At 72.5% G+C, this 110,734-nt stretch carries 106 protein-coding genes and 2 pseudogenes (1 of these 108 cut by a window edge); 60 read left to right on the top strand and 48 right to left on the bottom strand.

Features of this window, described 5'->3' with window-relative positions; translation table 11 throughout:
• Window positions 1–270, top strand: the end of a protein-coding gene (locus tag ACE3UN_RS00540; protein WP_374672945.1) for a UbiD family decarboxylase domain-containing protein. 1,281 nt of this gene lie to the left of the window's left edge; 270 of the gene's 1,551 nt are visible here — the last part of the coding sequence; its start codon lies beyond the left edge, outside the window; it ends in the stop codon at window positions 268–270.
• A 246-nt stretch (window positions 271–516) separates the two neighbouring features.
• A complete protein-coding gene (msrA, locus tag ACE3UN_RS00535; protein ID WP_374672944.1) occupies window positions 517–1,101 on the top strand; it encodes a peptide-methionine (S)-S-oxide reductase MsrA in 585 nt (194 codons plus the stop codon).
• A 10-nt stretch (window positions 1,102–1,111) separates the two neighbouring features.
• On the opposite strand, the gene pdxH is transcribed toward msrA, so the two are convergent.
• The gene (pdxH, locus tag ACE3UN_RS00530; protein ID WP_374672943.1) at window positions 1,112–1,747 is read right to left on the bottom strand and encodes a pyridoxamine 5'-phosphate oxidase; all 636 of its coding nucleotides are present in this window, start codon (window positions 1,745–1,747) and stop codon (window positions 1,112–1,114) included.
• Between the two features lie 145 nt (window positions 1,748–1,892).
• Here pdxH and ACE3UN_RS00525 point away from each other — a divergent pair, with 145 nt between their 5' ends.
• The 3 genes from ACE3UN_RS00525 (at window position 1,893) to eda (ending at window position 5,085) form a co-directional block, all read left to right on the top strand.
• The gene (locus tag ACE3UN_RS00525; protein WP_374672942.1) at window positions 1,893–2,510 is read left to right on the top strand and encodes an NTP transferase domain-containing protein; all 618 of its coding nucleotides are present in this window, start codon (window positions 1,893–1,895) and stop codon (window positions 2,508–2,510) included.
• A 110-nt stretch (window positions 2,511–2,620) separates the two neighbouring features.
• On the top strand, window positions 2,621–4,444 hold the full coding sequence (gene edd, locus ACE3UN_RS00520) for a phosphogluconate dehydratase (protein ID WP_374672941.1): 1,824 nt from the start codon (window positions 2,621–2,623) through the stop codon (window positions 4,442–4,444).
• A gap of 8 nt (window positions 4,445–4,452) precedes the next feature.
• Window positions 4,453–5,085 carry a bifunctional 4-hydroxy-2-oxoglutarate aldolase/2-dehydro-3-deoxy-phosphogluconate aldolase gene (gene eda / locus ACE3UN_RS00515; protein WP_374672940.1) on the top strand — a complete coding sequence of 211 codons (633 nt, stop codon included), beginning with the start codon at window positions 4,453–4,455 and terminating at the stop codon, window positions 5,083–5,085.
• A gap of 1 nt (window position 5,086) precedes the next feature.
• On the opposite strand, the gene ACE3UN_RS00510 is transcribed toward eda, so the two are convergent.
• The 6 genes from ACE3UN_RS00510 to ACE3UN_RS00485 form a co-directional block, all read right to left on the bottom strand.
• Window positions 5,087–6,058 (bottom strand): MBL fold metallo-hydrolase, encoded by a 972-nt coding sequence (locus ACE3UN_RS00510; protein ID WP_374672939.1) that lies wholly within the window; start codon window positions 6,056–6,058, stop codon window positions 5,087–5,089.
• Window positions 6,055–7,263: a hypothetical protein gene (locus ACE3UN_RS00505; RefSeq protein ID WP_374672938.1), complete on the bottom strand. Its 1,209-nt coding sequence runs from the start codon at window positions 7,261–7,263 to the stop codon at window positions 6,055–6,057. The genes ACE3UN_RS00510 and ACE3UN_RS00505 overlap by 4 nt, the downstream gene beginning before the upstream one ends.
• Before the next feature lie 118 nt (window positions 7,264–7,381).
• Window positions 7,382–7,807, bottom strand: a complete 426-nt coding sequence (locus tag ACE3UN_RS00500; RefSeq protein ID WP_374672937.1) for an ExbD/TolR family protein — start codon at window positions 7,805–7,807, stop codon at window positions 7,382–7,384.
• A 15-nt stretch (window positions 7,808–7,822) separates the two neighbouring features.
• Window positions 7,823–8,251: an ExbD/TolR family protein gene (locus ACE3UN_RS00495; RefSeq protein WP_374672936.1), complete on the bottom strand. Its 429-nt coding sequence runs from the start codon at window positions 8,249–8,251 to the stop codon at window positions 7,823–7,825.
• Window positions 8,252–8,347: 96 nt separating this feature from the next.
• Window positions 8,348–9,208 carry a MotA/TolQ/ExbB proton channel family protein gene (locus ACE3UN_RS00490; RefSeq protein ID WP_374672935.1) on the bottom strand — a complete coding sequence of 287 codons (861 nt, stop codon included), beginning with the start codon at window positions 9,206–9,208 and terminating at the stop codon, window positions 8,348–8,350.
• Window positions 9,209–9,315: 107 nt separating this feature from the next.
• Entirely contained in the window at window positions 9,316–9,984 is a 669-nt protein-coding gene (locus tag ACE3UN_RS00485; RefSeq protein ID WP_374672934.1) for an energy transducer TonB, read from the bottom strand.
• A gap of 349 nt (window positions 9,985–10,333) precedes the next feature.
• On the opposite strand from ACE3UN_RS00485, the gene ACE3UN_RS00480 reads away from it, so the two are divergent.
• The 15 genes from ACE3UN_RS00480 to ACE3UN_RS00410 all read left to right on the top strand — a co-directional run bounded on the left by ACE3UN_RS00480 (window position 10,334) and on the right by ACE3UN_RS00410 (window position 29,070).
• The gene (locus tag ACE3UN_RS00480; RefSeq protein ID WP_374672933.1) at window positions 10,334–11,428 is read left to right on the top strand and encodes a mechanosensitive ion channel family protein; all 1,095 of its coding nucleotides are present in this window, start codon (window positions 10,334–10,336) and stop codon (window positions 11,426–11,428) included.
• A 51-nt stretch (window positions 11,429–11,479) separates the two neighbouring features.
• Window positions 11,480–12,664, top strand: coding sequence for a DUF3182 family protein (locus tag ACE3UN_RS00475; protein WP_374672932.1), 1,185 nt, complete (start codon window positions 11,480–11,482; stop codon window positions 12,662–12,664).
• Complete coding sequence (locus ACE3UN_RS00470) at window positions 12,651–13,448, top strand: alpha/beta hydrolase family protein (RefSeq protein WP_374672931.1); 798 nt, start codon at window positions 12,651–12,653, stop codon at window positions 13,446–13,448. The genes ACE3UN_RS00475 and ACE3UN_RS00470 overlap by 14 nt, the downstream gene beginning before the upstream one ends.
• Before the next feature lie 97 nt (window positions 13,449–13,545).
• Entirely contained in the window at window positions 13,546–14,319 is a 774-nt protein-coding gene (locus tag ACE3UN_RS00465; protein ID WP_374672930.1) for an endonuclease/exonuclease/phosphatase family protein, read from the top strand.
• The gene (gene clsB, locus ACE3UN_RS00460) at window positions 14,316–15,566 is read left to right on the top strand and encodes a cardiolipin synthase ClsB (protein WP_374672929.1); all 1,251 of its coding nucleotides are present in this window, start codon (window positions 14,316–14,318) and stop codon (window positions 15,564–15,566) included. Before ACE3UN_RS00465 ends, clsB begins: the two co-directional genes overlap by 4 nt.
• Complete coding sequence (locus tag ACE3UN_RS00455) at window positions 15,556–16,647, top strand: lysylphosphatidylglycerol synthase domain-containing protein (protein ID WP_374672928.1); 1,092 nt, start codon at window positions 15,556–15,558, stop codon at window positions 16,645–16,647. The genes clsB and ACE3UN_RS00455 overlap by 11 nt, the downstream gene beginning before the upstream one ends.
• Window positions 16,648–16,711: 64 nt before the next feature.
• Window positions 16,712–17,599: a Ku protein gene (locus ACE3UN_RS00450; RefSeq protein ID WP_374672927.1), complete on the top strand. Its 888-nt coding sequence runs from the start codon at window positions 16,712–16,714 to the stop codon at window positions 17,597–17,599.
• Between the two features lie 18 nt (window positions 17,600–17,617).
• Window positions 17,618–20,131 (top strand): DNA ligase D, encoded by a 2,514-nt coding sequence (ligD, locus tag ACE3UN_RS00445; protein WP_374672926.1) that lies wholly within the window; start codon window positions 17,618–17,620, stop codon window positions 20,129–20,131.
• 23 nt (window positions 20,132–20,154) lie between these two features.
• On the top strand, window positions 20,155–20,358 hold the full coding sequence (locus tag ACE3UN_RS00440; protein ID WP_374672925.1) for a hypothetical protein: 204 nt from the start codon (window positions 20,155–20,157) through the stop codon (window positions 20,356–20,358).
• A 140-nt stretch (window positions 20,359–20,498) separates the two neighbouring features.
• Entirely contained in the window at window positions 20,499–23,231 is a 2,733-nt protein-coding gene (locus tag ACE3UN_RS00435) for an ATP-binding protein (RefSeq protein ID WP_374672924.1), read from the top strand.
• A gap of 197 nt (window positions 23,232–23,428) precedes the next feature.
• Window positions 23,429–24,940, top strand: coding sequence for a sigma-54-dependent transcriptional regulator (locus ACE3UN_RS00430; protein WP_374673182.1), 1,512 nt, complete (start codon window positions 23,429–23,431; stop codon window positions 24,938–24,940).
• Window positions 24,941–25,061: 121 nt separating this feature from the next.
• Window positions 25,062–26,117 (top strand): DNA topoisomerase IB, encoded by a 1,056-nt coding sequence (locus ACE3UN_RS00425; RefSeq protein WP_374672923.1) that lies wholly within the window; start codon window positions 25,062–25,064, stop codon window positions 26,115–26,117.
• A gap of 64 nt (window positions 26,118–26,181) precedes the next feature.
• Complete coding sequence (locus tag ACE3UN_RS00420; RefSeq protein ID WP_374672922.1) at window positions 26,182–27,375, top strand: glycosyltransferase family 4 protein; 1,194 nt, start codon at window positions 26,182–26,184, stop codon at window positions 27,373–27,375.
• Between the two features lie 16 nt (window positions 27,376–27,391).
• Window positions 27,392–27,928, top strand: coding sequence for a phosphatase PAP2 family protein (locus ACE3UN_RS00415; protein WP_374672921.1), 537 nt, complete (start codon window positions 27,392–27,394; stop codon window positions 27,926–27,928).
• A gap of 2 nt (window positions 27,929–27,930) precedes the next feature.
• Window positions 27,931–29,070 carry a putative zinc-binding metallopeptidase gene (locus ACE3UN_RS00410; protein ID WP_374672920.1) on the top strand — a complete coding sequence of 380 codons (1,140 nt, stop codon included), beginning with the start codon at window positions 27,931–27,933 and terminating at the stop codon, window positions 29,068–29,070.
• Between the two features lie 19 nt (window positions 29,071–29,089).
• On the opposite strand, the gene ACE3UN_RS00405 is transcribed toward ACE3UN_RS00410, so the two are convergent.
• Window positions 29,090–29,365 (bottom strand): hypothetical protein, encoded by a 276-nt coding sequence (locus tag ACE3UN_RS00405; RefSeq protein ID WP_374672919.1) that lies wholly within the window; start codon window positions 29,363–29,365, stop codon window positions 29,090–29,092.
• Between the two features lie 94 nt (window positions 29,366–29,459).
• On the opposite strand from ACE3UN_RS00405, the gene ACE3UN_RS00400 reads away from it, so the two are divergent.
• The 6 genes from ACE3UN_RS00400 to ACE3UN_RS00375 all read left to right on the top strand — a co-directional run bounded on the left by ACE3UN_RS00400 (window position 29,460) and on the right by ACE3UN_RS00375 (window position 39,702).
• On the top strand, window positions 29,460–30,077 hold the full coding sequence (locus ACE3UN_RS00400) for an isochorismatase family cysteine hydrolase (protein WP_374672918.1): 618 nt from the start codon (window positions 29,460–29,462) through the stop codon (window positions 30,075–30,077).
• Window positions 30,074–31,186 carry a phospholipase D-like domain-containing protein gene (locus ACE3UN_RS00395; protein WP_374672917.1) on the top strand — a complete coding sequence of 371 codons (1,113 nt, stop codon included), beginning with the start codon at window positions 30,074–30,076 and terminating at the stop codon, window positions 31,184–31,186. Before ACE3UN_RS00400 ends, ACE3UN_RS00395 begins: the two co-directional genes overlap by 4 nt.
• The gene (locus ACE3UN_RS00390; RefSeq protein WP_374672916.1) at window positions 31,183–32,625 is read left to right on the top strand and encodes a UDP-glucose/GDP-mannose dehydrogenase family protein; all 1,443 of its coding nucleotides are present in this window, start codon (window positions 31,183–31,185) and stop codon (window positions 32,623–32,625) included. The genes ACE3UN_RS00395 and ACE3UN_RS00390 overlap by 4 nt, the downstream gene beginning before the upstream one ends.
• Window positions 32,622–35,486 carry an ATP-binding cassette domain-containing protein gene (locus tag ACE3UN_RS00385; protein ID WP_374672915.1) on the top strand — a complete coding sequence of 955 codons (2,865 nt, stop codon included), beginning with the start codon at window positions 32,622–32,624 and terminating at the stop codon, window positions 35,484–35,486. The genes ACE3UN_RS00390 and ACE3UN_RS00385 overlap by 4 nt, the downstream gene beginning before the upstream one ends.
• Window positions 35,487–35,649: 163 nt before the next feature.
• Window positions 35,650–37,077 carry a DUF6531 domain-containing protein gene (locus ACE3UN_RS00380; RefSeq protein ID WP_374672914.1) on the top strand — a complete coding sequence of 476 codons (1,428 nt, stop codon included), beginning with the start codon at window positions 35,650–35,652 and terminating at the stop codon, window positions 37,075–37,077.
• An 81-nt stretch (window positions 37,078–37,158) separates the two neighbouring features.
• Entirely contained in the window at window positions 37,159–39,702 is a 2,544-nt protein-coding gene (locus ACE3UN_RS00375) for an RHS repeat-associated core domain-containing protein (RefSeq protein ID WP_374672913.1), read from the top strand.
• On the opposite strand, the gene ACE3UN_RS00370 is transcribed toward ACE3UN_RS00375, so the two are convergent.
• Window positions 39,661–40,146, bottom strand: coding sequence for a hypothetical protein (locus ACE3UN_RS00370; RefSeq protein WP_374672912.1), 486 nt, complete (start codon window positions 40,144–40,146; stop codon window positions 39,661–39,663). The genes ACE3UN_RS00375 and ACE3UN_RS00370 overlap by 42 nt on opposite strands.
• Window positions 40,147–40,152: 6 nt before the next feature.
• Here ACE3UN_RS00370 and ACE3UN_RS00365 point away from each other — a divergent pair, with 6 nt between their 5' ends.
• Entirely contained in the window at window positions 40,153–41,526 is a 1,374-nt protein-coding gene (locus tag ACE3UN_RS00365; protein WP_374672911.1) for an RHS repeat-associated core domain-containing protein, read from the top strand.
• A complete protein-coding gene (locus ACE3UN_RS00360; RefSeq protein WP_374673189.1) occupies window positions 41,523–42,092 on the top strand; it encodes a hypothetical protein in 570 nt (189 codons plus the stop codon). The genes ACE3UN_RS00365 and ACE3UN_RS00360 overlap by 4 nt, the downstream gene beginning before the upstream one ends.
• Before the next feature lie 57 nt (window positions 42,093–42,149).
• Here the strand turns inward: ACE3UN_RS00360 and ACE3UN_RS00355 are convergent.
• Window positions 42,150–42,270: pseudogene (locus ACE3UN_RS00355) on the bottom strand (IS481 family transposase); the annotation flags it as partial.
• Window positions 42,271–42,332: 62 nt separating this feature from the next.
• On the opposite strand from ACE3UN_RS00355, the gene ACE3UN_RS00350 reads away from it, so the two are divergent.
• Both ACE3UN_RS00350 and ACE3UN_RS00345 read left to right on the top strand, forming a co-directional pair.
• On the top strand, window positions 42,333–43,367 hold the full coding sequence (locus ACE3UN_RS00350; protein ID WP_374672910.1) for a HEAT repeat domain-containing protein: 1,035 nt from the start codon (window positions 42,333–42,335) through the stop codon (window positions 43,365–43,367).
• A gap of 107 nt (window positions 43,368–43,474) precedes the next feature.
• The gene (locus ACE3UN_RS00345; RefSeq protein WP_374672909.1) at window positions 43,475–44,776 is read left to right on the top strand and encodes an AI-2E family transporter; all 1,302 of its coding nucleotides are present in this window, start codon (window positions 43,475–43,477) and stop codon (window positions 44,774–44,776) included.
• Window positions 44,777–44,786: 10 nt separating this feature from the next.
• On the opposite strand, the gene ACE3UN_RS00340 is transcribed toward ACE3UN_RS00345, so the two are convergent.
• Window positions 44,787–45,149, bottom strand: a complete 363-nt coding sequence (locus ACE3UN_RS00340; RefSeq protein WP_374672908.1) for a hypothetical protein — start codon at window positions 45,147–45,149, stop codon at window positions 44,787–44,789.
• A 101-nt stretch (window positions 45,150–45,250) separates the two neighbouring features.
• Here ACE3UN_RS00340 and ACE3UN_RS00335 point away from each other — a divergent pair, with 101 nt between their 5' ends.
• Both ACE3UN_RS00335 and ACE3UN_RS00330 read left to right on the top strand, forming a co-directional pair.
• Window positions 45,251–49,126 carry an FAD-dependent oxidoreductase gene (locus tag ACE3UN_RS00335; RefSeq protein ID WP_374672907.1) on the top strand — a complete coding sequence of 1,292 codons (3,876 nt, stop codon included), beginning with the start codon at window positions 45,251–45,253 and terminating at the stop codon, window positions 49,124–49,126.
• Complete coding sequence (locus ACE3UN_RS00330) at window positions 49,123–50,154, top strand: amidohydrolase family protein (RefSeq protein ID WP_374672906.1); 1,032 nt, start codon at window positions 49,123–49,125, stop codon at window positions 50,152–50,154. Before ACE3UN_RS00335 ends, ACE3UN_RS00330 begins: the two co-directional genes overlap by 4 nt.
• 14 nt (window positions 50,155–50,168) lie before the next feature.
• On the opposite strand, the gene ACE3UN_RS00325 is transcribed toward ACE3UN_RS00330, so the two are convergent.
• Complete coding sequence (locus tag ACE3UN_RS00325; RefSeq protein WP_374672905.1) at window positions 50,169–51,065, bottom strand: hypothetical protein; 897 nt, start codon at window positions 51,063–51,065, stop codon at window positions 50,169–50,171.
• 74 nt (window positions 51,066–51,139) lie between these two features.
• On the opposite strand from ACE3UN_RS00325, the pseudogene ACE3UN_RS00320 reads away from it, so the two are divergent.
• A pseudogene (locus tag ACE3UN_RS00320) lies at window positions 51,140–51,886 on the top strand (cyanophycinase); the annotation flags it as partial.
• Between the two features lie 143 nt (window positions 51,887–52,029).
• Here ACE3UN_RS00320 and ACE3UN_RS00315 read toward each other — a convergent pair.
• Complete coding sequence (locus tag ACE3UN_RS00315) at window positions 52,030–52,593, bottom strand: GNAT family N-acetyltransferase (RefSeq protein WP_374672904.1); 564 nt, start codon at window positions 52,591–52,593, stop codon at window positions 52,030–52,032.
• Entirely contained in the window at window positions 52,590–53,048 is a 459-nt protein-coding gene (locus ACE3UN_RS00310) for a GFA family protein (RefSeq protein ID WP_374672903.1), read from the bottom strand. The genes ACE3UN_RS00315 and ACE3UN_RS00310 overlap by 4 nt, the downstream gene beginning before the upstream one ends.
• A 17-nt stretch (window positions 53,049–53,065) precedes the next feature.
• Here ACE3UN_RS00310 and ACE3UN_RS00305 point away from each other — a divergent pair, with 17 nt between their 5' ends.
• The gene (locus ACE3UN_RS00305; RefSeq protein ID WP_374672902.1) at window positions 53,066–53,476 is read left to right on the top strand and encodes a PaaI family thioesterase; all 411 of its coding nucleotides are present in this window, start codon (window positions 53,066–53,068) and stop codon (window positions 53,474–53,476) included.
• 91 nt (window positions 53,477–53,567) lie between these two features.
• Here the strand turns inward: ACE3UN_RS00305 and ACE3UN_RS00300 are convergent, their stop codons facing one another.
• The 7 genes from ACE3UN_RS00300 to cyoA are packed head-to-tail and all read right to left on the bottom strand — an operon-like array spanning window position 53,568 to window position 60,457.
• Window positions 53,568–54,110 carry a response regulator transcription factor gene (locus tag ACE3UN_RS00300; RefSeq protein ID WP_374672901.1) on the bottom strand — a complete coding sequence of 181 codons (543 nt, stop codon included), beginning with the start codon at window positions 54,108–54,110 and terminating at the stop codon, window positions 53,568–53,570.
• Window positions 54,111–54,139: 29 nt separating this feature from the next.
• On the bottom strand, window positions 54,140–55,495 hold the full coding sequence (locus ACE3UN_RS00295; protein WP_374672900.1) for an ATP-binding protein: 1,356 nt from the start codon (window positions 55,493–55,495) through the stop codon (window positions 54,140–54,142).
• Window positions 55,496–56,254, bottom strand: a complete 759-nt coding sequence (locus tag ACE3UN_RS00290) for an SURF1 family protein (RefSeq protein WP_374672899.1) — start codon at window positions 56,252–56,254, stop codon at window positions 55,496–55,498.
• 2 nt (window positions 56,255–56,256) lie between these two features.
• Window positions 56,257–56,670 carry a cytochrome o ubiquinol oxidase subunit IV gene (cyoD, locus tag ACE3UN_RS00285; protein ID WP_374672898.1) on the bottom strand — a complete coding sequence of 138 codons (414 nt, stop codon included), beginning with the start codon at window positions 56,668–56,670 and terminating at the stop codon, window positions 56,257–56,259.
• On the bottom strand, window positions 56,670–57,293 hold the full coding sequence (cyoC, locus tag ACE3UN_RS00280) for a cytochrome o ubiquinol oxidase subunit III (protein ID WP_374672897.1): 624 nt from the start codon (window positions 57,291–57,293) through the stop codon (window positions 56,670–56,672). Before cyoC ends, cyoD begins: the two co-directional genes overlap by 1 nt.
• A 22-nt stretch (window positions 57,294–57,315) precedes the next feature.
• A complete protein-coding gene (cyoB, locus tag ACE3UN_RS00275; protein WP_374672896.1) occupies window positions 57,316–59,334 on the bottom strand; it encodes a cytochrome o ubiquinol oxidase subunit I in 2,019 nt (672 codons plus the stop codon).
• Window positions 59,335–59,383: 49 nt separating this feature from the next.
• Window positions 59,384–60,457 (bottom strand): ubiquinol oxidase subunit II, encoded by a 1,074-nt coding sequence (cyoA, locus tag ACE3UN_RS00270; protein WP_374672895.1) that lies wholly within the window; start codon window positions 60,455–60,457, stop codon window positions 59,384–59,386.
• Between the two features lie 129 nt (window positions 60,458–60,586).
• Between cyoA and ACE3UN_RS00265 the strand changes: the two genes are divergently transcribed.
• The 7 genes from ACE3UN_RS00265 (at window position 60,587) to ACE3UN_RS00235 (ending at window position 67,613) form a co-directional block, all read left to right on the top strand.
• The gene (locus ACE3UN_RS00265; protein WP_374672894.1) at window positions 60,587–61,927 is read left to right on the top strand and encodes an MFS transporter; all 1,341 of its coding nucleotides are present in this window, start codon (window positions 60,587–60,589) and stop codon (window positions 61,925–61,927) included.
• 86 nt (window positions 61,928–62,013) lie between these two features.
• Window positions 62,014–62,868, top strand: coding sequence for an STAS domain-containing protein (locus ACE3UN_RS00260; protein WP_374672893.1), 855 nt, complete (start codon window positions 62,014–62,016; stop codon window positions 62,866–62,868).
• Window positions 62,869–62,881: 13 nt separating this feature from the next.
• Window positions 62,882–63,280, top strand: a complete 399-nt coding sequence (locus tag ACE3UN_RS00255; RefSeq protein ID WP_374672892.1) for an STAS domain-containing protein — start codon at window positions 62,882–62,884, stop codon at window positions 63,278–63,280.
• Window positions 63,264–63,683 (top strand): anti-sigma regulatory factor, encoded by a 420-nt coding sequence (locus ACE3UN_RS00250; RefSeq protein ID WP_374672891.1) that lies wholly within the window; start codon window positions 63,264–63,266, stop codon window positions 63,681–63,683. The genes ACE3UN_RS00255 and ACE3UN_RS00250 overlap by 17 nt, the downstream gene beginning before the upstream one ends.
• Complete coding sequence (locus tag ACE3UN_RS00245; protein ID WP_374672890.1) at window positions 63,674–64,741, top strand: ATP-binding protein; 1,068 nt, start codon at window positions 63,674–63,676, stop codon at window positions 64,739–64,741. The genes ACE3UN_RS00250 and ACE3UN_RS00245 overlap by 10 nt, the downstream gene beginning before the upstream one ends.
• Complete coding sequence (locus ACE3UN_RS00240; RefSeq protein WP_374672889.1) at window positions 64,738–65,637, top strand: sensor histidine kinase; 900 nt, start codon at window positions 64,738–64,740, stop codon at window positions 65,635–65,637. Before ACE3UN_RS00245 ends, ACE3UN_RS00240 begins: the two co-directional genes overlap by 4 nt.
• Window positions 65,634–67,613, top strand: coding sequence for a response regulator (locus tag ACE3UN_RS00235; protein ID WP_374672888.1), 1,980 nt, complete (start codon window positions 65,634–65,636; stop codon window positions 67,611–67,613). The genes ACE3UN_RS00240 and ACE3UN_RS00235 overlap by 4 nt, the downstream gene beginning before the upstream one ends.
• Window positions 67,614–67,619: 6 nt before the next feature.
• On the opposite strand, the gene ACE3UN_RS00230 is transcribed toward ACE3UN_RS00235, so the two are convergent.
• The 8 genes from ACE3UN_RS00230 to ACE3UN_RS00195 all read right to left on the bottom strand — a co-directional run bounded on the left by ACE3UN_RS00230 (window position 67,620) and on the right by ACE3UN_RS00195 (window position 76,363).
• Window positions 67,620–68,585, bottom strand: coding sequence for a glycosyltransferase family 4 protein (locus ACE3UN_RS00230; RefSeq protein WP_374672887.1), 966 nt, complete (start codon window positions 68,583–68,585; stop codon window positions 67,620–67,622).
• Window positions 68,582–69,565, bottom strand: coding sequence for a glycosyltransferase family 2 protein (locus ACE3UN_RS00225; protein WP_374672886.1), 984 nt, complete (start codon window positions 69,563–69,565; stop codon window positions 68,582–68,584). The genes ACE3UN_RS00230 and ACE3UN_RS00225 overlap by 4 nt, the downstream gene beginning before the upstream one ends.
• Window positions 69,562–71,340, bottom strand: coding sequence for a carbamoyltransferase (locus ACE3UN_RS00220; protein ID WP_374672885.1), 1,779 nt, complete (start codon window positions 71,338–71,340; stop codon window positions 69,562–69,564). The genes ACE3UN_RS00225 and ACE3UN_RS00220 overlap by 4 nt, the downstream gene beginning before the upstream one ends.
• 44 nt (window positions 71,341–71,384) lie before the next feature.
• Entirely contained in the window at window positions 71,385–72,158 is a 774-nt protein-coding gene (locus ACE3UN_RS00215; RefSeq protein ID WP_374672884.1) for an SDR family oxidoreductase, read from the bottom strand.
• Between the two features lie 80 nt (window positions 72,159–72,238).
• Complete coding sequence (locus ACE3UN_RS00210) at window positions 72,239–73,324, bottom strand: glycosyltransferase family 9 protein (RefSeq protein ID WP_374672883.1); 1,086 nt, start codon at window positions 73,322–73,324, stop codon at window positions 72,239–72,241.
• Window positions 73,325–73,335: 11 nt separating this feature from the next.
• On the bottom strand, window positions 73,336–74,520 hold the full coding sequence (locus ACE3UN_RS00205; RefSeq protein WP_374672882.1) for a glycosyltransferase family 9 protein: 1,185 nt from the start codon (window positions 74,518–74,520) through the stop codon (window positions 73,336–73,338).
• The gene (locus ACE3UN_RS00200) at window positions 74,517–75,854 is read right to left on the bottom strand and encodes a glycosyltransferase family 4 protein (RefSeq protein WP_374673181.1); all 1,338 of its coding nucleotides are present in this window, start codon (window positions 75,852–75,854) and stop codon (window positions 74,517–74,519) included. Before ACE3UN_RS00200 ends, ACE3UN_RS00205 begins: the two co-directional genes overlap by 4 nt.
• Before the next feature lie 83 nt (window positions 75,855–75,937).
• Window positions 75,938–76,363 (bottom strand): CBS domain-containing protein, encoded by a 426-nt coding sequence (locus ACE3UN_RS00195; protein WP_374672881.1) that lies wholly within the window; start codon window positions 76,361–76,363, stop codon window positions 75,938–75,940.
• 159 nt (window positions 76,364–76,522) lie between these two features.
• On the opposite strand from ACE3UN_RS00195, the gene ACE3UN_RS00190 reads away from it, so the two are divergent.
• Window positions 76,523–77,140, top strand: coding sequence for a D-glycero-alpha-D-manno-heptose-1,7-bisphosphate 7-phosphatase (locus ACE3UN_RS00190; RefSeq protein WP_374672880.1), 618 nt, complete (start codon window positions 76,523–76,525; stop codon window positions 77,138–77,140).
• A gap of 3 nt (window positions 77,141–77,143) precedes the next feature.
• On the opposite strand, the gene ACE3UN_RS00185 is transcribed toward ACE3UN_RS00190, so the two are convergent.
• Window positions 77,144–77,536: a MerR family transcriptional regulator gene (locus tag ACE3UN_RS00185; RefSeq protein WP_374672879.1), complete on the bottom strand. Its 393-nt coding sequence runs from the start codon at window positions 77,534–77,536 to the stop codon at window positions 77,144–77,146.
• 104 nt (window positions 77,537–77,640) lie between these two features.
• Here ACE3UN_RS00185 and ACE3UN_RS00180 point away from each other — a divergent pair, with 104 nt between their 5' ends.
• Entirely contained in the window at window positions 77,641–78,066 is a 426-nt protein-coding gene (locus ACE3UN_RS00180) for a hypothetical protein (RefSeq protein ID WP_374672878.1), read from the top strand.
• 253 nt (window positions 78,067–78,319) lie between these two features.
• Here ACE3UN_RS00180 and ACE3UN_RS00175 read toward each other — a convergent pair whose 3' ends face one another.
• From ACE3UN_RS00175 to ACE3UN_RS00150, 6 genes are all read right to left on the bottom strand, one after another.
• Window positions 78,320–78,631, bottom strand: coding sequence for a hypothetical protein (locus ACE3UN_RS00175; protein WP_374672877.1), 312 nt, complete (start codon window positions 78,629–78,631; stop codon window positions 78,320–78,322).
• 115 nt (window positions 78,632–78,746) lie between these two features.
• Window positions 78,747–79,832 carry a UDP-glucuronic acid decarboxylase family protein gene (locus tag ACE3UN_RS00170; protein ID WP_374672876.1) on the bottom strand — a complete coding sequence of 362 codons (1,086 nt, stop codon included), beginning with the start codon at window positions 79,830–79,832 and terminating at the stop codon, window positions 78,747–78,749.
• Window positions 79,829–80,644, bottom strand: coding sequence for a DUF2334 domain-containing protein (locus ACE3UN_RS00165; protein ID WP_374672875.1), 816 nt, complete (start codon window positions 80,642–80,644; stop codon window positions 79,829–79,831). The genes ACE3UN_RS00170 and ACE3UN_RS00165 overlap by 4 nt, the downstream gene beginning before the upstream one ends.
• Window positions 80,637–81,845 carry a glycosyltransferase gene (locus ACE3UN_RS00160; RefSeq protein WP_374672874.1) on the bottom strand — a complete coding sequence of 403 codons (1,209 nt, stop codon included), beginning with the start codon at window positions 81,843–81,845 and terminating at the stop codon, window positions 80,637–80,639. The genes ACE3UN_RS00165 and ACE3UN_RS00160 overlap by 8 nt, the downstream gene beginning before the upstream one ends.
• A complete protein-coding gene (locus ACE3UN_RS00155; RefSeq protein ID WP_374672873.1) occupies window positions 81,842–82,318 on the bottom strand; it encodes a hypothetical protein in 477 nt (158 codons plus the stop codon). The genes ACE3UN_RS00160 and ACE3UN_RS00155 overlap by 4 nt, the downstream gene beginning before the upstream one ends.
• Window positions 82,319–82,323: 5 nt before the next feature.
• A complete protein-coding gene (locus tag ACE3UN_RS00150) occupies window positions 82,324–83,016 on the bottom strand; it encodes a hypothetical protein (protein WP_374672872.1) in 693 nt (230 codons plus the stop codon).
• Window positions 83,017–83,258: 242 nt separating this feature from the next.
• Here ACE3UN_RS00150 and ACE3UN_RS00145 point away from each other — a divergent pair, with 242 nt between their 5' ends.
• The 4 genes from ACE3UN_RS00145 to ACE3UN_RS00130 all read left to right on the top strand — a co-directional run bounded on the left by ACE3UN_RS00145 (window position 83,259) and on the right by ACE3UN_RS00130 (window position 86,228).
• A complete protein-coding gene (locus tag ACE3UN_RS00145; RefSeq protein ID WP_374672871.1) occupies window positions 83,259–84,263 on the top strand; it encodes an SDR family oxidoreductase in 1,005 nt (334 codons plus the stop codon).
• 117 nt (window positions 84,264–84,380) lie between these two features.
• Window positions 84,381–84,650: a GlsB/YeaQ/YmgE family stress response membrane protein gene (locus ACE3UN_RS00140; RefSeq protein ID WP_374672870.1), complete on the top strand. Its 270-nt coding sequence runs from the start codon at window positions 84,381–84,383 to the stop codon at window positions 84,648–84,650.
• A gap of 17 nt (window positions 84,651–84,667) precedes the next feature.
• Window positions 84,668–85,141: a phage holin family protein gene (locus ACE3UN_RS00135; RefSeq protein ID WP_374672869.1), complete on the top strand. Its 474-nt coding sequence runs from the start codon at window positions 84,668–84,670 to the stop codon at window positions 85,139–85,141.
• Window positions 85,101–86,228, top strand: coding sequence for a lipocalin family protein (locus ACE3UN_RS00130; RefSeq protein ID WP_374672868.1), 1,128 nt, complete (start codon window positions 85,101–85,103; stop codon window positions 86,226–86,228). The genes ACE3UN_RS00135 and ACE3UN_RS00130 overlap by 41 nt, the downstream gene beginning before the upstream one ends.
• A 19-nt stretch (window positions 86,229–86,247) precedes the next feature.
• On the opposite strand, the gene ACE3UN_RS00125 is transcribed toward ACE3UN_RS00130, so the two are convergent.
• Window positions 86,248–87,525, bottom strand: a complete 1,278-nt coding sequence (locus tag ACE3UN_RS00125; protein ID WP_374672867.1) for a putative Na+/H+ antiporter — start codon at window positions 87,523–87,525, stop codon at window positions 86,248–86,250.
• Window positions 87,526–87,742: 217 nt separating this feature from the next.
• Here ACE3UN_RS00125 and lepB point away from each other — a divergent pair, with 217 nt between their 5' ends.
• The gene (gene lepB, locus ACE3UN_RS00120; protein WP_374672866.1) at window positions 87,743–88,411 is read left to right on the top strand and encodes a signal peptidase I; all 669 of its coding nucleotides are present in this window, start codon (window positions 87,743–87,745) and stop codon (window positions 88,409–88,411) included.
• Between the two features lie 54 nt (window positions 88,412–88,465).
• On the opposite strand, the gene ACE3UN_RS00115 is transcribed toward lepB, so the two are convergent.
• Window positions 88,466–90,685, bottom strand: a complete 2,220-nt coding sequence (locus ACE3UN_RS00115; protein ID WP_374672865.1) for an ATP-binding protein — start codon at window positions 90,683–90,685, stop codon at window positions 88,466–88,468.
• A gap of 208 nt (window positions 90,686–90,893) precedes the next feature.
• Between ACE3UN_RS00115 and ACE3UN_RS00110 the strand changes: the two genes are divergently transcribed.
• Window positions 90,894–91,631: an outer membrane beta-barrel protein gene (locus ACE3UN_RS00110; protein ID WP_374672864.1), complete on the top strand. Its 738-nt coding sequence runs from the start codon at window positions 90,894–90,896 to the stop codon at window positions 91,629–91,631.
• A gap of 45 nt (window positions 91,632–91,676) precedes the next feature.
• Here ACE3UN_RS00110 and ACE3UN_RS00105 read toward each other — a convergent pair whose 3' ends face one another.
• The 3 genes from ACE3UN_RS00105 to ACE3UN_RS00095 all read right to left on the bottom strand — a co-directional run bounded on the left by ACE3UN_RS00105 (window position 91,677) and on the right by ACE3UN_RS00095 (window position 93,951).
• A complete protein-coding gene (locus tag ACE3UN_RS00105) occupies window positions 91,677–92,006 on the bottom strand; it encodes a BON domain-containing protein (RefSeq protein WP_374672863.1) in 330 nt (109 codons plus the stop codon).
• A 77-nt stretch (window positions 92,007–92,083) separates the two neighbouring features.
• The gene (locus ACE3UN_RS00100) at window positions 92,084–93,292 is read right to left on the bottom strand and encodes a glycosyltransferase (protein ID WP_374672862.1); all 1,209 of its coding nucleotides are present in this window, start codon (window positions 93,290–93,292) and stop codon (window positions 92,084–92,086) included.
• Complete coding sequence (locus ACE3UN_RS00095) at window positions 93,292–93,951, bottom strand: hemerythrin domain-containing protein (RefSeq protein WP_374672861.1); 660 nt, start codon at window positions 93,949–93,951, stop codon at window positions 93,292–93,294. The genes ACE3UN_RS00100 and ACE3UN_RS00095 overlap by 1 nt, the downstream gene beginning before the upstream one ends.
• Before the next feature lie 262 nt (window positions 93,952–94,213).
• Here ACE3UN_RS00095 and rpoN point away from each other — a divergent pair, with 262 nt between their 5' ends.
• On the top strand, window positions 94,214–95,644 hold the full coding sequence (rpoN, locus tag ACE3UN_RS00090) for an RNA polymerase factor sigma-54 (protein ID WP_374673180.1): 1,431 nt from the start codon (window positions 94,214–94,216) through the stop codon (window positions 95,642–95,644).
• Between the two features lie 71 nt (window positions 95,645–95,715).
• Window positions 95,716–96,135 (top strand): hypothetical protein, encoded by a 420-nt coding sequence (locus ACE3UN_RS00085; RefSeq protein ID WP_374672860.1) that lies wholly within the window; start codon window positions 95,716–95,718, stop codon window positions 96,133–96,135.
• Window positions 96,136–96,198: 63 nt separating this feature from the next.
• On the opposite strand, the gene ACE3UN_RS00080 is transcribed toward ACE3UN_RS00085, so the two are convergent.
• Both ACE3UN_RS00080 and ACE3UN_RS00075 read right to left on the bottom strand, forming a co-directional pair.
• On the bottom strand, window positions 96,199–96,954 hold the full coding sequence (locus ACE3UN_RS00080; RefSeq protein WP_374672859.1) for a ferritin Dps family protein: 756 nt from the start codon (window positions 96,952–96,954) through the stop codon (window positions 96,199–96,201).
• Between the two features lie 27 nt (window positions 96,955–96,981).
• Window positions 96,982–98,151 (bottom strand): hypothetical protein, encoded by a 1,170-nt coding sequence (locus ACE3UN_RS00075; RefSeq protein WP_374672858.1) that lies wholly within the window; start codon window positions 98,149–98,151, stop codon window positions 96,982–96,984.
• A gap of 153 nt (window positions 98,152–98,304) precedes the next feature.
• On the opposite strand from ACE3UN_RS00075, the gene ACE3UN_RS00070 reads away from it, so the two are divergent.
• The gene (locus tag ACE3UN_RS00070; RefSeq protein WP_374672857.1) at window positions 98,305–98,634 is read left to right on the top strand and encodes a hypothetical protein; all 330 of its coding nucleotides are present in this window, start codon (window positions 98,305–98,307) and stop codon (window positions 98,632–98,634) included.
• A gap of 97 nt (window positions 98,635–98,731) precedes the next feature.
• Window positions 98,732–100,759 (top strand): prolyl oligopeptidase family serine peptidase, encoded by a 2,028-nt coding sequence (locus ACE3UN_RS00065; RefSeq protein WP_374672856.1) that lies wholly within the window; start codon window positions 98,732–98,734, stop codon window positions 100,757–100,759.
• Here ACE3UN_RS00065 and ACE3UN_RS00060 read toward each other — a convergent pair.
• Window positions 100,747–101,145 (bottom strand): response regulator, encoded by a 399-nt coding sequence (locus ACE3UN_RS00060; protein ID WP_374672855.1) that lies wholly within the window; start codon window positions 101,143–101,145, stop codon window positions 100,747–100,749. The two genes, ACE3UN_RS00065 and ACE3UN_RS00060, sit on opposite strands and share 13 nt — an antisense overlap.
• A 170-nt stretch (window positions 101,146–101,315) precedes the next feature.
• Window positions 101,316–101,855: a hemerythrin domain-containing protein gene (locus ACE3UN_RS00055; protein WP_374672854.1), complete on the bottom strand. Its 540-nt coding sequence runs from the start codon at window positions 101,853–101,855 to the stop codon at window positions 101,316–101,318.
• Window positions 101,856–102,003: 148 nt separating this feature from the next.
• On the opposite strand from ACE3UN_RS00055, the gene ACE3UN_RS00050 reads away from it, so the two are divergent.
• On the top strand, window positions 102,004–102,297 hold the full coding sequence (locus tag ACE3UN_RS00050; RefSeq protein ID WP_374672853.1) for a hypothetical protein: 294 nt from the start codon (window positions 102,004–102,006) through the stop codon (window positions 102,295–102,297).
• A gap of 17 nt (window positions 102,298–102,314) precedes the next feature.
• On the opposite strand, the gene ACE3UN_RS00045 is transcribed toward ACE3UN_RS00050, so the two are convergent.
• From ACE3UN_RS00045 to ctaD, 3 genes are read right to left on the bottom strand one after another with little or no spacing between them, the layout of a single operon-like run.
• Window positions 102,315–102,536, bottom strand: coding sequence for a hypothetical protein (locus ACE3UN_RS00045; RefSeq protein ID WP_374672852.1), 222 nt, complete (start codon window positions 102,534–102,536; stop codon window positions 102,315–102,317).
• A 41-nt stretch (window positions 102,537–102,577) separates the two neighbouring features.
• Window positions 102,578–103,060 carry a DUF2244 domain-containing protein gene (locus tag ACE3UN_RS00040; protein ID WP_374672851.1) on the bottom strand — a complete coding sequence of 161 codons (483 nt, stop codon included), beginning with the start codon at window positions 103,058–103,060 and terminating at the stop codon, window positions 102,578–102,580.
• Window positions 103,061–103,073: 13 nt separating this feature from the next.
• Window positions 103,074–104,717: a cytochrome c oxidase subunit I gene (gene ctaD / locus ACE3UN_RS00035; protein ID WP_374672850.1), complete on the bottom strand. Its 1,644-nt coding sequence runs from the start codon at window positions 104,715–104,717 to the stop codon at window positions 103,074–103,076.
• 213 nt (window positions 104,718–104,930) lie between these two features.
• On the opposite strand from ctaD, the gene ACE3UN_RS00030 reads away from it, so the two are divergent.
• From ACE3UN_RS00030 to ACE3UN_RS00005, 6 genes are all read left to right on the top strand, one after another.
• Entirely contained in the window at window positions 104,931–106,082 is a 1,152-nt protein-coding gene (locus ACE3UN_RS00030) for an ATP-binding protein (protein WP_374672849.1), read from the top strand.
• An 88-nt stretch (window positions 106,083–106,170) separates the two neighbouring features.
• The gene (locus ACE3UN_RS00025) at window positions 106,171–107,220 is read left to right on the top strand and encodes a hypothetical protein (RefSeq protein ID WP_374672848.1); all 1,050 of its coding nucleotides are present in this window, start codon (window positions 106,171–106,173) and stop codon (window positions 107,218–107,220) included.
• A 73-nt stretch (window positions 107,221–107,293) separates the two neighbouring features.
• A complete protein-coding gene (locus ACE3UN_RS00020; protein WP_374672847.1) occupies window positions 107,294–107,833 on the top strand; it encodes a hypothetical protein in 540 nt (179 codons plus the stop codon).
• A 21-nt stretch (window positions 107,834–107,854) separates the two neighbouring features.
• Complete coding sequence (locus ACE3UN_RS00015) at window positions 107,855–108,043, top strand: DUF6496 domain-containing protein (RefSeq protein ID WP_374672846.1); 189 nt, start codon at window positions 107,855–107,857, stop codon at window positions 108,041–108,043.
• A 5-nt stretch (window positions 108,044–108,048) separates the two neighbouring features.
• Window positions 108,049–109,413, top strand: coding sequence for a sorbosone dehydrogenase family protein (locus ACE3UN_RS00010; protein ID WP_374672845.1), 1,365 nt, complete (start codon window positions 108,049–108,051; stop codon window positions 109,411–109,413).
• Window positions 109,414–109,668: 255 nt separating this feature from the next.
• A partial coding sequence (locus ACE3UN_RS00005) for a HAMP domain-containing protein (protein WP_374672844.1) occupies window positions 109,669–110,734 on the top strand: 1,066 nt, incomplete at its 3' end.

Here is a 110,734-nt window from a genome sequence, read left to right as displayed (position 1 = left end):
GATGACGACGTGGACATCCGCGACTGGAAGGAGGTGGTGTGGGCCATCACCACGCGCATGGACCCGGTGCGCGACACCACGCTGGTGGGCGACACGCCCATCGACTACCTGGACTTCGCCTCGCCGGTCAGCGGCCTGGGCGGCAAGATGGGGCTCGACGCCACCAACAAGTGGCCTGGCGAGACCTCCCGGGAATGGGGCCGCACCATCCAGATGGACACCGCCGTGTCGTCCCGCATGGCGGGCCTGGTCGAGGCGCTGCTGCGCTGAGCGTCGCGGCGTCCAGGCCACTGGATGCCTGTGTAAAGGCGCTTGATCGAGGCCGTCGGGCGGCGCACACTGGCTTCGCCTCGATGAGGCAAACACCCAAGGCGCAATTCCAGCGCCAACGGCGCCCCGGCCCACTTCCCGCCAGAGCGCCACGTCGAGCGGCCACGCTGCTCACAAGCCCCTCCACCCTCGCGGGACCGGAGGGGCTTCGTCGTTCCAGAACCCGCTTCGGGAGAGAGACCCTCCATGACCGACCGCGCCGCGGCTGCCGACTCCACCGACACCGACACCCACACCCACACCGACTCCGACACCATCACGCTGGGCGGCGGCTGCTTCTGGTGCCTGGAGGCGGTGTACGAGCAGGTGCGGGGCGTGCTTGACGTCGAGCCCGGCTACAGCAACGGCCAGGTGCGCGCCCCCACGTACGAGCAGGTGTGTCGCGGCGATACGGGCCATGTGGAGGTGGTGCGCGTGGTGTTCGACCCGGCACAGGTGAGCCTGCGGCAGCTGCTCGAGGTGTTCTTCGTCGTGCACGACCCCACCACCCTGAACCGCCAAGGCAACGACGTCGGCCCGCAGTACCGCTCGGGCATCTACGTGCACGACGAGCGCCAGGCCGCCGTCGCCCGAGAGGTGATGGACGAGGTGAATGCCGCCTGTGGCGGCCGGGTGGTCACCGAGCTGGCCGCGGAACACAACTACTGGCCGGCGGAGGCCTACCACCGGCACTACTTCGCCAGCCACCCCGAGCAGGGTTACTGCGCCTACGTGGTCGCGCCGAAGGTGGACAAGTTCCGGCGCACCTTCGCCCAGCTGCAGCGCAGCTGACGCGGCCGGGTCAGGGGGCCAGCCGCTCCCGCACCCAGCGGCCGTCCTGCTGCCGGTAGCGCAGCCGGTCGTGCAGGCGCGACTTGCGCCCCTGCCAGAACTCCCAGCCGTCCGGGACGAGCCGGAAGCCCCCCCAATGCGGCGGGCGCGGCGGTTTCAGGCCGTGCTGCGCGGCGGCCCGGGCGGCATTGGCCACCAGCACGCCGCGTGAGGCGATCACCTCGCTCTGCGGCGAGGCCCAGGCGCCCAGCCGGGAGTCGAGCGGACGCGAGTGGAAGTAGGCATCCGATTCCTCGGCGCTGGTGCGCTCCACCGCGCCTTCGATGCGGACCACGCGCTCCAGCTCCACCCAGTGGAACTGCAGGGCGGCGAACGGGTGGGTGGCCAGCTCGCGGCCCTTGCGGCTGCCGTAGTTGGTGTACCAGACGATGCCGCGCTCGTCGAAGCCCTTGATCAGGACCACCCGGGTGGACGGCCGGCCGTCGGGCCCGACGGTGGCCACCGTCATGGCATTGGGTTCGGGGATGCGCGCGTCGATCGCCTCGCGCAGCCAGCGGGAGAACTGCTGCAGGGGATCTTCGGCCGAGGCGGATTCGTCCAGCTCGGCACGTTCGTAGCTCTTGCGCAGGGCAGCGAGGTCGTCCATCCCCGGAGTGTAGGCGGCCTCCGTGGGACCCCGGGCAAGGCCTTAGGTGATCGTCCGACTGTCGGCAGGCGCGCTTCGCACCCATCCTAGCCATGCGCTTCCACTGCACGCCGGTTGCCCGGGAGCCCACCTGCCCCACGAGCGAATGACCCACACCCCGCCCACCTTGATCCTGCTGGGTGTCGCGCGCGGCACCGGCGCCACCGGCACCCGCCATCCCCTGGCCGAGCCGTGGGACGGGCGCAGCGTGCTGGCGGCCACGGTGCGCAATGCGCTGGCCACCGGGTTGCCGCTGGTGGTGGTCACCACGGCCCGCTTCTCGCCGGACGTGGCCGACCAGGTGGCGCGCCGCGACATCGTCGAGCTCGCCGATGCCTGCGCCGGCATGCCTCGCCTGGGCGAGGCGGTGGCGGCCGGGGTGGCGGCCCGGCCCGGGCCCGGCGGGTGGCTCCTGCTGCCCGCGCACATGCCCATGGTGCAGCCCGCCACCCTGCTGCGCGTGGCCGAGGCCCTGGCCTTGCAGTCGGTCGTCTATGCGCAGCACCGCGGCCGCCAGGGCCATCCGATCGGCTTCGGGGCCGAGCTCTTCTCCGAGCTCGTGCGCCTGCCCGCCGACCAGGGGCCGCGGCGCCTGCTCGCGCGCTTTCCCGGCCACGCGGTGGATGTCGACGATGCAGGCGTGCTGTTCGACAGCGACACGGCGGCCGGCCTCGCGGCGCTGGCCCGCCTGCGCCCGCCACCGCCGACCGGCCTGCGCGCGTGAATTGCCCGTGAGGGGCCACGCCAAGGTGGCCGCGGTTTGACCATGTAACCCGGTTACCTGATAATCGAAACCCGAGTTACTTCCGGGCGCCGTCGCCCGTGCCGCTGCCCATGACCAGCCTGCACCCTCTCGTGGCCGACGTCACGGCCCGCATCCGTGAGCGCAGCCGGGGTACCCGCAATGCGTACCTGGCGCAGGTGGACGCCTTGCGCCGGCGGCCGCGCGGGGCGGACCGCATGGGCTGCGCCAACGTGGCCCACGCGTTCGCCGCGATGCCCGCGCCCGACAAGCTGCGCATCGTGGCGGAGCGGGCGCCGCACCTGGGCATCGTCACGGCTTACAACGACATGCTGTCGGCGCACCAGCCCTACGAGAGCTATCCGGAACGTCTGCGCGCCGCCGCCCAGCGGCGGGGCGCCACGGCGCAGGTGGCCGGCGGCGTGCCGGCCATGTGCGACGGCGTCACGCAAGGCTATCCCGGCATGGAGCTGAGCCTGTTCTCGCGTGACACCATCGCGATGTCGACCGCCATCGCGCTGTCGCACGACGTCTTCGATGGCGTGCTGCTGCTGGGCATCTGCGACAAGATCGTCCCCGGCCTGCTCATCGGCGCGCTGCATTTCGGCCATCTGCCGTGCGTGTTCGTGCCGGCGGGTCCGATGTCCTCCGGCCTGTCCAACAGCGAGAAGGCGCGTGTGCGCGAGCTGGCGGCGCAGGGCCAGGTGGGGCGCGCGGAGCTGCTGCAGGCCGAACAGGCGGCCTACCACTCGCCGGGCACCTGCACCTTCTACGGCACGGCCAACTCCAACCAGATGCTGATGGAGGCCATGGGCCTGCATGTGCCCGGCGCGGCGTTCGTCCACCCGCACGAGCCCCTGCGCGATGCGCTCACCGACGAGGCCGTGGAGACCGTGCTGGGCCTGCGGGCCGGCCAGCGGGACCTGCCCATCGGCCACCTGGTGGACGAGCGCAGCATCGTCAACGCCATGGTGGCGCTGCTGGCCACCGGCGGCTCCACCAACCACCTCATCCACTGGGTGGCGGTCGCGCGCGCAGCCGGCATCCTGATCGACTGGAACGACTTCTCCGACCTGTCGGCCGTGGTGCCCCTGCTGGCGCGCGTGTACCCCAACGGCAGTGCGGACGTGAACCAGTTCCAGGCCGCGGGCGGCCCCGCCTTCGTGTTGCGCGAGCTGATGGACGGCGGCTACTTCCATGCCGATGCGCATGCGGCGGCCCGCGGCGGCATGCCGCGTTATGCCGAACAGCCGGCGCTGGACGCGGGCCGCCTGACGTGGCGCGCGCTGCCCGCCGGCACCACCGACCGCAGCGTGCTGCGTCCGGCCAGCGAGCCCTTCTCGCCAACCGGCGGCCTCGCGCTCGTGCAGGGCAACCTCGGGCGGGCGGTCATCAAGGTCTCCGCCGTGCCGGAGGACCGCCATGTGATCGAGGCACCCGCCCGGGTGTTCGACAGCCAGGAGGCCCTGCACGCGGCCTTCCAGGCCGGTGAGCTGGACCGTGACGTGGTCGTGGTGGTGCGTTTCCAGGGCCCGCGTGCCAACGGCATGCCGGAGCTGCACAAGCTCACGCCGCCGCTGGCCGTGCTGCAGGGCAAGGGCTTCCGCGTCGCGCTGGTGACCGACGGCCGCATGAGCGGGGCGTCGGGCAAGGTGCCGGCGGCCATCCATGTGAGCCCCGAGGCGCTCGCCGACGGGCCGCTGGCGCGTGTGCACGACGGCGACCTGATCCGCCTCGACGCGCGCGCCGGCGTGCTGGAGGCCCTGGTGCCGGCCGACGAGTGGGCGCGCCGTCCGCTGGCGCGGCGCAGCGAAGCATCGGCCGAGGCCCATGCCCATGGCCTGGGGCGCGAGCTGTTCGCCGGCATGCGCCGGCATGTCACGAGTGCAGAGCAGGGCGCCTGCACGTGGTTGTGAGGAATCCCATGGACACCCGCGAACTGGCCGCGCACGGCCCGGTCATTCCCGTCATCGTGGTCGACCGTGTCGACGATGCCGTGCCGTTGGCACGTGCGCTGGTGGCCGGCGGCGTGAAGGTGCTGGAGGTCACCCTGCGCACCCCGGCGGCGCTGGCGGCCATCGCGGCCATGGTGCGCGAGGTGCCCGGCGCCATCGTCGGCGCCGGCACGGTGCGCACGGCGGAGGACGCGCGCGCTGCCCGCGATGCCGGCGCCGCCTTCGCCGTGAGCCCCGGCTACACGGCCGCGCTCGGCGCCGCGTGCCGCGGGATCGGCCTGCCGCTGTTGCCCGGCGTGGCGACCGCCAGTGAAGTGATGGCCGCCCAGGACGAGGGACTGTCGTTCCTGAAGTTCTTCCCGGCGGTGGCGGCGGGCGGCGTGCCGATGCTGAAGTCGCTGGCCGGCCCGTTTCCGGATGTGCTGTTCTGCCCCACCGGCGGCATCACGCGGGAGAGCGCGCCGCAGTTCCTGGCCCTGCCGAACGTCAGCGTGTGCGGCGGCTCGTGGCTGACGCCGGCCGATGCCATCCGGGCCGGCGACTGGGACCGCGTGAGGCGCCTGGCGGCCGAGGCGGCCGCCCTGCCGCGCCCGGCGGCCTGAGTCAGCGCGCCTCGCGGTCCAGCCACACGCACATGCCCTGGGCGTTGAGTTCCACGTCGAGCGCCAGCAGCTCGTCGATGTGGGCATCGGCGAGCGCGCAACCGTGGGCGCGCAGGCTGCGGCGGTAGAGCTGGCGCAGGCCCTCGCTGAGCGCCGTGTGGCGCGCCGCGGTGTCCGCCATCGGCGCGAGCGTCCGCCCCAGGGCGACCACCTCGTCCAGCAGGTGCAGCAGCTGGGTCCCCAGCGCCGGCACGTCCCGCACCCGACCGTAATGGGTGAGGTACATGCAGGCCGGGGCTCGCCCGAGCAGCCGCTCGATGGACTGGCGCAACGCGGCCGGCTGGAACTGTACCGGCGTCGTCGTCGGCTGGATCCAGGCCCGACCGTCGGCCGTGTCGAACTCGCGGTACGAGAGCCCGAAGGTGTCACCGGTGAACCAGCCCTGCGACACCGGGTCCCAGATGCAATGGTGGTGCAGGGCATGGCCCGGTGTGTCGATGAGCTCCAGCTGGCGGCCGCCCAGCGGCACGCGCATGCCGTCCTCGCTGGTGCGCACGCGGGCGGCGTCCACGCCCACCAGTTCACCGTAGGCGCGGTCCATCTCGGCCTGGCCGTACACGGCCAGGGCACCCTGGTACAGGGCGCTGGGGTCGATCATGTGGCGCGCGCCCCGCGGATGCACCAGCAGCGTGGCGTGCGGCAGGGCCTGCATCAGCGGGCCCACGCCGCCCGCATGGTCCAGGTGCACATGGGTGGGAATCACCCAGTCCACCGCGTCCACCCCCAGACCGACGGCGGACAGGGCCCCGATCAGGCGGGGCAGGGCGTGGCGGGTGCCGGTGTCGATGAAGGCCGCGCGGCCACCGTCGACCACCAGGTAGGCCGCGTCGAAGCGTGCGCGCTGGAAGCCGGTGTCGATGGCATGGACGCCATGGCCCAGCGTCTCCAGCCACTCGGGCGCGGAGGCGCTCACTGCGCCAGCGCGACGGCGCTCAGGCGTGCCACGTCGGCCGCACCGTCCGTGCCCTGCACGCTGCGCAGCACCTGCACGCCCTTGGCGCGCGTCTTCGGCGATTGCATCAGGGCCTGGCCCAGGCGCAGCTTGGCGTCCTCCGGGCGCTTCAGGCCGCCCTTGGTGATGCCTTGCTGGATCAGGTCGGCGCCTTGCTCGGCCCGGCCCAGGCTGACGGCGACCGTGCCCACCTGGACGAGCGCGTCGCCCGTGCGCTCGGCCTTGGCCGAGGCGATCTCCTTGTCGAGGCCCGCACGCACCTCGGCGTCCTGCTTCACGGCCAGGGCCTGCAGGCGCTTGTGGCGCTCGGCTTCGGCGCCGGTACCCAGCGCGCCGGCGGCGAAGCCCTTGTCCACGATGGCCTTGCCCTCGGCGGCATAGCCGGCCTGCAGCGCGAGCTGGGCCATCTCCATGTACTCGTCGGTCTTGGCGAGGTTGCCGGTGGCGAGCTTCAGGCGCATCACGTCCAGCGCGAAGCGGTCGGAGAAGCCGGCCTTGCGCGGCAGCCGGCCCAGCAGCGCGGCCCAGTAGTCCTTCTTGGGGTAGTGGGCCACCAGCTTCTCCAGCGTGGCGATCTGGGCCGCGCTGTTGTTGAGGCGCTGGTAGGCGTCGGCCAGGCGCAGCAGGTCGCCCTCGTCGGGACGGCGTCCGGCCTGCTCGGCGGCGGACACCGCCGCAGCGGCGTCCTTGGCGATGGCGCCATAGTCGCCGCTCTGCGACTGCAGGTAGCTCTGCAGCTGCTTGAGCGAAGCGCTGTTGGCGCCGAGCGACTGCGCTTTGCTCACCCACTGCTGGGCCTTGGCGTTGTTGCCCGTCTGCGAATAGGCGAAGGCCAGCGATTCGGCCACCTGGGCCTGCTCCGCACCACTGAGCTTGCCGCTGGCGAACGCCGCCTCGAAGGCCTGCGCGGCGGTGGCGTTGTCGCCGGCGCGCTGGGCGGCCGAGCCCTTCATGCGGTCGACCAGGAACTGCTCATGGGCCGACTTGCCGCCCACCGCCTCGGCCTCGCGCACCTTGGCCAGGGCCTCGCGGCCCTTGCCGGCGCGCAGCAACTCGCCGGCCTGCTGCAGCGGCTTGCCGATTTCAGGACGGACGCTCTGCGCCTGGGCCAGGCTCAGGCAGCCGGCGGCGACGAGAGCCACGGTGAGGGCACGCAGGTGTTTCATGGGTGGGTTCCGGACGGGGTCTGGGTGAGGGGGCAGGGGGCCGCAAGGCCTCTCCAACGCAAACGGGGATCGAACCGATGACGGCCGATCCCCGGCAAGACACGTGCGGCAGGGCGCGTCAGTTCATGAACTGCTCGTTGCCGACGATGCCGATCTTGGTGACGCCCAGGCGCTGCGCCTCGGCCATCACCATGGCCACGTGCTTGTACGTGACCAGCTTGTTGGGCCGCAGGTGCACCTCGGGCTGGTCGGGCAGCTGGCCGGTGCGGTACAGGCGGGCCTGCAGGTCGCCGCGGCTGGTCACCAGCTCGCCGTTCCAGGTGATGGCGCCGTCGAAGTCCACGTCGATGCGGACGATCTCGGGCGGCTTGGGCGGCGGCGGGTTGTTCGAGTTGACCGGCATGTTCATCTTCACCGCGTGCGTCTGCACCGGAATGGTGATGATGAACATGATCAGCAGCACGAGCATCACGTCGATGAGCGGCGTGGTGTTCATCTCGACCATCACGTCGTCTTCGGCGGCGGAGCCAACGCTCATTCCCATGGTCGGTTTCCTTTCTCAGTTCTTCGCGGGCGGTTCGGTGATGAAACCGACCTTGGCGATGCCTGCGCGCTGGCAGGCGACGATCAGGCGGCCGACCGACTCGTAGCGCACGTTCTCGTCCCCCCGGATGTGCACCTCGGGCTGCGGCTCCTTGACCGCCTCCTTCTTCAGTGCCTCGACCAGGGCCTCGTTGTCCGACATGCGCTTGGTGTTCCAGTAGACATCGCCGTCCTTCGTCACGGCCAGCAGGATGTTCTCCGGCTTGGTCTGGGTGGGGACGTTGATCTCCTTGGGCAGGCTCAGCTGCACCGACTGGGTGACCACGGGGACCGTGATCAGGAAGATGATCAGCAGCACCAGCATCACGTCCACCAGGGGCGTGGTGTTGATGGAGGAGTTCATCTGTTCGTCGCCGTCGTCCGGCGTGCCAACGCTCATGGCCATGGCTGTTCCTTCGCTCGTTCGCTGGGGCGCCGCTCAGGCGGCGCTCGGGTGCCGGGCGGACGGCCTCGTGGGCCGGCCCGGCACCGTGTCAGGCTCTCAGCGCTTGCCCGCCAGCAGCACGTTGTGCAGGTCGGCGGAGAAGGCGCGCACGCGTTCCATGGCCACCTTGTTGCGGCGGATCAGCCAGTTGTAGCCCATCACCGCAGGCACCGCGACGGCCAGGCCGACGGCGGTCATGATCAGGGCGGCGCCCACGGGGCCGGCCACCTTGTCGATCGAGGCCTGGCCCGACACGCCGATGGCGGTCAGGGCGTTGTAGATGCCCCAGACGGTACCGAACAGGCCGACGAAGGGGGCGGTGGAGCCGACGGTGGCCAGGAAGGCCAGGCCGTCCTGCAGGCGGCTGTTGATGTTGTCCACCGAGCGCTGCACGCTCATGCCCACCCAGGTGTGGCGATCGATCTGCTCGGTCAGCGTGCCTTCGTGGTGGTCAGCCGCCTTCAGGCCCTGCTCGGCGATGTAGCGGAAGGCGCTGGCTTCTTCCAGCGTCTCGGCACCCTTCTTCACCGAGCCGGCCGTCCAGAAGGACTGGGAGGCGGCGGAGGCGCTCTTGAGCAGCTTGTGCTGTTCCCACACCTTCGTGAAGATGATGTACCAGCTGCCCATGGACATGATCAGCATGATGACCAGGGTGATGCGGTCGACCCAGCCGCCGTGCTCCCACAGGGCCTTCAGGCCGTAGGGGTTGTCGATCTCTTCCTTCTTCACCTCGGGCTGGATGCCCGCGGCCGGCACGGCCGGCTCGGCAGCCGGGGCGGCGGCCGGTGCCGCATCGGCGGCGGGCGCGGACGCCGCGGTGTCCTGGGCGAAGGCACCGGCGGGAGCCAGGGCGACGGTGCCCAGCAGGGCGATGCTGGCGGCCAGGAAGGGGGCGCGCACGAGTTTCAGAAAGGACATGGTTCCTCCAGGGGGCAAGGGGCGGTCGGCGCAGCGGTGAGGGTGCTCGGCGTGCTGCGCCGGTTTGTTGAAAGGGGACGGCCGCGGTGGCCGGGTCGGGGCGCGGCTTATTCGAGGTTCCAGGCGTACTCGACGTTGGAGAAGGCGCCCACCGGCTTGCCGTTCTCGTCGGTGCCGGGGCGGAAGCGGCAGGCGCTCAGGGCGTCCACCGCGGCCTTGTCCAGCATGCGGTGCTCACGCGAGCTGCCCGAGGACTTGGTGATCTCCGCCTTGATCACCTGCCCGGCTTCATCGATGGAGAAGCGGATCTTGGTGACGCCGGTGGCTTCGGCCTGCCGCGCCTTCTGCGGATACTCCGGCTTGTCGCAGGAGCCCACGTCGATCTGGGCGGCGCGGGCACGCGACACGGCCGGGGCCGGGGGCGCGGGCGGCGCGGTCACCACCGGCGCGGCGGGCGCCGGCGGCGGCATCACCTGGGTGGTGGTGATCTGCGGCTGCGGCGTGGGCGGCGGGTTGACGTTGACCTCCGGCGGCGGCACGAAGGCCGGCGGCGGGGGCAGGTTCTTCGGCGGCGGCGGCAGGTTCTCCGGCGGTGGGGGCGGCGGAGGTTTGATCTCCTCGATGATCTTGGTCTCGATCGGGGCTTTCACCACCTCGACCACCTTGCGAGCCAAACCGCTGACCAGCGCATAGCCCAGCAGCACGTGCAGCACGATGACAACGCCCAGCCCCACAGGATGCTTGCCGGGGTTGCGCTGCGCTTCTGCGTAGTCCACTCGAATCCTCCAGTCGCCTTGAGGGCGCTGTCTTGTCCATACGCGGCCTCATGGGCCGTTGAACCGAGAACTATAGCTCGGTGTAATTTGCTTTCCACATAGGCTTCACCCTAATGATTCTCGGCCGAAGCGGCCGTTCCGCCGAACGGAATGAGCCGATTCGCCCTCGTGACCGAGTGTTGCCAAGGCTTTCTGAAAGCTTTCACTGCCTCGGGCAACCCCTACGCAATTCTCGTTCCCGGGTCGCGGGTGCCGCTGGCAGGGCGGCCGGGGCCCGCGGAGCTTTCCTACACCGCGCCGGGCCCTGACCCGACAGCGGCCGGACCCGGCCCGCCGATACGCTGGCCGCATGGGTATGAGACTCACCGATGCCTGGGACCGGGCGAGCGCACTCGACTGGGCGGGCCAGCCGCTGTCGCGCTGGCTGCTGGCGGCCGCCGTGGCGGCGGGCGTGTTCATTGTGCTGCGAGGCGGCGTCGCCTTCGCGCTGCGGCAGTTGGCCCGCCTGGCGGACCGCACGCGCCATGGCGCCGACGACGTGGCGGTGCAGGCGCTGCAGGGCACGCGCTCGTGGCTGCTGGCCGTGCTGGCCCTGCTCGCCGGCGCGCAGTGCCTGACGTGGTCGGTGCGCGGCGAGACCGTGCTCGCCCAGGCCTGGTTCGTCGCCCTGGTGGTGCAGCTCGCGCTGTGGCTGAGCCGTGCGTTGTCGCTGCTGCTCACGCGCCACCTGGCCAGCCATGCGCACCTGGCGCAGTCGGGTGCCAGCGCGACGCTGCTGTCGTGGGGCCTGCGCGTGGTGCTGTGGACCACCGTGGTGCTCGCGGTGCTGTCGAACATGGGCATGGACATCACCGCCATGGTGGCCAGCCTGGGCATCGGCGGCGTCGCGGTGGCGCTGGCGGTGCAGAACGTGCTGGGTGACCTGTTCGCCTCGCTGTCGATCGCCATGGACAAGCCGTTCGAGGTGGGTGACGCGATCGCCGTCAACGGCCTGTCGGGCACCGTGGAGCGCGTCGGGCTGAAGACCACGCGCATCCGCGCACTGGGCGGGGAGCAGCTGGTGATCGCCAACGCGGACCTGCTGAAGAACGTGGTCAGCAACTACAAGCGCCAGCAGACCCGGCGCATCGCGTTCAAGTTCGCCGTGGCGCTGGACACGCCGGCCCAGCTCGCGCGCGAGATCCCGGCGATGGTCCGGGAGGTGGTGGACGCGCGGCAGGACGTGCGCTTCGACCGGGCCCACCTGATGGCCCTGGGAGAAGGTGCCCTCGAGTACGAGGCGGTGTACACGGTGCAGAGCCCGGACTACACGCTGCACATGGACCGGCAGCAGGACATCCTGCTCGACCTCATTCGCCGCCTGCAGGCCGCGGGCGTGCGGTTCGGCGTGCCCCGCACGGTGCTGGGGCTGCCCGGTGCCTTCGCGCCCGCCGTCCGCCCCTGATCGCGCCCGCAGCGGCCCGGATATTGCCCTAGCCCCTAGATGGAGACCGACATGCTGAACGCCCTGTCCCTTCCCCTGGCGCCCGAGCTCGGGCCCTGGGCCACCCCGGCGGACCGCACCCGCGTGGGGTTCCTGCGCAACAACGGCCGCGAGGGGCCGCTGGACCACGATGCCGCGGCCAAGGCCCGGGTCGCCGAATCGCTGGCCGAGCTGCTGGGCCTGGACTACGCCGGCGTGGTGGAGGCGGCCGTGCCGTCCGACCGCCCGCTGTACCTGGTGCCGAGCGACACGCTCACCTCGCTGGAAGACGCGCGGCGCCTGGGCATCCGGGGGCCCGAGGACTTCTTCGGTGGGGTGGTGCCGCACGCGTTCGTGGCCACCAAGCTGGTGTCGCACCCGCTGGTGCGGCCCGAGGCGGATGCCCCGGCGGGCTGGTGCACCGACGCCGAATGGCGAGAGCGCATCCAGGGCGCCACGCTGCCCGGCTGGTCGGTGTTCACGCCGGCGGATGCGCGGGAGGCCGCGCGGCGCCTGCTCGTCGGCGGCTCGCTGCGGCTGAAGGACCCGGCCGGCGTCGGCGGGCTGGGGCAGTGGGTGGTGCACAACCTGGACGAGCTCGACACCCATTTGCTGGCGCTGGGCGAGTCGCGCATCGCGCGTGCCGGGCTGGTGCTGGAGCGCAACCTGCGACGGGTGGTCACGCACAGCGTCGGACAGGCGCGGGTGGGGCCGCACCTGGCCAGCTACCACGGCACGCAGGTGCTGACCACCAACCACCGCGGCGTCGAGGTGTACGGCGGCTCCACCCTGCGTGTGGTGCGCGGCGGGTTCGACGCCCTGCTGGAAGACGCCGCCGAGGACGCGGTGCGCCGCGCCGTGGAGCGGGCGAGGGTGTTCCACGACGCCGTGATGGCGGCCTATCCCGGCACGATGGCCTCGCGCTGCAACTACGACATCGCCGAAGGCGTGGACGACGCCGGGCGCGCGTGGTGTGGCGTGCTCGAGCAGTCCTGGCGCATCGGCGGGGCCAGCGGCGCGGAGATCGCCGCGCTGCATGCGCTGCACCGCGACCCGGGCCTGCGCCGGGTGCGCGCCAGCACCTGCGAGACCTACATCGGCCCCGATACCGACACCATCACCCTGCCGCCGGGCGCCTGGCTGCTGTACGACGGCCCGGATGCGCATGGCGGCCGGCTGGTCAAGCACGTCACGGTGAGCCGGGATGTCGACGCTTGAGGAACCTGCACGCATTGCCGTCGGCGACATCGAGCTGGCCGCCACCGTGGTGTCGCCGGGCACCCTGATCCCCGGCGTGCTCTTCGTGCACGGCTGGGGGGGCAGCCAGGGGCAGTACCTGTCGCGGGCGCGGGACGTGGCCGCGCTCGGCTGCGTCTGCCTGACCTTCGACCTGCGCGGCCACGCACAGACGCGGGGCCAGTTCGAGACCGTGTCCCGGGCCGACAACCTGGAAGACGTGCTCGCCGCCTACGACAGCCTGGCGCGGCGTCGCCACGTGGACCCCGGCGCCATCGCCGTGGTCGGCAGCAGCTACGGCGGCTACCTCGCGGCCATCCTCACCACCTTGCGTCAGGTGAACTGGCTGGCGCTGCGTGCCCCGGCCCTCTACATCGACTCCGGCTGGGACAGCCCCAAGCTGCAGCTGCACAAGGACCAGGACCTGGGCACCTACCGCCAGCGCCTGGTGCTCGCCAGCGAGAACCGGGCGCTGCGGGCGGTGCAGGACTTCGAGGGCGACGTGATGCTCATCGAGTCGGAGCAGGACCACATCATCCCCCGCGCGGTTCTGACCAGCTACCGCGAGGCCGCCACCCATGCACGCTCGCTGACCTACCGCGTGCTGGCCGGCGCCGACCATGGGCTGACCGCCGAGGCCGACCAGCGCGCCTACACCGACGTGCTGGTGGGCTGGCTGAAGGAAATGCTGGCCGGTGCCCGGCGCGGCACCCGTGTGCCCCCGGTGCGCGAGGGCGTGCTGCTGCCCGAGTCCCCCCCCGGCTGAGCCGCCGTGCCGGCGGCGCAGTGCGCGGCCCCGGCCGGCAGCGCCTGCCGGCGGATTCCTACAGCGCCGTCGCGGTGTGCCACCTACAACGGAGGGCATGGCGACAGCGACCCGACCGGATGCCCCGATCAAGCTGCGCGTCCTCACGGTCAACACCCACAAGGGCTTCACCCTCATGAACCGGCGATTCGTGCTCCCCGAGCTTCGCGACGCCGTGCGCAACGTGAACGCCGACCTGGTGTTCCTGCAGGAGGTGCAGGGCGAGTACCTGCCCCACCGGGCGCACGGCAGCGGCTGGTCGGCCGCGCCACACCACGAGTTCCTGGCCGACGAGATCTGGCCGCAGTTCGCCTACGGGCGCAACGCCGTCTACCAGGGGGGGCACCACGGCAACGCCGTGCTGTCGAAGTACCCCATCGTGGCCGAGCGCAACCACGACGTCTCGCTCGACCGGGACGAGGCGCGCGGGCTGCTGCACTGCCTGATCGGGGTGCCGGGCCTGCCGGCGCCGGTGCATGCGGTCAGCGTGCACCTCGGCCTGCTGGAGACGCACCGCACGCACCAGCTGCGGCAGATCTGCCGTGTGGTGAACCACGAGATCCCGGCCGGCGTGCCGGTGGTGGTGGCAGGCGACTTCAACGACTGGCGCGACCGCGCGCACCGGGTGCTGGATGCCTGTGCCGGCCTGGAAGAGGTCTTCGTCAAGGCGCAGGGGCGCCCGGCGCGCACCTTCCCGGCCCGGTGGCCGGTGCTGCGGCTGGACCGCATCTACGTGCGCCATGTGCGCGACCACCGCCCCGTGCTGCTGCCGCGCTCGCCGTGGTCGCACCTGTCGGACCATGCGCCCCTGGCGGCGGAGGTGCTGCTGTGAAGCGCCGCTGGTGGTCGGGCAACCGTGTGCAGCTGCTGGAGAACGGCGAGGCGTACTTCCCCGCGGTCTTCGAGGCCATCGGGCGCGCCCGCCGCGAGGTCATCATCGAGACCTTCATCCTCTTCGAGGACAAGGTGGGCCATGCCCTGCACGAAGCGCTGCTGGCCGCCGCCCGCCGCGGCGTGCAGGTGGACCTGCTGGTGGATGGCTTCGGCTCGGCCGACCTGACGGGCGACTTCGTGGCGGCGCTCACGCAGGCCGGGGTGCGGGTGCGCACCTTCGACCCCTCGGTGCGGGTCTTCGGGGTGCGCTTCAACGTGCTGCGGCGCATGCACCGCAAGCTCGTGGTGGTGGACGGTGAGCTGGCCTTCGTGGGCGGCATCAACTTCTCGGCCGACCACCTGGCCGATTTCGGCCCCGAGGCCAAGCAGGACTACGCGGTGCAGGTGGAGGGGCCCGTGGTGCGCGACATCCACCGGTTCACCCGCGCCGCCCTGGCCACGCCCGCGTGCGTGGTGATGCCCGGCTGGCCGCGGGCCGCCTGGGCGCGGCGCGGCCAGCCGGCCGTGGACGCGGTGGGCCCGGCCGAGGCCACCTTCGTGCAGCGCGACAACCTGCAGCACCGCAGCGACATCGAACGCTTCTACCGGCTGGCCATCCGCCGCGCACGCCGGCAGGTGGTCATCGCGAACGCGTACTTCTTCCCGGGCTACCGCCTGCTGCGCGACCTGCGCCGGGCGGCGCAGCGCGGCGTGGATGTGCGCCTCATCCTCCAGGGCGAGCCCGACGTGCCCCTGGCCCGCACGGCCGCCAGCCTGCTGTACGAGCACCTGCAGCGCGCGGGCGTGCGCATCTACGAGTACTGCGAGCGACCGCTGCACGGCAAGGTGGCGGTGGTGGACGACGAGTGGGCCACGGTGGGGTCCAGCAACCTCGACCCGCTCAGCCTGTCGCTCAACCTGGAAGCCAACCTGGTGCTGCGCGACCGCACCTTCGCGCGCGAGCTGCGCGGCCGGCTGGATGCGCTGATCGAGCACGCCTGCCGCGAGGTGCAGGCGCCCGACCTGCCGGCAGTGCCGTCGTGGTGGACGCAGCTGCGTGGCTTCGTGGTGTTCCACTTCCTGCGCCGCTTCCCGGTCTGGGCCAGCCGGCTGCCTACCCACGCGCCCACGCTGGCGCTGCTGCGGCCGCATTCGGGGGCCGATGTGCATGCGCGTCCGGCCGAAGGGGCCGGCCGTGGGCGCTGACGCCGGCGCGCTCGCCCGGCGCCACCGTCAGCAGCGCCAGCACCAGCGCCCGCACCGCTGGCACCGCCCGGCGTGGTGGCCCCGGGCGCGCCGTGTCGCGTGGGCGGTGTTCCTGCTCGTCACGGCGGCGCTGCTGGTGCACCTGGGCCGCGGCCTGGACTGGGCCGGCGCGGTGCAGGCCCTGCGGGCGCTGCCCGTGGGGTGGCTGTGGATCGCCGCGGGGGGCGTGGCGCTGGCCTACGCGGCGTTCGCGTCCTACGAGCTGCTCGGCCGGGCCATGACGCCCGAGCGCGTCGCCGACGCCGGCATCCGGCTCGGCCGCCGCTGGCTGCTGGCGGTGGGCTTCGTCACCTTCGCCGTGAAGCTGAGCCTGGGTGCGCTGGTGGGCGGCGTGGCCATGCGCTACCGGCTCTACGGGCGCCTCGGGCTGCCGGTGGAGACCACCACGCGCCTGCTCGCCGCCAGCCTGGTGACCAACTGGATCGGCTACGTCGCCCTGCTGGGCGGCCTGCTGCTGTGGCAGCCGCCCGCGCTGCCGCCGGAGTGGGGCGAGATCGCCCGGGCGGGCAGCGGTGTGCTGCGCGGCGTGGGCGGGCTGATGCTGGCGGGCTGCGCGGCGTACCTCGTGGCGTGCGTGCGGCCCCCGGGCCAGGCGCGCACCTTGCACTGGCGTGACCACGCCATCTCGCTGCCCCCCGCCCGGGCCGCGCTGGGCCAGTTCGTCCTGTCGGGCCTGCACTGGGCCAGCACCGCGGGCGTCTGCTGGGCCCTGCTCGGCGGCCAGGTGGGCTACGCCGCGGTGCTGGGGGCCTTGCTGCTGTCGGCCGTGGCGGGCGTGGTCACGCATGTACCGGGCGGCCTGGGGGTGCTGGAAGCGGTGTTCATCGCCATGCTGCAGGGCCAGGTGGCCCAGGGCCCGCTGCTGGGTGCGCTGCTCGCGTTCCGCGCCCTGTACTACGTGGTGCCCCTGGGCGTGGCGCTGCCGCTGTTCCTGTGGGTGGACCGGCGCGGTGCGGGCGCGGCGCAACGGGCGCCGGCCGGCGCTTCACCGCGTCCTACAGCGCCTCGCCCACCCCTCTGACGCCGTCCGCGCCGCGCCCTGCCCACACTGGAGCCACGCACCACGGCGTGCGCAGGAGACCCCCATGCCCCGCGTGATCTGGAAAGGCGCCATCAGCTTCGGCCTGGTGCACATCCCGGTGGCGCTCTACCCCGCGTCGCGGCAGAGCGGCATCGACTTCGACTGGCTGGACAAGCGCACCATGGACCCGGTGGGCTACAAGCGCGTGAACAAGCGCACCGGCAAGGAGATCGACAAGGAGCACATCGTCAAGGGCGTGAAGGTGCCCGGGGGCGACTACGTGCTGCTCAGCGAGGACGAGATCAAGGAGGCCTATCCCAAGACCACGCAGACGATCGCCATCGAGAGCTTCGTCCAGGCCGCGGAGGTGCCCTTCGTCCACCTGGAGGCGCCGTACTACCTGGAGCCGCAGGCCAAGGGCGAGAAGGCCTACAGCCTGCTGCGCGAGGCCATGCTGGAAGCCGGCGTGATCGCCATCGCGCGCGTGGTGATGCACACCAAGGAGCACCTGTGCGCGCTGGTGCCTGCCGGCCCGGCCCTGGTGGTGAACACCCTGCGCTGGGCCGAGGAGATCCGGCCCTGGAACGAGCTCAAGCTGCCGGCGGAGGGCCGGGCGGGCGCCGGTCTCAAGGAGGGCGAGCTGAAGATGGCCCGCCAGCTCATCGAGGACATGACCGAGCCGTTCAAGGTGGAGCGCTACGACGACCAGTTCACGCGCGCCATCGAGCTGCTCATCGAGCAGCGGGTGGAATCGGGCAAGACCCACCGCGTGGAGCCGATGGAGGAGGGCGCCGCCCCCCGCGCCGGCAACGTGGTGGACCTGACGGAGCTGCTCAAGCGCAGCCTGGGCAAGCGCGGCGGCGCGTCGGCCGACGACGAGGAGGGCGCCGAGGCGGCGCCCCGCAAGGCCACGCGCCGGCCCGCCAGCGGCGCCAGCCGCAAGCGCGCCTGAGGACGAAAGCCGCCGACCATGCCGAGCCGATCGTCCAGCCCGCGTGCGCAGACCCCCTCCGAGCGCCTGGCCACCTACCGCGCCAAGCGCGACTTCCGCGGCACGCCCGAGCCGAAGGCGGCCCGACGGCCACGGGCGGGCGGGCCCTTGAGCTTCGTGGTGCAGAAGCACGACGCAACCCGGCTGCACTACGACTTCCGTCTGGAGCTGGACGGCGTGCTGGTCTCCTGGGCGGTGCCCAAGGGGCCCAGCCTCGACCCCGTCGACAAGCGCATGGCGGTGCAGACCGAGGACCACCCGCTCAGCTACGCCGACTTCGAGGGCACCATTCCCGAGGGGCACTATGGCGCCGGCGAGGTGATCGTCTGGGACCGGGGGCGTTGGGAGCCGGTGGACGACCCGCACGAGGGCCTGGCCAAGGGGAAGCTGTCCTTTCGGCTGCATGGGCACAAGCTGCACGGGGCCTGGGAGCTGGTGCGCCTGGGCGGCCGGCAGGCGGCGGTCGGACCGAAGTCCAGCTGGCTGCTGATCAAGCGCCGCGACGAACATGCCCGAGCGCATGCCGACTACGACGTGGTGTCCGCCGCGCCGGACAGCGTGCTGCACCTCGAGGCGGCGCCGGACGAGCGCGCGCAGGACGGCCCCGAGGGTCGACGGGCGGCCCTGCCCAAGGCCATCGAGCCGCAGCTGGCCACGCTGTCCAGCGCCGCGCCGCCAAGCGGGGAATGGGTGTACGAGATCAAGTTCGACGGCTACCGCATCCTCACGCGCGTGCAGGGCCACACCCCGCGGCTCATCACCCGCCAGGGCCATGACTGGACCGAGCGCATGCCGGCGCTGGCCCGGGAGCTGGCGGCGCTGAAACTGGGCGATGCCTGGCTGGACGGCGAGGTGGTGGTGCTGGACGACGATGGCGTGCCGGACTTCAACGCCCTGCAGAACGCCTTCGACCGGCGGGCCACGCGCCAGCTCACCTACTACGTGTTCGACCTGCTGTACCACGACGGCCGGGACCTGCGCGACGAGCCGCTGCGCACCCGGCGCGAGCGCCTGCGCACCCTGCTGGCCGGACGCGAGACCGACCACGTGCGCTTCAGCGTGGACGCCGGGGCGGACGCCGCGACCGTGCTGGCGGCGGCCTGCCGCCTGCGGCTGGAGGGCGTGATCGCCAAGCAGGCCGATGCCCCGTACCGCTCGGGCCGCGGCACGGCCTGGCTCAAGCTCAAGTGCCAGCAGCGGCAGGAGTTCGTGATCGGCGGTTTCACCGACCGCGAGGGCCACCCCGGCGAGGTGGGGGCCCTGCTGCTGGGGGTGCACGACGAGCAGGGGCGGCTGCAGTCGGTGGGCCGCGTGGGCACGGGCTGGGACGCGGCCCAGGGCCGCGCGCTGCGCGAGCGCCTGGCCGCGCTCGAGACCGACCGCTCGCCCTTCGACGGCACGGTGGAGGGCAGCACGCGCTGGCGGCGCGGGCCCGGTGCCGCCCCGCACTGGGTGAAGCCGGCCTGCCTGGCCGAAGTCGCCTTCGGCAGCTGGACACCGGCCGGGCAGGTGCGCCATGCCGCCTTCGTCGGCCTGCGCGCCGACAAGGCGCCGCGCGCCATCATCCGGGAGAAGGCGGTGGCGCCGGCCGCGGCCCGCGCACGCGGGAAGGCGGCGCGGACGGAACCGGCCGACGCCTCCACCCTGAAGGTGTCCCACCCCGAGCGCGTGATCGACCCCAGCACCGGGACCACCAAGCTGGACCTCGTGCGCTACTACGACAGCGTGGCCGACTGGCTGCTGCCACACCTGAAGGACCGCGCGGTCGCCCAGGTGCGCGGGCCGCAGGGCATCGGCGGGCAGCTGTTCTTCCAGCGCCACGACCCCGCCGACGAGGACCCGGACGCGCCGGTGCGCATCGGCAGCCGCGCGGCGCTGCTGGCGGCCGCGCAGCTGAACGTGATCGAGCTCCACACGGGCAATGCCCGGCTGCGCAACCCCCACAAGGCCGACCGCATGGTGTTCGACCTGGACCCCGGCGAGGGCGTGCCTTTCGCCCAGGTACAGGAGGCCGCCCTGCTGGTGCGCGCGCTCCTGCAGGAGCTCTCGCTGGCCGCCTGGCTCAAGACCAGCGGCGGCAAGGGGCTGCATGTGGTGGTGCCGCTGGCGGTGCGCTGGACGCTGGACGAGACCAAGCAGGTGTCCAAGGCCATCGTGGAGCACCTGGCGCGCACGCTGCCGGACCGGTTCGTGGCCAAGAGCGGCCCGTCCAACCGGGTGGGCCGCATCTTCGTGGACTACCTGCGCAACGGCGAGCGGGCGACGACGGTGGCGCCGTTCTCCGCCCGGGCGCGTCCCGGCATGGGCGTGTCCATGCCCGTGGCCTGGGAGCAGCTCGGTGAGCTGCGCAGCGGCGCGCACTGGACGGTGCACACCGCCCGCGACCACCTGTCGTTCCGGCGCGAGGACCCCTGGCAGGGCCAGGCCGAGGCGCGCCAGAGCCTGACGCCTGCGCTGCGGGCCCTGGGACTCAAACTTGCCCCGCGCTCCTGAGGACGAGGAGGAGCACGACTGCCATGGCTGACCACGACCACGATGCCGACGACGGCGTGCGCCGCTGGTTCTACGGGGGCACGCCGCCCGACGAAGAGCGCCCGGCGGACGATCGCGCGCCGCCTCCCGGCGCCCGCGACCGACGGGCCGACGAGTGGCTGGCGCGCGCCTGGGCCACCGCCACCCTGCACCGCCTGCGCGGTGCAGCGGCGACCCGGGCCTCCTGAGCGCCGGCGTGCGGGCCGGGCGTCGCGCGCCGTCTGCGCCGCGGGGCGGCAGGGGCGTGCGCCGCACTCGCGCCCCTGCGCTACCCTTGCGCCTCCTTTCACGCACCCGGAGCGGGCCGTTGAAGCCTGGTCGCCTTTTCGTGTCCTCGCCGTGGCGGCGCTACACCCTGGCGGTGGCCTTGAGCGCGTTGGCCGCCCTGTGCCAGTGGCTGCTGCAGCCCTGGCTGCAGGAGCGCGTGCCCTTCGTCTTCTTCCTGCCCGCCGTGGCGCTGGCCGCCGCGCTGGGCGGGCGCGGCCCCGGCTGGCTGCCCCTGCTGGCCGGGCTGGTCAGTGGCGTGTTCTGGCTGGCACCGGTGGGGCAGCTGGAGGTCAGCGACGCGGCTGACCGCCTGGCGCTGCTGCTCTTCGCCGGCGGCGCGGTCCTGCTGGTGGAGTTCGGCGCTTCGGTGCGGCGCGTGGCCGAGCGGGCCACCGAGGCCGAGGAGCGGCTGGTGATGGCCATCCAGGGCACGGGCATCGGCGTGTTCGACCTGGATCTGGCATCGCGCACGGCCTACGTGTCGCCGGCGCTGGCGCGGGCGGTGAACCTGCCCGTGTCGTCCACCGCCATGCCCCTGGACGAGTGGCTCTCCCATGTGCCGCCCGAGCTGGTGGCCGAGAGCCGGCGCACCCTGCTGCAGAAGTTTCGCGCGCGATCGCGCGGGTACGAGCGCGAACTGCGCCTGGAGCAGGCCGGCAGCCAGCCCCTGTGGCTGCTGCTGCGCGTGCACGTGGTGTGGGTGGAGGACCGGGCGGTGCGGCTGCGCGGTGCCTGCGTGGACATCACCGAGCGCAAGATGGTGGAGTCCCGGCTGGCCCAGGCCCAGGCGGAGCTGAGCCAGCAGGTGGCGGACCTGAACCGCCTGCACGACCTGAGCAGCCGGCTGCTCGACGCCCATGCCCTGCCGGACCAGCTGCAGATGATCCTGGAGACGCTGGTGCAGTTGCATGGTGCGCAGCAGGGCCTGCTGTCGCTGGTCGAGCCCGATGGCCGCGGCATGCTGCTGCAGGCCGCCTGCGGCGTGGACGAAACGACGCGACAGGCGCTGGCGCGTCGCACCGTGCAGGACGGCGCCTGCGGCCGCGCCAGCCGCGGCGGCGAGCGTGTGGTCATCGTCGACATGGACACCGACCCGGCCTGCGAGCCGTTCCGCGCGTTCGCGCGGGCGCAGGGTTTCCGCGCCGTGCACGCCACGCCGCTCATCAGCCAGGACGGCGTGGTCATGGGGGCCATCACCGTGCACCTGGCCGAGCCGCGCGCGCCGAGCGAACGTGAGCAGGCGCTGGCCGACATCTGCGCCCGCAAGGCCGCGGTCTTCACCGAGCGCGCGCGGGCCCAGGCGGCGCTGGAGGAGTCCCAGGGGCGCTTCCTGGCCGTGCTCGAGAGCTCGGCGGTGCCCTTCGCGCTGCTGGTGCCCGTGCGCGACGGCGGCGGGGAGGTGGTCGACTTCCGCTGGGACTACCTCAACCGGGCGGCGGGCGAGGCGCTGCAGATCCGGCCGGAGGACCTGCTCGGCCGCAGCCTGCGGGACGCCCCGCTGGGCCCGACGCCGGGCGAGCAGGCCTTCCAGGCGTACGTGGCCGTGGCGCAGCAGCGCCGCCCGCGCGAATTCGAGATGCCGTCGCGCGTCCATGGGGAGGACGGCTGGCTGCACTGCATCGCCTCGCCCATGCGCGAGGCGGTGGCCGTCTGGTTCAACGACATCACCGACCGCAAGCGCCACGAGCGGGTCCTGCGCGAGGCCGACCGCCGCAAGGACGAGTTCCTGGCCACGCTGGCCCACGAACTGCGCAACCCGCTCGCGCCGATCCGGCAGGCGGCGCTGCTGGCCACCGCGCCGCAGGCCACCGACGCCCAGAAGCGCTGGAGCCACCAGGTCATCGACCGGCAGGTGCGCCACATGGCGCTGCTGCTCGACGACCTGCTGGACGTGTCGCGCATCACCCGCGGCGTGCTCTCGCTGCGCCGGGCGCCCACCGAGCTGGCGGCGGTGGTGGCCTCCGCCGTGGAAACGGCCCGGCCCGCCATCGACGCCGCCGGCCACCACCTGGCCGTGGACCTGCCCGCCGCGCCCGTGCACTTCCTGGCGGACCCGCTGCGCGTGGCCCAGGTGCTGGCCAACCTGCTGACCAACGCCGCCAAGTACACCGACCGTGGCGGGCACATCCGCCTGGCGGGCCGGCAGGAGGGCCAGGAGGTCGTCCTGCAGGTCAGCGACGACGGCATCGGCATCGCCGAGTCCTCGCTGCCGGAGGTGTTCCGCATGTTCTCCCAGCTGCATGCCGGGGGCGACCGTGGCAGCGCGGGCCTGGGCATCGGGCTGGCGTTGTCCAAGGGGCTGGTCGAGCTGCACGGTGGAACCATCCAGGTGCACAGCGCCGGCCACGGTCAGGGCAGCACGTTCACGGTCCGCCTGCCGGTGGGCGCCCCCGGGGCCCCGGCCGCGCCGTCGCCGTCCGCCGCCACCGGCGCGCCGGTGCGGCCGCGCCGCGTGCTCATCGCGGACGACAACCGCGACGCGGCGGACAGCCTGGCGGCACTGCTGCGGCTGGAGGGCCACGACACCTGCCTGTCCTTCGACGGCACCGAGGCGCTGCAGCGCTGGCGCGAGTTCGACCCCGATGTGTGCCTGTTCGACATCGGCATGCCGGGGCGCAACGGCTACGAGCTCGCCCGCGAGATCCGCGCCCAGCCGGGCGGCGAGCGGCCGGTGCTGATCGCCATCACCGGGTGGGGCCAGGAGGCGGACCGCCAGCGTGCCATGGCCTCCGGGTTCAACCACCACCTCACCAAACCGGTGGACCCCAGCCAGCTCGCCCACCTCTTCGGGTAGGCACGGCGCGCGGCTCGGGCACGCTGATTGCCACTTGCTCCCCCACGTTTTCGCGGCGTGCCGGGACGCCGCATACCCCTTGTCTGAACCCGGCTTCGTCCGCAGGCGCCCAGGGCGTGTGGAGGATGATCCGGGTTCGCCGCCGGGCCCCGGCCCGGCACGTCAACGCTTCACTGCCCATGGCGCAAGGACACGTCCTGAACCACGTTCTGATCGTCGATGACGACGTCGACTCCGCCACCACGCTGCGCGATCTGGTCGCGGGCGAGAACTTCTCCGTGGCGGTTGCCCACACCCTGCGCGATGCCCGGCGCCAGATCGCCATGCAGCCGCCCGACCTGGTGCTGCTCGACCTGCAGCTGCCCGACGGCAGCGGCCTCGACCTCTTCTCCGACCCCGACCTGGTGGCCGCCTCGGAGCTGGTGCTCATCACCGGCCATGCGAGCCTGGAGACGTCCATCCAGGCGCTGCGGCTGGGGGCGGCGGATTACCTGGTCAAGCCCATCGCCATGCGCCAGCTGCAGGGCGTGCTGTCGCGCTTCATGAAGCCGGCGGCGCTCAAGGCCGACGTCGCCCGCATGAACGCCAGCCTCGCGCAGGGCGGCCACTTCGGCCACCTGTGGGGGCAGTCGCCGCCCATGCTGCGCGTGTACGAGCAGATCTCCCGCGTGGCGGGCACCTCGGTCAGCGTGTTCATCACCGGCGAGTCCGGCACGGGCAAGGAGGTGGTCGCCCAGACGGTGCACGACCTGTCGCGCCGGCGCAAGCAGCCGTTCCTGGCGGTCAACTGCGGCGCGATCTCGCCCAACCTCATCGAGAGCGAGATCTTCGGCCACGAGAAGGGCAGCTTCACCGGCGCCGAGCGCCAGCACCTGGGCTTCTTCGAGCGGGCCAACGGCGGCACCCTGTTCCTCGACGAGATCACCGAGATGCCGCTGGAGCTGCAGGTGAAGCTGCTGCGTGTGCTGGAAACGGGCCGCTTCATGCGGGTGGGCTCCACCACCAGCCAGGAGGCGGACGTGCGCATCATCGCGGCCACCAACCGGCTGCCCGAGCAGGCCGTGGCGCAGGGCAAGCTGCGCGAGGACCTGCTGTACCGGCTCAACGTGTTCCCCATCGAGCTGCCGCCGCTGCGCGACCGCCTGTCGGACGTGCCGCTGCTGGCCCAGCACTTCCTGGACGCCGTGGTGGCACGCGAGGGCAAGGCCAAGCGCTTCACCGCCGCCGCGCTGGACCGCCTGTCGCAGCACCACTGGCCGGGCAACGTGCGCGAGCTGCGCAACGTGGTGCAGCGTGCCTACGTGATGGCCGCCGGCGAGACGATCGACGACGAATGGCTGCCGCGTCCCACCGGGGCGGCGTTGGCGGCGCTGGCCGCCCGGGCCGCGGAAAACGCCCCGGCCGGCGCGGTGCCGGCGTCACCGGGCTCCCCGACGCCGTCGGCCCCGGCCGCCCCTGCCGTGCCGCAGGCGCATGGCGACGTGGTCACCATCCCCATCGGCACGTCCATGGCCCAGGCGGAGCGGGCGCTCATCGAGGCCACGCTGCGGCACCACAAGTACCAGAAGGAACGCACCGCGGCGGTCCTGGGCATCAGCCTCAAGACCTTGTACAACCGGCTCAAGGAATACGCCGCCGAACAGGACGAGACGGACGCGTCGCGCAGCCCGGCGCCCCGCACGGCCGAGTCCTCCACCGCGGGCAACTGAGCGTTGCAGCCCCCGGGCCGCCCGGCCCGGGGCAGCCGATGCCGGCGCCGGGCGCAGGGCACGGCGCTTGCACAGCGGGGCGGCCATGGCGCGCCCCGCGAGCATCCCCAGCCCTTCTCCCGTGTCCACGCTGGCCTGGGTGTGCGACAGGGAGCCCGGCATCCGCCGGGTGCGGCGCGGCAAGGGCTTCGCCTACCTGCTGCCCACCGGTGAAGCCCTGCGTGACGAGGACGTGCTGCAGCGCATCCGCCGCCTGGCCGTGCCGCCTGCCTACCGCGACGTGTGGATCTGCCTGCGCCCGGACGGCCACCTGCAGGCCACGGGCCGCGACGCGCGGGGCCGCAAGCAGTACCGCTACCACCCGGACTGGACGGCCCAGCGGGGTGCCGACAAGTTCGACCGCCTGCTCGCCTTCGGCCGGCTGCTGCCCGGCCTGCGCCAGCGCGTGGACCGCCGCCTCGGCCAGGCCAGCGAACCCACGCGCGAGCGGGTGCTGGCCACGCTGGTGCGGCTGCTGGACGCGACCTGGCTGCGCATCGGCAACGACGAATACGCCCGGCAGAACGGCTCCTTCGGCCTGACCACGCTGCGCAACGACCACGCGGGCGTGCGCGGCGGCGAGCTGCGCCTGTCCTTCGTGGGCAAGAGCGGCGTGCGCCACGAGGTCCGCCTGTCCGACCGGCGGGTGGCACGCATCGTCCGCCGCTGCCGCGAGCTGCCCGGGCAGGAGCTGTTCGAGTACCAGGCGGACGACGGCAGCATCGGCCGCATCGGCTCGGCGGACGTGAACGCCTGGCTGGCCGAGCTGTCGCCCGGCCTGCACGTGACCGCGAAGGATTTCCGCACCTGGCACGGCAGCGTGCATGCACTGGCCACCACCTTGGCCGCCTGCCGCGCCCCGGCGGCCACCGCCTGCCCGACGCCCGCGGAGATCGTGGCCCAGGTGGCGCGGAGATTGGGGAATACCCCAGCGGTTTGCCGCAAGCATTACATCCACCCCGCGGTGCTGGCGGTGGCGGAGCAGCTGGCCAGCGAGCCGCAGCGCCAGTCGCTGGCCGCCCAGCCGTGGGCGGCGGCCCCGCCGGCGGCGCGGGGCCTGAGCGTGGCCGAGCGCCAGCTCCTGGCGCTGCTGCAGGGGCCGCGCCGCCGCCGGGGGCGCGGGAACCCCGATTGCTGAACCGGCGGCACCATCGGCGGCGGCGTGCCCGCGGCCGGCCTTCCTCCCGCCGCGAGGTCAGCCCGTGCGCATCGCCTACATCACCGAGACCTTCCCCCCCGAGATCAACGGCGTCGCGCTCACGACCGCGCGCACCGTGCAGCACCTGCGCCAGGCCGGGCATGCGGTGCAGCTGATCCGCCCGCGCCAGCCGCACGAGACGGCCGACGGCCCGCAGCCCCTGGCCGAAGGGGACCACACCTTCGACAACGGCGAGTGGCGCACCGCCGGCGCGCCCATCCCCATGTACCCCGGCCTGCGCTTCGGCTGGGCCACGTCCTCGGCCCTGCGCGAGCGCTGGCAACAGGCCCGTCCCGACATCGTGCACGTGGCCACGCCGGGCCCGCTGGCCTGGTCGGCGCTGCGCGCGGCGCGCGCCGAGGGCATCGCCACCAGCGCCGACTTCCGCACCAACTTCCATGCCTACAGCCGCCACTACCGGCTGGGGTGGCTGCAGCCGGCCGTGCTGGCCTACCTGCGCGGGCTGCACGGGATGGCCGACCGCAGCTTCGTGCCCACGCCTGCGCTGTGCGAGGAGCTCGCCGCGGCCGGCTTCGAGCGCCTGCACGTGGTGGGGCGCGGCGTGGACGCGGGCCAGTTCTCGCCCGCCCAGCGCGACGAGGCCCTGCGGGAGGCCTGGGGCGCCGGGCCGGACGACCGGGTGCTGCTGTACGTGGGCCGTCTGGCCGCGGAGAAGAACGTGGCGCTGGCGCTGGACACCTTCGAGGTGCTGCGGCCGCACCACCCGGGCCTGCGCATGGTGGTGGCCGGCGACGGACCGCTGCGCGCCCGGCTGGAGGCCGAGCATCCCGAGGTCTGCTTCGTGGGCCTGCAGCGCGGGGCCGCGCTCGCGCGCTGCTATGCCAGCGCGGACGTGTTCCTCTTCCCCAGCCTCACCGACACCTTCGGCAATGTCACGCTCGAGGCCTTGGCCAGCGGCCTGGCGGTGGTGGCCTTCGACAGCGCCGCCGCGGGCGAGCTGCTGGAGCCGGGCCGCAGCGGCTTCCTCGCCCGACCGGACAGCCGGGCCAGCTTCATGCAGGCGGCGCGTCTGGCCGTGGCCGAGGCGGACCCGGGCGGCGCGCTGCGGCAGCGCGCGCGCCGCCTGGCGCTGTGCAGCGACTGGGAGACCGCGCTGCGGGCCTTCGAGCAGGAGCTGGCCGAGGTGGTGGACGAGGTGGCAGGCCGGCAGGCGCCGGGCCGCCCGGCCGTGGCCTGAGTGCCCCGGGGCTGCCATGCGCCGCTGGCTCGATTCCGGCCTGGTGTACAGCGCGGAGCTGGACCGGCGGTGGGCGGTGGCACTGCACCAGCGCTCGGGCCGGCCGCTGTGGCTGAAGCTCATGCTCTGGTGCAGCCGGCTGGGCGACGGGCCCATGTGGGCGGCCGTGTTGGCGGCGCTCGCCCTGGCGGGCGGGCCGCGCGGCATGGCGTGCGCGCGTCAGCTGGCGGCCGCGGGTGCCGCCAACCTGGCCATCTACTACGCGATCAAGGGCTGGACGCGGCGGTCGCGCCCCTGCCAGCAGTGCCCCGGCATCCAGGCCTGCGCCCCGATTCCCGACCGCTTCAGCTTCCCCAGCGGCCACTCGCTGCACGCGGCGGCGTTCGCGCTGCTGCTGTCGGCCGCCTACCCCGCGCTGGCGCCCGTGCTCTGGTGCTATGCGGTGCTGGTGGGCGTGGCGCGCGTGGTGCTGGGGCTGCACTACCCGAGCGACGTGGTGGTGGGCGGCCTCATCGGGGTGCTGACGGCCAGCCTCGTCCGGGCCTGGGTCTGAGCGTGGACCGGCCCCTCACGCCGCGTGCGTTCCGGTGCCGCTGCGGCCGGCCGGTGTTCTTCCGCAACACCCAGTGCCTGGCCTGCCAGACGCCGCTGGGCTACGACCCGGTGCGGCGGGCCCTGCTGCCGCTGGAGCCCGTGGCGGGCGAGCCCGGCGCCTGGCGGGCCGTGGCCGTGGGCCGGCGCCGGCCCGGTGCACGGGGCTACCGGCGCTGCAGCCACTTCGACGGGCCAGGGGGCTGCAACTGGCTGGTGGAGGCGGGCGACGCCCATGCCGGCACGCCGCCCCTGTGCCGCAGCTGCCGCCTGACGCGCACGCTGCCGGACCTGTCGGTGCCCGAGAACGGCCGCTACTGGCAGCGCATCTCGTCGGCACAGCGCCGGCTGGTGTCCACGCTGCTGGGCCTGGGCCTGCCGGTGAAGTCCCGCATGCGGGAGGACCCCGCGAACGGACTGGCCTTCGACCTGCTGCGGGCGCCGCCGGGCGGCCCGGCCGTCGTCACCGGCCATGCCGACGGTGTCATCACGCTGGACGTGGAGGAGGCCGACGACGCGATTCGCGAGCGCCGGCGCAGCGAGCTGCACGAGCCCTACCGCACGCTGCTGGGCCATCTGCGCCACGAGACAGGCCACTACTACTGGATGCGGCTGGTGGACGGCGGCAGCGGCAACCGCTGGATCGAGCCGTTCCGCGCGGTGTTCGGCGACGAGCGCGAGGACTACGCCGCCGCGCTGCAGCGCCACTACCAGCAGGGGGCGCCGGCCGACTGGCCGCAGCGCCATGTGAGTGCCTATGCCAGCAGCCACCCGTGGGAGGACTGGGCCGAAACCTGGGCCCACTACCTGCACCTGCGTGACACGCTGGACACGGCGCGCAGCTTCGGCGTGGACGGCGAGACGGTGGAGCTCGACTACGAGCGCTTCGCGCTGGACACGCTCGGTGAGCTGGCCGGGCCCGACCGCGCACAGGCCGAGGCCTTCCTGGGGCTCGTCAACGGCTGGATGGAGCTCACGGGCGTGCTCAACGAGCTGTCGCGCAGCATGGGGCTGCACGACTTCTATCCGTTTGTGCTGTCCCGGCCCGCCCTGCGCAAGCTCTACCTGGTGCACCAGGTGATCGGCGCACCCGTGGCGGGCTGAGCACCGGCCGGCGCGCGGCTCAGCGGCGCCGGACGAGCGCGCGCCGCCGCCGCGCGTCCAGGCCCGGCGTGGCGCGCATGTCGGTGTCCACCTGGCCCGAGGTGATGTCCTCGTAGGCCTGCTGCATCACCGGCAGGGGTTGGCCGTGGGTCTGCCCCGTCATGGACTCGTCGCGCTCGTGGGGCAGCGCGAGGTCGCCACGTTCGGTGCCGCCGGAGCCCGGGGCGATGGGCGGGCGGCCGACGCGCTGGGGCTCGGGGCGAGAGGTGCGCACAACACGGGGGCGGGCTTTCATGGCGGTGGGGGCGGTCAGCGGCGTTGGCCGTCCAGGGCAGGGCACGTGCCCGATGGCCACCGAGGGAGGCACGGGGCTTGCCAACCGGCGCGCCATGCCTCGCTCCGTCCTGCAGGGCGCCGGCGGCGGGCGCATCCAGAAGCCTGCGCTCGCCGCCAGCCCCACCGTGCTGCTGCTCGTCGATGTGGTGAACCCGCTGGACTTTCCCGGCGGCGAGGCGCTGGCCCCGGCCGCGGTGGCGGCCGCCCACGCCACCGCCCGCCTGCGCCGCGCGCTCAACCGCGAGCAGGTGACCTGCATCTACGCCAACGACAACTACGGCGTGTGGCGCTCGGATTTCCAGAGCCTGTGGCACGAGTGCGCGCGCATGCCGGGCGCACCCGGCGAGATGGCCCGTGCGCTGAAGCCGCGCCAGCGTGACTTCACCGTGCTCAAGCCGCGCCACTCCGCGTTCTTCGCCACCCCGCTGGACGAGCTGCTGCGCGGGCTGCGCTGCCGCCGCCTGGTGCTGGCCGGCGTGGCGGCGGACAGCTGCGTGCTGTTCACCGCCATGGACGCCTACCTGCGTGGCTACGCCGTGTGGGCGCCGGCCGACTGCGTGGCCGCGGAAAGCGAGGCCGCGCGCGAGCAGGCGCTGGCCCTCATGGAGCGCGTGCTCAAGGCCGACGTGCGGCCCGCCTGGGAACGGGCATTGCCACGCCGCGCGGCATGAGCCATGTCCCCGGCGACGCGCTGCATGCGCGGCTGCTCACCACCCACGCCGGCGGGCCGCTGCTGGCCGGCAATCGCCTGCGCTGGTGGCGTGAGCGGCAGGCGGCCGAGGCGGCCATCTGCGCGGCGATCGACGGCGCATGCCACCAGGTGCAGGTGGCCCAGGCCTGGCAGCGCGACCGCCGCCTGCGCGGGCTGGTGGCCGACCGGCTGCGTGCCTGCGTGGCGCGCGGCGTGACGGTGCGGCAGTGGCCGCTGCCCACCCACCTGCTGCACCTGCTGGCGGCGCAGGCCAGCGGCTGGTGGCATGGCGGCGACGCCGGCTGGCTGCTCGTCGTGGACGGCTGCCATGCCTTCGTCGGCGGGGTGGAGCCGCCACGCCGCAGCCCGCGGCATGCCACGATGCGCGCCGCCGAGCTGCCCGCGGTGCTGAGCGTGCAAGGCCCCGCCGCGGCCGCCCTGGCCGAGGCCCAGGGCCTGGACGGGACGGTGACGTCGACCCTGGCACCGCTGCCGCCGGCGCTGGGCCGGCAGCGCGTGGCGGTGGGCCTGCGGCCGCGCCGCGGGCGCGCCGCCGTCGCCCACCCGTTCGTGCGTGCGCTCGAAGGCGCGGTGCGGCAGGCGCAGCACCGCGTCTGGCTGCGCAGCGCGGCCTTCGCGCCCTCGCCCGGCCTGTTCGCCGCCATGGCGGACGCGGCGCGGCGCGGCGTGGACACGCGGCTGATGCTGCGCCACGAGGTGGCCGCCTGGCTGCCGGCGTCCGCGGCGCGCTGGCTGCTGGCGCCGCTCGCCGAGGCGGGCGTGCGCCTGCACCCGCTGCCGCCCGGCGAGGCGCCCGCGCGCATCGCGCTGGTGGACGGCCAGTGGTGCGGGCTGGGCACGGCCGACCTGGGCTGGTGCGGCAGCCGGGGCGGCCGCGGCGTGGAGCTCGTGGTGCTGGACAGCCACTTCGCGGCCGAGCTGGAGGCGCGCTACGTGGTGGACGCGGCCCGCTGCGGCGATGCGCACCACCTGGCCAGCCGGCCACGCCCGCTGCCCGGCGGCGCGCCCGCTTCTTCACCGGCCCCGACCCCGGGCCGACGCACCGTCCAGCGAGGACCCCAACGATGAGACAGGACGATCTGCACGCGGCCGGCGCCGCCCCTGCGCCGCAGCGGCCCCGGCGCGATGCCGAGGCCGTCACCGTGTTCGGCGCCGGCTACGTGGGCCTGGTCACGGGCGCCTGCCTGGCCGAACTGGGCCACGACGTGGTGGTGATGGACACCGACGCCGCCCGCGTGGCCGCGCTCTCGCGGGCCGAGCCGCCCTTCCACGAGCCGGGGCTGCCCGAGCTCATCCGCCGCCATGCCGCGCAGGGCCGGTTGCGCTTCACCGAGTCCGCCGACGCGGCGGTGGCGCACGGCCGCGTGCAGTTCATCGCCGTCGGGACGCCGGCCGGCGAGGACGGCTCGGCCGACCTGCGCCATGTGCTGGCCGTGGCCCGGGCCATCGGCGAGCGCATGACCCGCGAGGTGCTGGTGGTGGACAAGAGCACGGTGCCGGTGGGCACCGCCGAGCGTGTGCGCGAGGTGATCGGTGCGGCGCTGGCGCGGCGTGGCCGGGCGGACCTGCCGTTCGCCGTGGCGTCCAACCCCGAGTTCCTCAAGGAGGGCACGGCGGTGGCCGATTTCATGCAGCCGGACCGGGTGGTGGCCGGTGCGGATGCGCCGGCGGCGCTGGCCCTGCTGCACCGCCTGTACGAGCCGCTGCTGCGCGACGCCGCGGCCCGCTGGCTGCCCATGTCGGTGCGTGCGGCCGAGTTCACCAAGTACGCCAGCAACGTGATGCTGGCCGCCCGCATCAGCCTGATGAACGACTTCGCGCTGCTCGGCGCCGAGCTGGGCGTGGACATGGACGAGGTGCGCGCCGGCATGGGCAGCGACCTGCGCATCGGCCCGCACATGCTGCACCCCGGCTGCGGGTACGGTGGGTCGTGCCTGCCCAAGGACCTGCGCGCCCTGCGCCGCAGCGCCGCCGAGGCCGGTCTCGCCCTGCCCATGCTGGAGGCCATCGAGGGGGTGAACGAGCGGCAGAAGTCGCTGCTGCCGCAGTGGGTGGCCGAGGCCTTCGACGGCCACCTGGCCGGGCGGCGCATCGCCCTGTGGGGCCTGGCCTTCAAGCCGGGCACCGACGACCTGCGCGAGGCGCCCAGCGACACCGTGATCCAGTCCCTGGTGGCTGCAGGCGCGGAGGTGGTGGCGCATGACCCGCTGGCCATGCCGGCGGCGCGCCAGCGCTACGCAGGCCTGCCGGGCGTGCGCTTCGCGGCCGATCCGTTCGGGGCGGTGGCCGGGGCCGACGCGCTCGTCATCGTGACCGAGTGGCCGCAGTTCCGCGCCATCGATTGGCACAAGGTGCGCCGCTGCATGGCGGGCGACTGGGTGTTCGACGGCCGGGGCGTGTGCGAGCCCGTGGCGCTGGCCGCGCTGGGCCTGCATGCGCGCGCCGTGGGCCGGGCGCCCGTGCTGGCCGCGCGCGCCTCGCACGCGGGAGCCGAGATGGCGAAATGAAGGAAGTCGTCGCCGGCCTGTGGGCCGCCGTCTGGCAGTACCGCTGGCGCACGCTGGCGGCGCTGGGCCTGCTGGTGGCCGCCAAGATCGTGGCGGTGGGCGTGCCGCTGATCTTCAAGGCCATCATCGACACCTTCAGCCAGCGCGAGGCGGCGATCGCCGCGGGCGCGTCCGACCCGCGGCAGCTGGTGGTGGCCCTGCCGGTGTTCCTGCTGCTGGGCTATGCGCTGCTGCGCTTCACCGGCACGCTGTTCACCGAGCTGCGCGACCTGATGTTCGCCCGCGTGACGATGCGCACCGTGGGCGCCTTCGCCCAGCGCACCTTCGCCCACCTGCTGGCGCTGAGCCCGCGCTTCCATGCGGCGCGCAACACCGGCAGCCTCATCCGCGACGTCGAGCGCGGCACCGGCGGGGTGGGCTTCCTACTCGGTGCCGGGCTGTTCACCGTGCTGCCGACGCTGGTGGAGTTCGTGTTCGTGCTGGCGGTGCTCATCGCCGCGGGCTACAGCGTGTGGTTCACCGTGACCATCGGCGTCACCTTCTTCGTCTACGCCACCTACACCACACTGCTCACGCGCCGGCGCGAGCAGCGCCAGCGCGAGGTCAACGAGATCGACTCGCTGGCCTCGGGCCGCATGGTGGACGGGCTGCTGAACGTGGAGATGGTGAAGACCTATGCCCGGCGCGACTTCGAGCTGCACCGCTACCAGGAGGTGCAGCAGCGCTGGATCGACGCCGGCGTGCGCAACCAGAAGGCGCTGTCGGTGCTGCACATCGGCCAGAGCGCCATCATCGCTGCCGGCGTGGCCACGGTGATGCTGCTGGCCGGCCAGCAGACGCTGGCCGGCACGCTGAGCGTGGGCGACCTGGTGCTGGTGAACTCCTACGTGATCCAGATCTGCATGCCGCTGAACACGCTCGGCTTCGTGTTCCGCGAGACCATCGACGCGCTGGTCAACACCGAGAAGCTGTTCGCGCTGCTCAAACAGGCGCCGGAGATCAGCGACGCGCCCGGGGCGCAGCCGCTGGCGCTGCAGGGCGGCGAGGTGGTGTTCGACCATGTGCACTTCGCCTACGAGGCCGGCCGGCCCATCCTGAGCGACTTCAACCTGCACCTGCCGCCGGGCAAGACCGTGGCCGTGGTGGGAGGCAGCGGCTCGGGCAAGTCCACGCTGGCGCGCCTGCTGCTGCGCCTGTACGACCCGCAGGGCGGCCGCGTGCTCATCGACGGCCAGGACCTGCGCAGCCTGCAGCAGGACAGCGTCTACCACGCCATCGGCGTGGTGTCGCAGGACACGGCGCTGTTCAACGACACCATCGCCTTCAACATCGGCTACGGCCGCATGGGCGTGGGCCTGGCCGAGGTGATCGAGGCGGCCAAGGCCGCCCAGGTGCACGAATTCATCGTCTCTTTGCCGCAGCAGTACGACACCATCGTGGGCGAGCGCGGCATGAAGCTCTCGGGCGGCGAGAAGCAGCGCATCGCCATCGCGCGCGCGCTGCTGAAGAACCCGCCGCTGATGATCTTCGACGAGGCCACCTCGGCGCTGGACACGCGGGCCGAGCGGGCCATCCAGCGCGAGCTGGACCGCATCGCGCAGGGGCGCACCACGCTCATCATCGCCCACCGCCTGTCCACCATCGTGAACGCCGACCAGATCGTGGTCATGGACCGCGGCCGCATCGTGGAGAGCGGCCGCCACCAGGAGCTGCTGGAACGCGACGGCCTGTATGCCCAGCTGTGGAACCTGCAGCTGCAGCAGCGCGAGTTCGAGCGCCTGGAGCGCCGCATGGCCCGCCAGCCGGTGAACCTGGCGGTGCTGCTGGCCGGCACGGTGGACGCGCTGCGCGCGCTCACCGAGCCGCGCGGCATCGCGCTGTACACCGACGTGGACCTGGTCAATGCCAGCGTGTCCGGCGATCCCGGCATGCTCGCCCAGGCCCTCTACGCCATCGGGCGGCAGGCGGTGCGCGCCACGCCGGCGGGCGGGCGCATCGAGATCCGCCTGGTGCGCCACGACGTGAACGCCCGGGTGAGCATCACCGACGGCCGCCAGGGCCGCGCGCTGCCCGCCGAGGGCACCCTGCCCGAGCTGGATCCGGACATCCCGCCGCTGGACCCGCTGACCCTGCGCAGCACCCTGGAGCGCATGGGCGGCCGCTTCGAGACCGACATGGCGACAGCCGTGCACGGCATGCGCTTCCACCTCGAGCTGCCGCTGCTGCCGCTGGTCGTGGCGGCGCGCCCCGCGCCCGGCCATGCGGCCGAGGCGACGGCCTTCGTGGCGGCGTCCCAGGCAGCACACCGCGCCGCGCCGGCGGGCGACGCGGCGGCGGGCGCCGACCCGGCCGGCGTCGACGTGGCCGAGCCGGGCCCGCCGGTGGCGCCCGTGCCACCGGTGGCGCCGCCGCTGCCGCCCATGCCCCTGGCCGGCCTGGCCGTGATGTGCGTGGACGACGACCGCGACGCGCTGTCGGCGCTCACCGAGGTCCTGCAGGAGGAGGGCGCCGCCGTCCTCGCCTTCAGCAGCGGACGCGATGCCATCGGCTGGCTCAACCAGCACGGCACCGCGCAATGGCCGCAGCTGCTGGCCTGCGACATCTCGCTGGGCGGCGGCGAGGACGGCCACGCCGTCGTGCGCCGCATCCGCCAGATCGAGGCCGAACGCGGCGTGCCCCTGGCCGAGCGCCTGCCCGCCCTGGCCCTCACCGGCCTGGCCCGACCGGAGCACCGCCTGATGGCGCTGATGGCCGGCTTCCAGGTGCACCTGGCCAAGCCGGTGGACCCGCCGGAGCTGATCGCCACGCTGGTCCACCTGGCGGGGCGGGGGCTCGGAAGTGCCGCCTCCGCGGCGGCGTAAAGGGCCAGTCTTCCCGGGCAGTTGGGGTGGCGCGTCCCTTTCCCTTTCGCCGTGCCGCGCGGCAGGTGGTGGCGTCTGCCTGCGGCTCCCTTTGAAGACCGCCCCATTTGGGGGATGGCGGGCAAAAGAATGAGGCGCAAGATGGGTTCAAAGGGGAGTAACTATGCGCCACTACATCTGGCCCGTCCTCGCCTCGGCCTCGCTCATGGCGTTTTCGTCAGTCCATGCCATTGACCGCGTCGAGGTGACAGCGCCCCGCCCCGACCGTTCCGCCGACGAGGGCTGGCTGAGGCTCTACAAGATTCCAGAAGGCTACGCGGCAAACCGCGACAACGGATTTCGAGGCCCTGCAGGTGGCCGCCAACCGCCGAGCAGCGAAGACAATACGGCGATCCGCTGCGACGTGGAAACGTCGAAGCCCGTCATGCTGACTACAGGCGAAAAACTGCTGCCGGAGTCAGATTTTCAAACTGGCGGCCTGAGTGGGGTTGCACTTGGGCGCACCTACCGCAGCCGGTTGGCCGCAGGTCAACTGTTCGGGCCCAAGTGGGCATCGTCGTTGGCAACATGGAAGGTGACCGGCTCGGGGCAAACATGCGTCGAGGGCGTGTGCTCACCGGCTTTGGCTGTGCTTGCGCTGGACGACGGGTCGCAGTACAGATACACCAAAGTCGCGGGCCCGGGATATTCCGTGGCTGGCAATAACCTCATGGGTAAACTGTTCTACTCCGCCCCGGGTTGGACCTTGGCCAAGGACGGCTACACCTACCTATTCAACTCTTCAGGACTTCTCTCTTCAGTGAAGCGCAATGGCGCACTGATTCGCAACTACTTCTATACCAATGGAGTCTTGACTTCTGTCTCCAATGGTCAGGGACAGGTAGTGAAGCTGCAATGGACAGGTGACAGGGTGACACAGGTGATCGATCCGGCGGGCGGCACGTGGACGTTTGCCTACGGAAGCCAAGGGATGCTCGACACGGTCACCTCCCCCAGTCCCAACGCCGTCACGCGTAGATACCACTATGAGGATCATGCCGACACCACGCTGCTGACCGGGGTTTCGGTCAACGGGGTTCGATACAGCACCTACAGCTACTACAGCGACAAGCGGGTAAGACAAAGCGGCCTGTCGTCCTCCAACGGCGAGGACGTCGATAGCATTACCTATGGCTCTCTTTCGGCGACCGTCACAGACGCCCGGGGCCAAAGTACGACCTATCGATTCAGCAACGTCAATGGGGAACTCAAGTTGACCGCACTGAGTCGACCCGCGACCAGCACCTGTCCCGCTGCTGCTGCGTCCATCGCCTATGACGCAAACGGCTATCCCGACTACGACCTGGACTGGAACGGCGTCAAGACCGACTACACCTACGACTCAGAGGGGCGACTGACCAAGGCGGTGAGAGATGCGGGGACGTCACAGCGCCAAACCGTGTCGTATACGTGGGATGATTGGCGCTTGGTCATGCGCGAGTTGCAGGGATCCGACGATGCGCCGTTCTTCCGTAGTACCTACAGATACTACATAACCGGTGACGCTGCAGGCCGCCTCGAAATGCAAGTGGATGAAGACTTGATCCTGTAGCGAAGCACAACCTATTCACGGGCGTACAGTTTCCACAGCAACGGCGGTGTTGCAACAGAGACTCGTAATTGGTCCACAGGCATGGGGATAGCTTCTGAAAGATGGGAGTTCGATTCCCGTGGGAACCTCGTGTCGTACCTTAACCCGATGGGCCATCTGGAAGAATGGTCTGGCCATGACGCCCGCGGGCTGGCCGCCGTGTACCGGGACGCCAACGGCGTCGTCACTGAGGTCGCATACGATGCCTTCGGGCGCGTTGTCACGGAAACGGTTCAAACCGGAGCTGGCGCACGGACGACGAGCTTCGCTTACAGCCCTCACGGAACAGTTACCCGCGTGGCGTACGCAACGGGCGCCCAGGTGAGGTTCAGATACGACGCGGGCGCCCGTCTCGATGGTGTTGGTGATTCTTCGGGCTCGTATATGAGCCGCACATGGACGAGGGCGACGAACACAGAGGTGTGGGCGGCGCCACGCCGGGTTCCTTCCACTTCCAACGGCCTTCCGGTAGCGGTAAGCGGCGGTGAGTTCAGCATCTCGGCGACTTTGGACTCCTTGGGACGGCCTCGGGCGGTCAAGGGGACCAACGGCCAGCAGATGACCATCGCATATGACAAGAACGGCAATGTCACTTCGCGCGCGGATGTGGCTGGCCGTTCCACGCTGTATGAGTACGACCACTTGAACCGGCTCGACAAGGTCACGCTGCCCGACCAGGGCGTCATTGACTACGCCTACGACACCCAGGGCCGACTCAAGTCCGTCAAGGATCCCCGCGGGCTGGTGACGTCTTTTACCTACGACGGCTCGGGCGCGGTCCGCATGCGCACCAGCCCCGATACCGGGGTGACCGAATACACGTACGACGTGGCCGGCCACCTTGCGACCGAGCGCCGAGCCAATGGTGATGTCATCCAGTACACCCACGACAAGATCGGCCGGCTGACCAGCCGAACGGTGGGAGGCGCCACAGAGACCTTCACGTATGACGCCGGCACCTATGGCCGCGGGCGCTTGACAAGCATGGTGGACGCGACAGGAAGTACCACCTACACCTATGGCGCCGCGGGCGACCTGCTCACACAGACCACCGTCATCGACGGAGTGACGTACACAACCTCCTGGGACTATGACGCGGCCGGCCGCCTCTTGCAGGTGAACTACCCGACGGGGGTGGCCGTCAAGTACACGTGGGACACGCTCGGCCGCGTCAAGCAGCTGGACGGGTGGATCAACGGCGCCTGGGTGCGCCTGGCCGATACGCTGTTGTACCAGCCAGCCACCACGCGCCTGTACGCGTGGCACTACGGGAACGGCCTGAACCGGTTGGTGACGCTGGACACCGATGGCCGTGTGAGCAAGCTGGAGAGCCCAGGCATGCATTCGTTGAGCTTCGGTTGGCATGCCACTGACACCATCGCCTCCATCACCGATGGCCGCTACACCGGGCAGGACGCCAGCTTCACCTACGATCCCAACGACAGGCTGGCGACGGTGGCTCGCACCGGCGACGACCAGGCGTTTGGATGGGACAAGGTGGGCAACCGCACGACGCACACGCGGGCCGGCGGCGCCTACTCCATCGCGGTGGACGGTCCAAGCAATCGGCTGCTGAGCTACAGCGGAGGTGGGGTGAGTCGCGCCTTCGGCTACGACGCCAACGGCAACGCCACAGCCGAGACGCGCAGCGACGGCAACCGCACCTACGGCTACGATGGGTTCGGTCGGATGACGGGGCTGTGGGTGAACAACGTGCTCAAGGGCGACTACGGCATCAACGCACTGAACCAGCGTGCGGTGAAGTACGCGCCCTCACACGGCGGCACCACGCACTTCGTTCAGACGCCAGGCGGCCAGTTGCTGGCCGAGTACGGCACCAAGCGCACCAGCTACGTCTGGATCGGCAACGAGCTGCTGGGCATCGTGCGCGACAACGCGTTCTATGCCAGCCACAACGACCACCTGGGTCGCCCGGAGTTGCTGACCAACTCCGCCAAGTCAGGCGTCTGGCGCGCGAAGAATGATGCTTTCGGGCGCACCGTCGTCAATGCCACGGTGGGCGACGTGAATCTCGGCTTCCCCGGCCAATACTTCGATGCGGAGAGTGGGCTGTGGCACAACTGGCATCGGGTTTACGATGCGGGGATGGGAAGGTATCTGCAATCAGATCCCATCGGGCTTCAGGGCGGGATAAATACGTACGCATATGTAGGGGGCAATCCTCTCGGTGGTATTGACTTGATGGGGCTTTCTTGCACTTGCAGCAAATCGTTTGCTGAACGGACGTTAGATAGGTATAGAGACACTTCGAATGCTATTGACGACGCTATCGATAGCGTCCTTCCGTGGCCCGCCGATTCGGCGACTGGATTGGCTGGACTCGCAGGCGGCGGCGCCGCTGCAAAGAGCTACGGCGGCAGGACGTCGCTCCAAGAGGGAATCAGGGTCCTAGGCGAGTGGAGATCCTCGGATTTTTCGCTTTTCCGTAGTGTCGGACGACCCGACATAGTTCGAGTGGGAGCAACATCGCTGACAACCGCTGTTGCCGTTGGAGTAGCTTGGAATGCAGGACTGCTAGCAGGTTCAGCGATTTCCGAGGCTATGTCCGGAGATGGCTGTGATTGACATTTTGCGGATGTATTGGCGTCCATTAATTGGGCATGCCGCACTAGTCACTGCGTTGATTTCCGACTTCCACCGCCGGAGCAGTGAAGGCTGGATTTCAACCGTGTTCTCCCTATCGAGCTTAGTAGGGGTCCTGATTGGAATCATAATATTTTCACCGCGCCCGCGCCTATTCTTCTTTCTTCGCGAAGCAAGAATCTCTACAAGGAAGCTATCTGGCCGGTTGTCGCGCACATTTTCTTGGATCTTTGTGGTTGGAATGCCAGTGCTTTGGCTGTTGGTTGTGATCAGATTCAAAACTGAAGTTTTTTCATATTTCGGTGCTAAGTTTCTTGGTGCATATATTTTCTTTGCTTGGCTGGCCGCTGCGGCCATTGTTTTTCCTACCTTATTCAATAGACGATAGGTCAGCGCAACGGCTCGCCTCGCGGGCTTGAGGGCCATTTCAGCATGCAGGTGCGGCCGGAGGGCATAAATTTAGGCCATCGCGACACCCTGCTGTACCAGCCAGCCACCACGCGCCTGTACGCGTGGCACTACGGGAACGGCCTGAACCGGTTGGTGACGCTGGACACCGATGGCCGTGTGAGCAAGCTGGAGAGCCCAGGCATGCACTCGTTGAGCTTCGGCTGGCATGCCACTGACACCATCGCCTCCATCACCGATGGCCGCTACACCGGGCAGGACGCCAGCTTCACGTACGACCCCAATGACCGGCTGGCGACGGTGGCTCGCACCGGCGACGACCAGTCCTTCGGCTGGGACAAGGTGGGCAACCGCACGGCCCACACGCGGGCAGGCGGCGCCTATTCCATCGCGGTGGACGGTCCAAGCAATCGGCTGCTGAGCTACAGCGGAGGTGGGATGAGTCGCGCTTTCGGCTACGACGCCAACGGCAACGTCACAGCCGAGACGCGCAGCGACGGCAACCGTACCTATGGCTACGATGGATTCGGCCGGATGACCGGGCTGTGGGTGAACAACGTGCTGAAGGGTGACTACGGCATCAACGCCCTGAACCAGCGTGCGGTGAAGTACGCGCCCTCACACGGTGGTACCACGCACTTCGTACAGACGCCGGGCGGCCAGCTACTGGCCGAGTACGGCGCCAAACGCACCAGCTACGTCTGGATCGGCAACGAGCTGCTGGGCATCGTGCGCGACAACGCGTTCTACGCCAGCCACAACGACCACCTGGGTCGCCCGGAGCTGCTGACCAACTCCGCCAAGTCAGGCGTCTGGCGCGCGAAGAACGATGCCTTTGGGCGTACCGTCGTCAATGCCACGGTGGGAGACATGAATATCGGCTTCCCCGGCCAGTACTTCGATGCGGAGAGTGGGCTGTGGCACAACTGGCATCGGGTCTACGACGCCGGGATGGGACGGTACTTGCAGTCTGATCCCATCGGGCTCGCGGGAGGGATCAACACTTATGCATACGTTGGCGGCAATCCAATCCACGGTGCAGATCCTACGGGGTTGCAGGTGTTTGTCTGCAATCGTGCGGTCGATGGATTTCCTTTCGTTGGGAATCATTCGTATCTATACGACTCAACCTCGGGTCGATCCGAGGGAATGCGAGGTAGTTCCAAGTCCGGCATGACTTCCAATGAAGGCGGCCCTGGTGCGCCAGGAAATAGCTGCAACAAAGTGGAGGGCAGCGAAGGAAAGGAAAAGCAAGTCATGGATTTCATGCAAAGAAATCAGAATGCATTCATCTGGATTCCATTCATGAACGACTGCCACAGCGCAGCAAGCAGGGCACTCGGCGCCAACGGCTTGCCGAATCCCGGTGCCCCGGGTGGAAGGCTTGGCACACCATGAAATTAAGCATGATCATGGGACTAGCCGCTGTCATCTGTTGGTGCTCGGGCCTTCTAGGACCGTCCTCCGTAGCTTCCGAATCCATTGCTGATAAGGTGGCGCTTCAGATCAACTCTGCCTTGCCAAGAAATTGGTCTATTGCAGAGAGAAGGAACGGAGTTATTCCTGCAGGCCACTACTGGGCAGAACAGTACAGAGGTACCCCAGGAGATGAAATAGTTATCGAGGGTGGTGCCAGCGTGCATCTGGAATGGAAGGACAGCAGTGGCCGCTGGCATAGTGAAGCCGCGGGCAAGGAAGCGTTGCGCATTTACGTAATGCCCAAGGACTATAAAGAGAATATATCGCGATTTCTTCAACCGAAGCGTCCCACAGCAGCGCGCGTGCTGACTCGAACACAGCTAGCGGTGGTGTATGCACATCCATCCACTCATATCACGAATATCAAAGTTGTGGAGAATGCAATAAAGGAAGGTTCATCCATTAGCTGGCCGGATTCTCCCGAGGTAACGCAGACGCTCACATGGACGAGTTGGCGAGACGATTTGAAACGGCGCATTCGTTGACCGGGAAACGAGTCTTCTGTCGCATGACCACCCCACAGTCAACGGCCCATCTGTTAGTCCCGGATGATTCCTGGCCTGTCGAATGAAAAGATCCGGATGGGACTTCTGCCAGTTCTTCAGGGCTTGCACGGGCGAGACATGCTTGAGCGCCTGCCTGCGGCAGATGCTCGTCGTACAGCCTGAACCGCCCCGGGTTCCGCGGTGGCCTGTTGGGCCGGGCAGGCAAGGGGAGCGCCGACCATGAAGACCACCATCACGCTGGTTCTGGCCCTGCTGCTGGTGGGGCCCCCCGTGGCCAGCCGCGCAGGGCTGGTGGGTCACGACCGTCTGGCCGAGGTGGCGGACGACGTGCACGTCGTCGTGGGGTCGGCGCGACGCATCGGCGAGGACCGCGTGGAGATCCGCCTGACCCACACGCTCCGCAGCCCGCCGGGGCGGGGCATTCCGCGCGCTGTCACGGTTCCGGCAGGCGATTTGAGATTCAGCCCCCCCGGCGGGGCGCAAGGGATCTTTCTTCTTCGGCAGGCCGGCGGCCGGTACACCATGGCGGGCGCCCAGAACCCCGCCGTGGTGCTGCCGGCCGGGCTCCCGGTGGGCGCGGGCGACTACGCGGCGATCACGGTCGACCTGCTGGGTCGTGCCATCGAGCAGGACGACAAGTCGCTGTGCCTGTCCGCGGGACACCCCCAGTGCGCCGGGTCCGAGGCCTCGGCGATCCGGGATCGGGCCGTGGTGGCGCTGGTGGAGTTCAAGGGGCAGCGTTCACGGGCGGTCCTCGAACGCCTGGCCTGCGACCCCCGATTGGACGTGGCCGTGCATGGGCACGGCGGCCTGGCACAACTGGGCGTGTTCGGCCGGGGGACGGACATCTCCGGGCTCATCAGCCGTCCGACGCCGGCCTCCCTGCCGGCGCTGCACACGCTGGGCGGCGCCATGTGCCGCGAAGGACTCCCCCGCGAAGCGCGACCGGCCGTCCTCCTGCTGCTGGGCTCGACGGACGCCGCGTTGCGACACGATGGCGCCTGCGGCCTCAGGGCATTGTCCGAACCCACCGACCTGCCACTGTGGTCGCGCCTGCTGACCGACAGTGACCAGCGAGTGCGGTACTACGCAGCCAGCGCGGTCGCGGGGCTCTACACGGGCAGGTACGTCACCACGCAGCACTTTCGGGACAACGAGGCCCAGGTGATGGGCGAGGTCATGGCGTGGATGGCCGAAGGGCCGCCGCGGATACGGGAAGAGCCGATGCAGGTGGCCGTTCCCGCGCACGACTGAGGCAGGCAGACAGGGCGCCCTGGGTGCGGCGCGATCAGGGGCACGGGCATCCCCCTTGCTAAGGCGGCTCACCGTATTGCCGCCCGCTGCCTGTTCGCCGTTCCGCGATGCCCCTGCCCTCCGCCACCGAGCCCGCCCGCGCCGCGGGCGCGCCGCCCGCTCCTTCGGAGGGAGTGGAGCCTGCGAGGGCGCGCACCGCGTGGGCGCCGTCCTCGCCCTGGGCGCAGCGCGCCGTCATCGGCCTGTTCGCCATCGCGCTGGTGGCGCTGCTGAAGGCGGCCTCGGCGCTGCTGGTGCCGATCACCGCCGCCCTGGTGCTCACCTTCGTGTTCCAGCCCATGGTGCGCTGGCTGCGGCGGCGCAACGTGCCGGAGACGATTGGTGCGGGGGTGGTCGTGGCGGCCTTGCTGGTGGCCACCGGCGGGCTCACCGCGACGCTCATCGAGCCCGCCACCGAGTGGTGGGAGCGGGCGCCCGAGACGCTGTCGCGCGTGATGGCGCGGGTGGACCGGCTGCGCGCGGTGCTGCCGATCCTGGCGCCGGCCCATCCCGCGCCGGTGGTGGTACCGGTGGAGGTGCCACCTCGGCCGCCCGCGCGGCGGCGCCCTGCGGCCGCTGAAGCCGCCGCGCCCGCCGCCGCCGCCGCCAGCCAGCCGCCGGCCAGCGACCCCATCGCCGAGACCATCGCCACCCAGGGCGTGGCGCTCACGGGGGCCTTCGTCTCGCAGTTCCTGGCCTTCTGCCTGTCGGCCTCGGCCACGGTGATCCTGCTGTACTTCCTGCTGGCCTCGGAGCATTGGGTGCTGTCGCGCAGCGTGGAGGCCATTCCGCGGCAGCGGGCCCGGGCGCTCATGCTCGCCGGCCTGCGCAGCGTGCAGCGCGAGATCTCCCACTTTCTCGGCGCGCTGGCGGTGGTCAACCTGGGCGTGGGCGCCGCCATGGTGGGTGCCGCCTGGCTGCTGGGGCTGCCCAACCCGGTGCTGTGGGGCACCGTGTGCGGCATCCTCAACTTCATTCCCTACCTGGGCCCGGTGATCGGCTCGGTGCTGCTCACCATGGCGGGCGTGCTCACCTTCGACACGGTGCCGCAGGTGCTGGCGCCGGCCGCGGCGCTGCTCATCATCCACGCGGTGGAGGCGAACTTCGTCAGCCCCATCTTCGTGGGCCGGCGCCTGTCGCTCAGCCCCGTGTTCATGTGCCTGTCGGTGATGTTCTGGGGCTGGCTGTGGGGCATCGCCGGCGCGGTGATGGCCGTGCCCATCCTGGTGGCGCTGCGCGCGCTCACCAAGCGGCAGCGGCGCCTGCGCCTGCTCACCGCGTACCTGGAGGGCACGCGCCGGCCGGTGCGCAGCCTGCGTGCGCTGATGCGGCCCAAGCGGCCCAAGGCCGGCGGCGCGGCCGCCGGCTGACGGCGGCCCCTCAGACGTCGCCTTGCTCTTCCTGCGCGGCGCGGCGGCGGATGACGAAGCCGATCACGCCGGCCGCCACCAGCAGCATCAGCCAGGCCGACGGTTTGGACGCCGCCGACAGGTCGATGAACCCGCCCACCGGGTTGTGCGCCACCGACAGGTGGCGCGCCATGGCCGGCCCGGGGCTGGGCGAAGCGGGGGAGGTGTCGAGCGAGACCGTCGTGGCGGGCACCCGCGTCGCGGTGGGGGCTTGTGCGTGCGAGACCGCGGGCGCACCCAGGTGCTGTGCCTGGATGCGCATCCCTTCATCCGCGCCGTGTGCGCCGCCTGCGGCCAGGGTGAACAGGGCGATCGCGAACGTGTACTGCTTCATGATGCACTCCTGGGTGGCGAGGTTTGCGCCCCCGGGCCGTGGCAAGCGCCGGGCCTGCAAACAGGGGGATGAGGGGCACGTGGATTGCCTCGGAGCGACCCGTGAATGAACCGGCCGCCTCCTTCGCCATGTCGCCCCCCGGCGCTGATGCGCCACCCCGTCCGGGCGGCTGCTTCCGCGGGTTCTGGATGGGCGGGTACGAGGGCGCGGACCATGTCAACCGGCACGGCGTGCCGCTCGACATGGCGGCGCTCACCGGCCATGTCGACCGCCTGGACGAGGACCATGCCGCCGCGCGTGCGGCCGGCCTGTCGGCCGTGCGCGAGAGCATCGGCTGGCGGCTGTCGGAGGTGGCGCCGGGGCGCTTCGACTTCGGCCGCGCGCAGGCGGTAGCGGCCTCGGCGCGGCGCCACGGCCTGCAGGTGCTGTGGACCTTCATGCACTACGGCACGCCGCCCGGCGTGGACCTGTTCGACGATGCCTTCGTCGCGCGTTTCGCCGCCTTTGCCGCGGCCGCCGCCCACGCACTGAAGCCCTGGCACGACAAGCAGGCCGAGCCGCCCGTCTACAACCTCATCAACGAGATCGGCTTCATCTCGTGGGTGGTGTCCAGCAGCGACCAGTTCCACCCCTACCGGCCGCCCGAAGATGGCGCGGGCAGCGAGGTCTCGGGCTACGCCGTGAAGCGCCGGCTGGTGCGCGCGGTGCTGGCGGGCATGCAGGCGGTGCGTGCCGTGGACCCGCGCGCCCGCTTCCTGCACGTGGAGCCCGTCATCCACACCGTGCCGCCGCCCGGCCGGCCCGAGCTGGCTCCCCTGGCCGAGCAGGTGGCCGGCTACCAGTGGCAGGTGTGGGACATGCTCGCCGGCCGCATGGACGCCGACCTGGGCGGTCACCCCGCGGCGCTGGACCTCATCGGCGTGAACCACTACCACAGCAGCCAGTGGGAGGTGGCCACCGAGAAGCGCCTGCGCTGGCACGAGATGGACCCGCGCCGCCGCCCGCCGGCCGAGCTGCTGGCCGACACCTGGCGCCGCTACGGGCGGCCGCTGATGGTGGCCGAGACCAGCCACATCGGCATCGGCCGCGCGCGCTGGCTGGGCGATCTCGCCGGCCAGGTGCGCCGCGCCCGCGGCATGGGCGTGCCGGTGCATGGCCTGTGTCTGTACCCCCTGGTCGACCGCCCCGACTGGGACGACCTCACCCACTGGCACCACAGCGGCCTGTGGGACGTGGACCCCCACGACCCCACCCGGCCGCGCCGCGTGTGCCGCCCCTATGCGCGTGCGCTGTCCGACTGGCAGCGCGCGTTCACCGACCCGACCCCCATTGCCCGCTCCACAGGAGATCCCATGCCCCACCTCATCGTGCTGTCCCACCTCCGTTGGGATTTCGTCTACCAGCGGCCGCAGCACCTGATGTCCCGCCTGGCCGCGCACTACCACGTGCTGTTCGTCGAGGAGCCGGTGCGCGGCGATGGCCCCGCGCGGCTGGTGGAACGCTCCGAAGGGCCGAACATCGACGTGCTGGTGCCGCACACGCCCGTGGAGGCGCCCGGCTTCCACGACGACCAGATCGCCGTGCTGTCGCCCCTGCTGGCCGAGCACCTGCGCACGCGCGGCATCACCGACACCATCGTGTGGTGCTACACGCCCATGGCGCTGCCGCTGGTGGGGCCGCTGCACCCGCGCATGGTGGTGTACGACTGCATGGACGAACTCTCGGCCTTCAAGCACGCGCCGCGGCAGCTGCAGCAGCGCGAGACCGCGCTGCTGAAGCTCGCCACGCTGGTGTTCACCGGCGGGCCCTCGCTGTACGAGGCCAAGCGCCAGCTGCACCCGCGCGTGCACTGCCTGCCCAGCGCGGTGGACGCGGCGCACTTCGCGCCCGCCCTGCGTGACGCGGGCAGCCCCGAGGCCGAGGCGGCCCGGCGCCTGCAGCAGCCCATCCAGCCGCCGCGGCTGGGCTTCTTCGGCGTCATCGACGAGCGGCTGGACCTGGCGCTGCTGGACACGCTGGCCGAGGCGCGGCCCGACTGGCAGATCGTCATGGTGGGGCCGGTGGTGAAGATCGACCCGGCCACGCTGCCGCGGCGCCCCAACATCCATTGGCTGGGCATGCAGCCCTACGAGCGCCTGCCGCACCTGATGGCCGACTGGGACATCTGCCTGATGCCCTTTGCGCTCAACGAGCACACCCGCTTCATCAGCCCGACCAAGACGCTGGAGTACATGGCCGGCGAGAAGCCCGTGGTGAGCACGGCGGTGCACGACGTGCGCTCGCTCTATGGTGACGTGGTGCGCGTGGCGGCCGATGCCACGCAGTTCGTCCAGGCCTGCGCCGAGCTGCTGGAGGAGGGCCCGCAGCAGCGCGCGGACCGCCTCAACGCGATGACCAGCGCCGTGTTCCGCGCCTCATGGGACAGCACGGCCAAGTGCATCCACGCGCTGATGCAGGAAGCGCTGCGCGACCAGCCGCAGCCGGCCGCGGCGCTGCGCGAGCTGGCGGGGCTGTCGGCGCAGCCGGGCGCGCCCGGCACCGCCACGCCGTTGCCGGTGCGCAGCAGCCGCCCGTCGCGGCGCACGCGCCAGCTGATCATCGGCGCCGGTCCCACCGGCCTGGCCGCGGCGCTCACGCTGGGCGAGCAGCCGGGCGCGCGGGCCGAGGACACGCTGGTCGTCGAGCGCGAGGACCGCGTGGGCGGCTGGTGCCGCTCCATCGTGCAGGACGGCTTCACCTTCGACCATGCCGGGCACATCATGTTCTCGGACGACCCCTACGTGCTGGCGCTGTACGGGCGGCTCCTGGGCGACAACGTGCACTGGCAGAACCGCGAGGCCTGGATCTGGAGCAAGGAGGTCTACACGCGCTATCCCTTCCAGGGCTCGCTGTACGGCCTGCCGCCGCAGGTGCTGAAGGAGTGCCTGGTGGGCGCCATCGAGGCGCGCTTCGGGCCGCTCAAGGGCAGCGGTTCGCCTGCGCCGAGCGCCCCGCCGGCGAACTTCGAGGAGTTCATCCACCGCGTCTGGGGCGCCGGCATCGCGAAGCACTTCGCCGTGCCCTACAACGAGAAGCTCTGGGCGGTGCCGCTGGCCGAGATGGAGACCAGCTGGCTGGGCGGCCGGGTGCCGCTGCCCGACCTGGAGCAGATGATCCAGGGCGCGCTGGAGCCCTCGCCGCCGCCCATGGGGCCGAACGCGCGCTTCGGCTACCCGCTGCGCGGCGGCTTCCAGGCGCTGATGGACGGCTTCCTGCCGCTGCTCAACGCCGAGCTGTCGCTGAAGTCCGGCGTGCTCCATGTGAGCCCGCGCCAGGGCACGGTGCGGCTGTCGGACGGGCGCCTGATCGGCTTCGACACGCTGGTCAGCACCATGCCGCTGCCGCAGCTGGTGCAGGCCTGCGGCGACGAGGCGCCGGCCGAGGTGCATGAGGCCGCGGCCGGCCTGCGCCACGTGGCCGTGCGCTGCGTCAACCTGGGCGTGCAGCTGCGGCCGGGCGAGCAGCGCCTGACCGACAAGCACTGGATCTACTACCCCGAGGACACGGTGTTCCACCGCATCTTCGTGCAGGGCAATGCCAGCCCGCACTGCAACGCCCCGGGCGGCTTTGCGCTGACCTGCGAGATCAGCCACGGCCCCGGCAAGCCGCTGCCCGTGGACGGGCCCGCCCTGATCGAGCGTGCCATCGCCGACTGCCGCCGCGTGGGCATCTTCGGCCCCGAGCACCGGGTGGTGAGCGCCGGCCAGGTGGACATGCCCTGCGCCTACGTGGTGTACGACCATGCCCGCGCCGAGCGCGTGGCGCTGATCCGCCAGTGGTTCGCGCAGTTCGGCGTGGTGCTGGCCGGGCGCTACAGCGAGTGGGCGTACTACAACTCGGACCACGCCTTCATCGCCGGCCGCAAGGCGGCCGAACAGGTGCTGGCCCAGCGCGCCGCGCAGCAGCCCGGTGTGCAACCCGCGCGGGCCAACGCATGATCATCGACGCGCACCTGCACACCACCGGCCGCGAGACCCCGGCCGACGTGCTGGCCAGCCTGGACGGCGCGCAGATCGACCTGGGCGTGCTGCTGGCGCCGTTCCTGAGCGAAGGCTATTCGCTCGACGACAGTGAATCCCTGGAGCGGGCCAACGCCTTCCTGGGCCGGCTGGTCAAGGGCCAGGGCGACCGGCTGGTGGGCTTTGCCGTGGTGGACCCGCGCGAGCCCGGCGCGCCCGACATGCTGCGACGCGCCGTGGAGCAGCACGGGCTGAAGGGCGTGAAGATGGTGCCCACGGGCTGGTACCCGCACGAGGACCGGGTGCAGCCCGTGTTCGCCGTGGCCAGCGAGCTGAAGCTGCCGGTGCTGTTCCACAGCGGCATCTTCATCGACGGCCGCTCCGGGCGCTTCTGCCGGCCGGCGTACTTCGAGGTGATGCGCGACCACCCGGGCGCCCGCGTCGCGCTGGCCCACTGCGGCTGGCCGTGGACGGACGAGGCGATCGCGGTGGCGCTGATCGACCGCATCCACGGGGTGCCGGAGGACCGCTGCGCCTTCCGGCTGGACATTTCCTTCGGGCCGCCGCCGCCGTACCGGCGCGAGCTGCTGGCGCGCGCGCTGGAGGTCATCGGCGCCGGGCTGCTGCAGTTCGGCAGCGACTGCTTCCTGCCGTGTTCGGCCGGGCACATCCGCGAGCGCATGGACTGGGTGCGGGCGCTGTTCGACGAGCTGCAGCTCGACGCCGACACCAGCCAGCGCATCTGGAGCGGCACGGCCTCGGCCTGGCTGGGCGACGCCTGCCCGCCGGCGCTGCGCGGCGGGCCGCCCCAGGCGGCGTCCCCGGTGCCGGCCCCGGACGAGAGGGGCGAGACGGGCGAAGGGGGCCAAGGGGGCGACCCCACGACGGCCCAGCCGCGCCCGGATGGGCGCGTGGGGCGTCAGGCCGAGCCGGCCTTCCATCCCTCCTGGCGCCATGGCGCCGGCTGGCTGCTGGGAGGGCGCGGATGGTCGCCGCTGTGCTGCTGAAGGCGCCGGGCGCCTCAGCCGAACTTCTCCAGCTGCAGGAAAGTGGTGGTGGTCGAGGCCTGGACGTAGTCGTTGGTCACGCCCATGTTCTTGGCCGCCACGTAGAGGCGCTCGCCGGCGAACAGCTCGGTCAGCGGCGTGCCCAGCACGTTCCACGCGTCCTCCGAGTCGCCCCGGTAGGCGGTGGTGGACTGGGCCATCACCTTCAGCGCGCCTTCGGGCACCTGGATCGCGCCCTTGGCGCGGGTGTTGTGCAGCACCACGCGCACGGTGTCGCGGGCGATCACCTGGGCGCGCACCTGCAGCGCCAGGGCGGCGTCGGTGCCGATGCGGTCGGGCGCCGCGGCGGCCAGCGCGGCCTGGGCCACGTCGCCCACCTCCACATGCTGGCCGGGCGTGGCCACCGTCACGTCGGTGTACACGTAGCCGCGGGCCGGCACCGACGGCGGCGCCCAGCTGCCGCTGTAGCGCGCGGTGACGGGGCTGTCGGAGCCGGAGGCGTCATAGGCGGCCAGGCGCTCGTCGCTGCCCAGCGGGCCGCCGGTGTCGCTGGCCGTCTTGCGGCGGATGGTGAACATGCGCAGGTCGATGTCCGTGCCTTCCTGGGCCTTCCAGTCCAGGCAGGTCAGCACGCGGTACAGGCCGGTCTGCTCGATGCGAACCATGCCGTCGGGCAGCAGGCTGCTGAAGGCCGCCTCCTCGAAACGCACCACGTCCATGGGGATCAGCGTCACGAAGTTGAGCTTCGGGATGAAGAAGTCGCGCGACAGCGAGTAGCGGTTGCGCGGGATGGCGTAGGCCGTGCCGGTGAGGCGGCGGGCGGCGGCGCCGGACGGCAGCCAGCCGGCGGCCAGGGCGGCAGCGCTGCCGGCCAGCAGGGCACGGCGGCGCAGGCGGGGCAGGGAGGTCATGGTCGGAGGGCCCTTCAGGTGGCGGGGCCGCGGCGCGGCCCTCGGGGGCGCCGCTTGTACACCCGGGTAGCCGCATGAAGCACTCCCCAGGTCATCTGGTGGTCATCGGCGGCGCCGAGGACCGGCACGGCGAGATGCCGGTGCTGCAGAAGGTGGTCGAGCTGTCGCCTCGCCAGCGCCCCGTGTTCGTGCTGACGGCGGCCACCGAAGACCCCGCCGGCATGTGGCATGTGTATGAAAAGGCCTTCGGCCAGCTGGGCGTGAAGCACGTGGAACCCCTGCACGTGGACACCCGCGAGCGGGCCAACGACGCCGACATCGCCGCCCGTGTGGCCAAGGCCGGCGCGGTGTTCATGACCGGCGGTGACCAGACGCGCCTGCTGGCCGCGCTCGGCGGCACGCGGCTGTGCGAGGCCATCCGCGACGCCTACGTGCAGCACGGCGCCTGCGTGGCGGGCACCAGCGCGGGGGCGTCCGCCATGTCCGAGCACGTGCTGGCCGCCATCCCGGCCAACCGCAGCCCGCTGGCCGTGGAGGTGAGCCTGATGGCCGGCCTGGGCCTGCTGCTCAGCGCGGCCGTGGACCAGCATTTCTCCGAGCGGGGGCGGCTGTCGCGCCTGCTGGCGGTGGTGGCGCACAACCCCAAGCTGGTGGGCGTCGGCATCGACGAGAACACCGCGCTGGTGGTCTCGCGCGGCGACGGCATCGAGGTCGTGGGCGCCGGCGCCGTCACCCTGGTGGACGGGCGCGACATGCGCACCGGCCTGGTGGGTGAATCGGGCGCCGAGGTGTTCCAGGCCACCGACGTGCGGGTGCACCTGCTGCCGTCGGGCTCGGGGCCGGTGCGGCCGGCGCTGGCCGGTGGGGGCTGGTCGCCCAACGTGCGCACGCTGGTGCGCCTGCTGTGCGCGAACGACGGGGTGGCACGCTCAGCCGCGCGGACTGACCGGCGGCGCCCCGGCGCTCAGCCGGCGTCGCGCCGGCACCAGCCGAAGACCAGCGTGTCGCGCGGCAGCGGGCCGAGCTGCGGCCGCACCGTGGCCATGCGCAGCAGGCCCTCGCGCTGCAGGCCCAGGCGGGCCAGCACCGCGGCCGAGCGGTGGTTCTCCGCGTCGGTGGTGGCCCAGATGCGCAGCACCGCCGGCTGGCGCTGCAGCCAGCCCACCAGCAGCTGGCCGGCCTCGGTGGCGATGCCGCGGCCCCACGCGGGGCGGGCCAGGAAGTAGCCCAGGTCCACGGCGTGGGCCTTGGGCCGCGCGGCGATGCAGCCCAGCAGCTCACCGCCGCCGCGCGGCTCGATGACCCAGTGGTGCTCCTGGCCGGCGGCCCAGCGCGCGGCGCAGCCGTCGAGGTAGGCCCGCGCGTCCGCCACGCTGCGGTGCGGCGGCCACTCGAGAAAGCGCATCACCTCGGCGTCCGCGGCGGCGCGGTGCACGCCCGGCGCGTCGTCGGGGGTGGAGCGGCGCAGCTGCACCCGGGCGCCGCTGATGAGCGACGGGGGCGCCAGGGGCGCACGGGCGGGCGTCACGGGGCGGCCGCCCGGTCCGGCGGCACGCCGGCGAGTGTGGACATGCGCACCTGCCCGATCCACCCGCGCGCGCGGCGGGCCAGCCGGTCGTCCGTGCCTTCGCCGTCGAAGTCCACGCCCACCCGGTCCAGCGCCGCGTCCGGCACGCCGTCCAGCGCGTTCACGCTGGCCACCGCGTAGGTGTGGCCGCCGATGGTGCTGGTGACCACCGGCACCACGCCGCAGCCCGTGCAGAGGTGGAAATCCGCGGTGCCGGTGCCGAAGCGGTAGGGCCGCACGGCGGTCGCATCGCGCACCGTCACGTCGAGCGTGGCGCCGGGATGGGCGGTCCACACCCCGCCATGCTTGCGGCAGAAGCTGCAGCCGCACACGCGGGCAGGCAGCCGCGGCGGGGCGTCGGGCCAGTCGAGGGTGAAACGGAGGTTGCCGCAGTGGCAGCTGCCATGGAAGCGCATGGCGGTATTCTGCGGCCATGATCACCGCCGACCAGTTCAACGAGCGCAGCCCGGGCCACCTGCCGGGGCTGCTGGGCATCCGCATCACCGCCGTGGCCCAGGGCAGCCTGCGCGCGGAGCTGCCCGTGCGCGCCGAGCTCATGGCGCCCAACGGCTTCCTGCACGCCGGCAGCGTCGTCACCCTGGCCGATACCGCCTGCGGCTACGGCTGCGTGGCCCACCTGCCCGAGGGCGCCAGCAGCTTCACCACCGTGGAGCTGAAGTCCAACCACCTGGGCACCACGCGCGACGGCACCGTGGACTGCGTGGCCACCGCCGTGCACCTGGGCCGCACCACCCAGGTGTGGGACGCGGTGGTCACGCACCGCGAGAGCGGCAAGACCCTGGCGTTGTTCCGCTGCACGCAGATGGTGCTGTACGCGAGGTGACGGACACGGGACTTCGACGGGCTCAGCCCGAACGGTGGCGGGGTCGAGTGCCCTCCGATCCCGTTCGCCCTGAGCCTGTCGAAGGGCCCCGTCACTTCACGCGCTGCTTCTCCAGCTTGCGCGCCAGCGTGCGGCGGTGCATGCCGAGCCGGCGGGCCGTCTCGCTGATGTTGAAGTTGGTCTCGGCCAGCGTCTCGTGGATGCGCTCCCACTCCAGCGTCTTGATCGAGGTGGTGCGGGCGGTGAGGTCCACGCCGGCGTCGCCTTCGGTGCGTTCGAAGGCGGCCTCGATGTCGTCCGTGTTGGCCGGCTTGGCCAGGTAGTGCCGGGCGCCGAGCTTGATGGCCTCCACCGCGGTGGCGATGCTGGCGTAGCCGGTGAGCACCACGATGTTCATGTCGGGGTCGTGCGCGTGCAGGTGCTGCACGCAGGCCAGGCCGGAGTCACCGCTGGCGAGCTTGAGGTCCACCACCGCATGGGTGGGGACATGCGTGGCCAGGCGCTGCTGCACCTCGGCCAGCTGGGCGGCCCGCACGACGGTGTAGCCGCGGCGCTCGAACGAGCGCGCCAGCGTTCGGGCGAAGGCCTCGTCGTCCTCGACGATGAGCAGCAGGCGGTCGGGGGTGTCGTCCATGGGCCAGGGGGGCGGCGCCGCGGCCGCGTTCATGCCCATTCTGGCCGCGCCAGCGCCGACAGCGGCAGCGTGAGGGTGACCTCGGCGCCGCCCAGCGCGCGGTTGGCCGCCACCAGGTGGCCGCCCAGGGTGCGGGCCACGTTGACGGCAAGGAACAGGCCCAGCCCGCTGCCGGGCCGGCCCTTGGTGGACTGGTAGGGCTTGCCGAAGCGCGCCAGCATCTCCGGCGCGAAGCCCGGGCCCTCGTCCAGCACGCGCAGCACGAGCTGCTCGTCCTCCGCCGCGGCGATGAGCGTGACCGGCCGGTCGGGCGCCGCCTCGAGCGCGTTGTCGAGGATGTTGTCTATCATCTGCTTCAGGGCCGCGTCGGACACGATGGCGAGCTCCGGCACGCCGTCGCGCCGGTAGTCCAGCCGCGTCACCGGGCGGGTGCGGCGCCAGTCGTCGGCCAGGTGGTCCAGGAACGCATGCAGCGTGGTGGCCGCCGGCGCCTCCGCGCGCGATTCGCCGGCCGACTGCAGGATGGCCGAGACGATGTGCTTGCAGCGCTGGATCTGCAGCTGCATCTCCTCGATCTCCTCGCGCAGCTCGGGCTCGGCGGCGAAGGGCGCCATGCGCGCCCAGTCGCCCAGGATCACCGACAGGGTGGCCAGCGGGGTACCCAGCTCGTGCGCGGCGCCGCTGGCCAGCAGGCCCATGCGCACGATGTGCTCCTCTTCGGCGGCGCGCTGGCGCAGGTCGGCCAGGCGTGCGTCGCGCTGGCGCAGGGTGCGGCCGATGCGCCCGATGAACACCACCAGCAGCCCGGCGTTGAGCAGGAAGCACAGCAGCAGGCCGCCGATGTACTGCGGCGGCAGGTTGGCGCTGGCCACCTCGGGCATGGCCAGCGGGCGATGCCATTGGGTGAGCCCCACGAAGCCCAGGCAGGTGAGCGCCACCGTGGCCCAGCGGTAGCGCGGGCGCAGCAGCACCGCGGCCACCGCCACCTGCAGCAGGTACAGGTAGATGAACGGGTTGGTGATGCCACCCGAGAAGAACAGCTGGCCGGTGAGCACCGCCACGTCCACCACCAGGCCCACGAACAGCTCGGCCTGGCGCACCGGCAGCGACAGCCGCGAGCGCGCCGCGCTCGCCAGGTTGAACGCCACCAGCATGCCCAGCAGCGTGAGCATCTCCACCAGGGGCAGCGGCACCTCGAGCATGAACTGCACGCCCAGGATGGTGACCAGCTGGCCCCCCGCGGCCAGCCAGCGCAGCTGGATGAGCTGCAGCAGGTGGGCCCGCCCGGCGGCGCGGTCGGGCTGGGCGGCGCGCGCCCCCGCGTCCGCCAGGCCGGGCAGGTCGCTCGCGTCGATCAGGCGGGAGGGGGCAGGGGCGTCGGTCACTTAGGCAGCCGGGGGCGGGCGGCGCAGGCGCCGCTCATCCACCACCACGTAGGCCAGCGCGCCCCACGCCATCAGCGCGAGCACGAACCACGTGGTGGCATAGACGCGGTGATTGTTGCTGAAGCGCAGCACCGTGAGCCCCGGCCGCGGCCACGCCGATTCCGTGCCGGGCGTGGCGCGCGCGTCGACGAAGTAGGGCGCCACCGGCTCCGGGCCCAGCTGCCGGGCGGCGGCGATCGCGGCGACATCCCGCGAATACCAGCGGTCGGTCTCGGGCGCATTGCTGCGCAGCAGGGCGCCGCCGGCCTCGCTGAAGCGCAGCAGGCCCTCCACCACCACCTCGGCCTCGGGGTGCAGGGGGGCACGCGTGTCGGGGGCGCGACGGGCCGGCGGCACGAACCCGCGGTTGACCAGCAGCCAGTGGCCGGCGGACGTGCGCAGCGGCGTCAGCACCCAGTAGCCACTGCCCAGCGCCGTGGTGGCGGCCACCAGCGTCTCGCGGCCATGGTCGAAGCGGCCGCTGGCGCGCACCGGGCGGTACTCGTCGGTCGCCCGCTGCAGGGCGCCCCAGTCGGCGCGGCCGGGGGCATCCCCCGCGGGGGCCGCCACCTGGCGTTCCACCTGCTCGATGAGCGCTTCCTTCCAGGCCAGGCGCTGCACCTGCCACAGGCCCAGGCCCAGGCACACCGCGCCCGCCAGGCCGGCCCCGGCCAGCAGCGCGGCCAGCGCGCCGCGCGAGCGGGGGGCGCGGCCGTCCATGGTCAGGGCATGTTGCGCAGCGTGTGCGCGTCCGGCGGCATCATGTTGGTGTTCAGGTGGTACATCACCCAGATGGAGCCGGCCAGCAGGATGACCACCAGGATCACCGTGAAGCCCAGCGCCAGCAGCGACCAGCCGCCCTCGGCCTTGGCGTCCATGTGCAGGAAGTACACCATGTGCACCACCATCTGCACCGCCGCGAAGGCGAGGATGACGAAGGCGGTCACCTGGGGCGAGGCGATCACCTTGCCCATCACCAGCCAGAAGGGGATGGCGGTGAGGACGACCGACAGCACGAAGCCGATGACGTAGCCCTTGACGCTGGCGTGGTAGCCGAGGTCGTCGTGGGCGTGGTCGTCATGGACGGCGGGGTGGGCTTCGACAGCCTCGGCCCGAGCGGAAGAAGGGTGGCTCATCACAGCACTCCCATCAGGTACACGAAGGTGAAGACGGCGATCCAGACCACGTCCAGGAAGTGCCAGAACATCGACAGGCACACCAGGCGGCGCTTGTTCGCGTGGATGAGCCCGTGGCGGCTGACCTGCACCATCAGCGTGGCCAGCCAGACGGTGCCGAAGGCCACGTGCAGGCCGTGCGTGCCCACGAGCGTGAAGAAGCTCGACAGGAACGCGCTGCGCTGCGGCGTGGCGCCCTCGTGGATGAGGTGCGCGAACTCGTACAGCTCGATGCCCAGGAAGCCCAGGCCCAGCAGGCCGGTGAGCGCCAGCCAGCCCAGCACGCCGGCCTGGTGGCCGCGCAGCATGGCGATCATGGCGAAGCCGTAGGTGATGGACGACAGCAGCAGCAGCGCGGTGTTGACGGCCACCAGCTCGAGGTCGAACAGGTCGGCGCCCGAGGGGCCGGCGGCGTAGTTGCGCCCGAGCACGGCGAACACGGCGAACAGCACCGCGAAGATGAGCAGGTCGCTCATCAGGTAGAGCCAGAAGCCCAGCAGCGTGCCGTTCTGTGGGTGGTGGTCGCCGCTGTCGTAGAACACCGGCAGCGCGGTGGCCGGCGAGGTGAGGGGGATGGAGCTCATCGCGAAGGTCGGAAGAAGGTCTTTAGCGGGCGGTCGCGGCCGAGGCCAGGGCGGCCTCCAGGTCGCGTGTGCGGGCCGCCTCGGTGCGGCTCACCTCGTCGGCCGGGATGTGGAAGTCGCGCCGGTAGTTGAAGGTGTGCACGATGGCGGCGGCCACGGTGAGCGCGAAGGTGAGCCCGGCCGGGATCCACATGCGCCACACCAGCGCGAAGCCGCAGGCCGTGGCCAGCATGGCGATGACGAAGCCGGCCGCCGTGTTCTTCGGCATGTGGATGGGCTTGAAGCCCTGCAGCGGGCGCTGGTGGCCGCGCTGCTTCATGTCGTACCAGGCGTCGTTGTCGTGCACCACCGGCGTGAAGGCGAAGTTGTAGTCCGGCGGCGGGCTGGCCGTGGACCACTCCAGCGTGCGGCCGTCCCAGGGGTCGCCGGTCACGTCGCGCAGGGCACGGCGGTTCTTCACCGTCACGGCGATCTGGATCAGGAAGCACGCGATGCCGAAGGCGATGAGCACGGCGCCCACGGCGGCGATCTGGAACCAGATCTGCAGCGAGGGGTCGTCGAAGTGGCTCATGCGGCGGGTCACGCCCATCAGGCCCAGCACGTACAGCGGCGCGAAGGCGACCCAGAAGCCGACCAGCCAGAACCAGAACGAGCACTTGCCCCAGAACGGGTCCAGCTTGACGCCGAAGGCCTTGGGGAACCAGTAGTTGATGCCGGCGAAGACGCCGAACACCACGCCGCCGATGATCACGTTGTGGAAGTGGGCGATGAGGAACAGGCTGTTGTGCAGCACGAAGTCCGCCGCCGGCACGGCCAGCAGCACGCCGGTCATGCCGCCGATCACGAAGGTGACCATGAAGCCCACCGTCCACAGCATGGGCACGTCGAAGCGGATGCGCCCGCGGTACATCGTGAACAGCCAGTTGAAGATCTTCGCCCCCGTGGGGATGGAGATGATCATGGTGGTGATCCCGAAGAACGAGTTCACGCTGGCACCCGAGCCCATGGTGAAGAAGTGGTGCAGCCACACCAGGTACGACAGGATGGTGATGACCACCGTGGCGTAGACCATGGACGCGTAGCCGAACAGTCGCTTGCGGCTGTAGGTGGACACCACCTCCGAGAAGATGCCGAACACCGGCAGCACCAGGATGTAGACCTCGGGGTGGCCCCAGATCCAGATCAGGTTCACGTAGAGCATGGGGTTGCCGCCCATGTCGTTGGTGAAGAAGTTGGTGCCGAGGTAGCGGTCGGCCGTCAGCAGCGCCAGCGTGGCGGCCAGCACCGGGAAGGTGGCCACGATGAGCACGTTGGTGCACAGCGAGGTCCAGGTGAACACCGGCATCTTCATCAGCGTCATGCCCGGCGCCCGCATCTTCACGATGGTGGCGATCAGGTTGATGCCTGAGAGCGTGGTGCCTATGCCCGCCACCTGCAGCGCCCACAGGTAGTAGTCCATGCCCACATCGGGGCTGGCGAGGATGCCCGACAGCGGCGGGTAGGCCAGCCAGCCGGTCTTGGCGAACTCGCCGATGAACAGCGACACCATGATGAGCACGGCGCCGCCCGTGGTCATCCAGAAGCTGAAGTTGTTCAGGAACGGGAAGGCCACGTCGCGCGCGCCGATCTGCAGCGGCACCACGTAGTTCATGAAGCCCGTGACGAAGGGCATCGCCACGAAGAAGATCATGATCACGCCGTGGGCGGTGAAGATCTGGTCGTAGTGGTGCGGCGGCAGGAAGCCGGCCTGGTCACCGAAGGCGATGGCCTGCTGCGCGCGCATCATCAGCGCGTCGGCGAAGCCGCGCAGCAGCATCACCACCCCCAGCACCATGTACATGATGCCGATCTTCTTGTGGTCGATGCTGCAGATCCAGTCGCGCCACAGCGGGCCCCACAGGCGGTACTTCGACAGGCCGGCCATGAGCACCAGGGCACCCGCCATGACGGCGGCGAAGGTGCCGATCAGGATCGGCTCGTGCAGGGGCACGGCCTCCCACGAGAGGCGGCCGAGCAGGAGGGATTGGAGGTCGGAGGACATGGGTCGCTGAGGGGGATCGCTCGAGGTGTCTCGCGGGGGATCGCCCGGCTCACTGCCGGGACAGCGCGGCGGGCAGCTCGCCGGTGGGGTTGTCGGGCGTGCACAGCGCGGCGGCCACCACCGGGCGGCTCACCGCGGGGTCGTCGCCCCAGGGGCGTGTTTCGGTGCCCGGGATGCCGGCCTTGCCCAGGCCGCCGGCCGCGTCGATGGCCATCATCTGGTGCATGCACATGCGGCTGGCATCCACGCAGCGGTTCACCACCAGGCCGAACAGCTCGGGCTCCACGCGGGCGTAGCGGCGCACCGGCTCGCGGTGGCTGGGCTGCTCCAGCGCCAGGTAGGCCGCGCGGTCCAGCGTGCCGCCTTGCGTGCGGTTGCTGGCCACCCAGCGGTCGAAGTCGCCCTCGGCCAGGCCCAGGAAGCGAAAGCGCATGTGCGAGAAGCCCTCACCGCTGTAGTTGGCGGACAGGCCTTCCCATTCACCCGCGCGGTTGATCACCGCATGCAGCTTGGTCTCCATGCCCGGCATGGCGTAGATCATTCCGGCCATGGCGGGCACGTAGAACGCGTTCATCACGTTCGACGCCGTGATGCGGAACTGCACCGGCCGGTCCACGGGCGTGGCCAGCTCGTTCACGGTGGCGATGCCCTGCTCGGGGTAGACGAACAGCCACTTCCAGTCGAGCGCCACGACCTCCACCACCAACGGCTTCACGTCGGCCGGCACGGGGCGCTGCGCGTCGATGCGCTCCAGCGGGCGCCAGGGGTCGAGCTTGTGCGTGCTGATCCAGGTGATGGCGCCCAGCGCGATGATGATCAGCAGCGGCGCGCCCCAGATCACCAGCTCCAGCCGGGTGGAGTGGTCCCAGTCGGGCGTGTAGGGGGCGTCGGCGTTCGACTGGCGGTACTTCCAGGCGAAGAACAGCGTCAGGAAGATCACCGGCACGATGATCAGCAACATCAGCACGGTGGCCGTGACGATGAGGTCGGCCTGCTGCACGGCGATGTCGCCGTGCGGCTTCATGACGATGGTGTCGCAGCCGGCCAGTGCCGTGAGCGCCGTCAGCGCCACGGGGGCCAGCACGCGTCTTGCCCAAGGGGCGGGGTGTCGTGAGGAGTCCATCAGGAAGAACGATGACCGGGTGAACGAGCGCACGGGAAAACCTGGGTTGCGCATCGGGCCGGAATGTATCTTCATTGACACAAGTCAACGATTGGACAATTTGTCCCAGCCCCAGTGCCTACCGCCGTCATGACCTCTGCCGCCGCGCCTGCCTACAATCGCGCCCCCCCGTCGGCCCCCCACGCTGCCGACCCCCGCCAGGACGCTGCCAGCGTGGCGCCCGCGGACATCGCGGTGGGGGTGGTCATCGGTCGGGCCTCGGAGTACTTCGACTTCTTCGTCTACGGGATCGCCTCGGTCCTGGTCTTTCCGGCGGTCTTCTTTCCCTTTGCCGATCGCCTGCAGGGCACTCTGTATGCCTTCGCGGTCTTCGCCCTCGCCTTCGTGGTGCGACCGGTCGGCACGCTGGCCGGCATGGCGCTGCAGCGCCGCTTCGGGCGCGGCACCAAGCTCACGGCGGCGCTGTTCCTGCTGGGCAGCTCCACGGTGGGCATCGCGCTGTTGCCGTCCTTCGCCACGGCGGGCCAGTGGGCCATCGCGCTGCTGGTGGCCTTCCGCATCGGCCAGGGCCTGGCCACCGGCGGCTCCTGGGACGGCCTGCCCTCGCTGCTGGCGCTGAATGCGCCCGAGCACAAGCGTGGCTGGTACGCCATGCTCGGCCAGCTGGGCGCGCCGCTGGGCTTCGCGGTGGCCTGCGGCCTGTTCGCCTACCTCTGGGGCAGCCTGGCCACCGAGGACTTCCTCAGCTGGGGCTGGCGCTACCCCTTCTTCGCCGCCTTCGCCATCAACGTGGTGGCGCTGTTCGCGCGGCTGCGGCTGGTGGTCACCCACGAGTACGAGCGCCAGCTGGAGGCGCACGAGCTGGAGCCCTGCGACGTGGGCGAGCTGGCCCGCCAGCAGGGCCACAACGTGGTGATCGGCGCGTTCGCCGCGCTGGCCAGCTATGCGCTGTTCCACATCGTCACGGTCTTCCCGCTGTCGTGGGTGGCGCTGCACTCCGAGCAGGCCATCGGCCAGTTCCTCAGCGTGCAGCTGCTGGGTGCGGTGCTGGCGGCGCTGGCCATGCCCATCTCGGGCCGCCTGGCCGACCGATTCGGCCGGCGCCACACGCTGGGCTCGCTGGCGGTGGCCATCGGCGTGTTCAGCGTGGTGACGCCCTGGCTGCTGGGCGGCGGGCCGACCGGCGAGAACGCGTTCATCCTCATCGGCTTCGTCCTGCTGGGCCTGTCCTACGGCCAGGCCGCCGGCTCGGTGACCGCGAACTTCCTGCCGCACTTCCGCTACACCGGCGCGGCGCTCACGGCGGACCTGGCCTGGCTGATCGGCGCCGCCTTCGCCCCGCTGGTGGCGCTGGGCCTGTCCGCCCGGTTCGGGCTGGGGGCGGTGAGCCTGTACCTGCTCTCCGGCGCGGTGGCCACCTTGCTCACCCTGCGCGTCAACCGGGCGCTCTCGGCCGCGGTGCGCGACTGACCCGCGGCGGGGGCAGGCACACCGCTTGCCCCGTGGGCTCTTCCGACCGTGGCCCCGAGACCACGGTTCCACCACGAGGAGGAGCCATGACCGATCACCGCCGGACCACCCTGGCCCTGCTGGCCGAGGGCGGCGACGATTTCCTGCGCGACTGGATCGCCGAAGCCGGCGGTGCCGGCGCCGACCCCGCGGCGGACGGCCAGCGGGCCCGCGAAGCCCGCACCCTGCTGGCGGCGCTGCGCTCCGCCGTGCAGGGCGGCGCGCGCAGCGACAGCCTGGACGATGCCGCCTGGCTGCCGGCGCGGCAGGCGCTGGCCAGCCTGTCCGGCGCCCGGGCGGCGGCGGGCGAATCGGCCGCCGACACCAGCCGCTTCGTGCTGGCGCTCAAGCGGCCGCTGTTCAACAGCATCCTGCGCCGCCACGGCGACGACCCCGCCGGCCTGTCCGAGGCGCTGTGGTCGGCCACCACCCTGGTGGACCGCCTGGCGCAGTTCACCGTCAGCACCTTCCAGCAGGCGCGCGAGGACATCATCCGCCGCCAGCAGGACGAATTGCTGGAGCTGTCCACGCCGGTGGTCAAGCTCTGGGACGGCGTGCTCGCCGTGCCGATGATCGGCACCCTGGATTCGGCGCGCACCTCGCTGGTCATGGAAACCTTGCTGCAACGCATCGTGGAGACCGGCGCCGAGCTGGCCATCATCGACATCACCGGCGTGCCCACGGTGGACACCCTGGTGGCCCAGCACCTGCTGAAGACGGTGAGCGCCATCCGCCTGATGGGCGCGGACTGCATCATCAGCGGCATCCGCCCGCAGATCGCCCAGACCATCGTCCACCTGGGCATCGAGCTGGAGGGCATCATGACCAAGGCCACCCTGGCCGACGCCCTGGCCCTGGCCCTCAAGCGCACCGGCCACAGCGTCAGCCGGGCGCGCACCTGAGGCGGGGCGATCCATGGAGCGCATCCCGATCCTGCGCATGGGCCGCTGCCTGCTGGTCACCATCCAGGTGGACCTGCAGGACGACACCGCCCTGCGCCTGCAGGATGACCTGGCCGCCGCCATCGAGACCCACGGTGCGCGCGGCGTGCTGATCGACATCTCTGCGGTGGAGATGGTCGATTCCTTCATCGGCCGCATGCTGGCCACCATCGCCGCCATTGCCCGGGTGCTGGATGCCACCACCGTGGTGGTGGGCATGCAGCCGGCCGTGGCGATCACGCTGGTGGAGCTGGGACTGTCGCTGGGCGGCGTGCGCACCGCGCTCGACGTGGAGCGCGGCATGCGCCTGCTGCAGCAGGCCGGCGTGCTGGCCGATGCGATGGAGGGCCCCGCCGATGTGGCCGCCGAGTGAGTCCACGGCCGATGCCGGGCGCCTGCCGCTGCGCAGCGAGCAGGACATCGTCGCCGGGCGCCAGCATGTGCGCAAGCTCGCCCAGCAGATGCGCTTTTCGCTGGTGGACCAGACCAAGATCGTCACCGCCGCCAGCGAGCTGGCGCGCAACGCGGTGGTCTATGGCGGCGGCGGCGAGCTGCGCTGGCAGGTGCGGCGCGACGGCGCGCGCGAGGGGCTGCAGCTGGAGTTCGAGGACCGCGGGCCGGGCATCCCCGACCTGGAACTGGCCATGACCGACGGCTGGACCTCCGGCCAGGGCCTGGGCATGGGCCTGTCGGGCAGCAAGCGCCTGGTGCACGACTTCGAGATCCGGACCGGGCGCGGCGAAGGCACCTGCGTCACGGTGTGCCGATGGAAGTGAGCCGCCCCCGCTGCCCGCACCGCGTGATCGCGGTGCAGGAGGCCACCCAGGTGGGCCAGGCCCGGCGCGCGGCCATGCAGCTCGCCCACGAGCTCGGCTTCGACGAGACGGCGGCCGGCCGCGTGGGCCTGGCGGCCACCGAGCTGGGCACCAACCTGGTCAAGCATGCACGCGGTGGCCGCCTGATGCTGGCCGCGGTGGACGGGGCGGGCGCCGACGACGGCGAGGCCCTGGTCGAGCTGATCTCGGTGGACGACGGCCCGGGCATCGCCGACCTGCCGCGCGCCCTGGCGGACGGTTTCTCCACCGCCGGCACCCTGGGCGGCGGCCTCGGGGCGGTGCGCCGCCTGGCGCGCTGCTTCGACGCCTACAGCCGGCCGGGTGCAGGCAGCGTGTTCCTGGCGCGGCTGGGCGCGCGCAGCGGCCCGGCCGGGGCTGCGGGCGACGCCGCTGCGCACCGCCAGATGGGCGCGGTGATGGTGTGCGCGCCGGGCGAATCGGTGTGCGGCGACGGCTGGGCCGTGGGCTGGGCAGACGACGACGTGTCCGTGCTGGTCGCCGATGGCCTGGGGCACGGCCCGGGCGCCGCGCAGGCGGCCGAGGCCGCCGTGGACGCCTTCGCGCGCGGGCCCGCCGGCGCGGCCGATGCGCTGGTGGAGCGCCTGCACGCGGCGCTGGGCGGCACACGAGGAGCCGCCGTGGCGGTGGCCCGCGTGCCCGGCCCCGGCGGGGCCCTGGCGTATGCGGGGGCCGGCAACATCTGCGGCCGGTTGTTCCACGGCCTGCGCGACCAGTCGCTGCCCAGCCAGCCCGGCACCGCCGGCTTCGCCCTGCGCCGCGTGCGCGGGGCCGTGTACGACTGCGTGCGGCCGGCCCTGCTGGTGATGCACAGCGATGGGGTCACCACGCGCTGGTCGTTGCCCGAGGACCGTGGCCTGCTGGCGCGCCATCCCTCGCTGCTGGCCGCCTGGCTGTGCGCGCGCCACGCGCGCGGCAACGACGACGCCACCGTGGTGGCGGTGCGCCTGGCCGGGGATCCGGCGGAGGCCGCTTCATGAGTGCACCGCCGCCCACCGGCGCCGCCCCCGCCACCCTGGACGAGGCCCTGCAGCGGCTCGCCGCCCGCGAGCACGAGCTGCAGGCCCTGCAGGGCGAGCTCGACGAGACCAACCGCGGCGTGCTGGCGCTGTACGCCGAGCTGGACGTGCAGGCCGACGAGCTGCGCCGGGCCACCGAGCTCAAGAGCCGGTTCCTGGCCTACATGAGCCACGAGTTCCGCACGCCCATCGGCGCCATCCGCAGCATCGCCCGCCTGCTGGCCGACCGCGTGGACGGGCCGCTGACCGACGAACAGGCGCGCCAGGTGCGCTTCATCCAGGAGACCGCCGCCGAGTTCAACGACATGGTGGACGACCTGCTGGACCTCGCCAGGGTGGAGGCCGGCCGCGTCGAGATCTCGCCCGGCTGGTTCGAGCTGGTGGACCTGTTCTCGGCCCTGCGCGGCATGTTCAAGCCCATCCTCACCAACCCGAACGTGGTGCTGGTGTTCGACGAGCCGCAGGGCGTGCCCCAGCTGTTCAGCGACGACCGCAAGCTGGCGCAGATCCTGCGCAACTTCATCTCCAACGCGCTGAAGTTCACGGCGCGCGGCGAGGTGCGGGTGTCGGCTTGCCGCGAGGACGACATGCAGGTGCGCTTCTCGGTGAGCGACACCGGCATCGGCATCGACCCGGCCTACCACGGTGCCATCTTCCAGGACTTCGTGCAGGTGGATTCGCCCATCCAGAAGCGCCTGCGCGGCAGCGGGCTGGGCCTGTCGCTCAGCAAGCGACTGGCCGAGCTGCTGGGCGGCACGGTGTCGCTGGACAGCCGCCTGGGCGAAGGCTCCACCTTCCATGTGATCCTGCCGCTGCGGCTGCCCGTGCCGGGGGGCAGCGAGGGAGAGACCGCATGAACGGCGACACGGCGCCCGGCGCCGAGGCGGCGCTGACCCGCATGGTGCACGGGCCGGTGCTGGTGGTGGACGACAACCCCGCCACCCGCTACGCCACCACCCGCGTGCTGCGCGCGGCCGGCCTGCAGACACTGGAGGCCGCCACCGGCCTGGAGGCGCTGGAGATCGCCTCGGCCGACGTCGCCGCCGTGGTGCTGGACGTGAATCTGCCCGACATGGACGGCTTCGAGGTCTGCCGCCGGCTGCGCGAGCAGCCCGCCACCGCGCGCGTGCCGGTGATCCACCTGTCGGCCACCTATGTGCGCGACGAACACAAGCTGCGGGGGCTGAACGCGGGCGCCGACGCCTACATGACGCACCCGGCCGAGCCGGCCCTGCTGGTGGCCACCGTGCTGGCCCTGGTGCGGGCTCGCACCGCGGAAGACGCCATGCGCCGCAGCGAGGCGCGGCTGCGCGCCATCTTCGACCACGCCCAGAGCGGCATCTGCCTGCTGGACGAGGCGGGCCAGGTGGTCGAGGCCAACCCGGCGCTGCTGGCGCTGCTGCAGCGCGACGCGGCCGAGGTGATCGGCCGGCCCGTGGAGGCGTTCGCGCCGCCCGGGCGGGGCGCCGGGCTCGCCGCCTTCCTGCGGCAGGGCAATGGCGAGGTGCGGCGCGCCGAGTTCCCGCTGCTGACCGCCACCGGCCGCCTGGTGGAGCTGGAGTGGAGCCTCTCGCGGCACGTCGAGCCCGGCATGCAGCTGGCGATGCTGCACGACATCTCCGAGCGGCTGACCCTGGCTGCGCAGCGTGAGCAGCTGCTCGAGCGCGAGCAGGCCGCGCGCGGCGTGGCCGAGCACCTGAGCCGCACGAAGGACGAGTTCGTCGCCGTGCTCTCGCACGAGCTGCGCACGCCACTGAACGCCATCCTCAACTGGGCGCAGGTGCTGCAGCGGCGGGGCGACGACGCCGCGCAGCGCCAGCGCGGGCTGCAGGCCATCGTGCGCAGCGCCACGACGCAGTCGCGCCTGATCGCCGACCTGCTCGACGCGTCCCGACTGGGCATGGGCAAGCTGCGGCTGCAGCGCGCCGAGGTGGACGTCGAGGCCGCGGCGGCCGAGGCCATCGAGGCCCTGGCCGTGCCGGCCGGGGACAAGGACGTGCAGGTGGTGCTGCAGGCCGACGCGGGGCTGCCCCGGCTGCATGCCGACCCGGCGCGGCTGCAGCAGATCATCTGGAACCTGCTGTCCAACGCCATCAAGTTCTCCGAGCGCGGTGGCACGGTGCGGCTGGGGCTGCAGGCGGTGAACGACACGCTGGAGATCGTGGTGCAGGACGCCGGGCGCGGCATCGAGCCGGACTTCCTGCCCTTCCTGTTCGACCGTTTCACCCAGGGCGATGCGGCCAGCAACCGGCTGCACGGCGGACTGGGGCTGGGCCTGGCCATCGTGCAGCGGCTGGTGGCCATGCACGGGGGCACGGTGCGCGGCCACAGCGCGGGCCCGGGCCAGGGGGCGACCTTCGTGGTGGCCCTGCCGCTGCACGACACGGGGGCGGCGGCCGAGACCGACCTGCCCGTCAGCACGCCCATGCCGCTGGACGGCGTGGCGGACCTCGGCGGCGTGCAGGTGCTGGTGGTGGAGGACGACACCGAATCACGCGACATGCTGCTGCTGATCCTGCGCGACCATGGGGCGCAGGTGCGCGGTGCGGCCAGCCACGCCGAGGCCATGCAGGCCTGGGCCGACGCGCGCCCGCAGGTGCTGGTGAGCGACATCGGCCTGCCCGGCCAGGACGGCTACGACCTCATCCGCGACCTGCGCGCCGCCGAAGGCGCCACCGGAGCGCGCGTGCCCGCCATCGCCCTGACGGCCTTCGCCCGCCCCAAGGACCGCGCCAACGCGCTGCAGGCCGGCTACGACGCCCACGTGGCCAAGCCGCTGCAGCCGGCCGAGCTGATCAACACCATCGCCCGGCTGGTGCGGCCGGGCCCCTGAGCGGGGTCAGGCGAGGACCAGCCGGAACGCCGCGTTCCAGTCGGCCACGAAGCGGTCGATGGGGAAGCGTTCCTCGGCGGTGCGGCGGCCCGCCTCGCCCAGCTCGCGCGCGCGGCCGGGGTCGGCGATGAGTTGCTGCATCTCGTCGATCAGGCGGTCGAGCCGGGTGTCGATCAGGCCGTTGCGGCCGTTGTCGATGACCGTGACGAGTTCGGTGGTGGCCAGGCCCACCACCGGCGTGCCCACCATCATGGCCTCGATGATGGCCAGGCCCAGGCTGGTGTAGCGGATGGGGTTGAAGAAGAAGCGGTGCTGGGCGACGCGGCCGGGCAGGGCGTCGTTGGCCACCTCGCCCTCGCCACCGCAGCGCTCGCTGCCCATGCCCACCAGGTGCAGCGGCACACGGCGCTGGGCGTGGCGGAAGATGTCGTAGCCCAGGCGGCGGCCGCGCTTGTCGATGTTGTTCACCACCACGATGCCGCTGGCGCGCTCGCCGGTGTGGCGGGCCGGCGCGAGCAGCTTCACGCCGTGCTCGACCACGCGGGTGATCACCTGTCCGCTGTTCCACATGAGCGCGTTGAAGGGCGTCACGTGCACCAGCAGCACCTCGGGGTCGTCCATCCAGTGCACCGTGTCGCTGGGGTGCACCTGCGGCGGGTCGTGCTCCAGGTAGATGCGCGGGCCGCGGCGCTGGGCGGCGCTCAGCAGCTTGTGCTGCTCCGTGGTCCACGCATCCCGGGACTGGAACAGCACGATGTCGAAATCGGTGTCGCGCACGGCATGGGCCGACACCTCGTGCACGTTGGGGCCCCAGGGCAGGGTGCCGCTGCGGCCCGTGTGGTGCACCGAGCGCGCCTCGTCGGTGACGAGGTAGAAGTCGTGCGGTACCTGGGTCAGGTAGTACAGGTAGTTGCCGTGCACATGCCAGGTCAGGATGCGCAGGCGGCGGCCCGGGTCGCGCAGGAGGTTCATAGGAAGAGCACCCTGAAATGCCAGGCGCCGCGCAGGCGCCAGTAGACCGAGAGGAAGGGGATGAGCGCCGAGGTGGCCAGCATCTCCAGCGCATGGCGCGGCGAACGGTCGGTGTGGCGCAGCCGCCGCCCGGCCAGCGCCAGCACCAGCGCCGCCGCGCCGCCCAGCGCGCCCGCCGCCGCTCCGGGCCGGCCGGCCCATGCCAGCACCGGCGCCGCCACGGTGAGCGCCACCACGAGGTAGTAGTCCCAGGGCGGCACCGGGCGGATGCGCTGGCGGTACAGGCGCGGGTGCTTCTTGAACAGCAGCGCGTCGAAGAAGGTGTTGCGCTGCTGGCGCAGGCACACGCCCCAGGGCTCGGCACGCACCGGGTGCACCACGCGCGCCTGGGTGGCGCGGCCCACGGGGCCGGCCTGCTGCATGAGGCGGAACTGCAGGTCGGAGTCCTCGCGCCAGGCGCGCCGGAAGCGTTCGTCGAAGCCGCCGATGCGCTCGAGCGCCGAGCGCCGGACAAAGGCGTTCGCGGTGACGAACTCGGCGCTCGCCAGGCCGAGCGTCATCAGTTCGTGGTCGCTGGGTGGACGGCCCGGGTCGGGCAGGGGCACGTCCACGGTGCCGGATGCCGCCGACCAGTCGGGATGGGCACGCAGCGCCGCCTCGCCGGCGGCCACCCACACCGGGTCGGGAAGGGTGTCGTCGTCGGTGAAGGCGACGATCTCGCCCTGTGCCGCGCGCCAGCCCGTGTTGCGCGCCACGGCCGGGCCCCGGCCGGGGGCGGAGCGCAGGTAGCGCAGGGCCGGGGCGCCGCGCTCGGCGGCCAGCCGCCGCACGAAGTCGCGCACCTCGTCCTCGTGGCCGTCGTCCACCACGATCACCTCGTAGTCGGCGGCGGGCAGGCCCTGCTGGGCCAGCAGCGGTTCCAGGCAGCGGCGCAGCAGGGGCAGCCGGCGGTAGGTGGGCACGACGACCGAGACCCTCATGGCTGGCCCGACGGCTGCTTCTCGAGGATGAACGGCCCGATCACCAGTACGTCCAGCGGCGTGCCGTAGAAGGCCTCCACCGCATCCAGCGGCGTGCACACGATGGGCTCGCCGCGCATGTTGAACGAGGTGTTCACCAGCACGGGCACGCCGGTGCGGCGGGCGAAGGCCTGCAGCAGCGCATGGAAGCGCGGGTTGCTCTCGTGCTCCACCGTCTGCACGCGCGCGCTGTGGTCGGTGTGGCAGGCACTCGGGATGCGCTGCGCCTGGCCGGGCAGGGCGTCGTAGACGAAGAGCATGAAGGGGCTGCGGCCCTCGTTGGCGTCGGCCGGCGCGAACCAGCGGCTGAATTCCTCCACCGGGATGGCCGGTGCGACGGGCCGGAAGTCCTCGCGGTCCTTCAGCGCATTGAGCCGCACCTGCATGTGCGGGTCGATGGGCGAGGCGAGGATGGAGCGGGCGCCCAGGGCGCGCGGCCCGAACTCCATGCGGCCCTGGAACCACCCCACGATGCGGTCCTGCGCGAGCAGCTCGGCCGTCTCGGCCGCCAGGTCCTCGGCGCGCCGGTAGCGCAGCTTGTTGGCCTTGAGCAGCTCCTCGATCTCGTCGTCCGCGTAGCCGGGGCCCCAGTAGGCGTGCTCCATGCTCCAGTGGCGCTCGCCCAGCGCGCCGTCGGGGGCGCCGCGTTCACGCGCGTCGGTCCACAGCGCGGCGCCGAGCGCGGTGCCCGCGTCGCCGGCGGCGGGCTGCACCCAGATGCCGTCGAAGATGGCGGCGTCGCGCAGCCGCGCGTTCATCACGCAGTTCAGCGCCACGCCGCCGGCCATGGCCAGGTGGCGCTCGCCGCTGGCCTCGCGCAGCCAGCGCGCCAGCTGCATCACCTTCTCCTCCAGCACGTCCTGCAGCGAGGCGGCCAGGTCCAGGTGGTGCTCCTCCAGCGCGCTGCCGGGCACGCGCGCCGGCCCGGCCAGGGCGGCCAGGTCGACGCGGTCCACCTCGAAGCGGCCGCCGTCGCGCACGCGCACGTGCTCGGCCAGCGCGCCGCGGAAGCGTGGCGTGCCCAGGGCCGCCAGGGCCATCACCTTGTACTCGTCGCTGCTGTGCAGGAAGCCCAGGTGCGCCGTGATGCGCTCGTACAGCATGCCCAGCGAGTGCGGCATGCGCACCTCGCCCAGCGGCTCGTAGCGCGGGCTGCGCCAGGCGCCGTAGGTGGTGGTGGCGTGCTCCCCGCGGCCATCCAGCGTCATCACCGCGCAGCGCTCGTAGGGGGCCGCCAGGAAGGCGCTGGCCTGGTGGCACAGGTGGTGCGCGACGAAATGCCAGCGCCAGGTGGGATCGCTCGGCGAGATGCCGGCCAGGCGCTTCTTCAGGTGGTGCGGCGCGCCCGAGGCGAGCTGCCGCGGGGCGTTGATCATGTAGGCCGCGAACAGCGGGTCCCACGGGCTCTCCCACGGCCCGGCGGTGTGGGCCGAGGGCTCCAGCGGCAGGCTGATGCGCGCGGCCTCGGTCAGCGAGGCGGGCAGGCGGCCGTCGATGAAGAGCTCGGGGTCGTAGCTGTAGGCCACGTGGTCCACCTCGCGCAGGTGGATGCCGGCCTCGCGCAGGCAGAAATCGATGGCATGGAAGGGCAGCTCCCAGGCGCTGAAGGGCACCGGGCGCTTGCCGTGCTTGATGCGCGTGAAGCGTTCCTCCTCCGCGGCGGCGACCAGGCGGCCGTCCACCACCAGGGCAGCGGCCGAGTCATGGAAGGCGGCGTTGATGCCGAGCGTGATCATCGGTGGGGGCTCCCTTCGGCGGTGGGTGGGGCGGGGTGGCCGGTTCAGGGCCAGGACGTCTCGCGCATGGGCAGCACCATCACCTCGGGGATCACCGTCTCCGGTGGCTGGGTGAGCACGAAGCGCACGGCGCGTGCCACGCTGGCGGGGTCCTGCAGCAGGCCGGGGTCCAGGTCAGGGAAGCGGTCGAAGAGGAAGGGCGTGCGCATGCCGCCCGCGACGACGGCCGACACCTTGATGCCCTGCGGCCGCAGCTCGGCATGCAGCGCATGCGACAGGCCCAGCAGGCCCCACTTGGTGGCGTGGTAGGCGGACGCATTGGGCCAGGCGCGCTTGGACGCGGTGGAGGCGATGTTGACGATGTGGCTGCCGCGCTCCATCAGCGGCAGGGCGGCCTTTGCCATCAGGAACGGGCCGGTGAGGTTGGTGTCCACGATGCGCCGCCAGTCCGAGCTGCCGAGCTCGGCCAGGGGCGCGGTGACATCGATGGCGGCGTTGTTCACCAGGGCGTCGATGCGGCCGAAGCGCTCGCGCACCACCTGCATGGCGCGTTGCACCTGCACCTCGTCGCCCACGTCCAGGCCCACGGCGATGGCCGGCACGTCGCGCTCGGCCAGCGTCGCGGCCTTGTCCTCGGCGCGCTCGAAGGCGAGGTCGGCGATGACCAGCTGGGCGCCGGCTTCGCCCAGCAGGTCGGCGATGGCGCCACCCAGGCCGCGCGAGCCGCCGGTGATGAGGATGGTCTTGCCGCGCAGGTTGCCCAGCTGGGCGTCGGCGGCGGCAAAGGATTCATGGACGGACGACGCGGGGGACGACATGGCACCTCCTCGATGTGCATGGGTGAATTCGATGGGCCGCCGTGGGCATTCGGTGTTCCTGCGTGTGGGACCTGTCCGACCTATGCGCACACGGCCCCGAGCTGCCGCAGCGCCGCGCGCAGCACAGCGTCGGGCATGACCGCCTGCGCGCAGGGATGGCCCTCATGGGGGCAGACGCGGTGGCCGCAGGGCCGGCAGGCCATGTCCTCGGCCAGCACGCGGTGGCGCTGCGTGTCCAGGGGTGCCCAGCGCGCCACGTCGGAGCCGCAGCTCACCACCACGCTGGGCACGCGCAGCGCCGCGGCGATGTGCGACAGCCCGGTGTCGTTGCAGACCAGCAGGCGCGCGCGCTCGAGCAGCGCGCCCAGCGACCACAGGTCGGTGCGGCCGCACAGGTCCACCGGCGTGTGGCGCATGCAGGCCCGCACGTCGGCCACCAGGCCGGCCTCCGGCGCGGACCCGGTGAGCACCACCCGCAGGCCCCGGTCGGCCAGGGCGTCGGCCACCGCCGCGAAGCGGCGCGGGTCCCAGCGGCGCGAGGGCAGCTGCGAGCCGGGGTGGACGCACACGTAGGCCGGCCCGTCCACGGCCGGCCAGGCGGCGCGCAGGGCGCGCCGGTCGTCGTCGCCGACGGGAAACTCCAGCGACGTGCCCTGCCGGGGCAGGCCCAGGTGGTCGGTGAGGGCCAGCAGGCGCTCGATCTCGTGGCCCTGCTCGGGCCAGGCGCAGCACAGCTCCTCGTCGCCCGCCGGGCGCCACACGCCGGGCCGCGCGAACGCCGCCATGTGCCGCGCGCCGAAGCAGGCCACCAGCGGGTTCACCACCTCGCCGCTGCCGTGCATCTGCAGCGCCAGGTCGAAGCGCCTGGCCTGCAGCTGGGCCAGCGCGTCGGGCAGCCGCCGCACGTCGCAGGGCACCTCGGGCAGCCCGGGAAAGCCGGGCAGCTCGATGAAGTCATCGATGCAGGACAGCCGCTCGGCCAGCGGCCGCGCCCAGGCCAGGCCCACCAGCGTGATGCGGGCGGACGGCCAGGCGGCCCGGACCGCGCGCCACGCCGGCACGGCGCACAGCAGGTCGCCGAGCATCAGCGCGCGGAACACCGCGATGCGCTCCACCGGCGCCGTGAGCGCACGCAGCACCGCCGGGGCCACGGGGTCGACGCTCACGAGGCGACCCTCTACGCGGAGCGCGAAGGCGGGCGCGCCTCCGAGCGGCCCGGTGCCGCGGCAGGCAGCAGTGCCAGCGCGGCGTCCACCACCTGCGTGGTGCCCACGTCCAGCAGGCAGCGGTGGTGGCCTTGCGGGCACACGCTCTTCAGGCAGTGGCGGCAGGGCACGTCCTGCCAGAGCACGCGCGCGCGGGCCTGCCACGGCGTGTGCTGCGGGTTGGTCTGCGCGTACAAGGTCACCACCGGCGTGCCCACCGCGGCGGCCAGGTGGCTGGGGCCGCTGTTGTTGGTGAGCACGAGCCGCGCGGCCTGCACGAGCGCCGCCAGGCCAGGCACGTCGAGCTGGCCCGCCAGCGAGACGGCTGGCCGGCGCATGGCGGCGCGGGCCTCGTCGATGAGCGGCTGCTCGCCCGGGCCGCCGGTGAAGACGACATCCAGCGCGCCCGCTTGGGCGATGCGCTCGGCCGCCTCGCCGAAGCGCCGGGCGGGCCAGCGCCGGGAGGCGGCCGTGGCCCCGGGGTGCACCAGCAGGTAGGGCCGGCCGGCGGCCAGGCCGGCGGCGGCGCACGCGGCCGCGGCCGCGGCGTGGTCGCACGGCCGCAGGTGCAGCCGCAGCCGGGTGTCCGCCGGACGCGGCCCGCCCAGGTGCGCCACCAGGTCGAGCTGGCGCTGCACCTCGTGCCGCATGCCGTCGGCCACCTGCTCGGTGTCGCGCACCCAGTGGCTCAGCAGCGCGTACGGGTTCTCGCGGCAGTGCGCCAGCGCGAGCGGAATGCCCGCCAGGCGGCACAGCATCGCCGCCGGCAGCGGGCTCTGCGTGCACACGGTGAAGATGACGGCCGCGTCGAAGGCGCCGGCCGCCAGGCGCGCCACCAGGGCCGCTTCCGCGTCGCCGGGGCGTGCGCCCTCCGTGCCCGTGCGCAGCTTCATCCATGGCACTTCCGCCGCGATCACCGCGTCCACCGCGTCCAGGCAGGGCGCCAGGGCGGCGCCGGAGGGGGAGGTGAGCAGGGTCACGTGGGCCTGGGGCAGCGCCTCACGCAGCGCGTGCAGCGCGGGGGTGGTCATCACCACGTCGCCCATCTGGTCCAGCCGGACGGCGAGCACGCGGCGCGCGCCGCGCCAGCGCGCATCGACACCTGGCGCCGGGGACGATGAAGAAGGGGCGCTGGGCGGGGAGGGCGGAACGCTCACGCCCGCGCCTCGGGCGGGGCCTCGAGCATCGCGGCCACGCCGCCTCCCAGCGCGGCACGGCGCAGCACCACGGCCGAACGCTGCGGCCCCGTCACCGGCGTGGGCTCGCCGCGCGCTTCTCGGTACACCTCGGCCAGGTCGTGTGCGATGCGCTCCCAGGTGAACCGGGAGCGCACCCGGCGGATGCCCGCGCGGCCCAGCGCACTGGCCAGCGAGGGGTTGTCGCGCAGCAGGGCGAGCCGCTCGGCCAGGGCGTCCGGGTCGTGCGGCGGCACCAGGTAGCCGGTCACGCCGTCCACCACCGAGTAGCGGATGCCGCCCACGTCGCTGCCGACCACGGGCGTGCCGCAGGCCATGGCCTCCAGCGGCGTGATGCCGAAGGGCTCGTACCAGGGCGTGCTGACGAACACGTCGGCCGCCACGTAGCAGGCCCGCAGTGCGTCGCGCTGGCGCTGGCCGGTGAAATGCACGCGCTCGGCGATGCCGGCGTCGCGCGCCACGCCGCGCAGGCGCGCGATCTCCGGCGTGCTGCGCTCGTCCGGCACGGCGCTGTTGCCCCCCACCACCAGCAGGCGCACGGGGCGCCGGCCATCCGCACGGGGGGCCATGCGCCCCACGGCCCGGATGACGTTGTCCACGCCCTTGCGCGGCACCATGCGGCCCAGCTGCAGCACCACGAACTCGTCGTCGGCCAGGCCCAGCTCGCGGCGCGCGCGCGCCTTGTCGCCGGGGCTGAACTCGGTGAGGTCCACGCCGCAGGGCACCATGCTGATGCGGTCGTCGTCGCCGCCGTACAGGCGCAGCAGGTCCTCGCGGTCCTGCGGGCACTCGGCCACCACGCGGTCGGCCCGGCGCACGAGGCGCTTCTCGATGGCGATGCGCTGCTCGGGGAAGCCGTCGGCCGCGCCCTGGTGCTCGCGCCGCACCAGGCCCAGCGCATGGAAGGTGACCACCAGCGGCGTGCCCAGCCACTCCTTGAGCTTCAGCCCCACCAGGCCGGACATGAAGAAGTTGGCATGCACCACGTCGTACGGCACGCTGTGGCGAAAGAGCTGCCGCGCCGTGTGGGCGAAGGCCGGCATGTGCGGCAGCAGCTGCTCCTTGGGCACCGCGGCGGCCGGCCCGGCCTGCACGTGCAGCACGCGCATGCCCGGGCGCACGTCCACCGCGGTGGGCAGGGTCGGGTCGTCGCGCCGGGTCAGCACGTCCACCTGGTGGCCCATGGCGGCCAGGCAGCGGGCCACGTGGGCCACGTACACGTTCTGGCCTCCCGCGTCCACGCCGCCCAGGGCGGCGAGGGGGGAGGCATGCTCGCTGATCATCGCGATGCGCAGGGGAGGCGAGTCCATGGTGAGCCCTTGAGAGGTGTTTGGGCCCCCCATGGCAATCCGAGTGCCGCTGCTCCCGCGCGGCCGGCTCAGCTGTTGCCGCCCGGCTCGGAGATCTCGCGCAGCGTGTCGTCGGTGTGCGCGTCCTGCCGCGTGGCCAGGTCGCCCAGCGAGACGATGCCGATGATCTCGTCGTCCTCGTTGACGACCGGCAGGCGCCGCACCTGGGCGTCGCCCATCAGCTGCATCACCTCCTCGGCGTCCTGGTCCGGCGAGACGCACTCCACCTCGGGCGTCATCACGTCGGACACGCAACCCTGGTCGGGCGCGAGGCCCGCGGCCACGCCGCGGACGGCGATGTCGCGGTCGGTGACCATGCCCACCACGCGCTTGCCGTCGCACACCGGCAGCGCGCCGATGTCCAGGTCCAGCATGATCTGCGCGGCGCGTTGCAGCGTCTCCTCGGGGCTGATGGTCTCGGGGTCGTTGGACATGATGTCGCGGACTTGGGGCATGGTGTGTCTCCAGTGAGGGGGTCGGGAGGAAAAGGCAATCGACCCCAGCCGGGCGGCAATCCACGCGCCATGCGGTGCACGCGCTGCGGGCCGTGCGCGCCCTGGGCCGGCACCACGATTGCCGCCGGCCGGGCCCCCCTCCGCCCCGAGCCACACGCCATGTCCCCGCACCGCACCGTCCGCCCGGCCGAGCGCCCCGCCGTCTTCATCGACAAGGACGGCACGCTCGTGGAGAACGTGCCCTGGAACGTGGACCCCGCCGAGCTGCGCCTGATGCCCGGCGCGGCCGAAGCGCTGCAGGCGCTGGCCTGCGGGGGCTTCGCGCTGGTGGTGGTGACCAACCAGTCGGGCCTCGCCGAGGGGCGGTTCAGCGCGGCGCAGTTCGCCTCACTGCGCGCGGCGCTGCGGCAGATGCTGCGCGAGCGCGGTGTGACGCTGACCGATTTCCTGCACTGCCCGCACGCCGCCTCGGCCGACGGCCGCCCGGCCTGCCTGTGCCGCAAGCCGCAGCCCGGCATGCTGCACCGCGCCGCCCGGCTGCACGGGCTGGACCTGGCCCGCTCGTGGATGGTGGGCGACATCCTCGACGACGTGGAAGCCGGGCGCCGCGCGGGCTGCCGCAGCATCCTGCTGGACAGCGGTGGGGAGACCGTCTGGCGCCGGACCCCGCTGCGCGTGGCCGACCACCGTGTGGACGACTGGATCGACGTGGCCGAGCGCATCCTCGGCGATCAGCGCCGGATGCCGAACGGCTTGACCATGGCCGGTCACGGCTGAGCGTCAGGACGCGGTGTCGGGGTCGTCTCGCCCTGCGACGTCGCCGGTACGGCTCAGGGGACATGCCGTGGGCAGGCGTGCCGCCAAGTCCTGGCGCAGGGCCTGCAGCGCGGCGATGCGGCCGTCGATCTCCTGCAGCTTCTGGGCAAGCACCGCCACCACCCCGGCCGCAGCGTCCGGGCCGTCCCACACCTCGGGCAGGCGGTGGCCAATCTCGGCCAGCGTGAAGCCGAGCTGCTGCGCCGTGCGGATGTACTGGACCAGCATGACCGTTTCCGGCGGGTAGTGGCGGTAGCCATTGCTCAGGCGCCGCGCACGAATCAACCCCTCGCGCTCGTAGAAGCGCAGGGTTTCACGCGTCAAACCACTGGCGGCGGCGAGTTCACCGATGCGCATGGAACGGGCACTGTGGCGTCAGCGACAAAGGTCGTGCAAAAAGGGCTTGACCCTGTAGCGTACTTCACCCTTGACACTCGCCCTCGACTTGTCAAGGAGATCGCATGTTTCCCGACCGCTTCCTTCGCATCGTGCGCACCAGCGCCTGGTACGACCTCGCCATTACATGGCCCTTTGCGCTGCCCTGGACGTTCGTGTGGCTGCATGGCCGCCTGGCCGACACGGCAGTCGGCCTGGGCGTGCCCGGGGCCTGGCCCACACTGGACGCGACGCACGTGCTGTTGGCCAACCTCATGGGCTCGGTAGTGGTGGTGTGGTCGCTCGCCCGGCTGATGGACCCCAGCGTTCGGTTGGGGCGGCTCGATGCGGCCGCGCGCGGCCTGTTCGCCGCCTGGCAGGTGACGGCGGTGCTGAACGGGGCCAGCGCCTTGCTGCTCGCATTCACCGTGGTGGAGGTCGCATTCGGCGTGCTGCAGGCCCTGCCGGTGCGGCGCGGCGTGTCGACGGAAGCGGCGACGCCAGCGGTCTGACGGCGACACGGCACCCTCCGGGATGCCCAGGCGCCCGGGCCGCCGGGCGCGCCGCACCGTGTGCACCGGGAGCCATGGTCGCAGCGATGACGACGACCGCCGTCCACCCGGCCCGGAGGGCAGGCCCAAGGGCGGACGCTACAAGCGCGAATTCGGTGTCGAACAAGGTGGAGCTCCCTGTGGGAGGGGGCTCGGGGGAGCGGTGCGCAAGGCCGCAGGCCAGGAGGCGGCGCGGCTTCTGCCGCGCGGGCTCCTAGGCCGGCTGCCCGGCAGGCAGCACGGCGCGGTACACCGCCAGGGCGCCTGCGACCGCCGCGGCGGCGATGAGCCAGGCGGCGATGCGTTGCAGCAGGGCGCCGTCGAGGCGGCGGCCGTCGGCGCCGGGGCTGCCGGTGGCGCCGATGACGAACAGGTGCGCGGGCAGGGCCACCAGCAGCAGCATGCCCAGGATGAGTTGCACGCTGCTGCCCTCGGCCGGGTCGGACAGCAGGGGCCAGAGCCAGGGCCAGGCGCCCGCAGAGAAGGCGCCGGCCAGGGCGGCGGTCAGGCGGGTGGGGCGGATCATGGCGCGATGCTAGCCCACGGCCGAGGACCGGGGCGCCGGTCGCGTGGCGCCCGGTTGGCGCTGTGGCGGTGGCGGTAGCGGTAGCGGTGGCGGTGGCGGTGGCGGTGGCGGCGCGTCAGGCCGCGCGCAGGCCGGGGCGCGGTGGGTGGGCCTCGCGCACCGGCGGTCGGCGGCGCGCGGCGGCCTCGCGGCGCTCCGGCTGCTCCGCCCAGCGCCGGAAGTAGGCGATGGTGCGTCGCAGGCCCGCGTCCAGGTCGTGGTGCGGCCGCCAGCCCAGCGCCTGGGTGGCCAGCGTGATGTCGGGCTTGCGCCGCAGCGGGTCGTCCACGGGCAGCGGGCGGAACTCGATGGCCGAGACGGCGCCGGTCAGACGCAGCACCCGTTCGGCCAGCTGCAGCATGGTGCACTCGTTGGGGTTGCCCAGGTTCACGGGCGTGCGCACGGCGCTGTCCATCAGCCGCAGCAGGCCGTCCACGGTGTCGTCCACATAGCAGAAGCTGCGCGTCTGCAGGCCGTTGCCGTACACGGTGAGCGGCCGGCCGGTGAGCGCCTGGGCGACGAAGTTGCTCACCACGCGCCCGTCGCCCGGGTGCAGGCGCGGGCCGTAGCAGTTGAACAGCCGGGCGATGCGCACGTCCACGCCGCGTTCGCTGGCATAGGACACGCACATGGCCTCCGCGCAGCGCTTTCCCTCGTCGTAGCAGGCGCGCGGGCCGGTGGGGTTGACGTGGCCCCAGTAGGCCTCGTGCTGCGGGTGCACCTGCGGGTCGCCGTACACCTCGCTGGTGGACGCCTGCAGCAGCCGCGCGCCATTGGCCTGCGCCAGCTCGAGCAGCCGCCAGCTGCCCAGGGTGCTGGTGAGCACGGTGCGCACCGGGTGGCGCTGGTAGTAGGCCGGGCTGGCCGGGCAGGCCAGGTTGTAGATGCGCTCGGCGCGCTGCGCGGCCGCCGGCAGGGGCTGGGTGACGTCGTGCGGAATGAACTCGAAGCGCGGGTGCTCGCGCAGGTGCTCGATGTGCTCGTGGCTGCCGGTGGACAGGTCGTCCAGCGCCACCACGTGGCAGCCCGCGTCGAGCAGGCGGTCGCACAGGTGGCTGCCCACGAACCCCGCGGCCCCGGCGACGAGCACCGTGTGCGCGGGCGGGCGGTGCGGGGCGAACGGGGCGGCCGGGGGCGTCGGGGTGGGGGTGGCGGCGGTCATGCGGCGGCCATGGCATTCGCCGTGCCGGCGAGCAGCACGCGCCGCTCCACCTCGCCCAGGCGCAGTGGCTCCCGGCCGTCGGCCAGGGCGCGGTGCAGCAGCCGCCGCACGCAGCGCCGGATGGCGGCATGCTCCACGTCGGCCGGGTGCAGCTCCAGGCGCCACAGCGGCGCCCGGCGCTCGGTGGCCGCGAGCCAGCCGGCCCAGGCCAGCGAGAGCACCCGTCGCCACGCGGCCCGCGTGCTGAAGACCAGGCTGCGCGCATGCAGGCGGCGGCCCTCGGGCAGCGTGACGATCTCGTTGAGCGTGCAGGTGTAGGCGAAGCCCGAAGCGCGCACGGCGTCCTGCGCGGCCGGGCTCATCAGCCAGGCCGGCGGCACGAAGCCTCGCATGCCCAGGCGCAGCTTCAGCGCCCAGGCGCGCCCGATGGCGAGCCGGCGCAGCGCCTCGGCGTGGTCCAGGGCGGCGAACTCGCCTTCACCCGCCGTGTACACCTGCCGCAGCCAGCGTTCGCGCGCCGTGGCGGGCGGGGGGCCTTCGTCGCGGTGGGTCAGGCCGTGCAGCGCGAGCTCGTGCCCGGCCTCCTGCATGCGGTGCAGCCAGCGCACGAACGGCGCGGTGGCGGGCTCCCCGTGCAGCGCAGGCACCACCAGCAGCGTGATGCGCAGCCGCACGTTGTGGCGGTGGGCCACCGCGCGCAGCATGGACAGCAGGCGCCGGCAGGCCGGCCAGGTGGCGGGCGCCACGTCGTGCAGCACGACGGCCACGTGCCGCGGCGGCCGCGCGGGCGGCGCGCGCCGGGGCTCAGGCATGGCCCAGCGCCCCGGGCGCCCAGGCGGCGGGCCCGCCGCCGTCGGGGGCGTGGCCGGCACCCAGCAGGCGCAGATAGTGGCCGGCCAGGTGGTCGATGACGTGCGGCCAGTCGTGGGCGCGGGCGCGCGCCAGGGCGGCCTCGCAGGGGCGGTCGTCGGCCGCCGCCAGCGCGGCGCGCAGCGCCTCGGCCCAGTCCTCGGCGCGGTCGCTGTCCACGCGGGTGCCCACGCCGTCGGCCAGCTCCGCCAGCCCTTCGCGGTGGCGCACCACCAGCGGGCGGCCACAGGCCATGGCCTCCAGCGCCGCCAGGCCGAAGGTCTCCTGGTCCCCCGCGTGCGCGAACACGTCGGCACTGGCCAGCAGGCGGGCGACCTCGGCCGCGGGGCCCGGCGGCAGCAGCCGCACCGCGCGGCCGGGCCGGGGCGGGCGCGGCCCGGCGCCCATGGCCACCAGCACGTGGCCGGGGCCCAGGCGGTCCACCGCCGCGGCCAGCAGGTCCAGGTGCTTCTCCGCCGAGAAGCGGCCGGCGTAGGCCACCAGCCGCGTGTGCGGCGCCAGGCCCAGCCGGGCCAGCAGCGCGCGGCGCCAGGCCGGCTCGCGCGCCTCGGGCCGGAAGATGCGGCAATCCACGCCCAGCGGCTGGTGCATCGCGTGGCGCACGCCCAGGTCGGCCAGGCGGGCCGTCATGGCGCGGCTGGGGGCCAGCACCAGGTCGAAATCGGCGTACAGGCGGGCCAGGTGGCGCCGGGCCTGGCGCTCGCCCCAGTCGGCCACGCGGCCCTGGCCGCCGAGCAGGCCGCGCGCCCAATGCGTGAGGTCGCTGTGGCAGAAGGCGATGGCCGGCACCTGCAGTGCGTTGGCCGCATCCGCCACCGCACTGGCCAGCACGAACGGGTCGGCCGCCTCGATGAGATCGGGCTGGCAGCGCTCGATCAGCGCGGCGGCGCGCTGGCGTTGCACCACGAACCGGTAGCCGCCCGAGGCCGGCACGGGCCAGCCGCCGCAGTCCACCCGGCCGGGGCCGCGCACGCCGGGCGCCATCAGGGTGTGCCGCCAGCCGCGCTGGCGCAGGGCGCTGCGCTTGGTCTCGATCACGCGCCGCACACCGCCCACGCCGGCCGACGACCAGAACATGGTCGCGTCCAGCAGGTGCGGGCGCAACGCCGCGCCGAGGCCGGCGGCCGGCAGGGTGCGTCTCATCCGCGGCCCCCGCGGGCCTGCTCGGCGGCCTGCAGGGCCAGGCCCCGCCAGCAACCGGCCACGGCCAGTGCAAAGGCCTCGTCCCAGGCCGGCATGGCGCCGCTGGCGGCCACCACCAGGCCGTCCAGGCAGACGCCGCCCCACAGCAGGCTGTCGTCGGCTTCCAGGCGGTGCGGTTCCATCCACTGCAGCCGGCGGCTGTCCATGCCGTGGCGCCAGCTCAGGCGGGCCTTGTCGCGCGCGTAGGCGGCGTAGTCCACGTCCCAGCGGTCGCGGTCGCCCACGGACTGCTCATGCACCACGGCGTGCTCGAAGCTGCCGGCGCCGGGGCGCACGGCCGGGTCCACCATCACCAGGTGCAGCACGCCCAGGCCGCTCACGGCCGGGTCGGCCAGGGCGGCCTGGATGAAGGGAAGGGTGCGCGCCACGGCCTGGGCGGCCGTGGCGGCATTCGCAAAGCGGCTGCTCGCCACTGTGCTCAGTTGCGGTCGCTGCGGGCGGCCAGGCCGGAGCTGTCGGAACCCGACATGTTGGCGCTGTCCGTCGAGCCGCTCATCGTCGATCCCGAGGTGGTGGACGAACCGTAGGTGCTGCTGCCCGTGCTGCCGGTGTTGCCGGTGTTGCCGGTGGTGCCCATCGTGCCGGCGGGTGTGCCGGTGCCGGTGCTCGTGCCGCTGCCGTAGCTGCTGGTGCCGGTGGCGCCGGTGTTGCCGGTGGTGGTGCCCGTGCTGCCGGCCATGGAGTTGCCGGTGCTGCCCGTGCTGGTGGACACGGTGCCCGCCGAGCCGCTGGACGTGCCGGTGGCCGTGGTGCCGTCGGTCGTCGTGCCGGTGGTGGTGGGGCCGGTCGCACCGGTGTTGGTGCCCATGGACGAGCCGGTGCTGCCCATCGTGCCGGACGTGCCGGTGGTGCCGGTGGTGCCCGACGTGCCGGTCGTGCCGGTCGTGCCCGACGTGCCGGTGGTGCCCGTCGTCGTGCCGGTGCTGTTGTACGTGCCCTGCGGGTTGGTGGCGCTGGTCGAGTTCGACGTCGAGGTGGTGGTGTCGGGGCCGGTCGAGCCGGAGTTGCCCGGGGCGCCGCTGCCGGAGTTGCCCTGCGCGACGGCGACGCCGCCGACGACGACCAGGCAGGCCGCCGCGGCGGTGGTCAGGCGAGTAACGAGCTTGTTCATTCCAGGACTCCTGAGGAAGGTGCGTTGAGGAAGCCGCCAGGCCGGGGGAGGAGGGTCCTGACGTCGTGGTGGGACTTCGGCAATCCGCGTGCCGCGCGCCCGGTGGGTGGCACGGCCCGTGGGCCGGGCGCACCGGCGACTTTTGCGCCTTGTCGCCGCGCGGTGGGGCGGGCGCAGCGCGGTGTGCCGGCATGTGGCCTGCCCGATGGGCGCATCGCAGCCACCCCGACCAGGAGACCCGCATGCCTCACCGTGCCCCCCCGACGCCACCCAGCCAGACGCTGGCGACCCAGCGCGAGATCCAGGACGAGCAGGACCGCCGCGACGCGAAGGCGGACGACCGCCAGGGCCAGGAGGACCCCGGCGAACAGAAGGCGGTGCAGGCGGGCGCGCGCGAGCAGCCGCAGAAGCTGCCCGCGCAGCACCTGCCCAAGCCGGGCCGCGAGGCCGACCTGCGCCTTGCGCCGCGCTTCGAGGCACCCGATTACCGGGGCAGCGGCAAGCTGGACGGTTTTGCGGCGCTGATCACCGGCGGCGACTCCGGCATCGGCCGCGCGGTGGCGGTGCTGTTCGCGCGCGAGGGCGCGGACGTGGCCGTGGCCTACCACTCGAGCGAGGAGGACGCGCAGGACACGCGCCGCCACGTGGAGAAGGAAGGCCGGCGCTGCCTGCTGCTGCAGGGCGACGTGAAGGACGATGCCTGGTGCCGCGAGGCGGTGCGGCGCACCGTGGACACCTTCGGCCGGCTCGACGTGCTGGTGAACAACGCGGCCTTCCAGGAGCATGCCGACTCCCTGGAGGACATCGACGACCGGCGCCTGATGGAAACGCTGGACACCAACGTAGGCGGCTATTTCCGCATGGCCCGCGCGGCCCTGCCGCACCTGAAACCTGGCGCCTCCATCATCAACACCGGCTCCGTGGTGGGCCTGCAGGGCAGCGAGAAGCTGCTGGACTACTCGGCCACCAAGGGTGCCATCCATGCGTTCACGAAGTCGCTCGCGCGCAACCTGCTGCCGCGCGGCATCCGCGTCAACGCCGTGGCGCCCGGCCCGGTGTGGACCCCGCTGAACCCGGCGGACAAGCCGGCCGAGGACGTGGCCACCTTCGGCCAGTCCACGGATTTCCACCGGGCCGCCCAGCCGGAGGAGCTCTCGCCCGCGTTCGTGTTCCTGGCCGCGCCGGTGTGTGCCGGCTACATCACGGGCATCGTGCTGCCGGTGACCGGCAGCGTCGGCGCCATCTGAGGCGGGCGCCCGCGACGCGAAGCGACACGGCTGTCACCGAGGCACACCGTTTGCCAACGCCGTGTCGGGCGCTTACCCCGAGCGCTGCCCCAAAGTCCCCACCAAGGAGTTGTCACCATGAACCTCATCATCTGGCTCGTTGTCGGCGGTCTGCTCGGCTGGATCGCCAGCCTCATCATGCGCACGGATGCCCAGCAGGGCGTGATCCTCAACGTCGTCGTCGGCATCATCGGCGCATTGCTCGGCGGCTGGTTCATCTCGCCGCTGGTGGGCGTGCCCACCATCAACCAGGGCAGCTTCAGCGCCGGTGCGCTGCTGGTGTCGCTGCTGGGCGCGATCATCCTGCTGGCGATCGTGAACCTGGTGCGCCGCGGCTCGGCCCGTTGAGCACCCGGCGCCCCGCCATGGCCGCCCCCACCTCCGACGACGGGCAGGACGGCGGTTCGCTGACCCGCACCCTCCAGGCCCTGCTGCACGAACTGCCGGGCCTGGTCAGCGACCGTGTCGAGCTGTTCGCGCTGGAGCTGGGGCGCGCCGCCTCCGCCCTGGCCCGCCTGGTCGCCTGGGTGGTGGCCATCGCCATCCTCGGCGTCACCGCCTGGCTGGCCCTGTGGTCGGGCGTCGTGGTCGGCCTGGTGCAGGCCGGCTGGCACTGGTCGCTGGCCCTGCTGGCGGTCATGGTGGCCAACCTGGCTGCCGTGGCCTTCGCCGTCACGCAGGTGCGCGGCCTGGCCGGGCGCGTCAGCCTGCCGGCCACCCGACGCCATCTCACGCTGGCTCGCCGGTCCGACCCGGACAGCGAGCCTCCCTCTTCCCCCGTGCACGCCCACGACCCGCATGCCACCCGCCTCCACGACGCCGAACGTCCCCTCCACTGAGGCGGCCGGCCCCGGCCAGCCGCGTGGCATGCCGGCCGGCTGGTCGGGGCCCCCCGGGCCCCACGAGCCGCAGGGCCAGGACCTGGACGAGCGCATCCTGCGCGCCGAGCTGGACCTGATGGCGCGCGACGAACGCGTGCGCGACCTCACGGCCCAGCTGGACCGCCAGTGGACGCGCCTGCGCGAGCCGTCGCGCTGGGCCGCCCCGGCCGCCGGGGTCGGGCTGGCCGTGGCGGCGCTGTGGGCCTGGCGCCACTGGGCGCACCGCCACCCCTCCGGCGGCGCCCGCGCGCGGCCCGGCAGTGCCGACGCGCGCGTGCGCCGCATGGAAACCACCGCCAAGCGCCTGTCGGTGCTGCAGGTCATCGCCATGGTGTGGCCCTTCCTGCCGCGCACCTGGCACCAGCGCTGGGGGCCCACGTCCACCAGCGCGATGTTCAATCTCGGCGGCTCGCTCGCCCGGCGCTGGATGGCCGGCCGTGGGCAGCCCCCCTTCGCCTGGCCGCCCGGCGCCCTGGACATGCTGCGCATGCCCGGCGGCACGGCGGCGCCCCTGCGCACGCCGGCCACGACCGACGGGGCGGCCTTCGCCCCTTCGCCGACGGCCGCGGCGCCCGCGGGCAGCGTGCAGCCCGTGGCGCACGTGGACCTGACGCGCTACGCCGGCACCTGGCACGAGATCGCCCGGCTGCCCAACCCCTTCGAGCGGCCCTGCGCCGGCCAGCCGCAGGCGCACTACACGCTGGTCAGCGGCGGCCAGCTGCGCGTGGAGAACCGCTGCCAGATGGCCGATGGCGGCTGGCGCCGTGCCGTGGGCGAGGCCCGCGTGGTGGCCGGCAGCGGCGGCGCGCGGCTGAAGGTGAGCTTCCTGCCGCCCTGGCTGCGCTGGATGCCCGTCGGCTGGGCCGACTACTGGGTGCTGTTCGTGGACGAGGGCTACAACGTGGCCCTGGTGGGCGAGCCGCACCGGCGGCAGCTGTGGCTGCTGTCGCGCACCCCGCGCGTGCCCCGGCCGCTGCTGGAGCGCATGCTGGAGCAGGCCGAGCGCCAGGGCTTCCCCATCGGCCGCCTGATCGCCTCGGCCTGAGCCGCGGGGCGGCCGGCCGCTACAGCAGCAGGAAGGCCGCCGCCGCCACGAGGGTGGGCAGCAGGGCGCCGGCCAGCAGGCCGCCCGCCCCGATCGACCCGTCCTCGAAGCCGGGGCGCAGCAGCGCCACCCCGGCGGGGTTGGGCGCATTCGCTATCACCGTGAGGCCGCCCCCGGCCACGGCGCCCGCGACCAGCATGGTCTTCGCCTCCGGCGCCATGCCGGGGATGAGCGAACCCAGGTAGGTCAGCGCGGCGTTGTCCGTCACGGCCGTCAGGCCGAGCGCGCCGAAGAACAGCGACAGCGGTTCCAGGCCGCCCACGATGGGCTGCAGCCACCAGCGCTGCATGCCACCCAGCACCACCAGGCCGGCGAGGAAGAAGCCCACCAGCAGGGCCTCCTTGATGATGAGCGGGCTCTGGTGGCGCTCGTAGGCCTGGGTGAAGCCCAGGAACATCAGGAACAGCGCGATGAAGGCCACCGGGTGGTGGGCCATCACCACCACGCCGGCCAGCAGCGCCACGTGCACCGCCACGATGGGCACCGGCACGCGCGGCTCGGCCGCGGCGGCCGCCGCATGGCGCGACGTCCGGTCGGCCAGGTCGCGCAAGGGGCGGGCCAGCACCAGCGTGGCCAGCGTGGCGTTCAGGACGACCGCCAGCGCGGCCTTCCAGCCGAACTGCGCCAGCATGAAGGCGCTGTCCCAGCCCCAGGTGCCCGCCACCATCAGCACGGGCGGCGCCGCGTACGAGGTGAGGGTGCCGCCGATGGAGATGTTCACGAACAGCACGCCGAGCGCGAAGTACTTGGCGCGCTCGGGAATGCCCGGGCGGAACACCAGCGGGGCGAGGGTCAGCGCGGCGATGGTCATGGCCGCCGGCTCGGTGATCAACGACCCGAGCAGCGGCACGGCCGCCAGCCCCAGCCACACGGCCGTCGCCTCGGTGGGCAGGGGCACCCGCCGGGCCAGCGCCGAGACGCCGTCCATGACCGTGCGCAGCACCGGCCGCGAGGCGGCGATGACCATCACCACGAAGACGAACAGCGGCTCGGTGTAGTTGCGCGACTCGGCGTAGGCCAGCGCCTCGGCCCCGCTGGCCAGCAGCGCCATGGCGGCCACGAGCACGATGGCCCAGAAGCCGAACACCACCTCCACCTCGCCCAGCAGGTGCCACAGGCCGGCGTGGCGGGGGTAGCGGTGGGACAGGCGCTCGAACTGCTTGGCCGCGAAGGTGTGGACGAGGGCCACGGCGAAGAGCACCGCAGCGGTGATCTCCATGTCGGTCGGATGGGGCATGGGGGCAGGTAAAGCAAAGCTGCACGGGCGGCCCGACCCGTGCTGACACCTGCCAGTGCGTCCGCGTGCTCGCGTCCGCCGCGCCGCGCGTTCACGCGGCGCTGGCACCCAGTCATGCAGTCTAACCTGCCATTCGCCGGCTTCCCCTGGCGGCCCGGGGTGGGCGGCCGCTAGCCTGGGCGCACCCTCACTGCCTGCACACCGCGTGCACACTGCCATGCGCCACTGGCTCCGCGCCCACCGAGGCTTCCTGGTGTTCCTGCTCTGCCTGGGCGTGTTCCGCACGGCCGTGGCCGACTGGAACCCCGTGCCCACCGGCTCCATGCGCCCGACCATCCTGGAGGGCGACGTGGTGTTCGTGAACCGCCTGGCCTACGACCTCAAGCTGCCGCTGAGCGACCTGGTCGTGGCCCGCCTGGGCGAGCCGCGGCGGGGCGACATCGTCACCTTCCGCTCCCCGCGTGACGGCACGCGGCTGATCAAGCGCCTGGTGGCACTGCCGGGCGACGTGGTGGCCATCGACGACGGCGTGCTGTCCGTCAACGGCGAGCCCGCCCGCTACGACACGCTGCATGCCGTGGTGGAGGCCCAGGCCGGCGGGGGGCCGCGGGCGGCGCTGCGCGCCGAGGAGGCGCTGGACGGCCGCTCGCATGCGGTGCAGTTCCTCGCGGGCTGGCCGGGGCCGCGGCGTTTCGGGCCGGTGGTGGTGCCCGCGGGCCACTACTTCATGCTGGGCGACAACCGGCACGACAGCGAGGACTCGCGCTTCATCGGGCCGGTGGCGCGGCCCCTGCTCATCGGCCGGGCGGAGCGCACGCTGGTGTCGGCCGACATCCTGGGGCACTGGCTGCCCCGCTGGGAGCGCACGGCCGCGCCGTTGCGTTGAGCCGCGCGGTGGCCGCGCGACCGCCGCGTCCGCGCGACCGGCGCGGCCGGGGCATCAGCCGCGGGCCGCCTGCTGCAGCGCCTGCACCAGCTCGCCGGGGCTGCAGGGCTTGTGCAGCACCGGGAACTCGCCGCTGGGCAGCCGGATGTGGCTGTAGCCGGTGATCAGCACCACCGGCAGGCGCGGGAAACGCTCGCGCAGCGTGCGTGCCAGGGCCACGCCGTCCATGCCGCCGGGCATCACGATGTCCGACAGCACCGCGTCGAAGCGCGAGCCGCCGTCCATGAGCGACAGCGCCTGCTCCGCGCTCAGCGCCGGGGTGACCGCGGCGCCGTGGGCACCGAGCACCGCACTCGTCACCTCGCCCAGCGAGGCGTTGTCGTCCACCAGCAGCACGCGCAGGCCGGCCAGGTCGGCGCCGCCGGCCGGTGCCGCCGCGGCGGCGGGCGAGGCGGCCGCCGTGGCCGCGGGCGCGGCCGGCAGCAGCAGCGTGACGGCCGTGCCCAGGCCAGGGGCCCCGGCGATGCGCACCTGGCCACCGGCTTCCGTGCAGAAGCCGTGCACCTGCGCCAGCCCCAGGCCCGAGCCGCTGCCCATGGGCTTGGTGGTGAAGAAGGGCTCGAACGCGCGGCGGGCCACCTCGTCGTCGAGGCCGCAGCCGTCGTCGGTGAGCGTGATCTGCACATGCTCGCCCGGCGGCAGCCCGGGGTGGTCGGCCGGGTCGGCCCGGCGCATCTCCAGCACCACGTGCCCCCGGCCGGCCGGCGCGTTGTGCAGCGCGTCGCGCGCGTTGAGCGCCAGGTTGATGAGCGCGAGCTCCAGCTCCCCGGGGTCCACCACCACCGGCGGCGTGCCGGGCTCGACCTGCAGCTGCACCTGCACGCGCTTGCCCAGCACGATCGCCAGCAGTTCCTGCCACTCGGGTGCGGTGCTCACCAGGTCCACGCGCTCGGGCCGGGTGGCATGGCGGCCGGCGAAACGCAGCAGGTGCTGGGTGAGCCGCCGCCCCGATTCCACCGCGCGGCGGATGGCGCCGAGCGGGCTCTGCATCTCCTCGGCCGCGCCGGCCCGACGCTCGATGAGGTAGGCGCTGTTGCTGATCACGCCCAGCAGGTTGTTCACGTCGTGCGCCACGCCGCCGGTGAGCCGGCCCAGCGCCTCCACGCGCTGGCCCTGGGAGGCGCGCTGCTCGGCGTCCCGCGTGCGGGCCACGGCCTGGGCGACACGGCGTTCCAGCTCCTCGTGCGAGGCGCTGAGCGTGCGCGAGGCCTCGGCCAGCGCCTGGGCCACCTGGTCGAACTCCGCGATGCCGGTGGGCGCCGCGCGCACCGGCTCGCTGCGCTGCATGCGGGCGGCCATGCCCTGCAGCGCCGCCGCCGGGCGGGCGATGCGCCGCGACAGCCACAGTGCGCCACCCACGGCCAGCCCCAGCAGCACCAGCCCGCCCAGCAGCAGGCCGGCCACGGCATCGCGCCCGCTGGCGGCGAAGCGGTCGCGCGGCACGGCCACGAGGAAGGTCCAGCCCTGCGAGGCCTGGGCAAAGTGCCCGCGCACCGACCGGCCGTCGAGCGACGTGCCCTCGAAGGTGCCTTCGGTGCGGCCGCGCATCTGCTCGCGCAGGGAGTCGCTGCCCGGCCGGCCCACGAAGCTGAAGCCGCCCGGCTGCCGCGCGACCACCGTGCCGGACTGGTCCATCACCGTGGCGATCCAGTCCGGCGGCAGGCGGTGCTTGTCGAGGATGCCCTGCAGCTCCTGGGGCAGGATGGTGACGGCCAGGTTCAGCACCACCTGGCCGTCCTGGTGCACCGGCTCCACCACCGTGGCGTGCCAGGGGGTGCCCGCGGCGCGCGCCATGGGCTGCAGCTTGGCCGAATCGGCCAGCGCGGGGCCGCTGCCCGGCGCGGGCGGGGCGGTGGCCGCGGCCGGCCGGGTGCTGAGCAGCACCTCGTCGCCCGAGCGCAGCTCCACCCAGCCGGCGAGCCCGGCCATGACGTGGCGCGCCTGGCGCTCGAAGGCGGCGAGCTGCTCCGGCTCCGGGCGCGGGCTGGTCTCCAGCAGGGGGGAGCTGGCGAGCGCGCGCGCGATGGCGGCACGCTGGGTGAGCTCGCGGTCCACCACCATGGCCAGCGCGGAGGCGTTGTCGTGCACCACCTGGTCCAGCGCATCGCCTTCCGCGCGGTAGGTGCTGACGATCACCCACAGGGCGCCGGCCAGCGCGGGCAGCAGCACCGACAGCACCAGCAGCAGCAGGCGGGAACGCAGGGAAAAGGCCATCGGTGGGGCACCAGCAGAGGCAGAGCGCCGCGGCATCAGGCGGCCGGCGGCGTGGAGGGGACACCCTCGAAGAACGGACAGCACAGGCACTTTACGAGAAGACGCACGCGCGGATGCGGCCCCGTCTGACACCCCACGGGCGGCCGGGTTGCCACGATGACATCGCACGCAGGACCTCCGCGACCCCTGCATGGAAAGGACCCCCACCATGGCCCGCCTCACCTCCCGACACACCGCCGCCCGGCTGGCAGGGGCGGTCACCGCCGCCTGGCTGGCGACGATGGGCGCCGCCCAGGCCCAGCTGCCCGCACCCGCGCCGGTGCCCGGCACCACGCTGCCGCCCGCGTCCACCGCCGGCGCGCCCACGGAGCCCACGCCGGCCAGCCAGGTGATCAGCGCCAGCTACTCCAGCACCGCCGGCGCGGACGAGGGCGACACCGGGTTCAGCGTGCTGCCCTGGACGCGGCGCGGCTACTTCGGCATCGACCTGGGCCAGTCCCGCTACTCCACCGGCTGCGGCTTCGGCGGCTACCGGTGCAAGAACCCCGACCTGGCCGGCCGCGTGCACGTGGGCGGCATGTTCAACCGCCACGTCGGCGTGGAGCTGGCCTACCTGCACATGGGTAACGCCGACCGCGCCGGCGGCACGACCTCGGCCCAGGGCCTGAACCTCAGCCTGCTGGGGCGCCTGCCCCTGGGCAACTGGCAGGCGTTCGCCAAGGTCGGCGCCACGTACGGCCGCACCAAGGTGACCGCCGATGCGCTGGCGGGGCTGCCCACCGGCGTGCGCAAGGGCTGGGGACCGGGCTGGGGGGCCGGCGTGGCCTACGAGCTGGGCCGCCACTCGGCGCTGGTGGTCGAGTACGACCGTCACGAGTTCAACTTCCAGGGCCAGGGCCGGCGGGCGGTGGAGATGACCACGCTGGGCTATCGCCACCAGTTCTGAGCCGGTCCGCTGCTGCAGGCAGGGGCCGCGAGGCGGCCCCTGGGGTCAGTTGGTCGCCGGCCGCACGACGATGTCGTTGCGCACCGACTTCACGTCCGGCACGGCCGACGCCATCGACCCGGCCTTGTCCTTCTCGGCCTGGCTGGTGGCGAAGCCCGACAGCTGCACCGTGCCGTTGAGCGTCTTCACCTGGATGCGCATCGCGCTGACCTGCGGGTCCTCGGCCATGCGGGCCTTCACGCGCGTGGTGATGGTCGTGTCGTCCACGTACTGGCCGACGCTGCTCTGGCCGCTGGTGACGGCACAGCCGGACATGGCCAGCGTGGCGCCCAGGGCGACGAAGGTGGCGGTGAGAAGGGAACGGGTGGGTGTCATGGGGAAGACTCCGTGTGGTTGGCTTGGGGCCCCCGATGGGCAAACGGCGGGCCCGGGCGGCGGCGGCGCGCCACGCCTCAGGCGGCGGCCTGGTTCGCCGCCGGCGGGTGCCCGCTGGCGTGGCGCATCGCGGCCGCAGGGACCGGCGGCCGGGCCAGGCGCGTGATGAGGTCGGCGACCCGCCCGGTGTGGCGCGCCAGGTCCAGGCGCTGCACGGCCCAGGCGCGCGCGCGCTCGCCCATGGCACGGCGCGCGGGCTCGTCGCGCAGCAGCTCGGCGGTGCGCACGGCGATCTCCTCGAAATGGCCGCGCTCGCACAGCCAGCCGGTGCGGCCCTGCTGCACGATCTCCGGCACGCCGCCGACGCGGGTGGCGACCACGGGCACGCCGCAGGCCATGGCCTCCATCAGGGCCAGCGGCATGGCCTCGGAGTGCGAGGTGGACACCACCACGTCGAGCTGGGGCAGCACCTGCTCGATCTCGCCCCGCACGCCCATGAGGTGCACGCGCCCGGCCAGGCCGAACTGCGCCACCAGTGCCCGCACGCCGCCTTCCAGCGGCCCCTCGCCGAACACGGCGGCATGCGCCGTGGGGTGGCGCGCCAGGGTGAGCATGGCGGCGCGGATGAAGGTCTCGGGGCCCTTCTCGGGCGACAGCCGGCCGACGAAACCCATCAGCGGCACGTCGTCGGCCAGGCCCAGCTCGGCCCGCAGCCCCTGGCCCGCCGCGGGGCGCGCACGGGGCACGAACACCGAGGTGTCCACGCCGTTGGGGTCGCAGCTCAGCAGGGACGGGTCCGCCCCGGCGGCCAGGGCATGGTGGTAGCTCTCCTGGCACACCACGCTCAGGTGGCTGCCCACCAGGCGGTGCATCTCCAGGTCCAGCGTGCTGAGGTGCCGGCCATGGATGGTGGACATCACCGGCACGCCGGCCAGACGGCCGGCCAGCCCGGCGAGCAGGTGGGCGTTGGGCAGGTGCGCGTGGATCAGCTCGATGCGGTGGTGGCGCGCCAGCATGGTGGCCATCTGCACCGAGGCCCACGGCGGGTCGTCCGGCATGGGCGTGACGAGAACCTCGGCGCCGAGTGCCCGCAGGCGGTCGGTGTACAGGCTCTCGTAGGGGCACAGCGCGACCACGCGGAAGCGCGCGGCAGGCAGGCGCTGGATCAGGCGCTCGACCCAGGTCTCCATGCCCCCCACGATCGCATTGCCGATGACCTGCATGACACGCACCGGCTCCGCGGCGCGGGCGGCCGCCCGCGCCGGTGAAGGGCTGGCGGCGCCCATCAGATCTTGCGGCTGGTGATGGTGCCGGCCTCGTAGTGGGCCGGGCGGCCGGCCAGTCGGCCGTTGAGCAGCACGCCGTGCTCGTCGGCCGGCAGCTGCGAGTCCTCGCCGCGCTCGGCCACGTACTCGCCGGATTCCCGCGCCACCATGCTGTCCAGGCGGCCGTCCGCAGCCTGCAGCGCCTGGCGGCGGGCCATGAACTCGTCCAGCAGGCCCTCCCAGTCGAGCTTGGCCCGCTTGAGCTGCGGGAACAGCTCGCCCTCTTCCTCCTTCACGTGGTGCAGCACGTACTCGCACAGCACGGAGAAGCGGGCGGCGAACTTCTCATCCACCGCATGGGACGCGTCCAGCTGCTCGCCCAGGTAGCGCACGATCTCGTGCTCCACCTCGGCCTCGTCCACCGCCTCGACATCCGTGACGATGGGCCGCAGCAGCGGGTAGAGCAGCTCCTCCTCGAGGGCGGCATGCACGCGCAGCTCGGCCAGGGTGCGCCGCACGATCGATTCGCACAGGTCGCCGTTGCGCTGCGCATCGAGCCGCAGGAACTCGCGGTAGGCCTGCTTGATGCGCCGGTGGTCTTCCTGGAGCAGGTCGATCACGCGGCTGCGGGCGGCGGTGGCGGCACGCGTCACGCGCGTGGTGGGAGGGCTGGCTTGCATGGTGGGCTCCGGGGTCTGCAGCCCCGTTTGGGCAAGCGGCGTGCCGTTGCGCCGGGGCGGTGGCCGGTGGCCCGGTCGGCAGCGATTGCGGCAATTCCGGTGCCAGGCGGCGCGGGGGCGCCTCCACCACTCCATGGGGGGGGCGATGCAGCCGGCACAGGCATTGCCGTGGAACGGCTCGTTGCCCGCGGCGCTTGCCGCCCGGGCCCGGAGCCGCCGCCATGCCGGCGGGCCTGCGACCCCCCAACAGGAGATGCTCAACGTGGCTGGGCTGGAACTGCGCAATGACCAACGGCAGGTGCAGACGCTGTCGCCGCGCCTGCAGCACGCCGTGCGGCTGCTGCAGATGTCGTCGCTCGACTTCGCGGCGATCGTCCGCAGCAAGCTGGGCGAGAACCCGTTCCTCGAGGACGAGGAAGGGCCGGACCCCCTCACCGCCGTGGCCGGCGTCGACGAGTCGGTGAGCGGGCCGACGGTGGACGACGGTGGAGGCGATGCCGTGTCGCTCGACCCCCAGGGCGACGACCGCGACCTGTGGCAGGCCGACCGGGCAAGCAGCCTGCGCCGTGCCGAGGACGGTGACCTCTCGGCCATGGACATGATGGCCGTGGAGACCACGCTGGCGATGCACCTGCACGGCCAGCTGAACGTGCTGCCGCTGACGCCGCGCGACCTGGTGCTGGCCCGCGGCATCGTCGAATCGCTGGACGACGACGGCTACCTGCGCACGCCGCTGGACGAGCTGGTGGGCATCATCCCCATCGACCCGGCCGCCACGCTGGACGAGCTGCAGGTGGCGCTGCGCCTGGTGCAGTCGCTCGAGCCGGCGGGCGTGGCGGCGCGCAGCGTGGCCGAGTGCCTGCAGCTGCAGCTGCAGGCCATCGACTGCCCCGAGCAGCGCGCCCTGGCCAACCGCATCGTCACCGACCACCTGCAGGCGCTGGCCGCCAAGGACGTGAACGCGCTGGCGCACAAGCTGGGCGAGGACCACGCCAAGGTGAAGGCGGCATGCGACCGCATCCGCCGCCTGGACCCCCGCCCGGGCTGGCGCTTCGGCGCCGCCAACATCGCCTACGTGATCCCCGACGTGGTGGTGCGCAAGCGCCGCAACCAGTGGTCCGTGCAGCTCAACCCGGCGGTGGTGCCGCGGGTGCGGCTGAACCGCGTGTACGCCGATCTCTTCCAGCGCCACCGCAAGGCCGCCGAGAACACCGAGATGGCGGGCCACCTGGAGGATGCACGCTGGACGCTGCGCAACGTGGAGCAGCGCTTCTCCACCATCCTGGACGTGGCCACGGCGATCGTGAAGCGCCAGCGCCACTTCCTGGACTACGGCCCCATGGCCATGAAGCCGCTGCTGCTGCGCGAGATCGCCGAGGAGTGCGGGATCCACGAATCGACCGTCTCGCGGGTGACGAACAACAAGTACATGGCCACGCCCAGCGGCGTGTTCGAGCTGAAGTACTTCTTCTCGCGCGCCATCGTCAGCGCCAATGGCAGCGCCTGCTCGGGCACGGCGATCCGCGGCCTCATCAAGGACATCATCGAGGCGGAGGACGCGGCCAACCCGCTGTCGGACGCCGACATCCGGCGCCAGCTCGTCGGCCAGGGCCTGATGGTCGCCCGGCGCACCGTCACCAAGTACCGGCAGATGCTGAAGATCGAGGCGGTGGAGCGCCGCCGCGTGCGCTGAGCGCCACCCGGTACGGCGCTTGCCCACCGTGGCGGGCATCCCCCTTCATCCCCCACTTCCGGAGTTCCACCATGGCCACTGCGCTGCCTCGCCACCTTCTCGCCAACATGAGCAACGACGCCGACATGGGCGCCTCGCCCGGCGGCTCCGCCGGCTCCCTCTCCGGGGCCGGCAGCGGCGGCGACAAGGGCAGCGGCATGGGCGGCAGCGGCATGGGCATGTCCGGCGGCATGGCCGGCGCCGGCGGCGCGGGCGCCATGGCCGGTGACCCGCGCTTCGAGCGCGTGGTGTCCGGCGCCCACGAGGCCGTGGACAGCGCCGCCGAGTCGCTGGCCCAGGCGGCCGAGCAGCTGCGCCACAAGGCCTCCCGCATGGCGGAGCTGGAGCGCGAGTACATGGAGGCCGCGCGCGGCTGCGTGCGCGACCATCCCATGGCCAGCGTGGCCGCCGCGGCGGCCATCGGCTGGCTGATCGGCCGCATGAGCCGCTGACGCCCGCTTGCCCCACAAGAAAGAGCCGCCCTCGGGCGGCTCTTTCGCTCACGGGGCGACCGATCAGCGCGTGGCGGGCAGGGCGCCCGCGTCCTCCAGCGTCAGCCGCGCCACCAGCGAGCGCAGCGTCTGCAGGTGCACGGCCTCCTGCTGCAGGCCGGTCTGCAGCCGTTCCGCCTGGGCCTTGTGCCCGGCGGCCTCGGCCAGCTCGATCAGCAGCTCCCAGCTGGCGTTGTCGATCAGCTCCGCGTCGAGCATCACGTGCAGCCCTTGCAGCAGGTTGGTCCGCGGGTCGTTCATGGCCTGCACCAGGCCGGCGCTCTCCACCCCCACCAGGTCGGCGCAGGGCGTCTGCGCGGTCGGGTCGCCGCCGAGGTCGCGCAGCACGTCGGCCACCAGCGCGAAGTGCGCGGCCTCTTCCTGGCGGAAGCGTTCCAGCGTCTGGATCTCCTCGGCGCCCAGGCCGGCGCCGTCCGCGCTGGCGCACTTGACCAGCAGCGCGTCGTACAGGCGCACGCCGCCACGCTCGAAGGCCAGGCGCTCGCCCAGCTTGTCGATCAGGACCTGCGGCCGCTTGCCGGTGACCATGTCCACGCCCGACTTCACCACGCCGGTCAGCGTGGCCGGTGGCGGCACGCTGCCCAGCGCGTCGGCGTCGCGTGCGTAGTCGAGCTTCATGGCCAGGTCGGCGCGCTCCGGTTGGCCGTCGGCACCGGGAAGAATGGGCGCCTCGTCCTCACCGTCCTGCATCTCTGCCGTCAGGATGGGTGACATCTGGGCGCCGGTGCGGTTGCGACCGATCTCCGTGTGCATGTGCATCTTCAACTCCTTTGAAGGGGTGGCGGGTCAGGCGGCGCGGGGCAGCTCGTTGAGCTCGGTGCCCGGCTGCCAGCGGTACTGCGAGGCCACCAGTTCGGTGGGCGAGCCCTCCGCGTTCAGGCGCTCGCGGTACAGCACCGAGCGCTGGGGCTCCTGGTCCTTGGGCACGAACTGCTTGCCGTCGGCGCGCAGGTCCACCTCGGCGGCCAGCACCTTGCGCACGAACTCGCGCTGCGAGGCGATCGGGATGGGATCGGGCAGCTCCTTGGGCAGGATCTCGGCCACGTCGCGCCCCTCCATGCGCTGGAAGTGCTCGATGGCCATGTGCAGGTGCGCCAGCTCGTAGTCCAGGAAGCGCGTCCACAGGGCCTTGATGCGCGGGTTGCTCTCCTGCTCGGCGCAGCCGTGGTAGTTGTAGACCTCGGCCGCCTCGTGCAGCACCCACTTCTCGAGCCAGCTCTCGTCGGGGTCGATGATGGATTCGTACTGCGTGGTGTGCTGCTCCTCGATGGATGCGATCTCGGCGTAGAGCAGCCGGGCCATCGGGTCGGAGAACAGCGGCCCGATGTTCATGTAGTAGTTGTGGGTCTGCTGCTCGGCGGCCATGATCGTCAGCGCATGCAGCTTCGACAGCGGCAGTGCGGCGGTGCGGTCGTAGGGCTCGCGCAGGTCGTCCAGCGGGTCGCGGTGCTCCACGATGGTGGGGCGGCCGGGCAGGATGTCGGTGTAGCTCTGCAGGATGTTGTTCGCGTCCTTGCCCTCCAGCCGGTCCAGCAGCGCCGAGTACCGGTACATGTGGTCGAAGTCCTCCAGCAGGCCGAAGCGGTAGACCTGTGCCAGGTAGGCGTCGGGCTCGCGCATGGCCACGCCGGCCGTCACGTCGATGGCCACCTGCTCGTAGGCGATGGTGGTTTCCAGCGGCGAGTGGTCGGCCCCGATCAGCCAGTTGATGGTGGTGGCCTGGTGGTGCTCCACGCGCCGCATCTGTGCCAGCACGGGCTGCAGCGACTTGTTCATGCGCGCACAGGCATGCGAGAAGCGCAGGGCCTCCATCTCGATGCCGTTCATGAGGATGATGCGCACGCGCGTGTACGCGTCGTCGTCGAGTTTGCTGATGGGTTTCTGGACCATGTCGCGCCAGGTGAACCGCTGCCGGTCCAGTGGCACGCCACGGTTGTCCATGATGTTCAAAGCCATAGAACGCTCCTTGCCGAGAGGCGGGGATGAGTGAAGACACGCTTTCCGCTTCAGGCAATGGGCATACCCCTGTAAGACGCTGCGGTGGCACGCCCGTTGCCGGATGGGGTGGCGTCGGCGATTCCCGCCGATGACACACACGGAGCAGACGTCATGACACAACAGAATCGCAACGAGCAAAGCGGCCAGCAGAACCAGCAGGCCGGCCAGCAGGGCCAGCAGGGCGGCAGCCAGCAAGGCCAGAACCGCCAACAGGACCAGCAGGGCCAGCAGGGCCAGAACCAGCAAGGCCAGCAGGGCCAGCAGGGCCTGAACAAGCAGCAGGACCAGTCGTCCAACCGCAACCAGGGCCAGCAGGGCCAGCAGGGCGGGCAGTCGTCCATCGGCTCGGGCTCCGGCTCCGGCTCGCAAGGCGGCCAGCAAGGCCAGCAAGGCCAGCAAGGCCAGCGTGACGAGCGCAACGAGCGCAACGAGCGCCGCTGATCGGCCGGCGTCCTCGTGACGCCCACGGGGCGGGTGAAGGGAAAGCCCTTCCCCGCCCTTTTTCACGCCCCCCAGACCCCATCCGGACGATCCCACGATGGATACCCAGACCACCCGGCGCGCCGTCGCCTTCGAGATCGACGACATCCTGCAGGAGCAGCGCCTCACCGCGCTGCATGCCGTCGTGGGCTACCCGCTCGTGGCCGCGTCGGTGAGCCGCATCGATGCCGCGTCGGACACCACCACCTCCCGGCTGTGGACCTGGTCGCCCGAGGACGGCCAGGCACGCCAGCTCACCCAGGGCCCCGGCCATGACGAGGCGCCGCGCTGGTCCCCCGACGGCCGCCGGATCGCCTTCCTGGCCGACCGCCACGGCGGCTCGGCGCAGGTGTATGTGATGCCGGCCGATGGGGGCGAAGCGCGGCAGCTCACGCACGCCGAGGGTGAGGTGGTGCAGCATGCCTGGCGCTGCGACGGCAGCGCCCTGCTGGCGCTGATCACGGTGCACGTGGACCCGGACGCCCGGCGCGACGGCACGCGCGACCTGGACCTGGGCCGCCCGGAGCGCGACGCCCAGGCGCCGGTCGTGGCCTGGCGGCTGCCCTACAAGCTCGACGGCCAGGGCTACCAGCTCGACCGCCGCGTGCACCTGTTCCGCGTGGACGCCAGCAGCGGCGAGGCGACCGCGCTGACGCGGGGGGACATCGAGGTGCGCGAGGCCTGCTGGGCGCCCGACGGCAGCCACATCGCCTATGTCGCCACGCGCGACCAGCCGGAGCGGGAGCACTGCACGGACCTGTGGCGGGTGGAGCTGGACGGGCGTGGCCGTGCCGGGCGGCGCGAGCGCCTGTCGCACGAGCTGGACAACGTGTCGCTGCCCTCGTGGTCCCCCGACGGGCGCTGGATCGCCTTCGCCGGCGCACGGCACGAGGGCGACTCGCAGCGGCGCCTGTGGATCTACGACAGCCAGGCCGACGACGTGCGGCCCCTGGGCGACGAGGACATCGAGGTGGCCACCGGGCAGTTCCAGTGGCGCCCGGACAGCTCGGCCTTCGCTTTCGTACGCGCCTGGCGCGGCATGCAGGAGGTGGCCGTCATCGAGGTGCCCTCCGGCCGGCTCACGGCCCTGCCGCAGCAGACCCGCCACGTCACCCACCTGGCGGCCACGGCCGACCACCTGCTGGTCGGCCTGGAGGGGCCGTGCGCGCCGCTGGAGCTGTGGGCCAGCGGCTGGGACGGCACGGACGCGCGCTGCCTGAGCGAGCTGAACGGATGGCGGCGCGAGCGCATGGAGCCGGAGGTGGTGGTGCGCCACTTCCAGGTGCCCGACGGCGAGGGCGGCCAGGAGGACATCGACGGCTGGCTGCTGCTGCCGCCGGGCCGCCAGGGCAGCGTGCCGCTGCTGGTGGATGTGCACGGCGGGCCGGCCAGCTACGTGATGCCGGTCTATCCCACCAAGGCCCACTGGCAGCTGATGACCTCACGCGGGTGGGCGGTGCTGGCGCTGAACACGGTGGGCTCGTCGAGCTACGGGCGGGCGTTCGCCGAGCGGCTGCGTTCGCGCTGGGGCGAGCTCGACTGCCCCCAGGTGGAGGCCGCGGTGCGCCAGCTGCAGCGCGAGGGCGTGGCCGACGAGCGCCTGGCCATCACCGGCAGCTCCTACGGGGGCTACCTCAGCGCCTATGCCATCGGCACCTGCGACCTGTTCCGCGCGGCGGTGGTGTGCGCGCCCGTGGGCAACCTGGAGACGCACTACGGCACCTCCGACAGCGGCTACTACGCGGACCCGTACTCGATGAAGGGCGAGCCGCGGCAGGACCGCGACCTGATGATCCGGCTGTCGCCCATGGGGCGCATCGAGCAGGCGGCCACGCCCACGCTGTTCCTGCAGGGCGAGCAGGACGAGCGCTGCCCCAAGTGCCAGTCGGAGGAGCTGTTCGTGAAGCTGCGCCGCGCCGGCGGCGGCGACGTGGCCACCGAGCTCGTCATCTACCCCGGCGGCAGCCACCACGTCTTCGGCCAGGGCAAGCCCTCGCACCGCGTGGACATCCTGCGGCGCCTGGTGGCGTGGCTGGAGCAGTGGGTCGACCAGCCGCTGGCGCCGCGGCGCGGTCAGGCCGGCTGACGCAGCGGCTCGCGCGACATCCAGCCCAGCACGCTGTCCGGGTCCACGGGCTTGACGGCGTGGTGGTCGAAGCCCGCCTCGCGTGTGCTCGCCTGGTCCGTGTCGCTGCTCCAGCCGGTCTGGGCGACGATCAGCATGCCGGGGCCGCGCGGCAGCGCGCGCAACCGGCGGCAGACCTCGCGCCCGTCGATGTCGGGCAGGCCGATGTCCAGCAGCACCACCTCCGGCTCGAACGACTCGGCCAGGGCGAGCGCCTCCGTGCCGTCGTAGGCCGGCCGGGCGTCGTGCCCGTAGATGCCCAGCACCATGGCCAGGCTGTCCGCGCTGTCGCGGTTGTCGTCCACCACCAGCACGCGCCGGGGTGGCGGGTTGTTGTGTCCCTCCATCATCGCTCCACAAGATGCCGCGCCACCTGCCCGCGCGGGGGCGCCCGCGGCCTGTCCAGACCAGGGCGGAAAGTACCAGAGCCCGGTTCACCCCCGGGGGCGATGCCCCCGGTGACAGGCGGGCGATTCCCGGCCACGCAGCGGGAGAACCGGGTGGCGCATGGGCGGCGTCAGCCGGCCAGCTGCGCGTGCCGCTCGGCCAGCGCCAGCTGGGCGCGCCGCTCGTGCATCTGCTCGCCCAGGGCCTCGGTGTCCAGCCGGCGCCGCACCTTGGGGAAGAGCTCGTCCTCTTCCTCGCGCGCGTGGTGCTCGATGTACTCGCCGAGCACCTTCACCTTGGCGTCGTACAGCGCCTCGTCGGGGTGCATGCCGTCGATCTGGCGGATGAGCTCGCGGGCACTCTCGTGCTCGACCACGGCCTCGTCGACCAGCTCGTTCTCGTTCATGCGCTCGCGGCAGGCCGGGTACAGCAGTTCTTCCTCGAGCTGCATGTGCAGTTCCAGCTCGCCGCCGATGCGGGCGGCCAGGCGTGCGCGCTCATCGGCTCCGGCGCCGTGCTTCACCAGCCGGTCGTAGTCCTTGAACAGCCGCAGCATGGCGCGGTGGTCGTCGGTCAGCTGGGCCACGGCGTCGGGCACGTCGGTGCGACGTCGGCGCGGGGCCTGGGCCTCGTCGGAGGCGGTGTGGTGCGTGGCGGGCGTAGGGGGCATGGGGGCTCCTTGCATGCAGGATCGACTCGCCCCGGTCAGGCAAGTTCGACACCCGGGCCCCCACGAGCCAGGGGGGTGGGGGTACGCCGGTTGCCGCGGCGGGGGCACGGCGCCGGCCGTTCGGACGGCGCGCCACCAGGAGCTCCCCATGGACGACACCCCTCGACGCGACACCGCCAACGACCCCCGCGGGCCCGGCCCCTCGGTGGACCCGAAGGCCCGGCCGGCCGTGCGCGGCAGCAGCGTGTGGCAGGGCCTGGCCACCCACCCCATCGGCGCCCTGGCGGGCGGCCTGGCGGGCGTGCTGCTCGGCATCCTCATCGGCCTGGCCATGGGGCCCGTGGGCAGCCTCTTCGGGGCGGTGGCCGGTGGCGTGGTGGGCGCGCTGCTGGGCGGCGGCATGCCGGCCGGAGTGGGCCGCCAGCCGGACGACCCGCCCTGAGCCCCGCGGCCGGGGTCTCAGGTCTCGGGGTGGCGGATGCGCTCCAGCGCGGCATGCGCCTCGAGCGCCGTGGTCAGCTCGTGGCTGAGGCGACGGATGTCCATCACCATCGCCAGCATCAACGACGGGCCGGCGTGCTGCCGGAGCATCTCTTCCAGCGCGCCGCAGCGCAGGCGCAGCGCATCGGCGAGACAGGCGGCCAGCGAGTCCTCTGGCGATCGGCCGTGGGCGGGTTGCATCGTGGGTCTCCTGCGGCCGGCGGGGCCGCGTGCTGCCTGGTTCAAGGCAAGGCGCGTACCCTTTGCAGCGCCTGGTGCAGCTCCTGCGCCACCCGCAGCCGCTGGTGCGGCCGCACATGCCGGCCCACGCACACGTGCACGCCGCCCGCGGACAGGCGAAGCAGCCCGTGGCCGCCCGACGCGGCGCCGTCGCAGCCCACGCGCACCCAGGTGGCGTCGAGCGTGACCACCTCCACCGCCTGTGCGCAGTGGCGCTCCACCCGCAGCCAGCGGCCCGCGTCGAGCGTGAGCGTCTCGCGGTCGCAGGCATGGCGCATGTAGCAGACGAGCGCGCCCGCGATGCCGGCGCTCTCGAGCACGGCGAAGACGGCCACCCAGGCCAGCCCCGCGGCCCAGGCCACGCCGGCCATCGCCAGGTGCAGCCCGCCTGCGGCGCCCACCGCGGCCAGCAGCTGGCCGGGGCGCAGGGCGCAGTTGCGCCGCAGGTCCCAGGTCTGGCTGGACAGCGCGGCAGTGGCCGGCACGGCGGGCGCCTCCTCAGCCTGCGATGCGCGTGCCGCTGCCGTCCAGGCGGGGCGGCGTCTCGAAGCTGTGGTACGGCGCGGGGGACGGCAGCTCCCACTCCAGGCCCTCCGCGCCGTCCCAGGGCTTCGACGGCGCCGGCTGGCCGCGCCGCCGGTACACCGGCAGCACGACGAACAGCAGGAAGTACACCTGCGCCAGGCCGAACACGAAGGCCGACAGCGAGATGAAGGCGTTGAAGTCGGCGAACTGCATGGCGTAGTCGGCGTAGCGCCGCGGCATGCCGGCCAGGCCGAGGAAGTGCATGGGGAAGAAGGCGGCGTTGAACGACACCAGCGACACCCAGAAGTGGACCTTGCCGCGCGCCTCGGGGTACATCACGCCCGTCCACTTGGGCGACCAGTAGTAGAAGCCGGCGAACAGCGCGAACAGCGAGCCGGCCACCAGCACGTAGTGGAAGTGCGCGATGACGTAGTAGGTGTCGTGCAGCTGGATGTCCACCGGGGCGGTGGACAGGATCACGCCGGTGAGCCCGCCGATGGTGAACACCGCGATGAAGCCCACGGCCCAGAGCATGGGCGTCTCGAAGCTCATCGAGCCGCGCCACATGGTGGCCACCCAGTTGAACACCTTCACGCCGGTGGGCACGGCCACCAGCATGGTGGCGTACATGAAGAACAGCTGCCCGGTCACCGGCATGCCGGTGGTGAACATGTGGTGCGCCCACACGATGAACGAGAGCACGCCGATCGCCGCCATGGCGTACACCATGGACGTGTAGCCGAACAGCCGCTTGCGCGCGAACGCCGGCAGCACCTGGCTCACGATGCCGAAGGCCGGCAGGATCATGATGTAGACCTCGGGGTGGCCGAAGAACCAGAACACGTGCTGGTAGAGCACCGGGTCGCCGCCGGCGGCGGCGTTGAAGAAGCCGGTGCCGAAGTGCCGGTCGGTCAGCGTCATGGTGATGGCGGCCGCCAGCACCGGCATCACCGCGATCAGCAGGTAGGCGGTGAGCAGCCAGGCCCAGCAGAACATGGGCATCTTCATCAGCGTCATGCCCGGCGCCCGCATGTTCAGGATGGTGACGATGATGTTGATCGCCCCCATGATCGAGCTGGCCCCCATGAGGTGCAGCGAGAAGATCGCCACGTCCATGCCCATGGGCATCTGCAGGGTGAGCGGCGGGTACAGCGTCCAGCCCGCCGAGGGCGCCCCGCCCGGAAGGAAGAAGCTCACCACGAGCAGGGCGCCCGCCGGGATGAGCAGCCAGAAGCTGAAGTTGTTCATGCGCGCGAAGGCCATGTCCGACGCGCCGATCTGGATGGGGATCATCCAGTTCGCGAAGCCCACGAAGGCCGGCATGATCGCGCCGAACACCATGATCACGCCGTGCATGGTGGTGAAGCTGTTGAACAGCTCGGGGTGGGTGAACTGCAGCCCCGGCTGGAACAGCTCCGCGCGGATGAACATGGCCAGCAGGCCGCCCAGCATCAGCATCGCGAAGCTGAAGGCCAGGTACATCGTGCCGATGTCCTTGTGGTTGGTGGCGTAGAGCCAGCGGCGCCAGCCGTGGGGCAGGGCGTCGTGTTCGTCCTGCCCGCCCGCGTGGGGCGGCAGCGGGCGCACGGGCGGAACGGCGGCATGGTCGGCGGGCATGGCGACTCCTCGGAGTGGCTGCCTGCCCGGCAATCGGTATGCGATGCGGCAGGCCATGCCGCTGGGGGACGGATGCGCCGACGGCGCGCGGCCGCGGGCGCAGGGGCAGGCACCACGCACAGACGCCCGCGCCAGCCGGTGCCGGCTGGAGGGCGGCACGCTGCCTGCCTGCGCCCCGGGCAGCCGGGCGCCTACGGCACCCGGCGCGCTGCCATGAACTCGCACCCCTCCCCCTCCCCCCATGGCGCCTGGCAGGCCGCAGAGGTCGGCGGCCTCGTCGACCTGTTGATGGGCGGGGCGCGGCAGATCGCGGTGGTCTTCACCGACGAGCGCGGCGCCATCACCGGCTGGAGCGAGGGCGCCTTCCACATCACCGGCTTCGAGCCGCACGAGGTGATGGGCCGCGACATCGGCCTGCTGTTCACGCCCGAGGACGTGGCCCACGAGCACCACCGCCATGAACTGAGGACGGCCGGGCTGCTCGGCGCGTCCGAGGACGAGCGCTGGCACGTGCGGCGCGATGGCTCCTGGTTCTGGGCGAGCGGCGTGGTGCTGCCGCGGCGGACGGCGGACGAGCGCGTCTGCGGCTACGTGAAGCTGTTCCGCGACGTGACCCACCTGCGCACGCGCACGACGGCGCTGCAGAACCAGGTGGAGCGGCTCGAGAAGGCGCAGCGCGACCGGCAGGTGTTCCTCGCCACCATCGCGCACGAGCTGCGCAACCCGCTGCAGCCCATGGCCGTGGCGGTGGAGATGCTCACCCACCCGTCCGAGGCGGAGCGGCATGCCCAGGCCATCCGCCTGCTGCGGCGCCAGATCGGCTTCATGGACCGGCTGATCGAGGACCTGATCGACATGGCGCGGGTGGCCGAGGGCCGGCTGCAGGTGCACCCCGCCCGCGTGGAGCTGCAGGGCCTGCTGGCCAACGCCGTGGACGGCTGCCAGGGCGCCGCGCAGGCCAAGGGGGTGCACCTGCTGGTGGTGCAGCCGTCCGTCGCCGTGGCGGTGGAACTCGACGCCGGCCGCATCCACCAGGTGGTGGTGAACCTGCTGAACAACGCCATCAAGTTCACGCCGGGCGGCGGGCAGGTAGTGCTGCTGGCCACGGCGGACTCCACGCACTGCACCATCGCCGTGCGGGACACCGGGCGCGGCATCGGCCCCGAGCTGCTGCCGCGCATCTTCGACATGTTCACCCAAGGGGAGGGGGCCGGCACGGCCCGGGGTGACGGCCTGGGCATCGGCCTGGCGCTGGTGAAGGAAATCGTGGCCCTGCACCAGGGCACGGTGGAAGTGCGCAGCGAGGGGGCGGGCAAGGGCAGCGAGTTCCGCGTGCGGCTGCCGCTGCGGCGCCCGGGGACCTGAGGCAGCGCCTCGGTCTCGCTGTTCGGGATGGCCGGCGCGCGCCGGCAGGTGCAAGGTGCGGCCCCCTGAATCCCTGGAGGCCCTTCACGTGCACTGCCGTTTCCGCACCGCTCTGGCGGTCTGCGCCTGGCTCGCCGGCGCCACCGCCGCGGCCGAGGCGCCGCCCGGCTTCACCACCTACCGCGCGTACTACGACCAGGCCGACCGGCCCGTGGGCCATGAGCCGCTCGACATGAACGAATCGGACCAGGTCGTGGGCAGCCTGTGGTCGCAGCCGTGGCCGCAGAACGCCTTCCGCTGGACGCCGCCCCATCGGTTCGAGCGGGTGGAGGGCGCCTCGGCACTCGGGACGTATGCGCACCTGCAGGCCATCAACGACCATGGCCTGGCGGTCGGCGACACCACCGTCATCGACAACGGCGTGGCGCTGTGGCGGGGCCTGGCCCTGGAGCCGGACGGCCAGCGACACGTGCTCGCCCACGAGCACCCCATGGAGCACATGGTCGCGGTGGACGTGAACAACCACGGGACGGTGCTCGGCGTGGCCCACGGCGGCCTTCACGGCAAGCGCCATGTCGTGCTGTGGGCGCCCGACGGCACGCTGGAGCGTCTGTTCGACATTCCCCATGACGTCGTGGCGATCAACGACGACGGTGACATCGCCGGCCACGTGCGGACGGGGGTGAGCTTCTTGCGCAAGGCTTCGGGCGCCTTGCTCCGCATCCCTATGACGCTGCATGCGCTCAACGACGAGCGTGTGGCCGCGGGCAGGGTGGGCACCGGGCGGCGGCGCGCGGCCATCTGGTCGGAGACCGGGGGCCTGGAGCGGCTGCCCGTGCCGCGCCTGGCCACCGAATGCGAGGCCCGCGACGTCAACCGGCACCTCCAGGTGGTCGGCTTCTGCCACGAGATGCGCAGCGGCCGCGTGCCCGTCTCCCGCCCGGTGATCTGGCAGAAGATCGACGGCCAGTGGCAGGGCGCCAGCCTCGCGGCCCTGCTCGAACAGGGCCACATCAGCCTGGCAGGCAGCAGCCACGCGCTGCGCATCACCGATGCCGGGCACATCCTCGTGTACGCGTCGCCGACCCCTCCGCCGTCGTACAAGCGGGCCATGGTCCTGGTGCCGGTGCGACGCTGAGCGGGCCGCCGTCGGGTGCGACGGGTACAGCCCTTGCCGGATGGGCCGCAGACGCGACACGGCGAGGACCACGATGCCATCCATCCACGACGACAGCGGCCACGGCGGCGCCCGCTGGGGCCGGCCCGACCAGGGCTACGGCGGCGGCCAGTTCGGCGGACGCGCCGGTGCCGGCCCGCGGCCGGACCCCGACGCGCCCGGCCACCCGGCCAGCGGCCACGCCTACGGGGGCCAGGGCTTCGGCGGCACCAGCGGCTACGGCGGTGATTGGGAAGGCCGCTATGGCCGCGGCGCCCACCCCGACCACACGCCCGAGCGCGGCGGCGGCCCCACCGTGAAGGACATGGACGAGGGCCGCCACGCCGACCCCAACCGCGCGCTGCGGGGCGAGGGCGCGCAGCAGTCGCCCGAGGAGCACTGGGACCCGGATTACCGGCGGTGTCGCGAAGAGCATGCGCGCCAGCTGGACGCCGACTACCGCGCCTGGCGAGCCCTGCAGAGCCCCGGCCCGGGAGACGGCGCCCGCGGCGACGAGCGCCGAGGGGCGCAGCGCGACGGCAGCTTCGCCGACGAGTTCACCCGCTGGCGCGAAAGCCGCCAGCGTGGTGGTTGACCCGACCCGGGAGCACGCACCATGGCACGCTATGGCGAGAAAGCCCACGAGAAGGTGGGCGAGGCCCTGCACGAGATGAAGCAGGGCAAGCTCAAGTCCGGCAGCGGCAAGAAGGTGACGAGCCGCAAGCAGGCGGTGGCGATCGGCCTGTCGGAAGCGCGCAAGTCCGGCGGCAAGGTGCCCAAGTCGCCCGCCGGCGACACGCACTGACGGCCATGGGGACCACCCGTGCGGGGTGCCGCTGGCTGGCGGCCATGGCGGCCGCGATGGCGGCGGCCTGCAGCACCGCGGCCGGCCCCGGAGGCGGCGCTGCCGCGCCGGTGTCCGCCGGGGCCGAGCCGGGCATCGGGCCGCAGCCGGCCTTGCCCGCGCCGCAGCGCCAGCTGGTGCCCACGGTGAACATCGCGCCGGCCCGGCCCTGGCCGACGGGGCGCCAACCGGTGGCCGCGCAGGGCCTGGCCGTGCAGGCCTTCGCCACGGGGCTCGACCACCCGCGCTGGCTGCACGTGCTGCCCAATGGCGACGTGCTGGTGGCCGAGTCCAATGCGCCGGCGCGGCCCGAGGACGACGAGGGGCTCAAGGGCAAGGCCATGAAGTGGGTGATGAAGCGCGCCGGCGCCGGTGTGCCCAGCGCGGACCGCATCACCCTGCTGCGCGACACCAACGGCGACGGGGTGGCGGACGTGCGCAGCGTGCTGCTGCAGGGGCTGCGCTCGCCCTTCGGCATGGCGCTGGTGGGCGAGCGCCTGTACGTGGCCAACACCGACGCGGTGGTGTGGGTGCCGTACCGGGCGGGCGACACGCGCATCACCACGCCACCGCAGACGCTGGCGCCGCTGCCCGCGGGGCCGCGCAACCACCACTGGACGAAGTCGCTCATCGCGAGCCCGGACGGCAGGCAGCTCTACGCCACGGTCGGCTCCAACAGCAACGTGGCCGAGCACGGGATGGCCGAAGAGGAGGGCCGCGCGGCCGTCTGGCAGATCGACCGGGAGACCGGCCGGGCGCGTGTGTTCGCCAGCGGGCTGCGCAACCCCAACGGCATGGGCTGGGGCCCCGATGGCGCGCTGTGGACGGTGGTCAACGAACGCGACGAGCTCGGCGACCACCTCGTTCCCGACTACCTGACACGCGTGAAGGACGGCGGCTTCTATGGCTGGCCCTGGAGCTACTTCGGCACGCACGTGGACGAGCGTGTGCAGCCGCCCCGGCCCGACCAGGTGGCCCGGGCACTGAAGCCGGACTACGCGCTCGGCTCCCACGTGGCACCGCTGGGACTGGCGTTCTCCCGGCCCGAGGTGCTGGGCGGGCGCTACCCCGCCGGGGCGTTCGTGGGCCTGCACGGGTCATGGAACCGCTCGGTGCTGGCGGGTTACAAGGTCGTGTTCGTGCCCTTCGACGGCCCGCTGCCGGCGGCTGGCGCGCAGCCGCAGGACGTGCTGAGCGGGTTCCTGAGCCCGGAGGGCGACGCCTGGGGCCGCCCGGTGGGCGTGGCGGTGGACGGGCGCGGCGGGCTGCTGGTGGCCGACGACGTGGGCAACGCGGTGTGGCGGGTGGCGCCGCCGGCCGCCGCGCGCTGAGCGCCGCCCGGGCCGCCATGCGCTGCCCGGGGGCGCGCCACGCGGCAGCTTGTCTGCAAGCCTTACCGAAGACGCGCAAAGTCCACCGGGGGCAGCCACCGCGCACCCTCGGGTTTAACCCGCGTCGGCAGGCCGCGTGCCCAGGGGAAGACGGGGGCGCCGCACCGGCCCGGTGCGCGTGGCACGGAAGCTGCTGAAACGCCCCCCACGGCCGGGTGGACCGGTCGCGCTGTACAGATGCCTTGGAGGGCCGTGATGAGCACCATCGAACTGCCGGCGACGCAGGAGCCGACGCAGGAACTTCACGTGTTGCTGACGGCCCTGGTCGGCTTGCGCAACGGGGATGCGGACGTGCGCTTGCCCCACCACTGGACCGGCGTGGCCGGCCGGGTGGCGGACATCTTCAACGACGTGGTGGCGCAGAACGCCAGCCTCGCCAAGGAGCTGTCGCGCCTGCGCCAGGTGGTCGGCCGCCAGGGGCAGCTCAAGCAGCGCGCCGCCCTGCGTGACGCCCGGGGCTTCTGGGCCGATTCGCTGGAATGCGTGAACTCGCTCATTGACGACCTGGTGCACCCCACTTCCGAGGTGGCCCGCGTGATCGGCGCGGTGGCCCAGGGCGACCTGAGCAAGAGCATGGCGCTGGAGGTGGACGGCCGGCCGCTGGAGGGCGAGTTCCTGCACACCGCGCAGACCATCAACAAGATGGTGGACCAGCTCGGGAACTTTTCGGCCGAGGTGACGCGCGTGGCGCGCGAGGTGGGCACCGAGGGCAAGCTGGGTGGCCAGGCCACGGTGAAGGGCGTGGCCGGCACCTGGAAGGACCTGACCGACTCGGTCAACTCGATGGCGGGCAACCTCACGGCCCAGGTGCGCAACATCGCGGACGTGACCACTGCCGTGGCCAAGGGCGACCTCTCCAAGAAGATCGAGGTGGACGTCAAGGGCGAGTTCCTGACGCTCAAGAACACCATCAACACCATGGTGGACCAGCTGCGCAGCTTCGCCTCCGAGGTGACGCGTGTGGCGCGTGAGGTGGGCACCGAAGGCTCGCTGGGCGGCCAGGCGCGCGTGGAGGGCGTCTCGGGCACCTGGAAGGACCTGACCGATTCGGTGAACTCGATGGCGTCCAACCTGACCAGCCAGGTGCGCAACATCGCCGACGTGACCAAGGCGGTGGCCACCGGGGACCTGTCCAAGAAGATCACGGTGGACGTGAAGGGCGAGATCCTGGAGCTGAAGAACACCATCAACACCATGGTGGACCAGCTGCGCTCCTTCGCGGCCGAGGTGACGCGTGTGGCGCGCGAGGTGGGCACCGAGG

This window comes from Ideonella sp. (assembly GCF_041918995.1).
Lineage (GTDB): Bacteria > Pseudomonadota > Gammaproteobacteria > Burkholderiales > Burkholderiaceae_C > Ideonella.
The sequence above is the reverse complement of the archived record's forward strand: the minus strand, read 5'-3'. Positions and strand labels throughout refer to the sequence as shown.

Bases quoted from the DNA above. Each gene is read 5' to 3' on its own strand.
- ACE3UN_RS00070 (WP_374672857.1), top strand. From the start codon at position 98,305: ATGACACAACAGAATCGCAACGAGCAAAGCGGCCAGCAGAACCAGCAG.
- ACE3UN_RS00340 (WP_374672908.1), bottom strand. From the start codon at position 45,149: ATGAAGCAGTACACGTTCGCGATCGCCCTGTTCACCCTGGCCGCAGGC.
- ACE3UN_RS00325 (WP_374672905.1), bottom strand. From the start codon at position 51,065: ATGACCTCCCTGCCCCGCCTGCGCCGCCGTGCCCTGCTGGCCGGCAGC.
- ACE3UN_RS00185 (WP_374672879.1), bottom strand. From the start codon at position 77,536: ATGCGCATCGGTGAACTCGCCGCCGCCAGTGGTTTGACGCGTGAAACC.
- ACE3UN_RS00225 (WP_374672886.1), bottom strand. From the start codon at position 69,565: ATGAGGGTCTCGGTCGTCGTGCCCACCTACCGCCGGCTGCCCCTGCTG.
- ACE3UN_RS00110 (WP_374672864.1), top strand. From the start codon at position 90,894: ATGGCCCGCCTCACCTCCCGACACACCGCCGCCCGGCTGGCAGGGGCG.
- ACE3UN_RS00010 (WP_374672845.1), top strand. From the start codon at position 108,049: ATGGGGACCACCCGTGCGGGGTGCCGCTGGCTGGCGGCCATGGCGGCC.
- ACE3UN_RS00345 (WP_374672909.1), top strand. From the start codon at position 43,475: ATGCCCCTGCCCTCCGCCACCGAGCCCGCCCGCGCCGCGGGCGCGCCG.
- ACE3UN_RS00385 (WP_374672915.1), top strand. From the start codon at position 32,622: ATGAAGGAAGTCGTCGCCGGCCTGTGGGCCGCCGTCTGGCAGTACCGC.
- ACE3UN_RS00165 (WP_374672875.1), bottom strand. From the start codon at position 80,644: ATGCCTGAGCCCCGGCGCGCGCCGCCCGCGCGGCCGCCGCGGCACGTG.
- ACE3UN_RS00030 (WP_374672849.1), top strand. From the start codon at position 104,931: ATGAACTCGCACCCCTCCCCCTCCCCCCATGGCGCCTGGCAGGCCGCA.
- ACE3UN_RS00375 (WP_374672913.1), top strand. From the start codon at position 37,159: ATGGGGATAGCTTCTGAAAGATGGGAGTTCGATTCCCGTGGGAACCTC.
- ACE3UN_RS00095 (WP_374672861.1), bottom strand. From the start codon at position 93,951: ATGCAAGCCAGCCCTCCCACCACGCGCGTGACGCGTGCCGCCACCGCC.
- ACE3UN_RS00195 (WP_374672881.1), bottom strand. From the start codon at position 76,363: ATGCCCCAAGTCCGCGACATCATGTCCAACGACCCCGAGACCATCAGC.
- ACE3UN_RS00045 (WP_374672852.1), bottom strand. From the start codon at position 102,536: ATGCAACCCGCCCACGGCCGATCGCCAGAGGACTCGCTGGCCGCCTGT.
- ACE3UN_RS00215 (WP_374672884.1), bottom strand. From the start codon at position 72,158: ATGTCGTCCCCCGCGTCGTCCGTCCATGAATCCTTTGCCGCCGCCGAC.
- ACE3UN_RS00310 (WP_374672903.1), bottom strand. From the start codon at position 53,048: ATGCGCTTCCATGGCAGCTGCCACTGCGGCAACCTCCGTTTCACCCTC.
- ACE3UN_RS00180 (WP_374672878.1), top strand. From the start codon at position 77,641: ATGTTTCCCGACCGCTTCCTTCGCATCGTGCGCACCAGCGCCTGGTAC.
- ACE3UN_RS00220 (WP_374672885.1), bottom strand. From the start codon at position 71,340: ATGATCACGCTCGGCATCAACGCCGCCTTCCATGACTCGGCCGCTGCC.
- ACE3UN_RS00395 (WP_374672917.1), top strand. From the start codon at position 30,074: ATGAGCCATGTCCCCGGCGACGCGCTGCATGCGCGGCTGCTCACCACC.
- ACE3UN_RS00250 (WP_374672891.1), top strand. From the start codon at position 63,264: ATGTGGCCGCCGAGTGAGTCCACGGCCGATGCCGGGCGCCTGCCGCTG.
- ACE3UN_RS00305 (WP_374672902.1), top strand. From the start codon at position 53,066: ATGATCACCGCCGACCAGTTCAACGAGCGCAGCCCGGGCCACCTGCCG.
- ACE3UN_RS00480 (WP_374672933.1), top strand. From the start codon at position 10,334: ATGGGTATGAGACTCACCGATGCCTGGGACCGGGCGAGCGCACTCGAC.
- ACE3UN_RS00130 (WP_374672868.1), top strand. From the start codon at position 85,101: ATGCCACCCGCCTCCACGACGCCGAACGTCCCCTCCACTGAGGCGGCC.
- ACE3UN_RS00525 (WP_374672942.1), top strand. From the start codon at position 1,893: ATGACCCACACCCCGCCCACCTTGATCCTGCTGGGTGTCGCGCGCGGC.
- ACE3UN_RS00390 (WP_374672916.1), top strand. From the start codon at position 31,183: ATGAGACAGGACGATCTGCACGCGGCCGGCGCCGCCCCTGCGCCGCAG.
- lepB (WP_374672866.1), top strand. From the start codon at position 87,743: ATGCGCCACTGGCTCCGCGCCCACCGAGGCTTCCTGGTGTTCCTGCTC.
- ACE3UN_RS00085 (WP_374672860.1), top strand. From the start codon at position 95,716: ATGGCCACTGCGCTGCCTCGCCACCTTCTCGCCAACATGAGCAACGAC.
- ACE3UN_RS00080 (WP_374672859.1), bottom strand. From the start codon at position 96,954: ATGCACATGCACACGGAGATCGGTCGCAACCGCACCGGCGCCCAGATG.
- ACE3UN_RS00150 (WP_374672872.1), bottom strand. From the start codon at position 83,016: ATGAACAAGCTCGTTACTCGCCTGACCACCGCCGCGGCGGCCTGCCTG.
- ACE3UN_RS00365 (WP_374672911.1), top strand. From the start codon at position 40,153: ATGCAGGTGCGGCCGGAGGGCATAAATTTAGGCCATCGCGACACCCTG.
- ACE3UN_RS00190 (WP_374672880.1), top strand. From the start codon at position 76,523: ATGTCCCCGCACCGCACCGTCCGCCCGGCCGAGCGCCCCGCCGTCTTC.
- ACE3UN_RS00330 (WP_374672906.1), top strand. From the start codon at position 49,123: ATGATCATCGACGCGCACCTGCACACCACCGGCCGCGAGACCCCGGCC.
- cyoA (WP_374672895.1), bottom strand. From the start codon at position 60,457: ATGGACTCCTCACGACACCCCGCCCCTTGGGCAAGACGCGTGCTGGCC.
- ACE3UN_RS00405 (WP_374672919.1), bottom strand. From the start codon at position 29,365: ATGAAAGCCCGCCCCCGTGTTGTGCGCACCTCTCGCCCCGAGCCCCAG.
- ACE3UN_RS00125 (WP_374672867.1), bottom strand. From the start codon at position 87,525: ATGCCCCATCCGACCGACATGGAGATCACCGCTGCGGTGCTCTTCGCC.
- ACE3UN_RS00100 (WP_374672862.1), bottom strand. From the start codon at position 93,292: ATGGGCGCCGCCAGCCCTTCACCGGCGCGGGCGGCCGCCCGCGCCGCG.
- ACE3UN_RS00230 (WP_374672887.1), bottom strand. From the start codon at position 68,585: ATGAACCTCCTGCGCGACCCGGGCCGCCGCCTGCGCATCCTGACCTGG.
- ACE3UN_RS00475 (WP_374672932.1), top strand. From the start codon at position 11,480: ATGCTGAACGCCCTGTCCCTTCCCCTGGCGCCCGAGCTCGGGCCCTGG.
- ACE3UN_RS00465 (WP_374672930.1), top strand. From the start codon at position 13,546: ATGGCGACAGCGACCCGACCGGATGCCCCGATCAAGCTGCGCGTCCTC.
- ACE3UN_RS00160 (WP_374672874.1), bottom strand. From the start codon at position 81,845: ATGAGACGCACCCTGCCGGCCGCCGGCCTCGGCGCGGCGTTGCGCCCG.
- ACE3UN_RS00240 (WP_374672889.1), top strand. From the start codon at position 64,738: ATGAGTGCACCGCCGCCCACCGGCGCCGCCCCCGCCACCCTGGACGAG.
- ACE3UN_RS00170 (WP_374672876.1), bottom strand. From the start codon at position 79,832: ATGACCGCCGCCACCCCCACCCCGACGCCCCCGGCCGCCCCGTTCGCC.
- ACE3UN_RS00380 (WP_374672914.1), top strand. From the start codon at position 35,650: ATGCGCCACTACATCTGGCCCGTCCTCGCCTCGGCCTCGCTCATGGCG.
- ACE3UN_RS00145 (WP_374672871.1), top strand. From the start codon at position 83,259: ATGCCTCACCGTGCCCCCCCGACGCCACCCAGCCAGACGCTGGCGACC.
- ACE3UN_RS00140 (WP_374672870.1), top strand. From the start codon at position 84,381: ATGAACCTCATCATCTGGCTCGTTGTCGGCGGTCTGCTCGGCTGGATC.
- ACE3UN_RS00370 (WP_374672912.1), bottom strand. From the start codon at position 40,146: ATGGCCCTCAAGCCCGCGAGGCGAGCCGTTGCGCTGACCTATCGTCTA.
- ACE3UN_RS00440 (WP_374672925.1), top strand. From the start codon at position 20,155: ATGGCTGACCACGACCACGATGCCGACGACGGCGTGCGCCGCTGGTTC.
- ACE3UN_RS00265 (WP_374672894.1), top strand. From the start codon at position 60,587: ATGACCTCTGCCGCCGCGCCTGCCTACAATCGCGCCCCCCCGTCGGCC.
- ACE3UN_RS00290 (WP_374672899.1), bottom strand. From the start codon at position 56,254: ATGGACGGCCGCGCCCCCCGCTCGCGCGGCGCGCTGGCCGCGCTGCTG.
- edd (WP_374672941.1), top strand. From the start codon at position 2,621: ATGACCAGCCTGCACCCTCTCGTGGCCGACGTCACGGCCCGCATCCGT.
- ACE3UN_RS00020 (WP_374672847.1), top strand. From the start codon at position 107,294: ATGCCATCCATCCACGACGACAGCGGCCACGGCGGCGCCCGCTGGGGC.
- ACE3UN_RS00450 (WP_374672927.1), top strand. From the start codon at position 16,712: ATGCCCCGCGTGATCTGGAAAGGCGCCATCAGCTTCGGCCTGGTGCAC.
- ACE3UN_RS00470 (WP_374672931.1), top strand. From the start codon at position 12,651: ATGTCGACGCTTGAGGAACCTGCACGCATTGCCGTCGGCGACATCGAG.
- ACE3UN_RS00135 (WP_374672869.1), top strand. From the start codon at position 84,668: ATGGCCGCCCCCACCTCCGACGACGGGCAGGACGGCGGTTCGCTGACC.
- eda (WP_374672940.1), top strand. From the start codon at position 4,453: ATGGACACCCGCGAACTGGCCGCGCACGGCCCGGTCATTCCCGTCATC.
- ACE3UN_RS00350 (WP_374672910.1), top strand. From the start codon at position 42,333: ATGAAGACCACCATCACGCTGGTTCTGGCCCTGCTGCTGGTGGGGCCC.
- ACE3UN_RS00495 (WP_374672936.1), bottom strand. From the start codon at position 8,251: ATGGCCATGAGCGTTGGCACGCCGGACGACGGCGACGAACAGATGAAC.
- ACE3UN_RS00255 (WP_374672892.1), top strand. From the start codon at position 62,882: ATGGAGCGCATCCCGATCCTGCGCATGGGCCGCTGCCTGCTGGTCACC.
- cyoD (WP_374672898.1), bottom strand. From the start codon at position 56,670: ATGAGCCACCCTTCTTCCGCTCGGGCCGAGGCTGTCGAAGCCCACCCC.
- ACE3UN_RS00245 (WP_374672890.1), top strand. From the start codon at position 63,674: ATGGAAGTGAGCCGCCCCCGCTGCCCGCACCGCGTGATCGCGGTGCAG.
- ligD (WP_374672926.1), top strand. From the start codon at position 17,618: ATGCCGAGCCGATCGTCCAGCCCGCGTGCGCAGACCCCCTCCGAGCGC.
- ACE3UN_RS00115 (WP_374672865.1), bottom strand. From the start codon at position 90,685: ATGGCCTTTTCCCTGCGTTCCCGCCTGCTGCTGCTGGTGCTGTCGGTG.
- cyoB (WP_374672896.1), bottom strand. From the start codon at position 59,334: ATGTCCTCCGACCTCCAATCCCTCCTGCTCGGCCGCCTCTCGTGGGAG.
- ACE3UN_RS00260 (WP_374672893.1), top strand. From the start codon at position 62,014: ATGACCGATCACCGCCGGACCACCCTGGCCCTGCTGGCCGAGGGCGGC.
- ACE3UN_RS00075 (WP_374672858.1), bottom strand. From the start codon at position 98,151: ATGGCTTTGAACATCATGGACAACCGTGGCGTGCCACTGGACCGGCAG.
- ACE3UN_RS00500 (WP_374672937.1), bottom strand. From the start codon at position 7,807: ATGGGAATGAGCGTTGGCTCCGCCGCCGAAGACGACGTGATGGTCGAG.
- ACE3UN_RS00015 (WP_374672846.1), top strand. From the start codon at position 107,855: ATGGCACGCTATGGCGAGAAAGCCCACGAGAAGGTGGGCGAGGCCCTG.
- ACE3UN_RS00490 (WP_374672935.1), bottom strand. From the start codon at position 9,208: ATGTCCTTTCTGAAACTCGTGCGCGCCCCCTTCCTGGCCGCCAGCATC.
- ACE3UN_RS00415 (WP_374672921.1), top strand. From the start codon at position 27,392: ATGCGCCGCTGGCTCGATTCCGGCCTGGTGTACAGCGCGGAGCTGGAC.
- ACE3UN_RS00050 (WP_374672853.1), top strand. From the start codon at position 102,004: ATGGACGACACCCCTCGACGCGACACCGCCAACGACCCCCGCGGGCCC.
- ACE3UN_RS00300 (WP_374672901.1), bottom strand. From the start codon at position 54,110: ATGGACGACACCCCCGACCGCCTGCTGCTCATCGTCGAGGACGACGAG.
- ACE3UN_RS00505 (WP_374672938.1), bottom strand. From the start codon at position 7,263: ATGAAACACCTGCGTGCCCTCACCGTGGCTCTCGTCGCCGCCGGCTGC.
- msrA (WP_374672944.1), top strand. From the start codon at position 517: ATGACCGACCGCGCCGCGGCTGCCGACTCCACCGACACCGACACCCAC.
- pdxH (WP_374672943.1), bottom strand. From the start codon at position 1,747: ATGGACGACCTCGCTGCCCTGCGCAAGAGCTACGAACGTGCCGAGCTG.
- ACE3UN_RS00235 (WP_374672888.1), top strand. From the start codon at position 65,634: ATGAACGGCGACACGGCGCCCGGCGCCGAGGCGGCGCTGACCCGCATG.
- ctaD (WP_374672850.1), bottom strand. From the start codon at position 104,717: ATGCCCGCCGACCATGCCGCCGTTCCGCCCGTGCGCCCGCTGCCGCCC.
- ACE3UN_RS00055 (WP_374672854.1), bottom strand. From the start codon at position 101,855: ATGCCCCCTACGCCCGCCACGCACCACACCGCCTCCGACGAGGCCCAG.
- ACE3UN_RS00105 (WP_374672863.1), bottom strand. From the start codon at position 92,006: ATGACACCCACCCGTTCCCTTCTCACCGCCACCTTCGTCGCCCTGGGC.
- ACE3UN_RS00400 (WP_374672918.1), top strand. From the start codon at position 29,460: ATGCCTCGCTCCGTCCTGCAGGGCGCCGGCGGCGGGCGCATCCAGAAG.
- ACE3UN_RS00060 (WP_374672855.1), bottom strand. From the start codon at position 101,145: ATGGAGGGACACAACAACCCGCCACCCCGGCGCGTGCTGGTGGTGGAC.
- ACE3UN_RS00360 (WP_374673189.1), top strand. From the start codon at position 41,523: ATGAAATTAAGCATGATCATGGGACTAGCCGCTGTCATCTGTTGGTGC.
- cyoC (WP_374672897.1), bottom strand. From the start codon at position 57,293: ATGAGCTCCATCCCCCTCACCTCGCCGGCCACCGCGCTGCCGGTGTTC.
- ACE3UN_RS00175 (WP_374672877.1), bottom strand. From the start codon at position 78,631: ATGATCCGCCCCACCCGCCTGACCGCCGCCCTGGCCGGCGCCTTCTCT.
- ACE3UN_RS00065 (WP_374672856.1), top strand. From the start codon at position 98,732: ATGGATACCCAGACCACCCGGCGCGCCGTCGCCTTCGAGATCGACGAC.